General features: G+C 36.3%; 99 protein-coding genes and 2 tRNA genes (2 of these 101 cut by a window edge). 43 read left to right on the top strand and 58 right to left on the bottom strand.

The features are described 5' to 3' along the window. Positions 1–1,016: the 3' portion of a 1-deoxy-D-xylulose-5-phosphate reductoisomerase gene (ispC, locus tag GYM75_RS00275; protein WP_220216242.1), read on the top strand. It extends 166 nt beyond the left edge of the window; the window shows 1,016 of its 1,182 coding nt (coding positions 167–1,182); its start codon lies beyond the left edge, outside the window; the stop codon is at positions 1,014–1,016. Here ispC and GYM75_RS00280 read toward each other — a convergent pair. Continuing rightward, positions 1,013–1,564: a sugar O-acetyltransferase gene (locus GYM75_RS00280; RefSeq protein WP_220216243.1), complete on the bottom strand. Its 552-nt coding sequence runs from the start codon at positions 1,562–1,564 to the stop codon at positions 1,013–1,015. The genes ispC and GYM75_RS00280 overlap by 4 nt on opposite strands. Before the next feature lie 4 nt (positions 1,565–1,568). Further along, positions 1,569–2,528: an aminoimidazole riboside kinase gene (locus GYM75_RS00285; protein WP_220216244.1), complete on the bottom strand. Its 960-nt coding sequence runs from the start codon at positions 2,526–2,528 to the stop codon at positions 1,569–1,571. 284 nt (positions 2,529–2,812) lie between these two features. On the opposite strand from GYM75_RS00285, the gene GYM75_RS00290 reads away from it, so the two are divergent. After that, positions 2,813–4,285 carry a glycoside hydrolase family 32 protein gene (locus GYM75_RS00290; RefSeq protein ID WP_220216245.1) on the top strand — a complete coding sequence of 491 codons (1,473 nt, stop codon included), beginning with the start codon at positions 2,813–2,815 and terminating at the stop codon, positions 4,283–4,285. Positions 4,286–4,327: 42 nt separating this feature from the next. On the opposite strand, the gene GYM75_RS00295 is transcribed toward GYM75_RS00290, so the two are convergent. Further along, a complete protein-coding gene (locus GYM75_RS00295; RefSeq protein ID WP_220216246.1) occupies positions 4,328–5,332 on the bottom strand; it encodes a LacI family DNA-binding transcriptional regulator in 1,005 nt (334 codons plus the stop codon). Positions 5,333–5,533: 201 nt separating this feature from the next. On the opposite strand from GYM75_RS00295, the gene GYM75_RS00300 reads away from it, so the two are divergent. Both GYM75_RS00300 and cysE read left to right on the top strand, forming a co-directional pair. Further along, entirely contained in the window at positions 5,534–6,793 is a 1,260-nt protein-coding gene (locus GYM75_RS00300; protein ID WP_220216247.1) for an oligosaccharide MFS transporter, read from the top strand. Positions 6,794–6,961: 168 nt separating this feature from the next. Next, entirely contained in the window at positions 6,962–7,774 is an 813-nt protein-coding gene (gene cysE / locus GYM75_RS00305; protein WP_363317352.1) for a serine O-acetyltransferase, read from the top strand. A 16-nt stretch (positions 7,775–7,790) separates the two neighbouring features. Here cysE and GYM75_RS00310 read toward each other — a convergent pair whose 3' ends face one another. Genes GYM75_RS00310 through recN form a run of 5 tightly spaced genes read right to left on the bottom strand, consistent with a single transcriptional unit; the run spans position 7,791 to position 12,645 of the window. Beyond that, positions 7,791–8,627 (bottom strand): mechanosensitive ion channel domain-containing protein, encoded by an 837-nt coding sequence (locus GYM75_RS00310; RefSeq protein ID WP_220216249.1) that lies wholly within the window; start codon positions 8,625–8,627, stop codon positions 7,791–7,793. Between the two features lie 46 nt (positions 8,628–8,673). After that, complete coding sequence (gene slmA, locus GYM75_RS00315; RefSeq protein ID WP_065558483.1) at positions 8,674–9,267, bottom strand: nucleoid occlusion factor SlmA; 594 nt, start codon at positions 9,265–9,267, stop codon at positions 8,674–8,676. After that, positions 9,264–9,722, bottom strand: a complete 459-nt coding sequence (dut, locus tag GYM75_RS00320; protein WP_065558484.1) for a dUTP diphosphatase — start codon at positions 9,720–9,722, stop codon at positions 9,264–9,266. The genes slmA and dut overlap by 4 nt, the downstream gene beginning before the upstream one ends. Then, entirely contained in the window at positions 9,706–10,935 is a 1,230-nt protein-coding gene (gene coaBC / locus GYM75_RS00325) for a bifunctional phosphopantothenoylcysteine decarboxylase/phosphopantothenate--cysteine ligase CoaBC (protein ID WP_370632147.1), read from the bottom strand. Before coaBC ends, dut begins: the two co-directional genes overlap by 17 nt. Before the next feature lie 48 nt (positions 10,936–10,983). Continuing rightward, positions 10,984–12,645, bottom strand: a complete 1,662-nt coding sequence (gene recN, locus GYM75_RS00330) for a DNA repair protein RecN (RefSeq protein WP_220216251.1) — start codon at positions 12,643–12,645, stop codon at positions 10,984–10,986. 337 nt (positions 12,646–12,982) lie between these two features. Here recN and GYM75_RS00335 point away from each other — a divergent pair, with 337 nt between their 5' ends. The 3 genes from GYM75_RS00335 (at position 12,983) to metF (ending at position 16,975) form a co-directional block, all read left to right on the top strand. After that, positions 12,983–13,534, top strand: coding sequence for a DUF1440 domain-containing protein (locus GYM75_RS00335; protein ID WP_065558486.1), 552 nt, complete (start codon positions 12,983–12,985; stop codon positions 13,532–13,534). A gap of 180 nt (positions 13,535–13,714) precedes the next feature. Further along, positions 13,715–15,988, top strand: a complete 2,274-nt coding sequence (gene metE, locus GYM75_RS00340; RefSeq protein ID WP_220216252.1) for a 5-methyltetrahydropteroyltriglutamate--homocysteine S-methyltransferase — start codon at positions 13,715–13,717, stop codon at positions 15,986–15,988. Positions 15,989–16,099: 111 nt separating this feature from the next. Continuing rightward, positions 16,100–16,975 carry a methylenetetrahydrofolate reductase [NAD(P)H] gene (metF, locus tag GYM75_RS00345; protein WP_220216253.1) on the top strand — a complete coding sequence of 292 codons (876 nt, stop codon included), beginning with the start codon at positions 16,100–16,102 and terminating at the stop codon, positions 16,973–16,975. A 37-nt stretch (positions 16,976–17,012) separates the two neighbouring features. Here the strand turns inward: metF and GYM75_RS00350 are convergent. The 3 genes from GYM75_RS00350 to carA form a co-directional block, all read right to left on the bottom strand. Beyond that, positions 17,013–17,089 (bottom strand) — tRNA-Met (locus GYM75_RS00350). Positions 17,090–17,480: 391 nt separating this feature from the next. Further along, positions 17,481–20,696, bottom strand: a complete 3,216-nt coding sequence (gene carB / locus GYM75_RS00355) for a carbamoyl-phosphate synthase large subunit (protein WP_220216254.1) — start codon at positions 20,694–20,696, stop codon at positions 17,481–17,483. Between the two features lies 1 nt (position 20,697). After that, positions 20,698–21,858 carry a glutamine-hydrolyzing carbamoyl-phosphate synthase small subunit gene (carA, locus tag GYM75_RS00360; protein WP_220216255.1) on the bottom strand — a complete coding sequence of 387 codons (1,161 nt, stop codon included), beginning with the start codon at positions 21,856–21,858 and terminating at the stop codon, positions 20,698–20,700. A 268-nt stretch (positions 21,859–22,126) separates the two neighbouring features. Here carA and argF point away from each other — a divergent pair, with 268 nt between their 5' ends. Continuing rightward, positions 22,127–23,137, top strand: a complete 1,011-nt coding sequence (argF, locus tag GYM75_RS00365) for an ornithine carbamoyltransferase (RefSeq protein WP_220216256.1) — start codon at positions 22,127–22,129, stop codon at positions 23,135–23,137. A 97-nt stretch (positions 23,138–23,234) separates the two neighbouring features. Beyond that, on the top strand, positions 23,235–23,738 hold the full coding sequence (locus GYM75_RS00370; protein ID WP_220216257.1) for a phosphatidylglycerophosphatase A: 504 nt from the start codon (positions 23,235–23,237) through the stop codon (positions 23,736–23,738). Positions 23,739–23,847: 109 nt separating this feature from the next. Here GYM75_RS00370 and nadK read toward each other — a convergent pair whose 3' ends face one another. Beyond that, complete coding sequence (nadK, locus tag GYM75_RS00375) at positions 23,848–24,726, bottom strand: NAD(+) kinase (protein WP_220216258.1); 879 nt, start codon at positions 24,724–24,726, stop codon at positions 23,848–23,850. Positions 24,727–24,883: 157 nt separating this feature from the next. Here nadK and grpE point away from each other — a divergent pair, with 157 nt between their 5' ends. Further along, on the top strand, positions 24,884–25,468 hold the full coding sequence (gene grpE / locus GYM75_RS00380) for a nucleotide exchange factor GrpE (RefSeq protein ID WP_065558494.1): 585 nt from the start codon (positions 24,884–24,886) through the stop codon (positions 25,466–25,468). A gap of 93 nt (positions 25,469–25,561) precedes the next feature. Here grpE and mobB read toward each other — a convergent pair whose 3' ends face one another. Beyond that, on the bottom strand, positions 25,562–26,068 hold the full coding sequence (gene mobB, locus GYM75_RS00385; protein WP_255556794.1) for a molybdopterin-guanine dinucleotide biosynthesis protein B: 507 nt from the start codon (positions 26,066–26,068) through the stop codon (positions 25,562–25,564). Positions 26,069–26,153: 85 nt separating this feature from the next. On the opposite strand from mobB, the gene GYM75_RS00390 reads away from it, so the two are divergent. Next, entirely contained in the window at positions 26,154–27,182 is a 1,029-nt protein-coding gene (locus GYM75_RS00390) for a low specificity L-threonine aldolase (RefSeq protein WP_220216259.1), read from the top strand. Between the two features lie 24 nt (positions 27,183–27,206). Here the strand turns inward: GYM75_RS00390 and mobA are convergent, their stop codons facing one another. Continuing rightward, complete coding sequence (gene mobA / locus GYM75_RS00395) at positions 27,207–27,791, bottom strand: molybdenum cofactor guanylyltransferase MobA (protein WP_220216260.1); 585 nt, start codon at positions 27,789–27,791, stop codon at positions 27,207–27,209. A gap of 286 nt (positions 27,792–28,077) precedes the next feature. Between mobA and GYM75_RS00400 the strand changes: the two genes are divergently transcribed. Both GYM75_RS00400 and GYM75_RS00405 read left to right on the top strand, forming a co-directional pair. Then, entirely contained in the window at positions 28,078–28,344 is a 267-nt protein-coding gene (locus GYM75_RS00400) for a YihD family protein (RefSeq protein WP_065558498.1), read from the top strand. A 16-nt stretch (positions 28,345–28,360) separates the two neighbouring features. After that, positions 28,361–29,062 (top strand): DsbA family protein, encoded by a 702-nt coding sequence (locus GYM75_RS00405; protein ID WP_220216261.1) that lies wholly within the window; start codon positions 28,361–28,363, stop codon positions 29,060–29,062. A 156-nt stretch (positions 29,063–29,218) separates the two neighbouring features. Here GYM75_RS00405 and GYM75_RS00410 read toward each other — a convergent pair whose 3' ends face one another. Then, positions 29,219–31,189: a MacB family efflux pump subunit gene (locus GYM75_RS00410; protein ID WP_220216262.1), complete on the bottom strand. Its 1,971-nt coding sequence runs from the start codon at positions 31,187–31,189 to the stop codon at positions 29,219–29,221. Between the two features lies 1 nt (position 31,190). Then, positions 31,191–32,387 carry an efflux RND transporter periplasmic adaptor subunit gene (locus GYM75_RS00415; protein WP_220216263.1) on the bottom strand — a complete coding sequence of 399 codons (1,197 nt, stop codon included), beginning with the start codon at positions 32,385–32,387 and terminating at the stop codon, positions 31,191–31,193. Positions 32,388–32,652: 265 nt separating this feature from the next. On the opposite strand from GYM75_RS00415, the gene GYM75_RS00420 reads away from it, so the two are divergent. Further along, complete coding sequence (locus GYM75_RS00420) at positions 32,653–32,907, top strand: YfhL family 4Fe-4S dicluster ferredoxin (RefSeq protein WP_220216264.1); 255 nt, start codon at positions 32,653–32,655, stop codon at positions 32,905–32,907. Between the two features lie 4 nt (positions 32,908–32,911). On the opposite strand, the gene ispH is transcribed toward GYM75_RS00420, so the two are convergent. From ispH to folE, 6 genes are all read right to left on the bottom strand, one after another. After that, entirely contained in the window at positions 32,912–33,859 is a 948-nt protein-coding gene (gene ispH / locus GYM75_RS00425) for a 4-hydroxy-3-methylbut-2-enyl diphosphate reductase (protein ID WP_220216265.1), read from the bottom strand. Position 33,860: 1 nt separating this feature from the next. After that, a complete protein-coding gene (gene lspA / locus GYM75_RS00430; protein ID WP_220216266.1) occupies positions 33,861–34,331 on the bottom strand; it encodes a signal peptidase II in 471 nt (156 codons plus the stop codon). A gap of 105 nt (positions 34,332–34,436) precedes the next feature. Next, the gene (ileS, locus tag GYM75_RS00435; protein WP_220216267.1) at positions 34,437–37,244 is read right to left on the bottom strand and encodes an isoleucine--tRNA ligase; all 2,808 of its coding nucleotides are present in this window, start codon (positions 37,242–37,244) and stop codon (positions 34,437–34,439) included. A gap of 38 nt (positions 37,245–37,282) precedes the next feature. After that, positions 37,283–38,221 (bottom strand): bifunctional riboflavin kinase/FAD synthetase, encoded by a 939-nt coding sequence (gene ribF, locus GYM75_RS00440; RefSeq protein ID WP_220216268.1) that lies wholly within the window; start codon positions 38,219–38,221, stop codon positions 37,283–37,285. 199 nt (positions 38,222–38,420) lie between these two features. Beyond that, complete coding sequence (locus tag GYM75_RS00445) at positions 38,421–38,933, bottom strand: hypothetical protein (protein WP_220216269.1); 513 nt, start codon at positions 38,931–38,933, stop codon at positions 38,421–38,423. Positions 38,934–38,947: 14 nt separating this feature from the next. After that, positions 38,948–39,607, bottom strand: a complete 660-nt coding sequence (folE, locus tag GYM75_RS00450) for a GTP cyclohydrolase I FolE (protein ID WP_220216270.1) — start codon at positions 39,605–39,607, stop codon at positions 38,948–38,950. Positions 39,608–39,810: 203 nt separating this feature from the next. Here folE and polA point away from each other — a divergent pair, with 203 nt between their 5' ends. From polA to asnB, 6 genes are all read left to right on the top strand, one after another. Next, positions 39,811–42,585 (top strand): DNA polymerase I, encoded by a 2,775-nt coding sequence (gene polA / locus GYM75_RS00455; RefSeq protein WP_220216271.1) that lies wholly within the window; start codon positions 39,811–39,813, stop codon positions 42,583–42,585. Positions 42,586–42,854: 269 nt separating this feature from the next. Continuing rightward, positions 42,855–44,285: a glutamate--tRNA ligase gene (gene gltX, locus GYM75_RS00460; RefSeq protein ID WP_220216272.1), complete on the top strand. Its 1,431-nt coding sequence runs from the start codon at positions 42,855–42,857 to the stop codon at positions 44,283–44,285. Positions 44,286–44,344: 59 nt separating this feature from the next. After that, the gene (locus GYM75_RS00465) at positions 44,345–45,955 is read left to right on the top strand and encodes a YdbH domain-containing protein (protein WP_220216273.1); all 1,611 of its coding nucleotides are present in this window, start codon (positions 44,345–44,347) and stop codon (positions 45,953–45,955) included. A 14-nt stretch (positions 45,956–45,969) separates the two neighbouring features. Beyond that, positions 45,970–46,155 (top strand): YnbE family lipoprotein, encoded by a 186-nt coding sequence (locus GYM75_RS00470; RefSeq protein ID WP_065558684.1) that lies wholly within the window; start codon positions 45,970–45,972, stop codon positions 46,153–46,155. A gap of 112 nt (positions 46,156–46,267) precedes the next feature. Further along, complete coding sequence (locus GYM75_RS00475; protein ID WP_220216274.1) at positions 46,268–46,612, top strand: YdbL family protein; 345 nt, start codon at positions 46,268–46,270, stop codon at positions 46,610–46,612. A gap of 232 nt (positions 46,613–46,844) precedes the next feature. After that, positions 46,845–48,518, top strand: coding sequence for an asparagine synthase B (gene asnB / locus GYM75_RS00480; protein ID WP_220216275.1), 1,674 nt, complete (start codon positions 46,845–46,847; stop codon positions 48,516–48,518). Positions 48,519–48,609: 91 nt separating this feature from the next. On the opposite strand, the gene satP is transcribed toward asnB, so the two are convergent. Continuing rightward, positions 48,610–49,188: an acetate uptake transporter gene (satP, locus tag GYM75_RS00485; RefSeq protein ID WP_065558513.1), complete on the bottom strand. Its 579-nt coding sequence runs from the start codon at positions 49,186–49,188 to the stop codon at positions 48,610–48,612. Between the two features lie 233 nt (positions 49,189–49,421). Here satP and dnaK point away from each other — a divergent pair, with 233 nt between their 5' ends. The 3 genes from dnaK to GYM75_RS00500 all read left to right on the top strand — a co-directional run bounded on the left by dnaK (position 49,422) and on the right by GYM75_RS00500 (position 53,942). Next, positions 49,422–51,341 (top strand): molecular chaperone DnaK, encoded by a 1,920-nt coding sequence (dnaK, locus tag GYM75_RS00490; protein WP_065558514.1) that lies wholly within the window; start codon positions 49,422–49,424, stop codon positions 51,339–51,341. 123 nt (positions 51,342–51,464) lie between these two features. Next, entirely contained in the window at positions 51,465–52,601 is a 1,137-nt protein-coding gene (gene dnaJ, locus GYM75_RS00495; protein WP_220216276.1) for a molecular chaperone DnaJ, read from the top strand. Between the two features lie 249 nt (positions 52,602–52,850). Further along, complete coding sequence (locus GYM75_RS00500; RefSeq protein ID WP_220216277.1) at positions 52,851–53,942, top strand: DUF695 domain-containing protein; 1,092 nt, start codon at positions 52,851–52,853, stop codon at positions 53,940–53,942. A gap of 79 nt (positions 53,943–54,021) precedes the next feature. Here the strand turns inward: GYM75_RS00500 and grcA are convergent, their stop codons facing one another. Beyond that, positions 54,022–54,405 carry an autonomous glycyl radical cofactor GrcA gene (gene grcA, locus GYM75_RS00505; protein WP_220216278.1) on the bottom strand — a complete coding sequence of 128 codons (384 nt, stop codon included), beginning with the start codon at positions 54,403–54,405 and terminating at the stop codon, positions 54,022–54,024. Between the two features lie 203 nt (positions 54,406–54,608). On the opposite strand from grcA, the gene ung reads away from it, so the two are divergent. Beyond that, positions 54,609–55,286: a uracil-DNA glycosylase gene (gene ung, locus GYM75_RS00510; RefSeq protein WP_220216279.1), complete on the top strand. Its 678-nt coding sequence runs from the start codon at positions 54,609–54,611 to the stop codon at positions 55,284–55,286. Positions 55,287–55,416: 130 nt separating this feature from the next. On the opposite strand, the gene GYM75_RS00515 is transcribed toward ung, so the two are convergent. Beyond that, positions 55,417–55,764 carry a DUF805 domain-containing protein gene (locus GYM75_RS00515; protein ID WP_220216280.1) on the bottom strand — a complete coding sequence of 116 codons (348 nt, stop codon included), beginning with the start codon at positions 55,762–55,764 and terminating at the stop codon, positions 55,417–55,419. 258 nt (positions 55,765–56,022) lie between these two features. Here GYM75_RS00515 and upp point away from each other — a divergent pair, with 258 nt between their 5' ends. Further along, positions 56,023–56,649: a uracil phosphoribosyltransferase gene (gene upp, locus GYM75_RS00520; protein WP_065558519.1), complete on the top strand. Its 627-nt coding sequence runs from the start codon at positions 56,023–56,025 to the stop codon at positions 56,647–56,649. Positions 56,650–56,736: 87 nt separating this feature from the next. Continuing rightward, positions 56,737–58,005, top strand: a complete 1,269-nt coding sequence (locus GYM75_RS00525) for a uracil-xanthine permease family protein (RefSeq protein ID WP_220216281.1) — start codon at positions 56,737–56,739, stop codon at positions 58,003–58,005. Between the two features lie 623 nt (positions 58,006–58,628). On the opposite strand, the gene lysS is transcribed toward GYM75_RS00525, so the two are convergent. From lysS to GYM75_RS00550, 4 genes are all read right to left on the bottom strand, one after another. Continuing rightward, positions 58,629–60,143, bottom strand: coding sequence for a lysine--tRNA ligase (lysS, locus tag GYM75_RS00530; protein WP_294826263.1), 1,515 nt, complete (start codon positions 60,141–60,143; stop codon positions 58,629–58,631). Between the two features lie 30 nt (positions 60,144–60,173). Next, positions 60,174–61,272 (bottom strand): peptide chain release factor 2 gene (gene prfB, locus GYM75_RS00535; protein WP_370632133.1). Its coding sequence is split into 2 segments (ribosomal slippage): positions 60,174–61,196 and positions 61,198–61,272, totalling 1,098 coding nucleotides; the frame shifts between segments, so codons are not numbered across the junction. A 168-nt stretch (positions 61,273–61,440) separates the two neighbouring features. Then, positions 61,441–62,067, bottom strand: coding sequence for a Fe-Mn family superoxide dismutase (locus GYM75_RS00540; protein WP_220216282.1), 627 nt, complete (start codon positions 62,065–62,067; stop codon positions 61,441–61,443). Between the two features lie 355 nt (positions 62,068–62,422). Further along, the gene (locus GYM75_RS00550) at positions 62,423–63,151 is read right to left on the bottom strand and encodes a type 1 glutamine amidotransferase (protein ID WP_220216283.1); all 729 of its coding nucleotides are present in this window, start codon (positions 63,149–63,151) and stop codon (positions 62,423–62,425) included. 724 nt (positions 63,152–63,875) lie between these two features. On the opposite strand from GYM75_RS00550, the gene GYM75_RS00555 reads away from it, so the two are divergent. The 10 genes from GYM75_RS00555 (at position 63,876) to GYM75_RS00600 (ending at position 73,815) form a co-directional block, all read left to right on the top strand. After that, positions 63,876–64,733: a hypothetical protein gene (locus GYM75_RS00555; protein WP_220216284.1), complete on the top strand. Its 858-nt coding sequence runs from the start codon at positions 63,876–63,878 to the stop codon at positions 64,731–64,733. A gap of 17 nt (positions 64,734–64,750) precedes the next feature. Next, positions 64,751–65,581 (top strand): hypothetical protein, encoded by an 831-nt coding sequence (locus GYM75_RS00560; protein WP_220216285.1) that lies wholly within the window; start codon positions 64,751–64,753, stop codon positions 65,579–65,581. A gap of 95 nt (positions 65,582–65,676) precedes the next feature. Further along, positions 65,677–66,690 (top strand): hypothetical protein, encoded by a 1,014-nt coding sequence (locus GYM75_RS00565; protein ID WP_220216286.1) that lies wholly within the window; start codon positions 65,677–65,679, stop codon positions 66,688–66,690. A gap of 42 nt (positions 66,691–66,732) precedes the next feature. Then, positions 66,733–67,197, top strand: a complete 465-nt coding sequence (locus GYM75_RS00570) for a PAAR-like protein (RefSeq protein WP_220216287.1) — start codon at positions 66,733–66,735, stop codon at positions 67,195–67,197. 1 nt (position 67,198) lies between these two features. Further along, entirely contained in the window at positions 67,199–69,793 is a 2,595-nt protein-coding gene (locus tag GYM75_RS00575; protein ID WP_220216288.1) for a hypothetical protein, read from the top strand. 31 nt (positions 69,794–69,824) lie between these two features. Next, complete coding sequence (locus GYM75_RS00580) at positions 69,825–70,424, top strand: hypothetical protein (RefSeq protein WP_220216289.1); 600 nt, start codon at positions 69,825–69,827, stop codon at positions 70,422–70,424. A 42-nt stretch (positions 70,425–70,466) separates the two neighbouring features. Beyond that, a complete protein-coding gene (locus tag GYM75_RS00585) occupies positions 70,467–71,417 on the top strand; it encodes a hypothetical protein (RefSeq protein ID WP_220215838.1) in 951 nt (316 codons plus the stop codon). Between the two features lie 72 nt (positions 71,418–71,489). After that, positions 71,490–72,425: a hypothetical protein gene (locus GYM75_RS00590; protein WP_220216290.1), complete on the top strand. Its 936-nt coding sequence runs from the start codon at positions 71,490–71,492 to the stop codon at positions 72,423–72,425. Positions 72,426–72,431: 6 nt separating this feature from the next. After that, positions 72,432–73,367 carry a hypothetical protein gene (locus GYM75_RS00595; RefSeq protein WP_220216291.1) on the top strand — a complete coding sequence of 312 codons (936 nt, stop codon included), beginning with the start codon at positions 72,432–72,434 and terminating at the stop codon, positions 73,365–73,367. A gap of 70 nt (positions 73,368–73,437) precedes the next feature. After that, a complete protein-coding gene (locus tag GYM75_RS00600; RefSeq protein WP_220216292.1) occupies positions 73,438–73,815 on the top strand; it encodes a hypothetical protein in 378 nt (125 codons plus the stop codon). Here the strand turns inward: GYM75_RS00600 and GYM75_RS00605 are convergent, their stop codons facing one another. From GYM75_RS00605 to recC, 9 genes are all read right to left on the bottom strand, one after another. Continuing rightward, entirely contained in the window at positions 73,816–74,010 is a 195-nt protein-coding gene (locus GYM75_RS00605; protein WP_255556795.1) for an AlpA family transcriptional regulator, read from the bottom strand. A 60-nt stretch (positions 74,011–74,070) separates the two neighbouring features. Then, positions 74,071–75,399, bottom strand: a complete 1,329-nt coding sequence (locus tag GYM75_RS00610; RefSeq protein WP_220216294.1) for a tyrosine-type recombinase/integrase — start codon at positions 75,397–75,399, stop codon at positions 74,071–74,073. Between the two features lie 180 nt (positions 75,400–75,579). After that, positions 75,580–75,655: transfer RNA gene (locus tag GYM75_RS00615), tRNA-Asn, on the bottom strand. A 95-nt stretch (positions 75,656–75,750) separates the two neighbouring features. Further along, positions 75,751–76,326: a YiiX/YebB-like N1pC/P60 family cysteine hydrolase gene (locus tag GYM75_RS00620; RefSeq protein ID WP_220216295.1), complete on the bottom strand. Its 576-nt coding sequence runs from the start codon at positions 76,324–76,326 to the stop codon at positions 75,751–75,753. Then, on the bottom strand, positions 76,310–76,897 hold the full coding sequence (locus GYM75_RS00625) for a biotin transporter BioY (protein ID WP_220216296.1): 588 nt from the start codon (positions 76,895–76,897) through the stop codon (positions 76,310–76,312). The genes GYM75_RS00620 and GYM75_RS00625 overlap by 17 nt, the downstream gene beginning before the upstream one ends. Before the next feature lie 170 nt (positions 76,898–77,067). Then, positions 77,068–77,700 carry an MBL fold metallo-hydrolase gene (locus tag GYM75_RS00630; RefSeq protein ID WP_220216297.1) on the bottom strand — a complete coding sequence of 211 codons (633 nt, stop codon included), beginning with the start codon at positions 77,698–77,700 and terminating at the stop codon, positions 77,068–77,070. 4 nt (positions 77,701–77,704) lie between these two features. Beyond that, positions 77,705–79,108, bottom strand: a complete 1,404-nt coding sequence (locus GYM75_RS00635; protein ID WP_065558527.1) for an MFS transporter — start codon at positions 79,106–79,108, stop codon at positions 77,705–77,707. Positions 79,109–79,480: 372 nt separating this feature from the next. Next, on the bottom strand, positions 79,481–80,266 hold the full coding sequence (locus tag GYM75_RS00640) for a TatD family hydrolase (protein WP_220216298.1): 786 nt from the start codon (positions 80,264–80,266) through the stop codon (positions 79,481–79,483). A gap of 8 nt (positions 80,267–80,274) precedes the next feature. Next, complete coding sequence (recC, locus tag GYM75_RS00645; protein WP_220216299.1) at positions 80,275–83,469, bottom strand: exodeoxyribonuclease V subunit gamma; 3,195 nt, start codon at positions 83,467–83,469, stop codon at positions 80,275–80,277. Between the two features lie 288 nt (positions 83,470–83,757). Here recC and GYM75_RS00650 point away from each other — a divergent pair, with 288 nt between their 5' ends. Then, positions 83,758–84,219, top strand: a complete 462-nt coding sequence (locus GYM75_RS00650) for a GNAT family N-acetyltransferase (protein WP_220216300.1) — start codon at positions 83,758–83,760, stop codon at positions 84,217–84,219. A gap of 216 nt (positions 84,220–84,435) precedes the next feature. Here the strand turns inward: GYM75_RS00650 and GYM75_RS00655 are convergent, their stop codons facing one another. The 10 genes from GYM75_RS00655 to tyrA all read right to left on the bottom strand — a co-directional run bounded on the left by GYM75_RS00655 (position 84,436) and on the right by tyrA (position 93,673). Then, positions 84,436–84,861: a F0F1 ATP synthase subunit epsilon gene (locus GYM75_RS00655; RefSeq protein WP_220216301.1), complete on the bottom strand. Its 426-nt coding sequence runs from the start codon at positions 84,859–84,861 to the stop codon at positions 84,436–84,438. Between the two features lie 26 nt (positions 84,862–84,887). Further along, positions 84,888–86,270, bottom strand: coding sequence for a F0F1 ATP synthase subunit beta (gene atpD / locus GYM75_RS00660; protein WP_065558531.1), 1,383 nt, complete (start codon positions 86,268–86,270; stop codon positions 84,888–84,890). Between the two features lie 49 nt (positions 86,271–86,319). Further along, positions 86,320–87,189: a F0F1 ATP synthase subunit gamma gene (gene atpG / locus GYM75_RS00665; protein ID WP_220216302.1), complete on the bottom strand. Its 870-nt coding sequence runs from the start codon at positions 87,187–87,189 to the stop codon at positions 86,320–86,322. A gap of 14 nt (positions 87,190–87,203) precedes the next feature. Then, a complete protein-coding gene (gene atpA / locus GYM75_RS00670; RefSeq protein WP_220216303.1) occupies positions 87,204–88,745 on the bottom strand; it encodes a F0F1 ATP synthase subunit alpha in 1,542 nt (513 codons plus the stop codon). Positions 88,746–88,756: 11 nt separating this feature from the next. Continuing rightward, entirely contained in the window at positions 88,757–89,290 is a 534-nt protein-coding gene (gene atpH / locus GYM75_RS00675) for a F0F1 ATP synthase subunit delta (protein ID WP_220216304.1), read from the bottom strand. Positions 89,291–89,303: 13 nt separating this feature from the next. Then, on the bottom strand, positions 89,304–89,774 hold the full coding sequence (gene atpF, locus GYM75_RS00680) for a F0F1 ATP synthase subunit B (protein ID WP_065558535.1): 471 nt from the start codon (positions 89,772–89,774) through the stop codon (positions 89,304–89,306). Positions 89,775–89,798: 24 nt separating this feature from the next. Continuing rightward, entirely contained in the window at positions 89,799–90,026 is a 228-nt protein-coding gene (gene atpE, locus GYM75_RS00685; RefSeq protein ID WP_370632135.1) for a F0F1 ATP synthase subunit C, read from the bottom strand. A gap of 34 nt (positions 90,027–90,060) precedes the next feature. Then, on the bottom strand, positions 90,061–90,843 hold the full coding sequence (gene atpB, locus GYM75_RS00690; RefSeq protein ID WP_220216305.1) for a F0F1 ATP synthase subunit A: 783 nt from the start codon (positions 90,841–90,843) through the stop codon (positions 90,061–90,063). Positions 90,844–91,098: 255 nt separating this feature from the next. After that, the gene (gene glmM / locus GYM75_RS00695; RefSeq protein ID WP_220216306.1) at positions 91,099–92,436 is read right to left on the bottom strand and encodes a phosphoglucosamine mutase; all 1,338 of its coding nucleotides are present in this window, start codon (positions 92,434–92,436) and stop codon (positions 91,099–91,101) included. 115 nt (positions 92,437–92,551) lie between these two features. Beyond that, the gene (gene tyrA, locus GYM75_RS00700) at positions 92,552–93,673 is read right to left on the bottom strand and encodes a bifunctional chorismate mutase/prephenate dehydrogenase (RefSeq protein ID WP_220216307.1); all 1,122 of its coding nucleotides are present in this window, start codon (positions 93,671–93,673) and stop codon (positions 92,552–92,554) included. A 115-nt stretch (positions 93,674–93,788) separates the two neighbouring features. Here tyrA and xthA point away from each other — a divergent pair, with 115 nt between their 5' ends. From xthA to GYM75_RS00715, 3 genes are all read left to right on the top strand, one after another. Further along, the gene (gene xthA, locus GYM75_RS00705) at positions 93,789–94,595 is read left to right on the top strand and encodes an exodeoxyribonuclease III (RefSeq protein ID WP_220216308.1); all 807 of its coding nucleotides are present in this window, start codon (positions 93,789–93,791) and stop codon (positions 94,593–94,595) included. Positions 94,596–94,625: 30 nt separating this feature from the next. Beyond that, complete coding sequence (xseA, locus tag GYM75_RS00710; protein WP_220216309.1) at positions 94,626–95,957, top strand: exodeoxyribonuclease VII large subunit; 1,332 nt, start codon at positions 94,626–94,628, stop codon at positions 95,955–95,957. A gap of 176 nt (positions 95,958–96,133) precedes the next feature. Then, on the top strand, positions 96,134–97,804 hold the full coding sequence (locus tag GYM75_RS00715) for a molecular chaperone HscC (RefSeq protein WP_220216310.1): 1,671 nt from the start codon (positions 96,134–96,136) through the stop codon (positions 97,802–97,804). 75 nt (positions 97,805–97,879) lie between these two features. Here GYM75_RS00715 and GYM75_RS00720 read toward each other — a convergent pair whose 3' ends face one another. Both GYM75_RS00720 and GYM75_RS00725 read right to left on the bottom strand, forming a co-directional pair. After that, positions 97,880–100,555, bottom strand: a complete 2,676-nt coding sequence (locus GYM75_RS00720) for a J domain-containing protein (RefSeq protein ID WP_220216311.1) — start codon at positions 100,553–100,555, stop codon at positions 97,880–97,882. Continuing rightward, positions 100,552–101,250, bottom strand: coding sequence for a DUF1266 domain-containing protein (locus tag GYM75_RS00725; RefSeq protein ID WP_220216312.1), 699 nt, complete (start codon positions 101,248–101,250; stop codon positions 100,552–100,554). Before GYM75_RS00725 ends, GYM75_RS00720 begins: the two co-directional genes overlap by 4 nt. A 225-nt stretch (positions 101,251–101,475) precedes the next feature. Here GYM75_RS00725 and dolP point away from each other — a divergent pair, with 225 nt between their 5' ends. Next, on the top strand, positions 101,476–102,054 hold the full coding sequence (gene dolP, locus GYM75_RS00730; protein WP_220216313.1) for a division/outer membrane stress-associated lipid-binding lipoprotein: 579 nt from the start codon (positions 101,476–101,478) through the stop codon (positions 102,052–102,054). Positions 102,055–102,100: 46 nt separating this feature from the next. On the opposite strand, the gene GYM75_RS00735 is transcribed toward dolP, so the two are convergent. The 5 genes from GYM75_RS00735 to GYM75_RS00755 all read right to left on the bottom strand — a co-directional run bounded on the left by GYM75_RS00735 (position 102,101) and on the right by GYM75_RS00755 (position 106,367). After that, positions 102,101–102,496 (bottom strand): SufE family protein, encoded by a 396-nt coding sequence (locus GYM75_RS00735; RefSeq protein ID WP_220216314.1) that lies wholly within the window; start codon positions 102,494–102,496, stop codon positions 102,101–102,103. Between the two features lie 69 nt (positions 102,497–102,565). Next, positions 102,566–103,777, bottom strand: coding sequence for a cysteine desulfurase CsdA (gene csdA, locus GYM75_RS00740; RefSeq protein ID WP_220216315.1), 1,212 nt, complete (start codon positions 103,775–103,777; stop codon positions 102,566–102,568). Then, a complete protein-coding gene (locus GYM75_RS00745; RefSeq protein WP_220216316.1) occupies positions 103,746–104,624 on the bottom strand; it encodes a U32 family peptidase in 879 nt (292 codons plus the stop codon). Before GYM75_RS00745 ends, csdA begins: the two co-directional genes overlap by 32 nt. A gap of 157 nt (positions 104,625–104,781) precedes the next feature. After that, entirely contained in the window at positions 104,782–105,777 is a 996-nt protein-coding gene (locus GYM75_RS00750; protein WP_255556881.1) for a peptidase U32 family protein, read from the bottom strand. A 278-nt stretch (positions 105,778–106,055) separates the two neighbouring features. Next, positions 106,056–106,367, bottom strand: coding sequence for a hypothetical protein (locus GYM75_RS00755; RefSeq protein ID WP_220216318.1), 312 nt, complete (start codon positions 106,365–106,367; stop codon positions 106,056–106,058). A gap of 378 nt (positions 106,368–106,745) precedes the next feature. Between GYM75_RS00755 and GYM75_RS12290 the strand changes: the two genes are divergently transcribed. Continuing rightward, on the top strand, positions 106,746–106,871 hold the full coding sequence (locus GYM75_RS12290; RefSeq protein ID WP_255556797.1) for a hypothetical protein: 126 nt from the start codon (positions 106,746–106,748) through the stop codon (positions 106,869–106,871). A gap of 227 nt (positions 106,872–107,098) precedes the next feature. On the opposite strand, the gene GYM75_RS00760 is transcribed toward GYM75_RS12290, so the two are convergent. Then, the gene (locus GYM75_RS00760; protein ID WP_220216319.1) at positions 107,099–107,773 is read right to left on the bottom strand and encodes a hypothetical protein; all 675 of its coding nucleotides are present in this window, start codon (positions 107,771–107,773) and stop codon (positions 107,099–107,101) included. A 117-nt stretch (positions 107,774–107,890) separates the two neighbouring features. On the opposite strand from GYM75_RS00760, the gene GYM75_RS12345 reads away from it, so the two are divergent. Next, entirely contained in the window at positions 107,891–108,010 is a 120-nt protein-coding gene (locus GYM75_RS12345) for a SymE family type I addiction module toxin (protein ID WP_220217263.1), read from the top strand. A 59-nt stretch (positions 108,011–108,069) separates the two neighbouring features. Here the strand turns inward: GYM75_RS12345 and GYM75_RS00770 are convergent, their stop codons facing one another. Beyond that, the gene (locus GYM75_RS00770) at positions 108,070–108,453 is read right to left on the bottom strand and encodes a DUF596 domain-containing protein (protein WP_220216320.1); all 384 of its coding nucleotides are present in this window, start codon (positions 108,451–108,453) and stop codon (positions 108,070–108,072) included. A 13-nt stretch (positions 108,454–108,466) separates the two neighbouring features. After that, positions 108,467–115,343, bottom strand: partial view of a hemagglutinin repeat-containing protein gene (locus tag GYM75_RS00775; protein WP_220216321.1) — the 3' portion only. Its footprint extends 1,523 nt past the window's final position; only the last 6,877 of its 8,400 coding nucleotides appear in the window; its start codon lies beyond the right edge, outside the window; its stop codon occupies positions 108,467–108,469.

Genomic DNA, 115,343 nt, shown 5'->3' on the forward strand with positions numbered 1-115,343 from the left:
TGGCAAGTGAACAAGCTGCACAACAGCTTAAAGCAAATCTTGTTGATCTAAAATTGGATATTGAAGTATTAAGTGGTGAACAAGCTATTTGTGATTTAGCACAGTTGCCCGAAGTTCACCAAGTCATGGCTGCCATTGTGGGCGCAGCAGGATTAAAACCGACGCTTGCTGCAATTGAAAAAGGAAAACGTATTTTACTGGCTAACAAAGAGTCTTTGGTTACTTGTGGACATCTGTTTATGCAAGCCGTAAAGCGATATGGTGCTGAACTGTTACCGGTTGATAGTGAACATAATGCGATTTTTCAAAGTCTGCCTACCGCCGTTCAGCATGATCTCGGGTTTGCTAATTTGGTTGATCATGGTGTGACCAAAATCGTGTTAACCGGCTCTGGGGGGCCTTTTCGAGATTGGGCAGTCAATCAATTATCTTCGGTGTCACCTGCACAAGCGATTGCTCATCCTAATTGGTCAATGGGAAAAAAGATTTCCGTTGATTCCGCTACGATGATGAATAAAGGTTTAGAATATATTGAAGCTCGTTGGTTATTTAATGCCAGTGCGGAGCAAATGGAAATCATTGTCCATCCACAATCAATTATTCATTCAATGGTTCGTTATCAAGATGGCAGTGTTATTGCTCAATTAGGTGTGCCTGATATGCGGACACCTATCGCTTATTCTATGTCTTATCCATTACGTATCACATCTGGTGTGCCTGATTTAGATTTTACTCAGATGTCATCACTGACGTTTAATACACCTGATTTTAATCGTTATCCTTGCTTAAAATTAGCCATTGAGGCTTCTTGTCGAGGGCAAGCTGCAACCACGACCCTTAATGCGGCCAACGAAGTGGCGGTTGAAGCATTTTTGCAAAATAAAATTGGTTTTATGGATATTGCCAAACACGTATCGGCAACATTAGATAAACTTGTTTTACCTGAACCAACTACTATTGAGGACGTTGTGGCTATCGATACATGGGCTAGAGCACAGTCAGTTAAGGTGAATTAAAGCGTTTTATACTCTCGACAGGGTGCGCCCATGGCGACCACATTTGAAGGGATATCACGATCAACAATGCTTCCGGCTGCGATAACGGTATTATCACCGATAGTTACATTTGGCAGTATAATTACATTACCGCCAATCCAAACGTTGTGACCAATAGTAATTGGTTTTGCAAACTCAAGACCACGGCATCGTGTTTGGCTATCCAGTGGATGCCCTGAAGTGTAAAAGCCGCAATTAGGTGCAACAAGCACATTATCACCAAATGTAATTTTAGCCACATCAAGCATGATGCAATTAAAATTGGCGAAAAAGTTTTCACCAATTTCAATATTATAACCGTAATCACATTGGAATCCCGGCATTATCGTAAACTGCTCTCCTGTTTTTCCCAGTAGCGTTTGAAACAGCTGATATCGCTGTTTTTCGGCAAGAGGAGATAATTGATTGATTTGAAAGCAGAGATCTTGAGCATAAAGCCGATCGTTAGCCAGTAAATGGATACCAGGATCATACAATAACCCAGCTAACATTTTTTCTTTTTCAGTCATTGCATTACGCCATTTGTTTAGCGGTTAATGCGGGATTATCGCTAATAAATGATTGTAAAAATGCGCTGTCAGGCAGTGCCGTTAAAGCTCCTTTTTGAGTTGTGGCTAAAGCACCACAGGCACTGGCAATGGTCATCATGCTTTCAAGCATGAGTTTATCTTCTGGCATTCCCGATGACGCTATGCTACTTAACAAACCTGCGACAAAAGCATCGCCAGCTCCTGTTGTGTCAACACTATTCACATGGTAGGAATCAAACGAAAAGGTTTTACCTTGCCATACGACAATACTGCCATCTCGACCTTTGGTCACCAATTTTAGTGGAGCATTATAGTGCTGCTGAAGTTTATTTAATGCTTCATGCCAATCTTGACTTTCTGTCAACCAAAACAGCTCTTCATCAGACAGTTTAAGAATATCGGCATCGTGACAAAACTGCGTAATAATGGTGCGCATTTCGTCTTTATCTTTCCACATTTGCTCCCGTAAATTAATGTCAAAACTAATTAACCCCTGTTTAGCGGTCAGATCTTCAATAGCGGTTTTAAGTGTTTGTCGACAAGTTTGTCCAACTAATGCCAAAGAACAAAAATGTAAAATGTCTTGATTAAAATGGGGTATTGCTTGTTTTGAAAGGAATTGATCGGCTGACGGTGAGACTAAAAAAGTAAAGCTGCGTTCACCGTTTTTACCTAAATCGACAACGACAGTACTGGTTCGATGAAGATCGTCTTTTTCAAGGCTTTGGCAGTCCACATGATATTCTTTGAATGTTTTTTCCATAAAGTGACCAAACGGATCATTACCGACACGACCGATAAACGCCGAAGGAAGACCTAACTTAGCCACGCCAATAGCAACATTTGCAGGTGCACCCCCTGCACAAGCTTGATAATTCATTTCGCCAAATGGCAATAAATCAATAACCGCATCGCCAAGAGACCAGACTTTAGTATTATTCATTTCATTACTCGATATAATATTTGGTTAATAGGGTTTAAGGTGTGTGAATAGGTTGACGATATTTTTAATTGATATCGTCTTTTGCACACAGATTAAACCAAGTTTAATAATTAGTCATTCGCCATAGACTAAATCATTTCAAAAAAAATTCATTGTTAACGTTAAAAATGTGTGACTTCCATCACATATTTTATCGCTTAATTTCTCTATAGTTAACGTTAACAATTAAATTAATATACCTTATAATCAGATAAATCTGATATCGGATGAACAAAGGGGATTTTATGTCTACTGCTATTGATAAAGCAAATCAAGCTGTTTTGCAATTAGAAACGACCATGAATAAACAGTATTATCCACATTTTCATTTAGCACCACAATCGGGATGGATGAACGATCCAAATGGTTTGATTTACTTTAAAGGGCAGTATCATGCCTTTTATCAACATCATCCTTATGATGAAAACTGGGGGCCGATGCATTGGGGGCACGCTGTTAGTGATGATTTAGTGACATGGCGAAGATTACCCATAGCCATTGCACCCGATCAAGAGTTTGATAAAAGTGGCTGTTTTTCCGGTTCGGCAGTCGAAAAAGATGGCGAATTATATTTAATTTATACGGGGCATATTTGGTTAAATGGTCAAGGTAACGATGAGCAAATTCGGCAAACCCAATGCCTTGCTATCAGTAAAGACGGTATTTATTTTGAAAAACAGGGAACGATTTTAACGCCAGAAGATGGCATCATGCATTTTCGCGATCCTAAGGTTTGGCAACAAGATGGGATATGGTGGATGGTTGTCGGCCAGCGAGATCACAACGATGTGGGCAAAGTTTTACTGTATCGCTCACAAGATCTTAAAAAATGGCAATTTGATCATGTTGTGATAAGTGATATCGATCCTGATGTTTATATGCTTGAATGCCCTGATTTTTTTCCGTTAGGTGACAAATGGATTTTAATGTTTTCTCCGCAAGGTATGAAAGCTAAAGGTTACCAGTATCGTAATCGGTTTCAATCAGGTTATATTGTTGGTGATTGGCAACCAGGACAAAAATTTTCTGTTATTAAACCTTTTCAAGAAATGGATTTTGGTCATGATTTTTATGCCCCTCAATCGTTTCTTGCAGCAGATGGACGTCGAATTATTTTTGCTTGGATGGATATGTGGGAATCAGTCATGCCGAGCAAAAAAGATAAATGGATGGGGGCATTTACCTTACCCCGTGAATTGATCTTAGATGCAGACAATAATGTTCGTAACAGACCGATTAAAGAACTTGAAGTATTACGTGAAAAACCTCAATCATTAACCAATATATTGTTGAGTAGTGAATTGAAAAATACGTCGATTGAATCAATTAGTTGTGAACTTAATGTCGAAATTGATCTTACTGAAAGTAATGCAGAACGTTTTGGCTTGCAACTGGCAGCAACTGAAGATGGTAAACAAGCAACGTTGTTATTTATTGATTTACAATCTAATCGCATTGTACTTGATAGAAGTCTTTCTGGTTTAGAACTTAAAGGTTACCGTAGTGTACCATTACCAAAAACCGATAAGTTAAGCTTACATATTTATGTTGATGCATCATCCGTAGAAGTTTTTGTGAATAAGGATTTATATAGCTTGTCTAGTCGTATTTACCCTAAATTACCTGCGACAAGAAAGGTGAATTTATTTGCAGAAAATGGGCAGGCTAAAATTATTAAATTAGAAAGCTGGCAATTAAAATCAATCTATCAATCATGAGTCATTAACCCACCATCTCGTCTGGTGGGTTTGTCACTGTCTCTATAAAGATTGGCGTTGTAAAAATGCTGATGCAACTTGCGTTACCGTTTTTTGGGTTTGACCTGTGATGATATGTAAAGCTGCTTGTTCGCCTATTTCATAATGGGGAAGCTGTACCGTCGTTAAAGGGGGATAAAAAAGCTCGCCAGTACCTACCATATTATCATAGCCTAAAATAGCAACATCGTTAGGAATATGGAAACCATTACTTAGTAAATATTGATAAGCAACAAAAGCGATCCGATCATTACCACAAATTAATACATCAAATTCAGGTTTTCTAGCACAGTGTTGTTTTAATATTTCAACTGTCATCATATATTCTTGCGCAAGATTACCTTGAGATGTGGATGTATGATAACTAATTAGGTCATCTAAATTTTTACCTGCATCAAGCCAAGCTTGTTCTGCTGCCTGACGTCTAATGCTACCGGCTAAAGTATGTTCGGATAAATAGATACAAAGCGGTTTTTGATAACCTTTATTAATGACTTGCTGCATTGCTTGGTATTGACCAGAGTAGTCATCAGGAATATAACAAGCTAATTGTTCTGAATCACTAATACAGTTGGCGAGCACCACATTTTTACCAAGTAATCTTTCAGGAAGCTCAACTTTTCTTAGTCCCATGGTGGTGTAAATAATGCCATTAGGGCGATAAGACAATAGCGTGTTAATGGCATGATTCGCGTCTTTATCGTCAAATAAATTGACAATAAACGTATTCCAGCCATGTTGCTGGGCTGTTCGTTCAATGGCTTGTAACAGCTCAACTGAAAACGGTGTCGTGGCGGTTTCTAATGCTAATACACCGATAGCATGTGGACCAGAATGATCACCACGAATTTTTCGTGCAGATAAATCGGGAACATAATTGAGTTGTTCAATTGCTTTTTTTACTCGTTTATACGTTTCTTTATTTAATTTATCAGGATTATTAATTGCACGCGAAACAGTCATCAATGAAACCGATGCTAACTTTGCGACATCCTTAAGTGAAGCCATACTTAAATCCTTTTGCTCAGCATTAAAAAGGTGAATAACTAGTAATTACTAAATGTGATGATACCACAAATAAAAATGATAAAAAGTGTGAGGAATGTAACATTTATGATAACTGATTCTATCTATTTAGTTTCAATTATGACAATAATGTTAACATTAACATGTTAACGTTAAACTTCCATAATATAAGAGTACTAAAATATGAAAACGATAGAAAATAGAAATTATTGGTTCTCATCAGGTTATCTTATAACCTTTTATGCAGCATGGTCTCTTTGGTGGTCTTTTTACGCCATATGGCTAAAAAGTAAAATTGGATTATCGGGCGAGCAGTTAGGAATTGTTTATGCAGCCAACTCTGCCGCTGCAATGTTTTTTATGATCTTTTATGGCATTATTCAAGATAAATTACAGATCGGTAAAGCAGTCATTACCTTTCAAAGTATCATGATGTTGCTGATTGGCCCATTTATGATTTATGTCTATGAACCATTATTAAGACACGATTTTATACTTGGGGCTTGCATTGGTGCACCAGTATTAAGCGCTGGGTTTATCTCTGGATGTGCTTTAGTTGATTCTTTTATTGAGCGAATTAGTCGATTATTTGGTTTTGAATTTGGTCCTGCTCGTTTTTGGGGATCGTTTGGTTATGCCGCAGCAACCTTTGTTGCCGGTATTTTATTTGGGATAAACCCGCATATTAACTTTTGGATGGCATCGGCTATTGCAGCAATCTTTTTTACCATTAATATCCTATTTAAACCTAAACATTATTCCCAATCCTCACCGGAAAGTGATAACAATCTTGTTGTTGAAAAAACATCAACTATTCCAACGATGAGTGAAATAGTGTCCTTATTTGGTATGAAAAAGTTTTGGTTATTTGTTTTCTTTATTATTGGAACCAATAGCTTTTATACTATTTACGATCAGCAATTATTTCCTAATTTCTATACCACCTTTTTTACTGAAGAAGATTGGGGCTACGAAGTATATGGTTATTTGAATTCTTTCCAAGTTTTTTTAGAAGCTGCCTGTATGATATTAGCACCATATATTATTAATCAAATTGGTGCTAAAAGAGCGTTATTACTAGCGGCGTTAGTGATGATTTGCCGAATTGCATTATCAGCAACATTAGATAATGTGTATTTAATTTCATTAGTGAAACTTTTTCATGCTATTGAAACCCCGTTATTTATTTTAGCCGTATTTAAATATGTTGTTGCGAATTTTGATGAAAGATTGTCTTCGACATTATATTTAGTTGGTTTTAATATCTCATCAAATATTGGGGTTATTGTGCTTTCATGGTTAGTCGGAAAACTATTCGATAATACCGGATATTCAACCACATTTTATACCCTTGCCGGCATTGTTCTATTGATTTTGGTCATTGCTATATTCACCTTGTGTGATGAAAAAAAAGCTAAGCTGAAATCTTCATTATCATCGTAAAAATCGTCAAAAAAATGGAAGCAGATTGTTTCCATTTTGCTATTTAAATGATGATAATAAAATACAACACTTGCTTACTTGATAAGTTTGCGAAACAATGTTGACTATTGTGATTAATATTTATAGGTCGTCATTGTGAACATTACGAAAAAAGTGGTTGAAGCAGATATGTTATGGCACACCATTCGGCAGGAAGCTTCTCAATTAGTTGAAAGTGAGCCAATGTTAGCGAGTTATTTCCATGCAACTTTACTCAATCATAAAAACTTGGGTAGTGCATTAAGTTATATTTTAGCGAATAAACTTGTTACCCAAGTAATGCCAGCAATTGAAATTCGTGAAATTGCAAGGCAAGCTTATGAGGCAGATACCACAATTATTCAATCAGCCGTGACAGATATCTTAGCGGTTTATGTACGCGATCCAGCAACAAACTACTATTCGACCCCGTTACTTTATTACAAAGGCTTTTTATCGTTACAGGCTTATCGAATTGCCCATTGGCTTTGGAAACAAGATCGTAAGTCGCTGGCTATTTTTTTACAAAGTCAAATCGCCATTGTTTTTGGTGTTGATATTCATCCAGCAGCTCAAATTGGCTGTGGTGTAATGTTTGACCATGCAACCGGTATTGTAATTGGTGAAACTGTCGTTATTGAAAATGATGTATCGATTTTGCAATCTGTGACCTTAGGTGGTACAGGTAAAGAAAATGGTGATCGGCATCCTAAAATTCGTGAAGGGGTAATGATAGGGGCTCACTCTACGATATTAGGCAATATTGAAATCGGAAAAGGGGCAAAAATTGGTGCTGGTTCGGTCGTGTTAGAGCCTGTTCCTGAGCATACAACGGTTGCCGGTGTGCCAGCGAAAGTGGTTGGATGTCCTGACTGTGAAAAACCAGCCTTAAATATGAATCAAGATATCTTATATGAAAAAGAAGTTGTTTCAATTTCCGTCGACGTTGATCGACGGAAGTAAAAAAACAACTCACTCATTAGTGGTTGGCGGTGACATTGACATCCATTGTTGGATAAGGAATATTAATATTATTCTCAGTTAATGCGTTTTTAATATTTTCGAGTAACTCTGCTTTCAATACGCCATAATTTTCGTTTAGTGTCCAAACTAAAACATTAAAATTCATTGATGATGCATCAAGTACATCTAAACGAATAGTTGGTTTTTTAGTGGTTAATATATTGCTGGTTTGATTAACCGCTTGATTAAGTACCTGATAAACTTTCTGGATATCGGAGTCGTAACCAACATTAATCACTAGATCTAAACGTCTTTCTGGTAGACGACTATAATTAATAATATTGGCACTTACCACTTGCCCATTCGGGATGACAACCACTTCATTAGTCGGTGTGACAATTGAGGTTGAGAAAATTTGAATTGAATCAATTACTCCTCTTTGATTGTTAATCACCACCGTCTCGCCGACTTTAAATGGACGGAAAATAATCAAAATTACCCCGGCTGCGAAATTTGATAACGATCCTTGCAATGCTAAACCGACCGCTAAACCGGCAGCACCAATGACAGCAACAATTGATGCAGTTTGAACACCCAATTGCCCTAATACGGCAACTAATGTCATTATAATAATGGCATAGTAAGATAAAGCACTAACAAACTTTACGACGGTAGGATCTACTTGCCGATTAATTAATATGCGTTTTAGCTGACGGCTAATAAATTTGGCAATAATTCGACCAACGACAAAAATGATAATCGCAAAGCAGAAATGAACAATATAACCAAGTACTACGCCGTCATATTTATCAATAAGTGAGACTATCTGCTTTAAAATATTTTCAAAATGCATAAATTATCCTCAAAAAAGGTTATAGAGCAGTTAGTTAATTAAAAATTTAAATCAATTGTTTCGCCAATAACGCCCAACGAGTATCAAAATTGGTGGTTGGTAAATATTTAAAGCCAGAGCGGGAATAACGAACCATCATCCCTTCACAAAAAGCTAATAATTGGCTGGATAAAATTCGCTCATCGGTGGTAAATGCGACCCCTTCACGAATTTTACGTTCACGTAACACTTGCTTAATTTGAGTTTCAATTCGTTCAAACAGCTGACTAATACGTTCTTGAAGTTGCTCTTGTTCAAACATTAAGGCATGACCAGTCATGATTCTGGTTAATCCAGGATTTTTCTCAGAGAAACCCAATATTAAAGCTAAAATCAGCTGTAAGCGGACAAAGGTATTTAGCTCATCTTGCATAATGACATTAATGCGAGAAAGTAAAATATCTTCAATGTAGACAATTAAACTTTCAAACATTTTAGTTTTACTCGGAAAATGTCGATAAAGTGCAGCTTCTGATACACCAACACTCGCCGCTAATTTTGCTGTGGTAATGCGTTGGGTACCTTCATTAGATTCAAGCATGGTGGCTAAAGCTTGCAGTATATCTTCTTTCCTATTTTTATTTTTGCTGCTCACAATCATTTTTTACCCGAATGCCCAAATCCACCTTCGCCGCGTGCTGACGCTGTAAATTCATCAACAATATTAAATTCTGCTTGTATGACAGGAACAATAATTAACTGAGCAATACGATCACCTGCTTCAATTACAAATGGAGTTTGACTACGGTTCCAAACCGGTACAAATAACTGACCTTGATAATCCGAATCAATAAGACCCACTAAATTACCAAGTACAATCCCATTTTTAGATCCCAATCCTGACCGTGGTAAAACTAACGCTGCTAAAGTCGGATCTGCAATATGCATGGATAAACCTGTTGGTGTTAAAATGGTTTCACCGGGTTTTATCTCAGTTGTTTTATCAAACATTGCTCGTAGATCAATGCCAGCCGATCCTTCGGTTGCATAGGTTGGAAGCGGAAAATCATTACCTAAACGTTTATCTAATATTTTAATATCAATTTTTCTTTTCATCATGACTCGCTTTATATCGTGTTATAACAACTTCAAGTAACTGTGTTGCTAATTGTTGTTTACTGCTTAATGGTAATGTTTGTTCACCATTTTGCCAATAAAGTGTTAATGCATTTTGCTCAGAATTAAAGCCAATTTTTTTATCAGAAACATCATTAGCGCAAATTAAATCTAGGTTTTTAGCTGTTAATTTTTTTAAGGCATAATTTTTAACATTTTCGGTTTCAGCCGCAAAACCAACCACAAAAGGGCGCTGTTCTTTTAACGCTGCAATATGCGCAATAATGTCAGGATTTTTGACTAACTTAATCAATAATTCATTACTATTATCTGTCTTTTTAATTTTATTTTCGGCGATAGTTTCAGCTCGATAGTCGGCAACGGCGGCACAGCCAATAAAAATAGATGATTGTTTAGCAAATTTTAACGCTTCGTTATACATCTCATTTGCACTTTTTACATCAATTCGATTCACATTTTTAGGTGTATCTAAATTTACCGGACCACTTATTAGGGTTACCTTTGCACCCATATCAGCGGCAACTTTAGCAATAGCAAACCCCATCTTTCCTGAACTATAATTACTAATATATCGAACAGGATCTAACTCTTCAATCGTTGGACCTGCCGTGATGGTTAGCGATATGCCTGATAATGCAGATGAAGTTGAAAAATAACCTTCAATTTGTTCGACAATTGCTTGAGGTTCAACCATTCGCCCTGGACCGTAATCACCGCAAGCTTGAAAGCCATCGTCGGGGCCTAAAATGAATGTATTTCGGTTATTCAGTACAGATAGATTATGTTGAGTTGCTGCTGCTTTATACATCTGTTGATTCATGGCTGGTGCTAACGCAATATTTGCTGATGTTGCTAAACAAACCGTTGATAACAGGTCATCGGCAATGCCATTGGCTATTTTAGCAATAATATTCGCTGTTGCAGGGGCGATTAATACTAAATCCGCCCATTTTGCCAGTTCAATATGGCTCATAGAGAGTTCAGCAGAAGGATCAAATAAATCAGTTGAAACAGGATTACCTGAAACGGCTTGTAACGTCATTGTTGTGACAAAATGGCTAGCCGAGTCAGTGACGATTACTCTTACGTCCGCTCCCGCTTTTTTTAAATGGCGAACAAGATCCGGGCATTTATAAGCAGCTATGCCTCCTGTAATTCCTAATAAAATATGTTTACCAGAAAGATTCATGATCAAGTTTCCTTCACCTTCAAATCAAATCACTATATTACCACAATTCATTTAGATAATAAGTAACTCTTTCGCATTGGCTAATGTTGCATCAGTAATTTTATCTCCGCCTAAAAGTCGGGCTAATTCATTTAAACGTCCATTATTGTCTAATTTTTGCATATCAGTTGATGTCTGTTTGCTGTTAGTTTGCTTACTGACAAAGTAGTGTTGATTAGCTTGTCCCGCAACTTGTGGTAAGTGGGTAACGGTAATAACTTGGGTAGATTGTCCAAGCTGTCTTAATAATTGCCCAACTTTAGAAGCAGTAGGGCCGCTAATGCCCACATCGATTTCATCAAATATCAGTGCCGGTGTATCCATTTTTTGAGCTGTCAAAACCTGTATTGCTAGCGCAATACGTGATAATTCACCGCCAGATGCCACTTTGGCAAGGGGCAACGCATGCTGTCCGACATTGGTCGTAACTAAAAAAGTAACTTGATCGGCGCCGTCTTCATTTAAACGCGTTTCATCAAAGGTTATATCAATGCTAAATTGTCCATTAGGCATAGATAATTCATGCATAATAGCCGTGACTTTTTTAGCTAATGCTTTACTGCTCGTTAAGCGTTTTTGATGTAATTTTTGGGCAATTTCAAGTGCAAATTGATGATATTTGGTAATATCTGCCTTTAGTTGTTCACTTTGTTCATCTTTTTGATTAATCTGTTTGAATTCGGTAAGCAAATTCTGATGCAATTCAGGAAGTGCCTCTGGTGCAACATGGTGTTTACGGGCAAGCGCTATTTGCTTTGATAGCCGTTGTTCAAGTTGCATGACACGCGCTGGATCAAGCTCTAAACTTTCGCTGTAATGGCGTAGTTCATAACTGGCTTCTTTGATCTGGATAGCGGCTTCTTCCAGCATGTTAAACACGTTACTTAAATTTGGATCGAGTTCGGATAACTCCTGCACACTGTTTTTAACACTACCAAGTAGATTACTGACATTGTATTCATCAGCTTCATCTAAAAGCATCACCGATTGTTGGCTAAGCTGAATTAACTGTTCACTATTCGATAAACGTTTGTATTCTTCATCAATTTGTTGGTATTCCCCTTCAATAGGCGAAAATTCATTTAATTCTTTAAGTTGATATTGTAATAACTGAACATGTGCTTCTCGTTCTAGTCGTGATGCTTGATATTGTTCATAAGTCTGGCGTGCTACTTTCCATTGCTTATAAGCTTGCTGCATTTGATTGAGCAATGATGGCTCATTCATATAATGATTAAGCAATAACTGCTGATATTCACCTCGTAAAAGACGTTGGGGTTCATGTTGTCCATGAATTTGGATTAACATTTGTCCTAAATCTTTGAGTTGGGATATGGGCACAGCACGACCATTAATAAAGGCTTTTGAACGTCCATCTTGATTGATAACTCGTCGTAATATACATTCATTACCTTCGTCTAGCTGATTTTCGGTTAGCCAAGAAAAGGCGGCTGGTGTGTCATCAAGCACAAAGCAGGCTGAAATATCGACACGTTCAGCACCTAAACGGATAGATGAAGCATCGGAACGATTACCTAAACAGAGCCCTAGAGCATCGATAGCGATCGATTTTCCAGCCCCGGTTTCACCAGTTATAGCGGTCATCCCCATTGTAAAGTCAACTAATAGGTGATCAACGATAGCAAAATTATTTATAGTAAGTTGAGTTATCATAAAAAATTAATCAGTAATGCTAGTGAAAATATGAGCAGTATAGCAACAAAAATACTGTAAATAAATACAGTTTAATCGTGTTTTGTGAGAAAATTGGTGTTTATTTATTATCTAAGTGTCTAACTTTTATCTCGATAAAATAGCAAAATATCAATTGATTTTCGATGAAATATGAATAAATTGAATATTTTTCTTTTGTAAATCGATTTTAAATCAAGTTTTACCAATTAGTATAATAGATTTTCTTGTATATTAATCTTATCGTTCCCTCTTTTAACCCTAATTATTATGCAATATAATTTGCAAAAATTATTCACAATAATTAAGGACATTTAACATGTTTGGAAATAAAACAAATCGTCAAATCATTATTTGGACAACTCTGATTGGTGGATTCATTAGTGCGTTAGTTAAATGGGGCTCAGAAGTCAACATGCCTCCACGTGTACCCGGTGAAGTTTCTCCTCCTGCAGCACATATTGATGCATGGCTTGGTTGGTTAGGTATTAATTCTCACTCGCTTGATTATGCTTATCAAACGGCTATTGTTTCAGGTGCAGTGACACTTTATCACTGGCTATTTAGTTTTGCATTTGCTTTTGTCTATGTGTTTATTGCCTACTTTTGGAATAAAATCCGATTATGGTATGGTGCATTCTACGGCATTATCATTACCGTCACCATGCATGGCTTTTTAATTCCACTGCTTGGTTTCCGTCATCCTGCTTACGATCCAGAGGGTACAGTAGGTTGGTTATGGAATTTAAATGGCTATGAACTTTGGAGTGAATTTTTAGGACATATCTACTGGGGTGTGTCGATTGAAATTTGTATGATTGCCGTACTTGCTTATTTTTCAAGACCTATTCGTGGTGAATGGCGTAAATAGTCAATTTTCCTAAATAATTAACTAAAATCCTTCTGACAATATAACGTTAGAGGGATTTTTTTTGATGTTTCGATATAGAAAAAAACTATATCAATCAATAAAAAACTAGAATTATTCAATAACAGTTTTTTTTGTTATCTTTTTTGCTACTTAAGAAATGTGATGAAAGGAAAACAAAAAATGAATACTGCTGTAATTGGATATCCTCGTGTTGGTAAACTTCGTGAACTTAAATTTGCTACCGAAGCTTATTTTAAAGGCAATAAAAGCCAGACTGAATTATTAAATGACGCTAAAGCATTACGTGCTGAGCATTTGCAACAGCAAGCATCACATAACATTGCTTTTATCTCCTCAAATGATTTTTCGTTTTATGATGCAGTATTAGATACCGCTTGTTTACTCAATGTTATTCCAAAACGTTACCAAGATTTAAGTTTACCGGAATTGGATCGTTATTTTGCAATGGCACGGGGTTATCAAGGTGAAAAAGGTGATGTTCGTGCATTGGCAATGAAAAAGTGGTTTAACACCAACTATCACTACTTAGTACCTGAAATTGAAGATTCAGTACAGATTAAATTAGCTGGCACAAAGCCTTTTGATGAATATCAAGAAGCGAAAGCACTTGGTATACAAACTAAACCGGTTGTTATTGGTGCGTTAACATTTTTCAAACTTGCCCAGTATTTAGGAAATAAAAAACTGGTTGATTTTAAAGCTGATATTATTAAAGCTTATCAAGACATCATTCAAAAATTTACGACACTTGGCGCACAGTGGATTCAAATTGATGAACCAATTTTGGTGACTGATTTAAATAAAGATGATATTGCTTTATTTACTGAACTTTATCAGGCGATCTTATCGGTTAAAGGGACAACTAAAGTCGTGTTACAAACCTATTTTGGTGATGTTCGTGATTGCTACAAAGAATTGGTGGCGCTACCATTTGATGGTATTGGACTGGATTTTGTTGAAGGCAAACAATCATTAGCATTACTTGAAAATCATGGATTCCCGTCTGATAAAGTGTTATTTGCTGGTGTGGTTAATGGTAAAAATATTTGGAAAAATAATTATCAAAAAACATTGGCATTAGTGACTAAAATTAAACAAAAAGCGGGTAAAGTGGTGATTAATACGTCATGTTCTTTACTCCATGTGCCTTACACATTGCAAAATGAAACAAAGTTAACGATTCAACAACGTGCTTATTTTGCTTTTGCTCAAGAAAAACTTCAAGAACTTGCTGAACTGGGGCTTTTAGTTAACGAGTCTCAACCTGAAAATCATGCAGCGTTTAAAGCTAATCAAACGTTATTTACGCGTGAACGAGAAGGCGCCAATCAAGCAGTACGTCAGAAAGTCGCTGCATTAAAAGAATCCGATTTTACTCGTTTGCCAGCGTTTTCAGTCCGTGAAGCAGCACAGAAAAAAGCCTTCAATTTACCACTTCTACCAACAACAACGATTGGTTCATTCCCACAAACTCCTGATGTTCGTTTAAATCGAGCAAAATTCAAAAAAGGTGAAATTTGTTTGAATGAATATACCGAGTTTAATAAGCAAAAAATTGCAGAATGCATTAAGCTCCAAGAAAAGATTGGTATTGATGTGTTAGTTCATGGTGAATTTGAACGTAATGATATGGTCGAGTATTTTGGCGAAAGCTTAAATGGTTTTGTCTTTACTGAAAAAGCATGGGTGCAATCATACGGTACTCGTTGTGTTAAACCACCTATTGTTTGGGGTGATATTTCACGCTCTAAACCCATTACCGTTGAGTATTCACAATACGCACAAAGCCTCACTGATAAACCTGTTAAAGGCATGTTAACAGGTCCAGTTACGATCCTTAACTGGTCGTTTCCTCGTGAAGATATTTCACAAAAAGAATCAGTCTTCCAAATTGGTTTAGCAATCAGTGATGAAGTGTTAGATCTTGAAGCGGCGGGTATTAAAGTTATCCAAATTGATGAGGCGGCGCTAAAAGAGAAATTACCACTACGTAAAGCGGATTGGAATAGTGAATATTTAGATTGGGCTATTCCAGCATTTAGATTAGTTCACAGCAAAGTACAAGCTGATACACAAATTCATACGCATATGTGTTACAGCGAATTTGCTGACATCATCAAAGATATTGATGCAATGGATGCTGATGTGATTTCGTTTGAAGCTTCTCGTTCAAATCTGCAATTGATTGACGTACTTAAAGCTAATCACTTTAAAACAGAAGTTGGGCCAGGTGTTTATGATATCCATTCACCTCGTGTCCCACCGGTTGCCGAAATTAAAGCCACGATTGAGAAGTTACTGGCTAAAATTGAAAAGCAAAAATTATGGATTAATCCAGATTGTGGTTTAAAAACGCGTGGCGAAAAAGAAGTTGTTGAAAGCTTAGAACATTTAGTTCAAGCAACATTAGAAGTTCGAAAAACACTCAATTGATAAGCTTTTTTGACGCTAAATAACGTTGTTAAGCCTTATTATTCCGCCGCCGATTTTGAGCGGCGGAAATGTCAGTAAGGACAATCGTTGGCACACGAATGGATGAAACAAATGAAAACAAATTTACTTTTTAATAAAAAAACGGTGTTCTCTTTTGAAGTGTTTCCACCTAAAAAAACGTCGCCTTTAGAGACTATCTATAGCACATTACGTGAACTTGGCTATTTTAAGCCTGATTTTATCAGTGTAACTTATGGGGCTGGTGGCAGTTTGAACGGTCAAACCACTATTGATATTGCCCACTCGGTCAAACACACTTATGGTATTGAGAGTGTTGCCCATTTACCCGGTATTAGTTTTGATAAAGCAGAAATGCAAAAAATTCTTCATGATCTTAAATGTGCTGGTATTGATAATGTGCTTGCCTTACGAGGCGATATTAATCCTAATATTGCGCCTAAAGATGATTTTCGCTATGCCAGTGAATTGGTCTCATATATTAAAGAAAATGGGGATTTCAATGTAATAGGTGCTTGTTATCCGGAAGGGCATCTTGAAACCTCAACCCTAAAACAAGATTTGATACATTTAAAAGAAAAGGTGAATGCAGGTACCGATCAGTTAATCTCACAGCTCTTTTTTGATAATGACTATTTTTATACTTTTTTAGATAAAGCACATGATATGGGAATTAACGTACCGATAGAAGCAGGTATTATGCCGGTGACGAATAAAAACCAAATTGAGCGCATGGTATCGATGTGTGGGGTTAATCTTCCGAAGAAGTTTAAACAGATGATGGAAAAATATGAACATCATCCTGATGCATTCCGTGATGCAGGGATTGCTTATGCTATTGATCAGATTGTTGATCTTGTTTCACAAGATGTTGATGGTATCCATTTGTATACGATGAATAATAGCTATATTGCCAGAAGAATCAGTGAGGCAGTATCAACGTTACTTGCAGTACCTAAATCGGCATAATGTGTAACTAATAGAAAAAGCTGAAATATTGAAGAGTTGGTTGCGGGGGCTGGATTTGAACCAACGACCTTCGGGTTATGAGCCCGACGAGCTACCAAGCTGCTCCACCCCGCGTCAAAGAGGTGAGCAATATTATAGTAATAAAATAATAAAGCAATACCTTTTTGGCGTAACTGCCCCATTTTTGAACACATTATCTATAAATAGACACTTTCTTTACTAAAATGTACGCCTTTTCTTAAATTTTTTAGATAAAAATCACTTTGTTTTTTGATTAAAAGCTAGGCTGCTATTTATTTCATATTAGAGTAATTGTTATTTATTCAAGAAAGAAAGGAAAAAAATGTCTAATCAATATCATGGTTCATGTTTATGTGGAAAGATTAAATTAACGCTACCATTTAAAAATATCCTTAATACTATATTTTAATAGTATTAAGGTTTCTTGTTCTCAGCACATATGTCAGTCACTATTTATTTTATAGGCTTACTTTTTACCCAATATTTATGCGTAAAGTGTTTGCAATGATACAACATATTGTGCTGGATCGCAGTCTAATGCAACCGTTGTAGCATAAGCGGCATTCATTGTTGTATCATAGTGAACTTTGTACTGTATTGCACTACGACGCAGAATTTTCGATGCTTCAATGGCTGCGCGTCCCGAAGTGGTATTAAGAATATAACTATATTCACCGTTTTTGATATGGTCATGAATATTCGGGCGTCCTTCGTTTTCTTTTTTGACCATTTGGCATGGTATGCCAGCTTGTTGTAATGCCTTAGCGGTGCCAAAAGTGGCGTCAATACTAAACCCATGCGCAATGAGTCGTTTAGCGATCGCTAACAAGCGAGTTTTGTCTTGATCACGAACTGATAAGAGCGCTTTCCCCGATTTTTTCATATTCGATAAACTACCTAATTGTGCTTTAGCAAAAGCTTCGGCAAAGGTTTTACCGATTCCCATTACTTCACCGGTTGAACGCATTTCTGGCCCTAAAATAGGGTCAACACCACTAAATTTATTAAATGGTAAAACCACTTCTTTTACTGAGTAATAAGGTGGAATAAGCTCACTGGTCATATTTTGTTTAGCAAGTGTTTGACCTGTCATGACCCTAGCGGCAATTTTGGCAAGTGGCAGTCCTGTTGCTTTCGACACGAATGGCACGGTGCGAGCAGCTCGAGGGTTGATTTCAATCAAATAAATTTGATTATCTTTGACGGCAAATTGCCCATTCATCAAACCTTTAACATTAAGTTCCAAGGCTAACTGTTTGGCTTGTTTGCGCAATTTATTTAAAATGTCCGGACTTAATGTATAAGTGGGTAATGAACAAGCGGAATCGCCTGAGTGAATACCCGCTTGCTCAATGTGCTCCATAATGCCGCCGATCATAATTTGTTCACCGTCGGCAATCACATCAATATCAACTTCAATTGCGTCATCTAGAAAGTGATCAAGCAATACAGGAGCGTTGTTAGATTCGCTGATAGCGGTTTTAAAATATCGCCTTAAATCGGGTTCATTATAAACAATCTCCATTGCCCGACCGCCAAGCACGTAAGAGGGTCTGACCACTAATGGATAGCCAATCTGTTCGGCTTTAATGACGGCTTCTTCAATATCAGTTACAGTAGCATTAACCGGCTGTTTCAACTTTAATTTTTCAACAATGGCTTGAAAGCGTTGACGATCTTCAGCCTGATCGATTGCATCAGGTGAAGTACCAATAATTGGTAATCCTGCTGCTTCCAGTGCTCGAGCCAATTTAAGTGGTGTTTGTCCACCATATTGGACGATTATACCGTTTGGCTTTTCAACGTAGGCAATTTCTAGCACATCTTCCAATGTGACAGGCTCGAAATAGAGTCGATCTGATATATCATAATCAGTTGATACCGTTTCAGGATTACAGTTAACCATAATGGTTTCATAACCATCTTCACGTAATGCTAGTGCTGCATGCACGCAACAGTAATCAAACTCAATACCTTGCCCAATCCGATTAGGTCCACCGCCTAATATCATAATTTTGGGGCGATGAAATTGTGGTTTGGCTTCGCACTCTTGTTCATAGGTTGAGTAAAGATAAGCCGTATCGGTTGAGAATTCTGCTGCACAAGTATCAACCCGTTTATAAACCGGATGAATATGGTATTGGTTTCGTCGATCACGAACGTCTTGCTCTTTAACATTCAGCAGTTTAGCGATTCGTAAATCTGAAAAACCTTTACGCTTAAGTTGCCATAATGATTCTGAATTAAGGCTAGCTAATGATTGCGATTTTAGTTGGTTTTCAAGGCTGATAAGTTCTTCAATCTGCACAAGAAACCAGCGATCAATATTGGTTAATGTGAAAACGTCATCTAAGCTGAAACCGGCTCGAAAAGCATCCGCAATATACCAAATTCGTTCAGCCCCAGCTTCTTGTAGTTCATAACGTATTTTATTGAGTTTTTTTTCATCATCATAATTGTCAATTTTCGGATCAAAACCACACGCACCGACTTCAAGTCCTCGTAGCGCTTTTTGTAATGATTCTTGAAAAGTGCGCCCAATCGCCATGACTTCACCTACTGATTTCATTTGTGTGGTTAAGCGATCATTACAACCGGCAAATTTTTCAAAGTTAAAACGTGGAATCTTAGTGACGACATAGTCGATCGAAGGCTCAAATGATGCCGGTGTTCTACCGCCTGTAATATCATTGGCGAGTTCATCAAGAGTATAACCGACTGCCAGTTTGGCGGCGATTTTGGCGATAGGAAAACCAGTTGCTTTTGACGCTAATGCGGATGAGCGTGATACCCGTGGATTCATTTCAATGACAATCAAGCGTCCTGTTTTGGGATCGACCGAAAATTGAACATTTGATCCACCTGTTTCTACTCCAATTTCACGAAGTACGGCAATCGAGGCATTACGCATGATTTGATACTCTTTATCAGTCAAGGTTTGAGCTGGGGCAACAGTAATGGAATCGCCGGTATGAATGCCCATAGGGTCAATATTTTCAATTGAACAGACAATTATGCAGTTATCATTTTTATCTCGCACAACTTCCATTTCGTACTCTTTCCAACCGATCAATGACTCATCAATCAGTAGTTCTTTCGTTGGTGATAAATCTAATCCTCGAGTACAAATTTCATCAAATTCTTGAGTATTATAAGCAATTCCACCACCGGTACCGCCCATCGTAAATGAAGGACGAATAATGCAAGGAAAGCCTACTTGTTTGAGTACGGTGTAAGCTTCTGTCAGTGAATGGGCAATACCCGAACGAGCCGTATCAAGACCAATTTTTTTCATGGCTTGATCAAAACGTTTGCGATCTTCGGCTTTATCAATGGCGTCAGCGGTGGCACCGATCATCTCAACATTAAATTGTTTTAAAATACCGCGTTTTTCAAGTTCCAGAGCGCAGTTAAGGGCAGTTTGTCCTCCCATTGTGGGTAAAATCGCATCGGGTTTTTCTTGTTCGATAATTTTGCTCACCGTTGTCCAATGAATAGGTTCAACGTAGGTTGCATCTGCCAGTTCAGGATCGGTCATAATGGTGGCAGGATTGGAATTCACTAAAATAACCCGATAGCCTTCTTCACGTAGTGCTTTGCAGGCTTGTGCGCCTGAATAATCAAATTCACATGCTTGACCAATAACAATCGGGCCTGCGCCAATAATTAAAATAGTGTTGATGTCTGTTCGCTTAGCCATGTTATTGCTCCTGCTGGTAAAATTTAATTAACTCTATAAAGTGATCAAAAAGCGGGGCGGCATCATGTGGCCCAGGACTGGCTTCGGGATGTCCTTGAAAACTAAAAGCAGGTTTTTGATTATGATGAATACCTTGTAATGAGCCGTCGAATAGGGATTGATGCGTAACACGTAAGTGAGCCGGTAAACTGTGTTCATCAACGGCAAAACCATGATTTTGCGCGGTAATCATGACACGATCATGCTCAAGATCTTTAACCGGATGATTTCCACCATGGTGACCAAATTTCATTTTTATGGTTTTCGCACCACATGCCAGCGCTAACAGCTGATGTCCAAGACAGATGCCAAATATCGGAATATTAGTGGTTAAAAATTGCTTAATGGCATCTATGGCATACGTACACGGTGCTGGATCACCAGGCCCATTAGATAAAAAGATACCATCAGGATGTAATGCTAAAACTTGTTCGGCACTCGTTTTAGCCGGCACAATGGTTAATTTGCAACCCCGTTCAACTAACATTCGTAAAATAGTTTGTTTAACACCAAAATCATAGGCAACAACATGATAGGGTAAAACACTTTCAGGTTTTGGTGTTGGATGTTCATTTTGTCTTGTCCAAATGCCTTGCGTCCAACAATAACTTTTAGCACACGTTACTTCTTTAGCTAAATCAAGTCCGGTTAATCCTTTAAAATTGAGAGCTATTTGTTTGGTTGCTTCTGCATTTTCGAGTAAAGTCTGTTTATCTTTGCCCGTTACAATAACGCCATGTTGTGCGCCTTTTTCACGTAAAATACGGGTTAAACGGCGGGTATCAATATCGGCAATAGCAACAACATTGTGTTGTTTTAGATAACTGGAGAGATCTTTTTCACAGCGATAATTACTAGCTAATAGTGGCAAATCACGAATAATAAGTCCTTTTGCGTAAACTTGATTTGATTCAGCATCTGCATCATTAGTGCCCACATTACCAATATGTGGATAAGTTAAAGTAACTAATTGTTCACAGTAAGAGGGATCGGTCAATATTTCTTGATAGCCAGTCATTGAGGTATTAAAAACAACTTCGCCAACAGTTTGACCTTCAGCGCCGATAGATGTACCGATAAATTGTGAACCGTCTTGTAATATGAGGAGGGCATAAGTTTGCATGATTAAAAAGACCTTTAAGAATAAAAAATCATTATATATGAATAAAAATTCATTGCTATTAATCTTGATAAGATAATATTTAGCCATTTTATTACACTTTTTTATACAAAAAAAGCAATATTATTAAAATTAATTGAATAATAATGTCTCATTTTTGAGACTTGTAACGAATCACATAAATTATCAAAGATATTATTATGTTTAGCTTGAAAGTGAATAATTATTCAAATAGAATGGCGTGAATAATAATCTCGATTAGGAGCTCGTCATGCACGGTTTTTATCAGCGCCACTTTTTACGTTTACTCGATTTCACCCCAAGCGAAATTAATCAATTAATCGATCTTTCTATTCAATTAAAGCACGCTAAGCAACAAGGCACTGAAAAAAAACATCTGGTGGGTAAAAATATTGCCTTAATTTTCGAAAAAGACTCAACCCGTACGCGTTGTGCTTTTGAAGTGGGCGCATTTGATCAGGGTGCCCAAGTGACCTATTTAGGTCCAAGTGGGAGCCAAATAGGCCATAAAGAATCTATTGCAGATACTGCCCGTGTATTAGGACGGATGTATGACGGTATTGAGTATCGAGGTTATGGACAAGATATTGTCGAAACTTTAGCGAAGTATGCCGGTGTCCCTGTGTGGAATGGATTAACCACCGAAGCACACCCTACACAGATTTTAGCTGACTTTATGACCATGAAAGAACATATCGGCAATCGGGCATTAAGCAGTGTCAAATTCGCCTATCTAGGTGATGCGCGTAATAATATGGGGAATTCGTTGATGGAAGGCGCAGCTTTAATGGGTATGGAGATTCGTTTAGTGGCGCCTAAAGCGTGCCAACCCGAATCGGAACTGGTCGAACAGTGCCAAGATATAGCAAAAACGACAGGGGCTAAAATCCTTTTAACAGAAGATGTTGCTGATGGTGTTAACGACGTTGATTTTCTCTATACCGATGTGTGGGTTTCCATGGGAGAACCTAAAGACGTTTGGGATGAACGGGTCAAACTGTTAGCGCCTTATCAAATTAATCAAAATGTGATTAATCTTACTCATAATCCCGATGTGAAATTTATGCACTGTTTGCCCGCTTTTCACGATATGAATACCACCGTCGGCAAGCAAATGGCAGCGCAATATGGTTTAACAGATGGTTTAGAAGTGACTAACGATGTATTTGAATCTCGACACAGTATTGTTTTTGATGAAGCAGAAAATCGTTTACATACCATTAAAGCCGTAATGGTTGCAACGTTAACCAAAGACGAATAATATAATACTCATCAATAAAAATGCTAATTAACTATCAGCATTTTGCTATGTTTGCCGACGTTAAGTCGGCATCATTTTATCAAATTTAAAAGCAAACATGACAAAACAAGCACGTAATAAAGATTTTAAAAAACACTTAAAACTTACTAATCCGATCCATTTTTTAGCGGTGGGATTAGGAAGTGGCTTATCCCCAATTATGCCTGGCACAATGGGGTCATTAATGGCGATTCCGCTGTGGTTGTTATTTAACGAGTTACAACCGATTTTATATTGGATCTTTATTTTTGTGACATTTATGTTTGGCTGTTTTCTTTGTCAAAAGACATCAGATGATACACATACGCATGACTCAGGGCATATCGTTTGGGATGAATTTGTTGGTATGTGGATAACGCTATTTTTTATCCCACAATATTCACTACTATGGATTGCGATTGCTTTTGTTGCTTTTCGAGTATTTGATATGGCAAAACCTTGGCCTATTCGTTGGTTTGATAAGCGTGTTCCCGGTGGTTTTGGTATTATGGTGGATGATGTAATTGCAGCAATTTTTTCATCCCTGACTGTTTATGTGTTGGCTTATGTGATTCCCTGCTGATTTAAAATAACAGCATTTTTACCTTCTTGGTATGCTCGCAGGTTAAAATGATTACCTGCGAGCCATAATCGATAATGATTTTTTGTCTAAAAGTGGTTAGCTAAATGATTTAATACATTTTTTGTGACCAACCCAATTTACTGGAAAGGTTATTAAAATAATCATAATCTTTAGAATGAATTAAATTAAATTCATATCCAGAACGTCGAATAATAACATCATAGCTTGGTTTGACCGGTAAAATAATTTGGCTATCGCAAGCAATATTCAAATCTAATGCAGTGGTTGGAAACTTAAGATGGATAGGGTTATCACTTTTGATGACTAATGGTCTTACCGCCAATGAGTGTGGAAACATTGGTGTAATAATGAGTGCATCTAAGTGAGGCGCTAAAATTGGTCCACCAGCAGACAAGGAGTAGGCGGTAGAGCCGGTTGGGGTTGCAATAATTAAACCATCCGCACGCTGTGAGAATGCATTGCGTTCATTGATATACACATCGTAATCAATCATATGCGCAACGGTATTGGGCGTAACGACAATTTCATTAACGGCAAAACCGGAATTGATGAGATTGCCATTATCATAAATTGAAACTTCAAGTAAAAAGCGAGGGTCATCGTCATATTCTCCGGCAATAACTGGACTTAACTGTTCCACGACTTGCTCATGCGAAATGTCGGTTAAAAAGCCCAAATTACCCCGATTCACGCCGATTACTCTAATTTTATAGTGTGATAAATAGCGAGCCGAACGCAACATATTGCCATCGCCACCAACAACAATGGCCAGATCAGCTTGTTCTCCAATCGTATCCAAATTGGCATAGACATTTGCTGGAAATTTAATAAATTCCGCTAATCGGTCTTCAACTAAAACACGAATACCTAATTTGATTAACCAATCATAAAGCACTCTGTGGGTTTCGATAGCGTCTAATTTGCGTGGAATGCCAACTAAACCAATACATTTAAATGGTGCACCCATAAAATATCCTTGTCATTTTTTTATTTAAGTATCATTGATTTTTTTAATTAAAAATAAAAAAATATATATTAACCTATAGAGATAACCTTGCAATAACAAAAATCGTCCCCATAATAACCTTAATTCACTAAGTTTTCGACTATATTTGGAGTACCTTATGACAGAGCAAGACAAGAACATGTCAGAAAATGAACCTAACATTGATGTAGCGGTAGAAGAACCAAAAGAATCAGAAGCACCAGCTGAACCGAATTACGAGGAGCAATTAAAAGCGAAAGATGCACGTATTGCTGAATTAGAACAGGCATTACAAATTGCGAAAAAAAATGAGAGTGAGGCGATGATTCGTGCCCGTGCTGAGATTGATAATGTTCGTAAACGTGTTGAACAAGACGTTGATAAAGCACGAAAATTTGCGTTAGAAAAATTTTCGAATGAACTGTTGCCAGTTATCGATAATTTAGAGCGAGCTCTCGAATCTACCGATAAAAATAATCCTGAACATCAAGCAACTGTTGAAGGATTAGAGCTTACCTTAAAATCATTTTTAGATACCGTCAAAAAGTTTGGGATTGAAGTGATTAACACAGTAGATTCACAATTAAATCCTGATGTTCACCAAGCGATTAGCATGGTTGAATCGCCAGATCATCAATCAGGTCAAATCGTCAATACCATTCAAAAAGGTTATACCTTAAATGGTCGTTTAATTCGTCCGGCAATGGTGATTGTTGCGAAATAAATAAGCGATTATGCTGAAATAAAAGGGAAATGAAGTATTTCCCTTTTTTGTTTCGGTTTGCTTAAAAAGATAGGTTAATACACCCTTTATTTTTTATTTATGCTGTTTTGGCAATGATAAATATCCTTTTATAAACTCAACGATTGGATCGGCTTGATTGATATCAAATACAGGTAGCTGACTCTCTAATGGCTCATCACTGGCGATGGCTAAGGTATATTCGTCAATATACAGCTGAGGTTGGTTTGTATGCCGATGACAAATAATTTTAGGTATTTTCTCTTCTTTAAATCCTTCAATCAAAACGATATCGACATGGCTAAATTGGTTAATCAGTGTCGATAAATCGACAGGATTGTTTGGGGTCTCTTCAATAAATGCATAGCGGTTATCACAAGCAATAATGGTTTGTAAAGAACCGGCTTTTCGCAGTTCATAACTATCTTTTCCGGGAATATCTAGTTCAATATTATGATGCGCATGCTTTAACGAGCCAATGCGAAAACCCTGTTCGACCAATAAAGGAATTATTTTCTTGAGAAGGGTCGTTTTACCACTGCCACTATAGCCACTAATTCCAATCATTTTTGTATTGTTCATAGACTCTCTGCTTTATCGTGTTATATTGAAGATGCGATTAATATAACATCATATTAAAAAATGAAGGCGGAATAAAGGTAATGATATGTATGATTTTTTGAATGATTATAACCAAACAGTGCATCCAAGCTTGTTAAAAAGCTTTGTTGAAACGACCAATAAAAAGTTAAGTGGCTATGGTTTAGATGAGTGCTGTCATCAAGCTAAAGAAAATATCAAAAAGCGTCTAAAATCGCCGAATGCAGATATACATTTTATGCCAGGTGGAACTATCACGAATTTAACAGTTATTTCACATATTTTAAAACCTTATCAAGCGGTTATTGCGACCGAAAGTGGACATATTAATGTGCATGAAACAGGGGCGATTGAAGCAACAGGACATAAAGTATTAACGGTGAAAAGCCAAGATGGAAAATTGACGCCTGAATTGCTAAAACCCGTTTTGGCACATCATCATGATGAACATATGGTACAACCTAAATTAGTGTATATTTCAAACACCACCGAACTTGGTACTATTTATAGTAAGCAAGAGCTTAAAAAGCTATATCAATTTTGTCAAAATAATCAACTTTATCTGTATTTAGATGGTGCACGTCTGGCAATGGCATTAGCCGCAAAAGATAATGATCTAACCTTTCCGGATTTAGCTAAATATACCGATGTTTTTTATATAGGTGGCACGAAAGTGGGGGCATTTGCGGGTGAAGCATTGGTGTTTAATAACCTGACGATTAACCAAGATTTTCGATTTAGTATGAAGCAAAAAGGCGCAATTTTAGCTAAAAGTTGGATTGTTGCCGTACAGATGAATGCGTTGATGCAAAACAACTTGTATATCAAACTGGGTAAGCATAGTAATTATATGGCAGATAAACTGCAAACACTGTTTGAAAATGCTGGATTTTCATTCTTAAGTAAACCACAAAGCAATCAATTATTTGTTAGTGTGCCAAAACGATTAGCCAAGAAAATCCTTGCACATTATTCGGTCGATAATCTTGGGGCAATTGATGAGGCGCATATCGGGTTACGTTTTTGTACTTCTTGGGCAACACAGGATGTTGAAATAGACGATTTTGCTAAACACTTAACAAAATGGAATAAATAGCAGTTTAATCTAAAAATAAGAGATTTATTTTTTTGATTGAGTGAGTTGCTCAAGTATCTCAGGGGTATTAATATTGGTAAAACATGATGGTTTATCACTAAAATCGACAGCATAAGCATTGATTTGTTGTAAAAATAACATCAATTTACGTTCACCTTGTGCCAAATAAGCTTTAAGTGGGGTAATTATGGTTTTATGAATCAATAAAATGATTGGATGATGATACCGACCATCAAAGGGATAAATAGCGTAATGTGTCGTGGTGTGTTGGGTTAAACGAAAGATTAAATCGTCAGGTAAAAAAGGCGTATCACAACTGACAAATAAGTTCCAGTCGGTAGTGCTACGTAATAATCCACTGTAAATGCCGGAAAGGGGGCCATGATAACCCGCTAAATCATCAATGAAGGTAGGATAGCCTGCCTTTTGATATTGATTTAGATTGCGATTACAGTTAATCATGATGAAATCTGTTTGTGATTCAATACGATCAATGACATGTTGATAAAGCGGTTTACCATTTAGCTGTAATAATCCTTTATCGTTACCATTCATTCGGGTACTTTTTCCGCCAGCTAAGATAATTGTTGTAATAGGTAGTTTGCCCATAAAATGTCTCTGTTTCACATTGCGAAAAATCTAAATAGCATTACTATATAGCAAAATTAATTTAAGTTATAAGGGAAAATAGACTTATCACAATTATTTCATAGACATTAAATGGTATTGAAAAATAAGTCGATACCCATGACTTTTAACGTGTCGTTTGTATTTAGTAAAAAGAATCGCTACTATTGTTTATGTTTCTGTGACAGAATTTATAGCGTTAAATATTTAACATTAATTTTATCTCATCATCTTCAATTAATTTGAAGTATACAAAAAGGTATGAATTATGAAATGTCATCGTATTGATGAATTAATGGAGTTATTACAGGCAGCCTGGGAAAAAGACTCAGATCTGAATCTGTTACAATTTCTTGCGCAATTAGGGCAAGAAGCAGGTTTTGAAGGCGACTTAAAAGAGTTAAGTGATGAGGTTCTGATTTATCATTTAAAAATGCGTGACGCTGATAAAAATGAAGCTATCCCCGGTCTGAAAAAAGATTATGAAGATGATTTTAAAAGTGCCTTGTTAAAAGCGCGTGGCATTATTAAATAATAAGGAGAATTGACTAATGAAAAAGACGTTTATTGCTTTGGGAGTATTACTTTTTTCGGTAAATAGTTTTGCAGAGCAAGCCCCCGCAAGTATTGACTCTAAGGAAGATCAAACACCGACTATTACGGCACCATTAGCACCGATTGAAAAAGGTGTTCAGTATGTTGTACTACCGACTAATCCATCACCAGACAAAGAAGTGATTGAGTTTTTTTCATTTAATTGTCCTAGTTGCTACCGATTTGAAACAAAATATCATGGTGCACAACTTATCAGCAAGGATTTACCAGAAGGGGTAAAATTTAAACGTTATCATTTAGAGGATTTTGGGCCACTTGCCAAGGAACTTGCTCAAGCATGGGCGATAGCGAATGTACTTGGTATTCAAGATAAAGCTTCAGACGCTTTTTATCAAGCAATACAAGAAGAGCGTAGCATAAAATCTGCTGACGACATCAAAGCGGTATTTTTAACGTTAGGTGTGGATAGTAAAACGTTTGATGAAACGAAAGACAATTTTTTAGTTAAAGCTTTTATGGCACAACAAACCGATGCCATTAAAGAATTGAAACCAAACTCAATACCTTCTGTTATCGTTAATCGCAAGTTTTATGTCAATTCCAAAGGACTTAATATATCTGATGAACAAGCATTTATGAATGATTATTTAAGAGTGACTTCGTTCTTAGTCGGCTTAGATCCTAAAACCAAAAATTAAGCGAGTGTCATTGATTAAAACATCTGTTTTGAGTGCGATAAATTGTCATAGTATTTGGATGTAACATGATGACAATTTTTAAGGTTGTTATTTTAAATCCCTTTGCAATATCATGATTGCAGAGGGATTTTAATTTTAGGTGAGGTTTTAAAAACGTTATTCTCGTTCTAAAGCATAAATCGGATCAAGTTTGGCGGCTCGTTTAGCTGGAAAATAACCAAAAATTATGCCAATGACACTTGAACAACTAAAGGCAGCGATAATTGAAATGATGGAAAAACGCATCGCAAAGGATGTGACAACATAATTGAAAATCCCACCAACCACAAATGATAATAAGATACCTAATGTGCCACCGATAAGACATACTAATACCGCTTCGATTAAAAATTGTTGCAGTATATCACTTGAACGTGCACCCACTGCCATGCGTACGCCAATTTCTCGGGTTCTTTCAGTGACAGAGACCAACATGATATTCATAACACCAATCCCCCCCACTAACAGTGAGATAAATGCAATGGTTGAAATTAATAATGTTAATACCCAAGCTGAGGAGTTAACGGTGTCACGAATGCTATCTGAATTAAAAATAAAAAAGTCTTTAACACCATGCCGTTGTATCATGATTTTATTAATCGCTTGTTCTGCAATCGATAAATCAACATTATCATTGACCCGAACCGTAATACTTCTTAACGAGGTTTGTCCCACCATGCGATTAATGACTGTGGTGTAAGGAAGCCAGATGTTAAGGCTTTCATTATTACCAAAACCTTGTTGTTGTTTTGTGGCAACGCCAATTATTCGTACCGGTAATTGACCCACCATCAGAATTTTGCCGATTGGATTTTCATTCTTAAATAGCTGTTTAACGGTATTTTCATCGATAACGGCATCTTGTGCTGACGAAGCAACACTGACCTGATCAAACGCAATACCTTGGGTAATGTTATAGCCACGAACGGCAAAAAATTGCTCTCCCACACCATTTACAGTCCCCGTTACAGCCAAATTTTTAACCCGAAAATAGACTGATGTTGCCAGATTTGGGGTCGTGCTATGTACAAAACTTTGTTTTGCTAAAAAGTCGGCGTCGGATGAGCGTAAGGTGGTAATTTTATCTGCGTTGCGATCCCCAAATCCGCTTCCGGGATAAATTTCGAGTGTGCTTGTCCCTAACGAATTTATATTCGATAATATTTTTTGTTTTGTGCCTTCGCCTAAGGCAACCATTGAAACTACCGAGGCAATACCAATGATAATACCAAGCATGGTAAGAAAAGTTCGTAATCGTTGAGAAAGCATCGACAATATTGCCATATTAAAGGCATCTCGAAAACGATTATACTTAGCTTGAAAGTTGTCTTGGGTTTTAGTCGTTTCGATCTGTTTGACTTGGCGATGATCCTCTTCTTCTGCGTGATAGTTAGGATTGATTGAGTCAGAGATAATATTTCCGTCACTGATTTCAATAATCCGTTCTGCACTTTGGGCAATATTGCTATCATGTGTCACAATAATGACGGTATGCCCTTGTTTATGAAGTTCTCGCAAGATAGCCATGACTTCTAAGCCGCTTTTACGGTCAAGTGCGCCGGTCGGTTCATCTGCTAAAATAACTTGTCCGCCGTTTATTAAGGCTCGAGCAATACTGACACGCTGTTGTTGACCGCCAGATAATTGACTGGGTTTATTATTAATCTTATCTTCAAGCCCTAAACGGGTTAATATTTCAATAGCTCGTTTTTTCCGTTGTTCATTGGTGATTCCGGCATAAATAGCTGGGATTTCAACATTACCTTGTGCCGTTAAGGCGTTTAGCAAATGATAACGTTGAAAGATAAAACCAAAGTGTTCACGACGTAATTCAGCTAATTCATCAGGTGATAATTGATTGGTGGTTCGTCCTCCAATGGTATAGACACCAGAGCTTGGTTTGTCTAAACAACCTAAAATATTCATTAATGTTGATTTGCCCGAACCAGACGCACCAATAATGGCAACCATTTCGCCAGCATTAATCGTTAGATTGATGCTTTTAAGCACTTGTATGGTTGAATCGCCAGCTGGAAATTCACGAACAATGTTTTCAAGTTTGATCAGCGGATTATTAGTGTTTGTCATATCAGAATCTTATCCTCGGCGTGCGTCCATTAGGATTGAATAATGCGCCATTGTCACTACCAATAATGACGACTTCCCCTTCTTTAAGTCCGGATTTGATTTCCACATTAATATTATTATTGATACCTAAACTGACTTCTCGTTCTTCAGCATTATTTTGTTGATTAAGTACATAGACAATTGCTTTATTATCTGCTAAATTTTTTTGGATTGCTTGAGATGGGATTGCCAATACATCTTTTGCTTCAGATAAAACAATATAAACTTGGGCTGTCATCGAAATTCGTAAAATATGATCAGGATTATCAACATCGAATAATCCATTATAGTAAATTGCTGTTTTGGTGGTGGATGACGAAGAACTTAAACTTGATGAACTTTCCGTATTAATCGAATCTGGCGCAGGTTCAATGGCGCGTAATGTTAAACCGTCAAAACGTCTATTGGGCTCACCTAATATGGTGAAATAGACGGGCATTCCTTTTTTTACATTAATGACATCCGCTTCTGAAATTTGTGCTTCAACGGTCATCTTATCCAATTGTGCAACTTTCACAATGGTCGGTGCACTTTGCACAGAGTTAACGGTTTGACCTTGATCAACGGGTATGGCGACAATCACGCCATCAATAGGTGATCGTATTTTGGTATAACCAAGATTCACTTTGGCTGTATCAACAGCGACTTGTGCACTGATGATATTTGCATCTAAGGCAGCGATATCGGCTTTGATTGCATCGAGATCGGCTTTGGCTGAATCTAAATCGGATTGAACGCCGACCCCTTTATTGACGAGTTTTAATTGGCGATTATAAGTCAGTTGGTAATTAATTAAGTTGGCTTGTTTTGATTTACGTTGTGCTTCAAGGCTACTAAGCGAAGCTTCGGCTTGTTTCAAATCATTGCTTTGTTTTAAGTCATCAATTTCAGCAATCATGTCTCCTTGTTTAACTTGATCACCTAATTCAACATATAACTTTTTGATCTGACCCGAAACCTGCGCACCCACGCTGACTTGCTTGAATGCGCTAATTGTTCCATCAGCCAGTACCGTTTTTTCAATATTAACTTTAGTCACGGGTGAGGTAATATAATTCACTGGCGATTGTGACGGAAAAACGATCAGCTTGATAATATAGAGAAGCACAAACAGAAAAATAGCAATCACTATATTTTTGAATTTAATTAACTTTAACAATATCTTTTCATCCTTTTATTCTATTCTTTAATCGTTTTAGCATTGTAGCGTAATAATATAAATGTTATTGATAACTATTCTTAATAAATTGTAATTATTATGAAAATAATACAGGCTAAATTATCTAATTTATATTGAAATATTTCAATAAATTCAAACTTATTTGGTCTATCACGAACATGATAGCTGTATTCTTTTTTAGAAATTAGGAAGGATTGCGCTATAATGGCGCAAATTTTTTGGAGATGATAAAGTTAATTGAGCAATGGCATTAAAAATAACCAGTAAATGTATTAATTGTGATATGTGTGAGCCTGAATGTCCTAACGAGGCTATCTCTATGGGGTTTGATACTTATGAAATCGATCCCAACAAATGTACTGAATGTGTCGGTTATTATGATCATTCAACTTGTCAGCGTGTTTGCCCCATTCAAAATGCTATTATTGCTGATCCTGAGCATATCGAGACCCATGATCAGCTATTGGCAAAATTTGAGCAACTAAAACACACAAATTAACCCGTTAGTTTGCTTTTACTTCAATACGCAATTCTTTAGGAATTTCAAAAGTAATATTTTCTAAAATTCCGTCTGTTTCGATCAGTGATGTGCAACCCAAACTTTTCAAATGTTCAATAACCTGTTGCACTAAAATATCGGGCGCAGATGCGCCTGCCGTTACGCCCACCGTGCGAGCATTAATTAACCATTCTTGTTCAATATCGGTGGCATAATCAATCAAATAAGCATTTTTACTGTTGCGTCTGGCAAGTTCAGCTAATCGGTTGGAATTGGATGAATTTTTTGAACCGACGACAAGTATCACATCTGCTTGTGATGAAAGTTGTTTTACGGCTTGTTGTCGATTGGTTGTGGCATAACAAATATCATTTTTACGCGGGCTACGGATTTTAGGAAATCGTACTTTTAAGGCAGCAATGATTTCCGCCGTATCTTCCACTGATAAGGTTGTTTGGGTGGTAAAGCATAGGTGATCTTCGTTTTTGACTTGTAACGTTTGAACATCGTTTATCGATTCAATCAAATAAATACCACCATTAGGATTATTGTATTGACCTAATGTACCATCCACTTCAATATGCCCGGCATGACCGATTAAGACCACTTCTTCACCACGATAACTGGATCTTGCCACTTCCATATGAACTTTAGTCACTAACGGGCAAGTCGCATCAAAGATACGAAGTTTTCGTTTTTTTGCTTCTTCACGCACCGCTTTAGATACACCATGCGCAGAAAAGATAAGAATACTATCGTCAGGGACTTCGTCAATTTGTTCAATAAAAATTGCACCTAGCTCTTTCAAGTTGTTAACCACATAGCGGTTATGCACCACTTCATGGCGAACATAAACGGGTGCGCCGAAGAGTTCAAGTGCGCGTTCAACGATCGTGATAGCTCGATCAACACCAGCACAAAAACCTCGAGGGTTAGCTAAAATAATTTGCATGTTATTCGGTCTTTTGGGGTTTTTTATAACTGCTTAAAATAAATAATCCAATACCGATACAAATCGCACAATCAGCAATATTAAAGGTTGGGTAGTGCCAGCTACCGAAATTTACATCTAGAAAATCAACCACAAAACCATGATAAAGGCGGTCAAATAGGTTGCCTAAAGCACCACCTAATATAAGTGATAGTGAAAAATTTTCTAATTTTTGCTGTCGTTTGTTACGATAAAGTATATACACAATGGCACCACTAATGAGTAAAGCAACGGCTGCAAGCATCCAACGTTGACCTTCAAAAATACTAAATGCAGCGCCAATATTTTGTACATAAGTAATCGAGAAGAAAGGCAACACGTTGATTGATTCATAAAGGTTGAATTTAGTTAGGATCCAAAATTTACTAGCAATATCAACAAAGAACACAATTGTGCTAATAATTAACCAGTAAAGTCCATTCTCTTTTTTCATAAAGTTCATGCTCATGATGATATTTCGCCGACTGTTGTCGGCGCTTAATGTAATAAGTGGCTATAAACTATTGTCTTATAGCCGTGTTTATCTGTCATTCTATTGCTAGGCGAAATGTCTAACTTCACCCTTACCATGAATGTTTTCTTCACAGCGTTTACATAAGTGTGTTGTTGGTTCATTATCAATGGTGTAATGCCAACAGCGAGGACACTTATCACCTTGCGCTTTAGTGAGCTCGATTTTAAGACCGGCTATATCACTTTGTACTGCCTGTTGTGGCGCACTGTCTAGTGGTTTCACGCTGGCTTGTGACGTGAGTAGTACAAAGCGTAATTCGTTCTCTAATTTAGCGAGTGCTGTGGCAATCTGATCGTCTGCATAAAGGGTAACAGCGGCTTCAAGAGAACCACCAATCACTTTATCGTTACGACCTTGTTCTAGCACTTTGTTTACTTCGCTACGAATTGCTAGAATTTGCGCCCAATACTCACTATTTAATGTTTCATTATCGGATAAACTAAATAGTTCGTTATACCATTCATCTTCAAATACAAATTCTGATTTTTCGGCTGAAGGTAAATATTGCCAAATTTCATCAGCGGTAAAAGATAGTACCGGCGCTATCCAACGTACCATTGCTTGAGCAATATGATATAAGGCAGTTTGGCAACTATGACGAGCAACGCTATCACTTTTGGCGGTGTACTGACGATCTTTAATAATATCTAAATAGAATGATCCCATTTCAATTGAACAGAATTGCATAATACGTTGTACGACTTTATGGAAATCATAGCTTTCGTAAGCTTGGATAATTTGATCTTGTGCCTCTTTTGCCATGCTGACCGCCCAGCGATCCAGTACCACCATATCTTCAGGTTTGATCATGTCTTTAGCTGGATCAAAGCCGTTTAAGTTAGCCAGTAAAAAGCGAGCTGTATTACGAATACGACGGTAACTATCCGCTGAACGTTTGATGATTTCGTCAGAATAGCTCATTTCACCCGAATAATCGGTCGAAGCAATCCATAGACGTAGAATATCCGCTCCAAGTTTACCCATAACTTCTTGTGGGGTAACGATATTGCCTAACGATTTAGACATTTTTCGACCTTGACCGTCAACCACAAAACCATGCGTTAACACTTGCTTATAAGGGGCTTTGTTATCAATCGCTGTTGATAGCATTAATGATGACATAAACCAACCACGATGTTGATCTGAACCTTCTAAATACATGTCAGCTTCGTGCCCTTCAAACTCAGGGCGTACACCGACTACCGAAAAGAAAGTTGATCCTGAATCAAACCAGACATCAAGGGTATCTGGCACTTTGCGATAATCGTCTGCATCGGGGCCAAGCAAATCTTTGATATCTGCATCCCACCAAGCTTGGATACCGTGTTGTTCAACTAATTTAGCGACTTTTTCAACCAGTGCTAGGGTATCGGGGTGTAGCTCTTCGGTCTCTTTGTGGACAAATAACGTCATCGGTACGCCCCATGTGCGTTGACGAGAGATACACCAGTCAGGGCGATTAGCAACCATTGTTTCAATTCGTGCTTGTCCCCAATCCGGAATCCAGCGAACTTGTTTAATTTCTTGTAATGATTGGGCACGTAAACCTTGTTTATCCATGCTAATAAACCATTGCGGTGTTGCACGATAAATAACCGGTGTTTTGTGACGCCAACAACATGGATAGCTATGTTCAATATTTTCAAAATGAAGTAGCGCATTGTGGTCTTTTAATATGTCGATCACAACTTTATTCGCTTTAAATACAAATAAGCCATCTAAACCTGCACCTGTGCCCGGTAAATAGCACCCATTGCCACCAACAGGGTTAGCAACTTCAAGCCCATATTTTTGACCAACTAAAAAGTCTTCCGCACCATGACCGGGCGCAGTGTGCACCGCACCGGTACCCGCATCAACCGTAACGTGTTCACCAAGTACAATGGGTTCATCAAAATCAAGGAAAGGGTGCTTAAAGCGTAATAGCTCAAGCGCATCACCTTTACAGCTGCCAAGAATTTTCCATTCTGAAATTTCGGCACGTTTCATGACGGATTCGACCAGATCAGTGGCTAAAATTAAGCATTCTTTATCGTTTATTTGTACCAGTTGATATTCAAACTCAGCATTTAAGGCAATACCTCGGCTAGCGGGTAATGTCCAAGGTGTTGTCGTCCAAATCACGGCATAAATAGTTAAATCGGTATGAACGCCAAATTTACTCGCAACAGCTTGGTTATCTACCGCTTTAAATTTTACATCTATAGCGGGTGAAGATTTATCATAATATTCTACTTCTGCTTCTGCTAACGAAGACATACAATCTGTACACCAGTAAACAGGTTTTGCCCCTTTGACTAAATGCCCGTTTTTGATGACTTTGCCTAACGCTCGAATAATATTCGCTTCCGTATCGTAATTCATTGTGCGGTAGGGATTTTGCCAATCACCCAATACACCCATACGTATAAAATCAGCTTTTTGTAGTTCAACTTGAGAAGCAGCATAGTCACGACAAATTTGACGAAACTCAGCCGGTGTCACTTTTACGCCTGGTTTGCCAACTTGTTCTTCAACTTTTTGTTCGATTGGCAGACCATGACAGTCCCACCCTGGAATATATGGGGAATCATAACCGCTTAAACCTTTTGATTTAATGATAATATCTTTGATAATTTTATTAACTGCATGACCAATATGAAGTTTGCCGTTTGCATAAGGAGGGCCATCATGCAAAATAAAGGCTTTTTTCCCTTTTTTTACTTGGCGGATTTTGCGATAAAGTTCTTTATCGTACCAGTTTTGCAACATCGCCGGTTCACGTTTGGCAAGATCACCTCGCATTGGGAAACCGGTTTCCGGTAAATTCAATGTATTTTTATAATCTGTCATGCTGATTTATTCCAGTTAATTTTGTTGATACTACTTTCTTAATTGGTTAATTGTGCACTGATCTTTTTCGCAGTGCAAACATCTTGTGTAATTTGTTCTTTTAACGCTGTTATAGAGTCAAATTTTTTCTCGTCTCGTAATTTTTCGAGGAAGGTTACGTCTAAATATTGTCCATAAATATCACCCGAAAAGTCAAATAGATTCACTTCTAAAATGGCTTTTTTTCCTTGAATAGTTGGTCTTATACCAATATTAGCAATGCCATAATAAGATTGTTGGCTACAACAATTTTTGACGTTAACTAAATAGACACCGTGTAAGGCTGGTTTTTTGCGGTATAGTAGAATATTTGCCGTAGGAAAACCTAATTGCCTTGCTAATGCATTGCCATGAATAACACGCCCTTGAATGCTATACGGACGCCCTAATAGGCAACGTGCTAATTCAAAATCATTGTTGAGTAAAGCTTTACGCACCGCGGTACTACTAATTCGTAACTGATTCCAAACGTAGGTTGGCATGCTTTCGACAGTAAAATCATTTTTTTGTGCATAATGTTCAAGAAGATGAATATCCCCTTTACGTTCAAACCCAAACCGAAAATCATCACCAATAATAATATATTTGGCCCGTAACTGATTTATCAACCACGCTTGAATAAAGTCATCAGCAGACATTTTGGCAAAGGTTTGAGTAAACGGAACAGCAATAATATAGTCGATACCGAGTTTTTCAATAAAAATCACTTTTTCTTGAAATGAGGTTAATCGGGAAGGGGCATTTTCCGAACAAAAAAACTCTAACGGTTGCGGTTCAAATAGCATAACCACGGTTGGTAGATTTAATTTTTTACCTTGGGTGATTAAATGGTTAATTAATTGCTGATGTCCTAAATGTACGCCATCAAAATTGCCCAATGTCAGTACGCACTGGGAAAATTGATTTTTTAAATTAGCAATACCGCGAATGATCTTCATGAAAATGTGTTATTTAACTGTGTAATTTAACTCAAGTAGCCGAGAATTATACCAATCTTTCTTGAAGATGCACGTAATATAAAGCTGATTTTCGGTTGTTTTGTATTTGAGTTTTAGGTTTTGATTATTGTTAAATATTCAATTCCCATACGATTGTTACAAAAATCCGCTGAATTTAGGTTTACGTCAATTTTGATTGTTACCAAAAAATCCGACAATAAGCCAGCTCATTTGCCCGTTTTTTATATTCAGCTTGTTGCGCTTTAGGAATAAAAAAACGGTTTTTTTCTATCTCTTCGCACTCTTTTACATCACGTTTAATTTGTTCTGCTTCTTCTTTTGAAATTCGAAAGAAAACTGTATTAAATATACCGATTTTTGAATAGTTATCACCATGAAAAGTCACTCTGTTTTCTAAACCAAAATTTCTTTCTGATGGATAAGCGAGTCCATCGAAATTGTCTTGGGGTTTTGTGACTTTTCGCATCGCAATGGTTTGATCATTACCATAAACATAGTTTTCATTGATAAAGTAATTATCCCCTTGTTTACTTATTTCAACAAGATTGGCATAGGTTGCAGTATATTTAAAATCGGGACCACCTTCTACCCAAAAACCAATAAATTTATCGTTATTATTAGAATTATTAGACTCCTGTTCAGAGCATGCTGTTATCAATAATATCATAAAAATGAGTGATAAAAATTTCATTGAATATCCTTATATTAATAGTGATGTAATGCTCTTAAAAATTCTTGTCTGGTACTTGGATTGGTTTTAAATCCGCCACCCAGTGCGGTCGTGGTTGTCATACTGCTTGAATCTTTAATGCCTCTGGCTTTCACACAATAGTGAGTCGCATCGATTGAGACCGCCACATTTACCGTGCCAAGTAAGGTTTGAAGGGCAACAAGTATTTGTTGAGTTAATCTTTCTTGTACTTGTGGTCGCTGTGAAAAAAATTCAACAATTCGATTAATTTTGGATAAGCCAATAACTTTATCTTTAGGGATATAAGAGACGGTGGCTTTGCCGTCAATGGTGACAAAATGGTGTTCGCATACACTGGTTAAGGTAATATCACGAACGGTGATCATCTCGTCGACTTGCATTTTATTTTCAATGAGCGTGATTTTGGGAAAATTTTCATAATAGAGCCCAGAAAAAATCTCATCAACATACATTTTAGAGACACGATGTGGTGTTTCGGCAAGACTGTCATCAGTAAGATCCAACTCCATTAATTTCATGATCTCACGAAAATGTTCTTCGATTTTTGCCTTGCGCTCACTATTATCCATTGCTAAACGACAAGAAGGGGTTTCAAGATTTTTAGCTGCCAGTGCATCTTTAACTTTTTGTGCAGCAAGACTTAACTGTGTCATTAATCGTATACTCAGGTTAAAAAAGATACAGTATTATATAATACTCATTTTGCAATATACAGTTTTTTAAGTTAAAACTTTCTATTAAAACATTGTGTAAATATGAAAGATTTTTACATTTTATTGTTGTAGATAATAAGAATATTGTTGTTAATTGGGGTATACTGTTAACCATTATAGCGAATAACCTTTGGGTAATACTAATGCCAAATAAAACACCAATTATCCTGATTGATGGATCTTCTTATCTCTATCGTGCTTTTTTTGCATGTCCGCCGTTAACCAATGCCAAAGGTGAGCCAACAGGGGCTATTTTTGGTGTCATCAATATGATCCGTAGTCTGATTAATCAGTACAATCCGACACATATTGCTGTTGTTTTCGATGCTAAAGGCGGCTCTTTCCGTAACGAAATCTATAGTGAGTATAAAGCCACACGTGAGGCAATGCCGGAAAATCTTCGTCCGCAAATTGAACCAATTCACACTATTTTAAAAGCTATGGGGCTACCTTTACTCTGTATTGAAGGTGTGGAAGCGGATGATGTGATTGGTACACTGGCAAGGCAGGCTGAAAAAGAGAATCTGGACGTTTTAATCAGTACCGGTGATAAAGATATGGCACAGCTTGTCAGTGATAAAATTACCCTGATTAATACCATGAATAATACGGTGCTTGATCCGAAAGGCGTGATGGAAAAATTTGGTGTGCCACCCGAAAAGATTATTGATTATTTAGCATTAAGAGGCGATTCGTCTGACAATATCCCAGGGGTTCCGGGAGTAGGTGAAAAGACGGCCCAAAGTTTATTAACTGAATTTAACAGTGTTAAAGATATCTATCAGCGTTTAGATGATATTGAAAAATTATCAATCCGTGGCGCAAAATCGTTAAAACAAAAATTGATTGATAATCAGAAAGAAGCCGAATTGTCTTATTTGCTGGCAACGATTAAAACCGATGTGCAATTAGATTTTACTAATGAACAGCTCATGTCGAGCGATATGGATGTTAATGCATTAAACGAATTATTTGCTTATTATGGCTTTCATCGTTGGCAAAAAGAGTTGATATCGGGCAGTTTTTTAAAAAATCAAAAAGCATCGGCGGTCAATGTGAACCAGAATATGCCGTTATTGGCGCAAGAACATTCATCTGCCAAAAATAAGCAGACCGATTATCAATGCATTTTGACTGATAAACAATTAGATCAGTGGGTAACCAAATTATCCCAAAGTCAACAATTTGCCTTCGATACTGAAACGGATAATGTCGATCATGTGCATGCTAAATTAGTCGGGATTTCGCTCAGTATCACGCCGCATGAAGCTGCTTATATTCCACTTGCTCATCAATATCTTGGTGTTCCCGAGCAGTTACCGCTTGATAGCGTGTTGGCGAAATTAAAGCCTGTGCTAGAAAATCCGAAGATTAAAAAAATCGCGCAAAATGCTAAATTTGATTACAGCGTACTGGCTAACTATGGTATTAAAGTACAAGGTATTGCCTTTGATACCATGCTTGAATCGTATGTACTAAATAGTACAGAAAGACACGATATGGATAGCATGGCTAGTCGTTATTTGAATCATAAAACCATCACTTATAATGAGCTAACCAAGCAGGATAAAAAACAAGTGACCATTGATGCTATTGATGTTGAAAAAACGACACAATACGCAGCAGAAGATGCAGATATCACGTTACAATTACATGAAAAACTGTGGCCAGAGTTAGAAAAAGATTCAAAATTAACTAAACTGTTTACTGATATTGAAATGCCTTTAGCCATTGTGTTGGCTGAAATGGAAAGAACAGGGGTATTGGTTGATGCTAAACAGTTAAATGATTATTCCCATGAACTTGCCAAACAGTTAGTGGCGACGGAGGCCGAACTTCAATCATTGGCTGGTGAAAAATTTAATCCTGCTTCGCCAAAGCAGATTCAAGCAATTTTATTTGATAAGCATCAATTGCCGGTGTTGAAAAAGACGCCAAAAGGCGATCCGTCAACCAGTGAAGATGTGTTGAGTGAATTGGCTAATGAGTACGAATTACCGCGTATGATTCTATTTTATCGAGGACTGGCCAAGCTTAAAAATACTTATACAGATAAATTACCTTTAATGATTAGTCCTATCGATCATCGTATTCATACGAATTACAATCAAATTGGGACAGTAACAGGACGTTTATCTTCCAATGATCCTAATTTACAAAATATTCCGGTACGCAATGAAGAAGGGCGTCGAATCCGCCAGGCATTTATAGCACCAGAAGGGTATAAGATTATTTCTGCTGACTATTCACAAATTGAATTACGCATCATGGCACATCTATCGCAAGATAAAAGTTTACTCAACGCCTTTGCCCATGACAAAGATATCCACCGAGTGACGGCGAGTGAAGTATTAAGTAAACCTGAATCAGATGTGACGTCGGAAGAACGTAGACGCGCTAAAGCGGTCAATTTTGGTTTGATTTATGGAATGAGTGCTTTTGGTTTATCAAAACAAATCAATATTCCTCGAAAAGAGGCGCAATTTTATATCGATCGCTATTTTGAACGTTATCCGGGGGTACAAACTTACATGGAAGAGACCCGTCAATTGGCAGCACAGCAAGGTTATGTCGAAACCTTATCTGGTCGACGTTTATATCTGCCTAAAATCACCTCGACTAACGGCATAGAAAAACGAGGAGCCGAACGAGCAGCAATTAATGCGCCAATGCAAGGTACTGCGGCGGATATCATTAAAACTGCGATGATAAAAATGAGTGATTGGATTAACAACCAACCGTCTGGCAATATTAGAATGGTGATGCAAGTACACGATGAATTAGTGTTTGAAGTCAAACAAGAATTGGTTGATAAGTACAGTGCGCAAATCAAATCCATTATGGAAAATTGTTATCAATTATCTGTGCCATTAAAAGTCGATGTTGGCGTCGGTGATAATTGGGATGAAGCACACTAATTTTTTATCAGCATTAGTAAATTATAAGATGTTTACGGTTTTAGATTTAAATGCAAGCTTAAGCTTAAACATCTTGAAAATTTGTGATCGATTTTAAGGCGTGAATAGGCTATTGCTCAAACCTTTTAGCGTGTTAGAATAAGTAACGAAACTGAATTTATATCAAAATGTTATTATTCTGGTTAGTTAGTTAACCGAATTGAATAAAAGAGCGCTGTTAACGCTTTTTTCGTTTACGTGCTCTTTTTTATTATTATTAGGATTATTTCATGAAAATTAAAACCCGTTTTGCACCAAGCCCAACCGGTTATTTACATGTTGGAGGAGCACGTACTGCGCTCTATTCTTGGCTTTATACCCGTCATGCACAAGGTGCATTTGTCTTGCGTATTGAAGATACTGATCTAGAGCGTTCAACGCCAGAAGCCATTGAAGCGATCATGGAGGGAATGAATTGGTTAGAATTATCATGGGATGAAGGTCCTTATTTCCAAACTAAACGTTTTGATCGCTATAATCAAGTGATTGATGAAATGCTCGCTAGAGGAACAGCTTATCGTTGCTATTGCTCAAAAGAACGCTTAGAAAAACTGCGTGAAGAGCAGATGGCGAAAGGCGAAAAAGCCCGTTATGATGGTCATTGTCGTTGTGATGAAGTCCAAAAACAACATAACCACAGTGAACCGCATGTTGTCCGTTTTGCCAATCCGATTGACGGTGTTGTCGTATTTAACGATTTAATCCGTGGCCCTATTGAGATTGCCAATAAAGAGCTTGATGATTTAATTATTCGACGAACAGACGGTTCACCAACTTACAATTTTTGTGTTGTGGTGGATGATTGGGATATGGAAATTACGCATGTGATTCGTGGTGAAGATCATATCAATAATACACCTCGTCAGATTAATATTCTCAAAGCATTAGGTGCACCGCTTCCTGAATATGGTCATGTATCCATGATTTTAGGGGATGACGGGCAAAAATTATCTAAACGTCATGGTGCGGTGAGTGTTATGCAATACCGTGATGATGGCTACTTACCGGAAGCTTTACTCAATTATTTAGTACGCTTAGGCTGGTCACATGGTGATCAAGAGATATTCTCCGTGCCTGAAATGATTAGTTATTTTACATTAGATGCAGTAAGCAAATCAGCTAGTGCGTTTAATACTGAAAAATTATTGTGGTTAAATCATCATTATATTAATCATTTAGATGCTGATTATGTCGCTCAACATTTAGTTTGGCATATGAATCATCAAGGCTATGATTTAACACAAGGACCGGATTTAATCACAATTATTAAATTGTTTGGTGAACGTTGTAAAACACTTAAAGAAATGGCGGAATCATGCCGTTATTGTTATCAAGATTTTGATGATTTTGATGCTGATGCCGCTAAAAAACATTTGCGCCCCGTAGCTAAAGAGCCGTTAGAACTCATCAAAGCTAAAATTGGTGCAATTGCTGATTTTGACTGGCAAATTGATAAAATTCATCATGCTATTGAAGCTACGGCGACTGAGCTTGATGTTGGAATGGGTAAAGTGGGGATGCCATTGCGTGTTGCAGTAACAGGAATTGGGCAATCGCCATCCGTGGATGCAACGGTATTTGCCATTGGCAAAAAACGAACATTATCTAGAATTGATAAAGCATTAGCTTATATCGCACAGCGAGAACAGTCACCAGTGTAATATTATTGCATTGCCGAGCAACACTCGGCAATAAACCTTGCTAAGTAGAGAGTTTATTTATGGCTCGCTTGAAAAAACGCTATTGGTTTTCATTTATTTTTATGCTGATTATTTCATTGCTAGGTCTGTTTGGATGGCATTATTGGTTGTCTTTTAAGCAAAAAAATCAGTTAACCTTAGATTGGCATGGCTTCAATATTGGTTTTGATGGGGTATCATTTGATACTTTTACCGTTTCTCAGCAATCACAATTATCCTTAACGGCAAAAAATTTGCATGTTTCGTGGTCAAATCTATCAGCAGAAAATGTAGATATCTATTGGCAGCCCGTTAACGCTAAAGTAGAGAAGATTAGCGATCATGGAGTTGATGGCGAGGCTGATCATCTTGATCGATCTGAATTTGATGCCTCATCTTTTTCATCAATGTTGTATTGGTTACCTAAAGCTATTCATATTCATTCGTTGCGATTTTATCAAAACAAAGTGCCTTTGTTTGATATCAAGCTAGATATGAATAAACAGCCACAAGCTATACAGCTTGAGTTATCCACCAATACCCAATATGCTGCAAAGTTATCGACTGTTTTACAATTTAATGAAGCCGATTCCCGTATTGAGATTCAACATGGCATGTTAACGACCTCATTAGCTCAATTTGGCATACAAAATGGCGATTTATCCTTACCGTTTAAAGGATCGATAACTCAAAAACAGCTTACACTAACCAATTTGGATAATGCGTCATTTAGCTTAAAAAAAGCGAATGTTTCGGAAGATTTCATTGTTAATGATCTAAGAGGAAATATCCGCTTTCAAGTTCAGTCATCGCTTCCATTTCAATTGAATCAAACCTCAGCGACAGGTCAATTAACGATTAGTGAGTTTAATGGTCTTTATAAAAATAGTGAGATTAAATCGGCAACAGGTAATATTAATCTTTCGGTTAACAACAATAATTTTACGCTTTCCACATCTGATTTACATATCCAAGAAATCAATCTTGGCATCAATTTTGAAAAAGTTAATGTTGCTGGCGCTTATTCGTCAACTTTAACTGCACCGACAAGAGGCGTCATTACATGGAAAAAATTACAAGCGAGGCTATTTTCTGGTCAGCTGTCGGTTGATAAAGGAAAATTGAATTTAACCAGATTGCCTCAACAAATTAATGTCAGATTAAAACAAATACAGTTAAAAGATGTGTTAGCCAAATATCCGGTTGAAGGGCTTGCCGGTAATGGGGCGATAGATGGCATCTTACCAATTACATTAAGCGAAGTTAAAAACAACAATGAGCTATCATATAAGTTGGTAATTAAAAATGGTCAACTAGTTTCAACTAATCAGGGTGAATTACAGTTTGAAAATTCAGCGCTAAAAGATTATGTAAAAAATAATCCAAATATGAAAATACTCACTGATATTCTTAAAAATTTTCATTATACTAAGCTATCAAGTAAAGTTGATTACGCTAATGATATTGCTAAGTTAGGTCTGACTATTCAAGGAAATAATTTAGATGTGCAAAATGGTAAAGCGGTGAATTTAAATATCACGCTTGAAGAAAATATCGCTAAATTAATGACCAGTTTACTCTTATCAGACCAAATTAGTGAACCGATTCGTAAACGAATTGAAGCACGATTGAAAAAAAATCATGATAAATGAAAGAGGCTATTTTTATGATACGGAATGTGATTGCAGTCATGGTAGTGAGTAGCGTATTAATGGGATGCTCACCGACGGTTAGAGTTCAGGCTCCCAATGAACCAATAAACATAAATCTAAATGTTAAAATAGACCATGAAATCAACATAAAGGTTGATAAAGCGTTAGACAATGTAATTAATAAATCTGGTTTATATTAATTATTTATTAAAGATTCACGGTTATATTTTGGTTGGCGTTGTCAAAAGTGAATTAAAAGTGTAAATCACTTTGGCGTTAATGAAATATAAAGTATTTATTAAAGGGGTTATTATGACTATTTATAAAAAGTTAACGATTGCATTATTAACAGCAGCTTTATCTTTACCCGTGTTTGCATTAAATTTAGATCAAGCGATTAACGCATTAAGTCAAGCAAAAGCAAGTGGTTTAGTGGGCGAACAAGAGGATGGCTATTTAGGTGTAGTTAAAAACGAAAGCAATGCAAGTGAAATAGCGCAACTCATTAATCAAGCGCGTAAACAAGAATATCAAAAAGTTTCTGCTGAAAGTAACGTTCCTTTGAACGAAGTTGAAGTGAGAGCAGGAACAAAAGCTCAGGAAAAAACACCTGCTGGACAATTTATAAAACAACAAGGTCAATGGAAAAGAAAGTGATGATGTCATAAAGTCGTTAAGTTCTTTTTGCAACGATAGGAAAAGTATCACGACTTGGGACTTTAATTGTTTATAAATAGTGTGTATGCTGTCTACCTTTATTATTTGCGCTTTAAGCTGGGTAAGAATAAAGGGCAAAGTAATTTAAAATAAAAAAATTTTTTCAAATTTTCATATAGTTATTTTTACGTACAAATAGTATCGCGTTTGCGATTTTAAGTGGAGAAAATCAATGTGTTCGATTTTAGGTATTCTTGATATTAAATCAGATCCGGAACAACTACGAACAAAAGCATTAGAACTATCAAGTCTACAGCGTCATCGTGGACCGGATTGGTCTGGTATTTTTGCTTCTGATAAAGCAATTCTTGCTCATGAACGTTTATCAATTGTAGATGTTAATACAGGATCTCAACCGCTTTATAATAAAGATAAAACTCTCGTTTTAGCGGTGAATGGCGAAATTTATAATCATCAAGAACTCCGAAATCAGTACAAAGATCGCTATGAATTCCAAACAGGTTCTGACTGTGAAGTTATCTTAGCGCTCTATCAAGAAAAAGGAATTGATTGTCTTGATGAACTACAAGGTATGTTTGCCTTTATTCTCTATGATATTAATAAAGGTACTTACTTTATTGGTCGTGATCACATTGGTATTATCCCAATGTATATGGGACACGACGAAAATGGTACATTCTATGTCGCCTCTGAGATGAAAGCGTTAGTCCCCGTTTGTAAAACGATTGAAGCTTTTCCTCCTGGATGCTATTTATCGAGCACTGAAGGTGAAATTAAAACCTACTATAAACGTGATTGGATGGATTACGAAAATGTCAAAGATAATAAAACAGACATTAATGCGCTTCGTATAGCATTGGAAGAGTCTGTTAAAAGCCATCTTATGTCAGATGTGCCTTATGGCGTTTTATTATCTGGTGGGCTTGATTCTTCCGTTATTTCGGCAATCACTAAAAAATTCTCAGCGCGTCGTGTTGAAGATCATGAAAAATCTGAAGCTTGGTGGCCACAACTGCATTCATTTGCAGTGGGTTTAAAAGGTGCGCCAGATCTTAAAGCAGCACAAGCGGTTGCCGATCATCTTGGTACCGTTCACCACGAAATTAACTTTACTATTCAAGAAGGTATTGATGCCATCCGTGATGTCATTTATTTTATTGAAACTTATGATGTCACAACTATCCGTGCTTCTACGCCAATGTATTTAATGGCAAGAAAAATTAAAGCAATGGGTATTAAAATGGTGTTATCTGGTGAAGGTGCTGACGAAGTATTTGGTGGTTACCTCTATTTCCATAAAGCGCCAAATGCTAAAGAGTTCCATGAAGAAACGGTGCGAAAATTAGCCGCGTTACACATGTATGATTGTGCACGTGCTAATAAAGCGATGGCGGCATGGGGCGTTGAAGCTCGTGTTCCATTCCTTGATAAGAAATTCTTAGATGTGGCAATGCGCCTTAATCCGAAAGATAAAATGTGTGGTAGTAACGGAAAAATGGAAAAACACATTGTTCGTGAAGCATTTGAATCTTATTTACCTGCGTCTGTGGTTTGGCGTCAAAAAGAGCAATTCTCTGATGGTGTTGGTTATAGTTGGATCGATACTTTAAAAGAGATCGCAGAAAGCAAAATCACGGATCAACAATTGGAAAATGCAAAATTCCGCTTCCCTTATAATACGCCAACGTCGAAAGAAGCTTACATGTACCGAGAAATTTTTGATGAGCTATTCCCCGTTGAAAGTGCAGCACATTGTGTGCCGGGTGGTCCAACTGTTGCTTGTTCTACAGCAAAAGCGATTGAATGGGATGAGTCATTCAAAAATCTTAATGATCCATCAGGTCGTGCGGCAGTAGGTGTACATAATGATGCTTATAAAAAATAAGCGTTAAATGTTGTTATTCATTGATATAAAAAAACGGGGAAATTACCCCGTTTTTTATTGCTCTCATCACTTGTTTTAATAACAGCGACAATTAGTGAGCAGCGCCTTTAGGTGCACCAATTGGTAAAATAGTGCGTCCGTATTGTTCGTTAAGTACTTCAGCCATTGCTAAATAAATCGCACTTGCACCACAAATAATCCCTTCAAAGCCTGCGATATGAATGATGCTGTGATTACCAGAAATATTACCAATTGCTAATAAAGCAAACAGGACAGTTAAACTAGCAAAAACAAATTGTAATACTCGATTACCTTTTAACGTACCGATAAACATGAATGCGGTGAAAATCCCCCATAATGCGAGGAAGATACCAACAAAGGTTGCATCGGTTGGTGCTGTTGCTGGGGAGGTTGGTAAATACCAAATGCCAACAAGCGCAATCCAAAAGAAACCATATGAAGTAAACGCTGTTGTCCCAAAAGTGTTACCTTTGCGAAATTCTAAAATTCCAGCGATCACTTGTGCTAGTCCACCATAAAAAATACCCATAGATACGATTGCTGTCATCACAGGGAAAAATCCCGCATTATGAATATTCAATAAAATGGTTGTCATACCAAATCCCATTAGTCCTAGTGGACCTGGATTTGCAAGTTTAGTTTGTTCCATAAGGATCCTATAAAATGTGTCTTAATAAAAAAAGAGCGGCAATAATAAGTGTAGAAAACTTTATAATCAAGATTTATGCAAAAATAATTTTTCATTCCCCCCCTTGATATTAATAATAATGTTCCCATCTATGTGGAAACACTAACATTTCTTTGACTAAATTAAAGACTTGAAAATCACAATTTCAGTCTTATATATAAGAAATAAAATACAGGTTTTGAGGAGAAAAGATTATGGGTAAAATTATTGGTATCGATTTAGGTACAACAAATTCATGTGTTGCAGTAATGGATAATGGTCAAGCTAAAGTTTTAGAAAATGCTGAAGGCGACCGTACAACCCCGTCGATTATTGCTTACACACAAGATGGTGAAATTTTAGTTGGTCAACCAGCAAAACGTCAGGCAGTAACAAATCCACAAAATACATTATTTGCCATTAAACGTTTAATTGGTCGTCGTTATGAAGATGCTGAAGTACAACGTGATGTGGGTATTATGCCATATAAAATTGTTAAAGCTGATAACGGCGATGCATGGGTAGATGTAAAAGGTCAAAAAATTGCGCCACCACAAATTTCTGCTGAAGTACTAAAGAAAATGAAGAAAACTGCAGAAGATTATCTTGGTGAGCCAGTAACAGAAGCGGTTATTACCGTTCCAGCTTACTTTAATGATGCTCAACGTCAAGCAACTAAAGATGCGGGTCGTATTGCTGGTTTAGATGTTAAACGTATTATCAACGAACCAACAGCTGCTGCATTAGCGTATGGTTTAGATAAAGATGTCGGTAACCGCACAATTGCAGTCTATGACCTTGGTGGTGGTACATTTGATATTTCAATTATCGAAATTGATGATGTCGATGGCGAAAAAACTTTCGAAGTATTAGCAACTAATGGTGATACTCACTTAGGTGGTGAAGATTTTGACTCTCGTTTAATTAACTATTTAGTTGATGAATTTAAACGTGAACAAGGTTTCGATCTTAAAAATGATCCACTTGCAATGCAACGTTTAAAAGAAGCTGCAGAGAAAGCAAAAATCGAATTGTCATCAGCGCAACAAACGGATATCAACTTACCTTATATCACAGCTGATGCATCAGGCCCTAAACATTTAAATATCAAAGTGACACGCGCTAAACTTGAATCTTTAGTCGAAGATTTAGTTAAACGCTCTATGGAACCAGTGAAAACAGCATTAAAAGATGCAGGTCTTACTGTTTCTGATATTAAAGATGTGATTTTAGTTGGTGGTCAAACCCGTATGCCAATGGTACAAAAAGCCGTTGCAGACTTCTTTGGCAAAGAACCTCGTAAAGACGTTAACCCTGACGAAGCAGTAGCAGTAGGTGCTGCGGTACAAGGTGGTGTATTAGGTGGTGATGTTAAAGATGTATTATTACTTGACGTTACACCATTGTCTTTAGGTATCGAAACGATGGGTGGTGTAATGACTACCTTAATTGAGAAAAATACGACTATTCCAACTAAACATAGTCAAGTGTTCTCAACGGCTGAAGACAATCAATCTGCGGTAACGATTCATGTATTACAAGGTGAGCGTAAACGTGCTGGTGATAATAAATCACTAGGTCAATTTAACCTTGATGGTATTCAAGCTGCACCACGTGGTATGCCACAAATTGAAGTGACCTTTGATATTGATGCCGATGGTATCTTACATGTATCAGCAAAAGATAAAAATACTGGTCGTGAACAAAACATTACCATTAAAGCTTCTTCAGGTTTAAGTGAAGAAGAAATCCAAAAAATGGTCAATGATGCGGAAGCGAATGCTGAAGCTGACCGTAAGTTTGAAGAGTTAGCACAAGTACGTAACCAAGCAGATCACCTTGTTCACTCAACTCGTAAACAAGTGACTGATGCAGGCGATCAATTATCTGCTGATGATAAAAAAGCGATTGAAGATGCGGTAACTGCATTAGAAAATGCTGCTCGTGGTGAAGATAAAGCTGAAATTGAAGCTAAAATCAATGCGTTAATGGAAGCATCAAAAAAATTACTTGAATTAGCTCAACAACAAGCTCAAGCAGATCAATCTGCAGGTCAAGCAAATAATGGTAGCGCTTCGGCACAAGATGATGTTGTTGATGCTGACTTCAAAGAAGTTGATGATGATAAAAAATAATCGTTAACTAAAATGTTTTTTAATGAGTTATTTCAACGAGTTTTAGACATGTAACACATTAAACGGGCGCGAGGTAACTCAAGCCCGTTTAGTTGTTTATGCAATAAAAAATAAAGGTTAATTATGGCGAAGAAAGATTATTATGAAACATTAGGCGTGAGTAAAAGTGCCAGTGAAGCTGAGATAAAAAAAGCCTATAAACGCCTAGCCATGAAATATCATCCTGACAAAAATCAGGATAATAAAGCTGAAGCAGAAGCGAAATTCAAAGAAGTTAAGGAAGCTTATGAAGTATTAACCGATTCGCAGAAGAAAGCGGCTTATGATCAATATGGTCATGCAGCCTTTGAACAAGGGCATGGCGGCGCAGGCGGCGGTGGTTTTGGTGGCTTCGGTGGTTTTGGCGGAGGTTCTGCATTTGATGATATCTTTAGTGATTTCTTTGGTGGTGGTCGTGGACGTAGTCAAACTTCCTCACGCGGTGCGGATCTGCAATATAATATCTCGTTAACACTGGAAGAAGCTGCTGCAGGCGTCAGCAAAGAGATAAAAGTACCGACTTGGGTAACTTGTGATGTTTGTCACGGACAAGGAACTGAAAAAGCTTCAGATGTAATGACGTGTGAAACCTGTCATGGTGCAGGTGTTGTACAAATGCGACAAGGCTTTTTTGCTGTGCAGCAAGAGTGTCCAACCTGTCATGGTCGGGGTAAAGTAGTAAAAAATCCATGTAAAAAATGTCATGGTGAAGGACGAGTTCAGAAAACTAAAACGCTTTCTGTAACGATTCCTGCCGGAGTTGATACAGGTAGTCGTATTCGACTTTCTGGAGAAGGTGAAGCAGGTTTAAATGGCGCACCAGCTGGTGATTTATATGTTCAAATGCAAATTAAACCACATGCTATTTTTGAACGTGATGGTACTAACTTACATTGTGAAATTCCAATTAACATTGCTTTAGCATCGCTAGGTGGAGAAGTAGAAGTACCAACACTTAATGGTAAAGTCAGCTTAACTATCCCTGCTGAAACACAAACAGGTAAAGTGTTCCGCTTACGAGGTAAAGGCGTTAAATCGTTACGTGGAAGTTCAATTGGTGATCTTTATTGCCATGTGGTTGTTGAAACACCAGTTAATTTAACCAGTAAACAGAAGGAATTGCTTAAAGAGTTAGGTGAAAGTTTTAAAGCCGATAAAAGCTCTAAGCACAGTCCAAAAGAGAAAAGCTTTTTTGATAAAGTGAAGAAGTTTTTTGGCTAATAATTTTCAATAATGTACAAATGGCGAGGCAGAAAATTACCTCGCCATTTTTATTTATCTAGTTCATATCAATAAACCCTCATTCTTAAATGTTTTTTTGTTAATTTTTGACAGCTAAATTTTGTGCAATATTTTGTATCAAATGTAGATAATCGATATTGTTCAAGCTTAAATTGATGTAGTATATTGAATTACATATTATTTTTATTTGTATATAATTTTAATAAATTTTATCTATAGGATTTTTTTATGTTTTTTAAAAAACTTTGGCAAAAATTGCGACCACAAAATGTAGTCATTCCTCAACAATCAACACCAGATGATAACCTCAAAATAGCTATTCAATCCTTTTGGAATGAAGTTAAACAGTCAGAACAGTCTCTTAGTGAATTGCAACCTTTAGATTTAATAGAAAAGCTCAATAACTTGTTAAGTGAAAACCAATTAGACGTTATTGCCGAAATTATGGGGGGAGAGGTAAAAAAACATAAAATTATTTTTACTGCCGAAGGTAAAATTGAACATTTTGAACTAGTAGTAGAAATTGTTAAATTAGCACCTAATTTAGATCTATTTGAAATCGAGGCATTTCGTCAACGAGCTAATAAAATTTCTGATCTTGAAATAAATTTTAATGGTACTTCTTTTTCATTGGGGGCATCAGATTTATTGATTCAATATCATGAAGATCATCGTAAAATTTCTTTGGATTTAATGTTTGCTAAACCAATCGCCAAAGATCAAATAAATTATGCACAAACATTAGCTTTAGTTATTTTGAATCATCTTTTAGGGGAATACGACTTAGCTATAAAAGTGCAATCAATTAATTTTGTCGACACAATGCCTGATTCTAATAGTATTACGGCTGAAGAGTTTGCTAAACGTTTTGATAATATCTGGAAAAATGATTTAAAACACACCGGTGTTTTTCCTATTTCTGAAAGTGAAGATCAATTGTTTGTATTCGAATTGGCAAGTAAAGATGATCCTGATGATACGACCTTAGTGCAGCGTAACGAAACGGCTAATGCATTGGCTTGTGATATTAATTATGGTTATGGACTTAATCTGAGTATAAAGCTAGATTGTAAAGAGACCTTATCGTTGGTTTACGATATAGAAGATGCTATTAGCGCCGCTTTCCGTGAAAATAAGAAAGGCATTCATGCCCAAAATTCTTTACACCAAGCAACAAGAACAATGCTTTGGTATGTAGAAGATAAACATTTTGCTACTCAAATAATTCAAAATATATTAAATCAATATCAAGATCTATCAGTAAAAATTGACTGTGAGTTTGATCCTGCTTGGATGGAGTATTTAGCTTGGGTAGACTAGTTTAGAACAAAGTAATTTGTTTTTCGTAAAAATAAACCCAGCATAAGCTGGGTTTTAATCATTCGATAATAAACTAAAATTACATTTTAGTTGTGAATGTACGAGCGATAACGTCGCGTTGTTGTTCTGCTGTTAATGAGTTGAAACGTACCGCATAACCAGAAACACGAATAGTTAATTGTGGATATTTTTCTGGGTGTTGTACGGCATCTTCTAGTGTTTCACGACGAAGTACGTTAACATTTAAATGTTGTCCACCTTCAACTTTGATAGTTGGTGCAATATCTAAAGGAATTTCACGATATTCAAACTGACCAAGTTCAGCTGTTGGAATAACTTGATCTTCTTTATATACTGATTTAGCTGCGACACAACGCGCTTCATTAGTTGAGTCATCTAATAACCAAAAAGAATTAAGAAGTGCTGAGTTGTCAGCTTTAGTAATTTGGATACCTGTAATCATTTTAAAACCTCCTATGAGCGTTATTGCCCCTAAAATATTAGGGTTAATATAACACTTATATAATTTGATTAAAGTCAAAAAAAGCTATTAATACGATAAGCTGTACCTTTTATTTAACTTTTAGAGCACTATAGGTTATGATGAGTAAAAATGAGAATTTCTCAGCAAGATATATTCAGTAATTTTTACGGCGTGGACAAACTATGACAACACAATTAACATGGCATGATGTTATTGGTACTGAAAAAGACAAACCTTATTTTCAAAAAATCATGCAATTTGTTACCGCTGAGCGTAATAGCGGTAAAATCATTTATCCTCCTCAACACGATGTATTTAATGCATTTCGTTTTACTGCTTTTAATGACATCAAAGTTGTCATTTTAGGTCAAGATCCTTATCATGGACCGAATCAAGCACATGGACTTTCCTTTTCCGTGTTACCGGGAGTTAAACCTCCTCCTTCGTTATTAAATATTTATAAAGAGTTATCTACCGATATTCCTGGTTTTCAAATCCCTTCTCATGGTTATTTAGCATCTTGGGGGACTCAAGGGGTACTTTTGCTTAATACGGTATTAACGGTGGAAGCTGGTCAAGCTCATTCACATGCCAAAATAGGTTGGGAGACTTTTACCGATAATGTTATAGCGGCTATAGACAAACATCTTGAGGGAGTGGTGTTTCTGTTATGGGGATCACCTGCGCAAAAAAAAGGACAATTTATTAATCGGCAAAAACATCATGTATTAACTTCTGTGCATCCTTCACCTTTATCTGCCCATCGTGGATTTTTAGGTTGTAAACATTTTTCCAAAGCTAATGATCTTATTATGCAACAAGGTAAAGCAGCTATTGACTGGCAACCTAAATTACCTTGAAATTAGACATAATTATATAAATTATTGGGTTTTTTGAAAGCGATTTAGAAGTGAAGTTAAACTAAAAATAGTCAATACGATAATGTGTTGTTAATATTCTCATCAGATTAGCTGATGAGAATAAAAAAACTTATTGAATTCCTTTAGGATTTTCCCCATATTGGTTGCTACCAGGTGTTGAATCTGTAGCTAAGTAGACTATATTCATGACAGGAACCAAAAGCCACCAACCTGGTTTGTCTGTATCGTGTAAACGGCGAACACCAGCTGATATACATGGCGCTAATAACGGTAACTCAACAATGAATACAATAAAGCTTAATGGAGCAAAGATAAAGCTTAGCAATGTTGAAACTATTGAAGCGACTACTATTATAATACACGATATTAAAATTATCATCCAATATTCTTGACGACGTGCACGTCCATTCAAATTAAAATAATTTTCTTTTGTAAAACAATTAATAAACCAATTCATCCTATTATCCTTAAAAATTTTATATTTAATATTAAAAAAACACCTTATTAAGGTGGGCGACTATTTTAATCAAAAAAATCATATAAAACAAATTTTGCATGAACTTTATTTTTTTTACATATTATTTTCTTTTTTTTATTTTATGAAGTTTAGCGATTTAAATTGAGTTTTCTCTTGCTTTTATCTATGTTAAAATCACCCCTCAGTGGTTATTTAAAGTGACCAAAATCTTTCAGCAAAATAACACTGAGGCCCCCCATGAAAATAGTTGAAGTTAAACACCCTCTTGTACGTCATAAAATCGGTTTAATGCGCGAACATGATATTAGTACTAAAGACTTTCGTGCGCTTGCCAGCGAAGTTGGTAGTTTATTAACTTATGAAGCCACGGCTGACTTACCTACTGAAAAAGTGACCATTGAAGGTTGGTGTGGACCTGTTCAAATTGAGCAAATCAAAGGTAAAAAAATAACTGTAGTACCAATCCTGCGTGCCGGTTTAGGTATGATGGATGGTGTGCTTGAGCATGTGCCTAGTGCTCGTATTAGCGTCGTTGGGTTTTATCGTAATGAAGAGACCCTTGAGCCAGTCCCTTATTTTCAAAAATTAACGTCGGACATTGCGGAACGAATGGCTTTGGTTGTTGACCCTATGCTAGCAACGGGTGGTTCAATGGTGGCGACGATTGATTTATTAAAACAAGCAGGGTGTAAAAATATTAAAGTATTAGTTTTAGTGGCTGCACCTGAAGGTATCAAAACATTAGAAAAAGCCCATCCAGATGTTGAACTCTATACAGCATCCATTGATGAACGGTTAAATGAACAAGGTTACATTTTACCAGGACTTGGCGATGCTGGAGATAAGATATTCGGCACTAAATAAAATTTCATTTTTTTAAACCGGCTTAGCCGGTTTTTTTATGCATAAAAAATGAGGTTAAAAGATTAAGTTGAAGTGGAGATGATCAACATGTCAAATAAAATAAATGATAAACAAAAATATAAAGCGTCACAGGAGAAAGTTGCTTGGCAAGATATTTTTACTGGTGCACAAATGCTCTTTGTTGCTTTTGGTGCGTTAGTGTTAGTGCCACTATTAACGGGTTTAAATCCTAATGTCGCATTGTTTACAGCGGGCATAGGAACGTTATTGTTTCAACTCACCACGAAAGGCAAAGTACCGGTATTTTTAGCTTCCTCATTTGCCTTTATTGCACCGATCTCATTTGGTGTAGCTCAATGGGGGATTCCTGCAACTCTGGGCGGATTGGTTGCAGCAGGATTTGTGTTTATGTTTTTTGCTTTATTAGTCAAACTAAATGGCAAACATGTTATCGATCGTATTTTACCGCCAGTGGTAACTGGCCCTATTATTATGGTCATTGGTTTATCTCTTGCACCTGTCGCAGTGGGTATGGCAATGGGTAAAGATAGTGGTCTTCAGGTTAAGGATTATCAATTAATTATGATTTCAATGGCCTCATTATTGACTACGCTGATTGTGGCAATTTGGGCAAAAGGATTTTTTAAACTTGTTCCAATTATTGCAGGTATTGTCGTTGGTTATGTGATGTCTTGGATAATGGGTATTGTCAACTTTCAACCGGTTATTGATGCACCATGGTTTAAGATACCGGATTTCACTTTTCCTGAATTTCATTGGCAAGCTATTTTATATATGATACCTATTGTTATTGCACCAACGATTGAGCACGTTGGTGATATTATGGCGATTAGTTCTGTTACTGGCAAAGATTATACTCGTGAACCGGGATTACAACGCACACTTTTGGGGGATGGATTAGCAACTTCGACCGCAGGCTTTTTTGGTGGCCCGCCTTGTATCACCTATGCCGAAGTGATTGGTGCCGTCACCTTAACACGAAACTTCAAAACTCGTGTAATGACATGGGCAGCAATTTGGGCGATTTTAATGTCATTTATTGGTAAAATTGGCGCATTTTTGAGTACTATCCCAACTGTTGTCATGGGCGGAATTATGGTGCTTTTATTTGGTTCGATTGCATCCGTTGGCATTAATATATTAATCAAACATAAAGTTGATCTTTCCGTTTCGCGCAATATGTGTATTGTTTCATTAGTGTTGGTGTTTGGTATCGGTGGGATGATTTTTGATTTTGGTTCTTACGCATTGCAAGGGATAAGTTTATGTGGCATTTTAGCTATTTTATTAAATTTAATCTTACCTTATCCGAGCAAAACAGTAAAAACTGATTAAGATTAATAGATATCACGGTTAACGAATTAATCGTTAACGGTGATAAATTAAACTAAAGAAAGGGCGCGATATTTTCATAAAATATGTCATTTATTTATCGATAAAAAGTGAGTAGACACTCACTTTTTTTAGTCTCTGGTTAATGACTAATGACATGTTATTCGTCGTTTTTCTTAGTGGATAAGAAACTTATCCTATATTTACATTGAATAAAGTTTAATTTTTAGTCCTGATTTTATCATGATGAATGACTATGTTGAGTCCCATTTCTGTGGTTGGTAAGCGATGACTTCTTTAATCTTTGTAGATTTTAAGAAAATATCATTATTTTCTGTATTTTATTTACACTGATTCAATTTAAAAAACGGTGAATTGTTGAAATACGCTTGAATAAGATGAACTTACATTTTTAGCTGCATGAAAAACATTATTCAGTTTGTATAGAAAAGTCAGTAATGGCTTACTTAATTATTAACCAATTGATAAACATGTAATATTTTACGAATTTTTGGTATGGTGGAAAGCTAAACTAGAATTATTTTTAGTTGTATAAAAGATATTTGCATTACAATAAAAAACTCACTTATTTGTTGAGATAAGTGAGTTTTCAATAGTAGAGTATCTTATTTTATTGGACGCATGGTTGGGAATAAAATGACATCACGAATAGTATGACTATTCGTAAATAACATCACCGTTCGGTCAATACCAATGCCTAATCCAGCTGTCGGCGGTAAGCCATGTTCTAAAGCCGTAATATAATCTTCATCATAGAACATTGCTTCATCATCACCGGCATCTTTTTGTGACACTTGATCAGCAAAACGTTGAGCTTGGTCTTCCGCATCATTAAGTTCTGAGAAGCCATTGCCAATTTCACGCCCACCAATAAAGAACTCAAATCGGTCTGTGACAAATGGATTTTCATCATTTCGACGAGCCAGTGGTGATACTTCAGCAGGATATTCGGTAATAAATGTCGGTTGAATCAGATTGGCTTCAGCAACCTCTTCAAAAATTTCAGTCACAACTCGACCAAGTCCCCAACCTTTTTCCACTTTGATACCTACTGCATTAGCAATAGCACATGCTTTATCAAAATCATCCAAATCAGCATTATTGGTTTCTGGACGATAATGACAAATAGCTTCACGCATTGTCATTTTAATAAATGGTTTACCAAAATCGAAGGTATGTTCACCATATTGAACAACGGTATTACCCGTTACAGCGATTGCCAGACGACGGAATAATGCTTCAGTTAGCACAATCAAATCTTTATAATCGGCATACGCCATATACATTTCCATCATGGTAAATTCTGGATTATGTCTTGGCGATACCCCCTCATTACGGAAGTTACGATTAATTTCAAAGACACGTTCAAAACCACCGACAACCAGACGTTTTAAGTAAAGTTCTGGTGCGATACGTAAGTACATATCTAAATCAAGGGCATTATGATGCGTAATAAATGGTTTTGCTGACGCCCCACCAGGAATAACTTGCATCATCGGAGTTTCAACTTCCATAAAGTGATTTTCAAGCATAAAATTGCGAATTTCAGTTACCACTTTTGAACGAGCGATAAATGTATTTCTCGACTCTTCATTTGTGATGAGATCCAAGTAGCGTTGACGATAACGCATTTCTTGATCTGCAAGCCCATGGAATTTATCCGGTAATGGACGAAGTGCTTTAGTTAATAAGCGAATTTCTTCACAGTGAATAGAAAGTTCGCCAGTTTTAGTTTTAAATAAATAACCTTTAGCACCGACAATATCCCCTAAATCCCATTTTTTAAATTGCTCGTTGTAGTAATTTTCGGGAAGATCATCACGCGTTACATAAAGTTGAATTTGCCCAGCAACGTCTTGTAAAGAGACAAAAGAAGCTTTACCCATTATACGGCGCATCATCATTCGACCGGCAACAGTGACAGTAATTTTATTCTCAATTAATTCTTCGTTGGTTTTATCGTCATACAATTTATGAAGATCACTTGAAATAGCATCACGACGAAAGTCATTTGGGAAAGCAATGCCTTGCTCGCGAATATTTGCTAGTTTTTCACGACGTATAGTTAGCTCGTTATTTAACTCTTCAATATGGTTTTGTTGCTCTTGCTGTGTTGACATAATTTTACCTTTTATTTATCACCAAGCAGTTTATAAACCTGCTTTTAAGCTTTCTTCAATAAATTGATCTAAATCACCGTCTAAAACGGCCTGAGTGTTGCGTGTTTCAACGCCGGTACGCAAATCTTTGATTCTTGAATCATCAAGCACATAAGAACGGATTTGACTACCCCAACCGATATCCGATTTGTTCTCTTCCATCTGTTGCTTTTCAGCATTTTTTTTCTGCATTTCAAGCTCATACAGTTTCGCTTTTAACTGTTTCATTGCTTGATCTTTATTACTATGCTGAGAACGATTATTTTGACACTGGGTAACAATTCCCGTTGGTATATGCGTAATTCGAACAGCAGATTCGGTTTTATTGACATGCTGTCCACCAGCACCTGATGCCCGATAGACATCAATACGAAGATCGGCAGGATTGATATCGATATCAATATTATCATCAATTTCTGGATAGACAAAAACAGAAGCAAATGATGTATGACGGCGATTACCCGAATCAAAAGGACTTTTTCGTACTAAACGGTGGACGCCTGTTTCGGTACGTAACCAACCGTAAGCATAGTCGCCCGATACTTTAATGGTCGCCGATTTAATTCCTGCAACATCGCCATCAGATACTTCCATGACTTCTGTTGTAAAGCCTTTAGATTCTGCCCAGCGTAAATACATTCGCAGTAACATTTCAGCCCAATCTTGTGCTTCAGTCCCCCCAGAACCTGACTGAATATCTAAATAACAATCTGCGCTATCGTAATCGCCTGAAAACATTCGACGAAACTCTAGCCCAGCCAGTTTTTTTTCTAACTGTTCAAGCTCTAGATTTGCTTCATCAAACGTATCTTGGTCGTCGGCTTCAATGGCAAGTTCAAGCAATCCTTCAACATCGTCAAGGCCTTGAGTTAAAGAATCTATTGTATTGATGATTTCATCAAGCGTTACCCGCTCTTTGCCTAACGCTTGTGCTTTTTCGGGATCTGCCCAGACTTTAGATTGTTCTAATTCAGCATTAACTTCTTCAAGTCGCTCTTTTTTTAAATCATAGTCAAAGATACCCCCGAATCACATCAGTGCGCTCGGTAAGTTCGGCTATTTTGGATTTTATCGGATTAATTTCAAACATGTATTATTTAGTTCGGTTTTGCGATTTTCAATTAATCGCCCATTGTAGCGGATTTAAGTATAATTTAGCAATTGCCAATTTGCAGATACGATGATTGGTAATTAATACCAATAAATAAAAATGACGCATTAAGCGTCATTGATAATTCAGTAACTATACTAAAAACAGTTATTTTTTTGCTTGAGCGTATAACTCAGCAACTTTATCCCAGTTAATTACATTCCAAAATGCACCAATATAATCAACACGACGATTTTGGTATTTTAAGTAATATGCGTGTTCCCAGACATCTAATGTTAAAATAGGCGTACCTGAAACACCTGAGAATTTTTCGCCCATGACAGGAGAATCTTGGTTTGCGGTTGAAACTACTTCAAGTTTACCATTTTGTAACACTAACCAAGCCCAACCAGAACCAAAACGAGTGGCTGCTGCGTTTGAAAATTTTTCTTTGAATGCGTCTACAGAACCGAAATCTTTTTCAATAGCTGCTTTAAGTTCACCTTTAAGCTCGGTACCAACTTTAAGTAATTCCCAAAATAGGGTGTGATTAACGTGACCACCCACATTGTTTTTGATACCTGTTAGTTTATCAGCTGGCACTTTATCTAAATTTTTAAGTAAAGTTTCAGGACATAATTCTTTAAGTTCTGCCGGTAAAGTCTCTAAAAGCGCATTTGCATTATTGACGTAAGTTTGGTGATGTTTGTCATGATGAAGATGCATCGTTTCCGAGTCAATATACGGTTCTAATGCGTCATAAGCATAAGGTAGAGGTGCAAGAGTGTAAGCCATGAAGATACTCCTTTCAAAAATTAGATATTCGTTATTGCTATATTTTACAGAGTATACGGTCAAATTGCTTATCTCACAATCTATTGTTTGAATAGTTCAGAACTATTTAACGATTGGATAATCAATAAATCAAATTGCCTAATTGACAAAGCCCTCCACCAATATCTTTCCCAATCTTACCATTATGCAAAGAAAGACCTTCTAAAAAACTTACGATTTTCCATCAGTTAATTTTACGTTTTAAGATTAAATACTCTTTATCTAATTTTAACCTCAATTTACTTCATTTTTCGGGGTTGTCTACTTTTAATATTTTGCATAATTTCGAACAACCAACCATGAACGATAATAGAATTTAATTTGTAGAAGCAGACAGATAGTGTTGACTCAGCTTATCCAAAAAAACAAAGAGTTTATAATTCATTTTACTATAATCATGTAGACGTAATTTTTCCTCTGTATCAACAAAACGATATTTAGCCGCTTGACTAAGGTCATTTTGCGAATGGGCAATCAACTTTTCAACTACCTCATGGGTTAACTCCATATGACATTGGAAACCATAAACCAATTTGCCATAAGCAATAATTTGCCGAGGACAGCCTTCACTATAAGCAATAATTTGCGCATTTTGCGTTAAACCTGGCATATCATTGTGCCAGTGACCTACTGCTAGCGTATCGCCGAAATGAGAAAAAAGCGGATTTTTTTTGCCTGCTTCCGTTAAGGTAATGGGGAATTTACCGATCTCTTTTTCAGGACTATGCTCGAAATGTGCACCAAGTGCTTCGCCAATTAATTGGGATCCAAGACAAACGCCAATCACGATTTTATTCGCTTTAATTGCTGATAAAATGAAGGTTTGCTCTGCTAATGAATCAAAATGGGCACACTCTTGTTTCGTTGTAGCAGGGGATTGTGGACCGCCCATAATAATAAGAAAATCAATATTATCTATCCTTTCAGGAAGTGGCTCGCCCAGATAAACTCTTGAATAGGTAACCGTATGAAGATGTAACTTAGCCCATTGTTCATAAGCACCTGGTGCTTCAAACTCTTCATGAAGAATAAAATGGATATGCATGGATAAAAATTTCCTTTCTTATTAATTTAACAATAACATTATAGATAAATTTTAAACATTTAAAGTGTTATCAAAAGTATTATGGGTAATAATTTTTTTAAAATATTATTAACCATTTTACTTTAAACACAATATTAAAATTTGAAAAGGAGTGTAATTGTCGGAAATAAAAAACCTGCTATAAGCAGGTTTTAATAATTCGGTAAGTTTGCTCCTCCAACTGGAGATAAATTTTTCATATAACAACTTGATTTTTTGTAAATTTATATATATTTTTTAGAAGATAACCCAAATGTGTACCCATTTAAATTATCAACGGGATAATAATATACTCCCACCGTCTTTTCAAGTCTCTATTTAACTAATTTCTATTTTTCAAGATTTCCGTATCAATCTAAGATTTTTGATTTAATCAACTCATGGGATAATAGTTTGGTATTACGAGTTATAAAAACAACATGATTTCTTTGCGTATCAAAGGCTATTTTATAATCAGGCAGATTATTATTTTTAATGATATATCATTTACAGATGGATTAACAAAACGCTCATCTTATGGTGATACACCCGTGCATGAAGTATTTCATTCTCTTGGATTATTTCATACTTTTTATGAAGCTAATTTTAATATACATTTTAGTCTTGAAAACCAAAGATTTATGTTTAAAATATATTCAACCTGTAATACAATGGACTATGTTTCAGAAAGGAATTTTCTTTATAGATGGCAGTGGGATATAATTCGCCAAAAAATTTAAAAAAAATCATGAAAAAGTTACTTATAACCTTAATTTTAATCATATCTATGACAGCTCCCGTCTACTCTCAATCCATGAAAGATTTTGACCTCTATACAAAAACGTTTGACTTAAAAACTTTCAAAGAAAAAATCAAAACCTCCAATAGAGATAGTTATATCTATTATTTAGATAATAATATTTGCGTTTATCAATATGACGAAGGAGATAATTTTATTAGAGAAATTATTGATCAAGAAGGAAGTCCTTATAGCGTTGTAAGAAGATATTATCCTAATGGAAAATTATTTACAACGGTTAGAAAATTTTACGACTTTAATATCGGAAATTTAGATGTTTATGATAAAAACGGTAATCGTGAAGAAGGTATTAATTATGACTATCTGTATTCTTTTACGGTAGACGATTTAATCCAAAAAATGAAATCCTTATACGGGATTGATTTAAACGTTATTACTGAAGGAATATCAGTAAGTAAAGCTCATACTACGGCAAAGAAAAATATTGAACCTTTGTATACCGTGTATTATCCCATAATTGAAAAAGATTCCATTATACGGGACGGAGCTATAGTTAAAGATCGAACCTTTTATATAGACGGCAGTAATGGAAAAGTAACGATAGAAGATTACGTTGAATTGAATAGTTATTTAGAAACAGAAGGAGAAAAAAAAGGTTTGTACATAACCGCTAGGTACTATGAATTCAACGAAAAATGGGGACCCAAAAAAATCACGGAAAAGAAATTATACATTAACAATAGGATGGGCTATATAACGGACATTGTGGAAGAAAAAAAGATTTTCGAATCATACAGCCAATAAGGAAGGTGACCAAATTTATGCAGTTTTTAAAATTATATATTAAAAAGTTACTTATAACCCTAATTTTAATCATATCTATGATACCCTCCAGTTACTCTCAATCTATCAAAGATTTTGACCTCTTAACAAAAACATTTGATATAAAAACATTTAAAGAAAAAGCGACTAATGGCGAAGATTATTTCTATTATTTAAATGATAATATTAGCGTTTATCAACACGTACAACCAGATCATTATATTAGAGAAGTAATTAGTCAAGAAAATAGTTCATATAATATTGAAAGAAGATATGATCCTAATGGAAAATTATTTACAACGGTTAAACAATTTTACGGCTTTAATATCGGAAATTTAGATGTTTATGATAAAAACGGTAATCGTGAAGAAGGTATTAATTATGACTATCTGTATTCTTTTACGGTAGAGGATTTGATACAAAAAATGAAATCCTTATACGGGATTGATTTAAGCGTTAGAACAGAAGGAATTTTTGTTGCCAAACATCTAACTTCTCCTAAGAAAGATATTAAACCTTTGTATACTGTGTATTATCCCATAATAGAAAAAGATTCCATTTATCGAGACGGCGCTATAGTTAAAGATCGAACCTTTTATATAGACGGCAGTAATGGAAAGGTAACGATAGAAGATTACGTTGAATTGAATAGTTATTTAGAAACAGAAGGAGAAAAAAAAGGTTTGTACGTAACCGCTCGGTATTATACATTTAATGAAAAATGGGGAACTATAAAAATCATAGAAAAAAAATTATACTGGTATGGCAGTAAAGTGATGGGACCGGAAATTTTGGAAGAAAAGAAGATTTTCGAATCATACAGCCAATAAGGAAGGTAACCAAATTTATGTAATAAAGCTATATAATAGAACAGTAATGTAAATGTAAAGAAGATTAAGAATTAATAATTTAAAATTATTTGCTTATGAAATCTAATGGATTCTTCTTAGACGAAAAGAACTTTTCCACAAATAAACCAACTAGTGAAATTCATGTAAAAGTTAATAAACCCGAAGGAAAAGTGCGTTTACATTCGGAAAATTCACTTCCTTTACACCCATTAAATGTAAGAGCATATCGAGTAGACCTACGGTTTTCAAATGAAAAGCAATCGTTGGGATATGAAGTAAAGGTAAAAACTAAGCCCCTTTCTAACCGAAGTGTTGCTATAAAATATAAAAAAAACTACTTCTTTACAGACGGCAAAACGCCTAACCGATTGATTGATCAGTTAGCTATTGAATGCACCCATATTTTATATCCTATAGGAATAACTGTTAATTATGATACGAACATAAAGCGAATTAACAATTTAGCAGAAATAAAACAGAAGTTCGAACAACAATTACCGACAATTCAAAGAAATTATAAAGGCAATAATTTTGCAAATTATATTCAAGAAATACAAAGATGTCTTGCAGATCCTAACTTATTTAATCAACGGCTACTGCATAAAGACCTCTTTTTAGCCCTTTATACTCATCCCCTTTATCAGTCATACCCTCAATCAAGAGAGCTGGAAAGTAACATAATGGTACATGTTCCTGATGTAAGTTATCCTTTAATGTTTACAGGTAAGTTGAAAATCGATGAAAATTATAACTGCATGAGAGGGTTTTATATCCATTTTCAAGGAAGTGCTACTTCACTATCGGGGCAAGTATACGAGCTTTATGTAGAATACAATATGGATTATATCGATTACACTATTAAAGATATTTTAGCGGAAGTGAAAACCGTTATCGAAGATAACAAAATAGTACTTTATAAAATGACTTGTTACCAGTTAAGAGAAGAAGAGTCTTCTTCAAAAGAAAAGCAATTACAACACGTTCACAACATTCAAAAACAGAAAGAAAAAGAACAAAAAGAGGAAGAAAACTATCAAAAATATATGAAAAGCCAACGGAGTTGGATTAGCAAGTTATTTAATCTATAAATCCAAATGCAAAATAAAAACTAAAACACAAAAATTTCAACTATGGGAATAAAATATTTAGTTCAAGGTGCTATATGTGCCTGTAAATATGGCAATAGTACCGATGAACTGTTGGTTAAAACACAAAATATACTTTATCTGAATGATAGTAACAGCTCGAAAAAATTAGCAGCTACTACAACCGATGTAGGCGCAACATTTAAAAAGAATTGTTTCGGAGGATGTGCAAAAAAACCGCACCGTGCGCCGTGTTCTGTGCAAGTAACTCAATGGAGTAGCGAAGAATCCACGCAAAAAATAGAAGGAGCCGGAAAACTGTTAACAGAACAATCCAAAGCAGGTTGTCCTTTGGGTGGACAAGATTGTATCAGTGTAGTACACCACGGTCAACAAGCCGAATTATCACAACAAAACCTTGAAAATACCCCGAAGGAAGTTCACGAGCAAATCAATCCCCTGACCTCATTAAAACTAACCCATAGAATACTAACGCTAAAAGCCAAATAAAATGTCTAAAGGTATTAATCGAATCATTATCTCTGATGAACATATAAGCAACGGACAAATTATAAAGTTTCCACAACTTTTGAATGGTTGTGAAGTATATGGTTTGATAGCTAATGGAAACTGGGTTACCTTATCCGTTGAAATGGATGAAAAAGTATTTTTAGATGTTGAAGATAAAGTAAAAAATAAGCAAATACACAGCGGTATTAAATGGGTATACGGAAAGGTATATAATTTACAGAAAGGAGGAATTAGTTGGCACGGATGGTATACAGATACCAACAGAAATAATAAAAAAGATGAAAACGAAGAATGGGTAAATAACAAACCCGTTGAACAGATATCGAAAATCGATTTACACAATGTTCAAGGCAACTATACGATACAAAAAACCATTCAGATAAAATTTGACAACAAACCGTACGATACGCCTGCCTTGTCATGGGTAGAACCTTTTTTAATTCATCCTGAATTACATTTCAGTAAAAAACCTAAAGGTATTTTTATTGTTCCGATTGCAGAACCAAAAATTTATCGAACGGATCTTCTAATAAATAATTCTCCTTTCGATAGAAAACTTCAAATACCTTTACCCAAAACAGAAAAAGAATCACAAGAAAACGAAAATGTAGTTTACTACGGAGAAAACCTCATCATTTCTGCCCATGTTTGTACTTTACTGATTCCTGAATCTGCTGAATTTACAGTTATAATTGATCAAAAAGTACAACATGGATCTAATAGCGGATTTTTAGGGGTTAAAATTGATAGTTACAAAACAATCTATGAGAAAAAAGTAAACGGATTAAAGCCCGAAAATGATAATTTTTGGAGTGAAGATCTTGATTATGAGCTAGTCTCATACCTCTCCCAATATTTTAAAAGAGCAGAACTTTTGATACCGTTAGCCATAGATAAAAAACCTGAAGATCAAAAAGAGAAAACTAAACGTACCTTCTTTGTTACTCTTAAACACATTTATCAAGCATATAGCGCAACTAATACAGATTTTAAAAAATTATATCCGATACAACAGGGGTATTTAACCATTGGTTATACCGATATGGAAAATTTGCTGGAGATACAAAATAAAGAAGTCGATGAATATGTGGAAAAGGCAGGGGATGTACTTTTGCAACCTAACGGAGAGCCTTGCCATTATACATGGATAAAAGCACATAAAGAAGACGAAGAGATAACCTTATTTGAAGAAAAAAAGGAAGGAATAAAATTAGATCCGATTGAAATTGGTCTGATAACAGGAGATGTAAATCCTTATCTGTTAACTTTAAGTACTAATCTAAAAACCGAAGAATGCAAAACACAACAACACACCAAAGGGGCAGACAGCGTATTTTATTTTCCTGCTAAACTATCTTCAGAAAAACAAGGCATTAAAATTCAAAAAATCGATTACAGTTCCGTTGATTTGCTTATCCCCTATAAATACATACGTGATCATAAAGCCTTAGGTATGGTTAATATTTTTCCTTTTAACTATTTTTGGTTAAACGAAAAAGATGTCCAAAAACATGTGGTAATGGTAGATACCTGCCGATACACCATACCCGTAAAAATTAATGTATACCCCGATATTGAATGGGAAATTGCATTTGTTTTAACAGCAGGATTACAGATCGAAGGCTCTATTACACGAGAAAGAAAAGTTTTGAACTGGTATCATCAAAAATTCGGTTTTAGATATATAAAAAGAGAGTTAAATATTGAGGTTACCGATTCAGCTAAACTTCAATATGATTTAGCAGTTTGTTACAGTATAAATGGAAAACCTCATAAATACGGGCTAAAAAGCATTGAAAAAATAATTGAAAATGCTAAATATGCCTACGATTCAGTTTCACTCAGTCTTAAAGATCTTAATCCTTCGACTGTTGAAAAAGGTTACAAGAACTACGGTTTAGAATCAGGAACATTAAGTAAAATAGATTTCAGCATAGACCCACCTAATATAGGTTTTGCCTTGCGTTGGCAATTTGATGAAAGCCAAAGCGGGCAAATGGCAACAGTTTATAAAGGAGGAATAGCTTTACAACCGTTAATCGGTATTGCGATAGGGATTGATTTAATCCCATTTATAGGCAAGATTCCTTATGTTGGAACGGTGTTCTTATGGATAAAATCCATAGTCGAAAAACTATCAGAATCAGAAATATATATTACTTTCGAAGCTTCAATGGAGGTAAATTGGGAAGGCAGTTGGTCATACAATACTATAGATGGTTTTGACAAAGCAGGTGAGCAAGAAGCTAAAATCGAAGTAGGTATAAAAATTAAGGTGGGTATAAAACCAAGAGGTACAGTAATTGCTACCTCAACTCAACCAGTAAAATTAAAATGGATGGTAGATGGAGAGGCTGGAACTTCCTTTGTTTTTACTCAAAAAATCGGCTATGATAGGCAAAAAAGCGCTCAATATAAAGAATCTTCTGTTATTTGGGGAGGGGCTAAAATAACGATTAAAATATACGAACTAGTATTAAGCAAATCATATAACTTATATAAAGAAAACACATTAACATTATTTGATGAAAGAGAAATTTATAATTCAGGAAAAGAATACATTGAAGCTACTTAAAAAACTTATTATTTGTATGTCAGTATTTTTAATGATCGGATGCAATCAAGCCCAACAGCCACAAAGTTCTAAAATCATCAGTGGAAAACCTTTTGATATTAGACACCTCGATTTTTCCGTCCCTATCGATACTCTTTTGTCTGAGTTTAAGGGTAAATACTACAAAGAACCTTTAGGAAAAATGACATCTCCTGATGATGATGAGATGATTGGTTATACTTATATTTTAGTTCGATTAGCTGATGAAGATTATTATTTCTACAAAAAAAATGTCAAATTAGATAGGATAATAATCATCACTGATTTGAACGGTACTATCTATTCTTATACAGGAGAAATAAAGGCACCTACGAAATGGGTTAAAAGTGCAATAGAAGATTTTCACGAAAAAAACAGCCAATATTTAGAAGATAATTTAATGAGTGAGAAAATGGAAAGAGAGTATCGAGAAAAATTTGATTTACACTATTACTGCTATCACTTACCCGATCGATACTTAAGTACGAGCATTCAAATTAACGATTTCGATGACCGAGATACTATGGTTGGCTGGATTAGGGGAGAAAATCCAATTGAACCAAAAAATGAATCACTTAAAGCTCAAACAGGAGCATATATGCGTAAAAATTAGTTTATAGTAAAACAGAGAAAAAAAATTAGAAAGGTGAATACATTGAAATTAATACCTAGAATCATCATTATACTACCGCTTATATTTATGGCAAATTGTAATCAAGCTCAAAATAATAATCACGAAATAAAAAACCAAAAGGTAATGAAAGAAAAAACACAGCAAAACATCCAAAATGTTTTAAACAATAATAAAATAAATATGCATTCTCCTTTTTATGAAATAGAAGTATCTACCCGTGGATGTGCTATTGATTTATTTGTTAACGATATTCTCGTCTTTACAAATTATGAAACTGGAAGCATGGCGGTAGATTGGCCGATTAATCAATGGATATTATCTAAAGAAGGAAAGCAGGCGGTAAAAGCTATAGTATATCCCTTTGATGGTCAAGAGTTTATTTCTACAAAAGCGGAAGTTGATCTAAAAGTATTTGTCAAAGATGTTTCTTTAGAAACCATGAAACGGCATGTTGTCTTAAGTTTCCCCCATATTACCTTTACTAATGATATTCAATTGCCAGTCTTTAAAACAGAAACTTTATATTTTCAAGCAGAAGTACCATACCATTTTGAGGGTTGGACAAATTCGGTTAGTTTAGAAAAAGAAGATAAAAACAAACTTCTTAAGGAATTAGATGAATGGTATAACGAATTTTATGACATATTTACCAAGCAAGATCGTTCAAAATATATTCAGCTAACAGAACAACGCTTAAAAGAAATCAATACTTCATTTTACTTATCTGATGAGGAAATAGAGGAATTAGACTATTTTAAAAATTTACCAAGAAATTTAAAAAAAGTACCTTTAGATGATTACGAACTCGTATTTTATGCAGATGGAAAATTGGTAGGTTTAAGAATACCTCATGAACTGTCGGGTTTTAAATTTCAATTAGATTTTAAAGAGCCGGAACAGAAGGGTAATTTTATTGAAATGGCTTTATTTCATCGAAAAAAAACAGATGCAAAATTATCAATCATAAGATGAAATCGAAGTTATTTATTCCGTTTCCATACACCCGAAGGATCTGACGAATTAGAGGTAATAAGATAGGTATTCATGAAAAAATTAATAAACGTGTTGTTATTAAGTTGTTTTCTGTTTTCTTGCGGACAAGCACAAAAAACAGATAAACAAATAATTCAAGAAACTATGCAAGCAATTGAAGTGCCAAAGCAGTACAAGCAAGAACCGTTCTATTATGTCGGAATTTACAGTGCTAATATTAAATGGGAACTATTTATTAATGATACACAAGCGTTTGATCATTATCAGGGTAAAATTACCAGTCCCATTGTCCCATTAAATTATAATATACTGGGCAGTGGTAAACAAAAAATAACCTTTCGCATTTATCCCCCGAATGGACAGGATGTTTTAGGCAAATATGCCTCTTTTAGAATGAGATTATTTTACAATAAAAATTTTAGAGATAAGGAAGATCCAGAAATCCCTATACTAAACTTCGAACTGCCTTATGAACAGACTAAAGATTTACCTTATTTTGAAAAATCGTTTGAATTTGAAGCGGAAGTGCCTTATCAAATAACAGGTTGGACAAAATCTAAAGATTTAACCAAAGTCCCCGATTTGGAACAAAAAGTAGTTAAAAAAATAGAGGAGTTGCGTACTATTTTAGAGAAAAATAATACAGAAGCTTACTTTCAAGCAATCATGCCCAGAGAGAAAGAAAAATTTATCTGTTTATATGCCACTCAACAAGAAATTGAAAATTATTTTCAAGAAAGCTCTTTAACCAATGGGGAGTTTTCAAAGATATTTGATGATATACAAATTTTACCGATTGAAGACTATCAGATAATAATTGAACCCAATAATAGGATTGTAAAATTAAGACAAAAAGACAAAGATGATTTTTCTGACGGAATTAAATTTAAAGCAATTTTTAAAGAAAATAATAAGGAGTCTAATGGAAGTTATTTATTTCGTTTCCATATACCCGAAGGATCTGACGAATTAGAGGTAATAAGATAGGTATTCATGAAAAAATTAATAAACGTGTTTTTACTTAGTAGTTTTCTGTTTTCTTGCGGACAAGCACAAAAAACAGATAAACAAATAATTCAAGAAACTATGCAAGCAATTGAAGTGCCAAAGCAGTACAAGCAAGAACCGTTCTATTATGTCGGAATTTACAGCGCTAATATTAAATGGGAACTATTTGTTAATGATGTACAAATGTTTGCCCATTATCAAGGTAAAATTACCAGTCCCATTGTCCCATTAAACTATCGAATATTGGGCAGTGGTAAACAAAAAATAACCTTTCGCATTTATCCCTCGAATGGACAGGCTGTTTTAGGCAAATATGCCTCTTTTAGAATGAGATTATTTTTCAATAAAAATTTTAGGGATAAGGAAGATCCTGAAATCCATATACTAAACTTCGAACTGCCTTATGAACAGACTAAAGATTTACCTTATTTTGAAAAATCGTTTGAATTTGAAGCGGAAGTGCCTTACCAAATGACAGGTTGGACAAAATCTAAAGATTTAACCAAAGTCCCCGATTTGGAACAAAAAGTAGTTAAAAAAATAGAAGAGTTGCGTACTATTTTAGAAAATAAGGATACAGAAGCTTACTTTCAAGCAGTCATGCCTAAATTGAAAGAAAAATTCATCTGTTTATATGCCACTCAAGAAGAAATTGAAAATTATTTTCAAGAATACTCTTTAACCAATGGGGAATATTCAAAGATATTTGATGATATACAAATTTTACCGATTACTGACTATCAGATAATACTTGAACCCAATAATCGGCTTGTAAAATTAAGACAAAAAAACGGTGATAGTTTTACAGACGGAATCAAATTTAAAGCAATTGTTAAAGAAGATAAAAAGGAGACTACTGGAAGTTATTTATTTCGTTTCCATATACCGGAAGGCTCTGACGAATTAGAGGTAATAAGATAGGGTAATAATGTAAAAATTATTTAACTAATTAATGATACTATTAAAACTAAAAACATAAAAATAAATTGCCATGAAAGATATATTTAGCCATACCTATTCTAAAGAAGTACAGATTATTATATTAAAATACATGAAAATTATTTCAACTTTAGATATAACTTACCTTGAGATTTATAGAGAAAATCCAGACAATATAGAATCATATTACAGTGAACTTAAACTTAAATTAGAAGAAAAGAAATTTTTTTACTGCATGGAAGAGATTAAATTTAATGAAGTTATTGTACTTCCTAAAGGGGGCTATCTGCATGAACTAGATAAAAATACATTTTCTCCAATAGAAGAACTAACCCCTGAGAAAATTACGGAACTTGCTTATGAATATTTTCGCCCCTACCAAATTTCAAATACATATTTTAATCTTAATTATTTTTTTGTTTATTTATAACTAATTATTGCTGTTACGTGTTAAAATGCGTGATTCAATCCATTCATCTATTTCGCTTTCAATCCATCCGACCGCTACAGATGTAAGCTTAACATTTTTTGGAAATCTGTTTTCTGCCATTTCTTTATAAATTGAAGCACGGCACATGCCTGTTTTATGTATAACGTCTGCCAATCTAATTATCCTTTTGTTCATTTTTTCCTTCATTTAATAATTGTTTAACTATGCAATGTAATACGTGAAAGAATGTATTAATTAAGCAGTAAGATTCATTGAGTAAGAAATTTTGCTCATATTGCTTGTGTTGCTATAGTTTGAAGTAAAGTTAACTGTAGGTTTAGAGTTGGTAGATTTTTGTTTATTAAACTGTAAGACTTTACCTATTTTAGCAAATCGCACAAACTCAGCCCAACAATTTAACATTTCGGTTCTTTGCTCAAGATATAGCGACCTGTTATACGCCCTACGAACTGTATTTTTATCAATATGTGAAAGTGCTATTTCGATGATTTCCTTATCAAAATTTTGTTCATTTAAATACGTTGATGCAACGGATCGTAAGCCATGAGCAACCAATTTTCCACCATATCCCATACGTTTAATAGCACCATTGGCTGTTTGAGAATTCATATGATTATTAAGGTGCTTTTTAACCTGTGAAGTAAAAACATATTTTCTGCTACCATTAATTTTTTTCATCTCCAACAATATATCTATTGCTCGTTGACTAAGAGGTACAAGGTGTTCTCGGTTTTTTTTAATTTTTTCTTTTGGAACTGTCCAAATACGTTTATCAAAGTCAATTTCGTCCCATTCCACTTGTACGGCTTCAATAGGACGAGCTAGGGTGAGTAGTTGAAACTCAATCAGCAATTTAGTATAGGGTTTGATGTGTGCTTTTGAAAGTGCTTTCATAAACTCAGGTAATTCTTCAGGACGAATAGATAACATATGATTTGCTTGATGTGATTCGAAAATCATATGTACTTTATTTAATTTATTTGTATCTATATATCCAACATTTATGGAATAGTCCATTATTTCATTAATCCGTTGGATTATTCTGTATAACGTTTCTAATTTATTTTCCTGCTCCAACGGTTTTAACAGCTCAATAACCATGCTAGGCGTGATCTCTTGAATCGGTACATTTCCAATAAACGGGACAATATGCTTTTCTAAGGATTGCCGTTTTTTCAATAATGTTCTTGGTTTAAGTTTTTTACAGTAACTGCTGTTATACCACTCGTTCATCACATATTTAAAAGTGGTGCGTTGTTTATCCAGTTGTTTTTGTTGCTCCGAATTTCTATAAGTTTGCGGATCTATTTTTTGCTTAAGAAGTTTGATATATTCATCTCTCTCGGAACGTGCTTCATCTAAACTTACCAATGGATAGTTACCTAGTGTCATTGAAGTTTCACGATTTGTGATTGGGGATGTATATTTAAAAGCCCATTTTTTAATGTTGTTTTTGCAAACAATAAGAACTAAACCATTTCCGTCTCTTAAATACAAGTTTTTATCATTTGCTCGACTATTTTTAATTTGATTATCAGTTAATCTTTTAATTATTTTTGGCATAGAATTCTTTTCCTTGAGGAAAAAATGAGCATTTTTGCTAACCCTCATTTGAACCCGAAAAAATATTAAATTGATAGAGAAATTGATAGATGTATATGGATAAGAGGTATACTAAAAAAAATATAAGATATTGATTTATAATCAAATAGAGACGTATAGATACGAGATGAAATGTAAAGTTGGCTCCTCCAACTGGACTTGAACCAGTGACATACGGATTAACAGTCCGCCGTTCTACCGACTGAACTATGGAGGAACCGAAATGTAGCGCGCATATTATAGATTAAATGGCGCTATGTCAATAGTTAAATTGTATTAAATGCTTTTTCGATTTAATAACCTCCCTTTATTTTATTCAAGAGTTAGGATTGTCTTGAATAATTCCGTTTGCCTTAAGAGTTGTTGAGGATGAGATCCAAGCTGTTGTTCTGGGATCTTTTCTTTTAACGAATGATAATAATCGATCCAATAAGGTAAAACTTGATGGGTCGTTAAATCTCTAAAATTCATCGGATATAAAGCAAAATAACTCTCATTGTGTTCGTTTCGAAAAGCGTAGGTAATGAGTTCACTGCAATAAAGTCCAGCTGTATTTGGACGAAAGCTAGAGTTGTAAGGTAGACCAATACATGTTTTTGCTCGCTTAATGGCATTTTCAATCAACCCTAAATTATCAATTCGACCAATGATATTAAATTGTGCTGCATCGATAAAATGCGTCAGCGTTTGGTCAATGACCCCGTGTTTGGGTGTTGCCTCAATAACGATATTATTTCCAATATATAAACCTACATGATTGATATTATTGGTTAAGTCATCCACGTTACTTGTTGCACCTGAACAGGTGACCGCATCATTAAAGTCATTAACCTCGTTCAGACACTGGAAAATAATATCGCCTTTTTTTAAATCAGTGATTTTTAGCACGGTAACGCCATAAAAGGAACATGACTGAAGTTGCTATGATAAACTTAAGTGCATCAACTCCTGCAAAAGGGAGATATCCGAGTTTTATTGCCTCAATGAGGCTAATATGTAAATAACCAGCTAAATAAAGAACGCCAAATACAAAGATTAATTGATGTGCACAACCAAAAGTAATTAAACCGATAATAAAGTGGCGATCATAACCTTTTTCAGCTGCAAAACCTGCTAAATAAGCACTAAATAGATATCCATATAAGTATCCAGCAGAAGGCGATGTTAGTGCTATAAAACCAGCGCTACCATTAGCAAATAAAGGTAAACCTATAGCGCCTAAAAATAGGTATTGAATTATTGTTATAGTACCTAATTTACGTCCTAAACAAGCTCCGATAAGTAGTACTACTAAGGATTGCAAAGTAAAGGGCACGGGATAAGTTGGAATACTGATATTAGCTGCAAGTCCTAAAAGTAATGCCGCGCAGGTTGTTACTGACAGTTTACGTTGCCAAGATGATAAGTTAAATAGTGTTGAAATATATGTTGGATAATACGATATAACTTGTTGTTTCATAATTATGCTCTCTTTTTTGAATCTCATGACCGATAGCTTGATAAGCAATAATAACGAAACAATTTAAGTTGTAAACTATTTTTTAGTTAAATGGTTTACTTATTATGTTTTTTGGTGAGCAAAGGATATCATCACACTATATTGCAAAAAGTGTGATGAAAGATATTCGATTAAGCTAAAAAGGGATTATTGATACGCTCATGACCAAAGCTAGACATAGGGCCATGTCCAGGAACAAAAATGAAATCATCACCAAGTGGTAATAATTTATGTTTAATTGAAGAAATCAAATCGGCATGATTGCCTCTCGGAAAATCTGTTCTTCCTATACTACCGTTAAATAACACATCACCAACAAAAGCGATTTTATCAGAATGATTAATAAAAACGATATGACCGGGTGTATGACCTGGGCAATACAGTACATCGAGTGAAATATTGCCGACTTTGATTTTATCTCCTTCTTTTAACCAATGATCCGGTAAAAAGGGTTCAATATAAGGAAAACCAAATTGAATACATTGCTGAGGTAATCCACTAAATAAAAATTCATCTTCTTGATTTGAGCCGATGATTTTTACATCATAATGTTTTGCTAATTCTACAGCCGCGCCAACGTGATCCAAATGTCCATGCGTTAATAGGATTTGTTTAATATTCACGCCCAGTTTTTCCACGGCTTTTTTGAGTAATTCGGGTTCACCACCTGGATCGATAAAGGCTGCTTCTTTTGTTTCATCACACCAAATAATGCTACAATTTTCCTGAAAAGCAGTAACCGGAATGATTTGGTATTGAAACATATTGTTATCTCCTTGTTTCTTGATGATGAGCGGTTAAGTTTTGCCCATCTTGTTTTTTTAAAGCTGCAAACACAATGCTAGAAAGTATTGTGATAATTCCTAATATCATAAAAGTAATTTGGAAAGACTTAATGGTAGCGGTTTCCTCACCGACTAACCTAACAAGCACAGCACCTAAGGCGATACCGAAGCTAATAGCAAGTTGTTGGTTTACCGCCATTAAACTATTCCCACTACTGGTTGTTTCACCTTGTAAATCAGCTAAAGTGATACTGTTCATTGCCGTAAATTGTAATGAATTGGTACAACCAATGCAAAAAAGTAATAGACACATCAGGATGATCGGGGTGGATAAACTTAATTGTGACATTAATAAAATGAACGTTCCAGCCAATATAGTATTGCCAATCAAGACGTTTCGATACCCTAATTTAGCTAAAATTGTAGGAATAAACGATTTAATTGCCATTGAAGCTAACGCCATAGGAATTAATATCATTCCTGCTTCAATTGCTGAATAACCAAAGCCAACTTGTAATAGTAATGGAATTAAAAAAGGAACCCCTGAAATACCTAATCGACTTATCAAATTACCGATAATACCGATTTTAAAAGTGCGAATACTAAATAAAGATAATGGGAATAGAGGGGTAGTTGCTTTTTGAGCGTAGAATCGGTAACCAAACAGAAAGATTAAACTTATTATTGCCAAAAATAGTGAAATATAACTACTTTGTCCCTCACTTAGCAGCTCCAAACTTAACGTGGCACTAATAAATGTTATGGCAATAATAACAAAGCCCCAAAAATCAAAATAGATGCGTTCACCTTTAAGGTTTGGCATATATTTCCAAGCAATAATGATCCCGGCAATACCAACAGGGATATTGATTAAAAATACCCAATGCCAACTGATCATCTCAGCTAAATATCCGCCAAGAACAGGGCCAATTACAGGGCCTACCAGTCCTAAAATGGATGAGGTATTTAGCGCTGATAAAAATTCATTACGCCGATAAGATTTAATTAAAACTAATCTGGAAACGGGTACCATCATTGAACCGCCAATACCTTGTATAACCCTCGAAATATCCATAAAAATAAGAGTATTTGATAGGGCACAAGACAGCGAGCCCGCTGTAAAAAGAAACACGGCGGTCACAAAAACATTTTTTGTTCCAAAGCGATCGGACAATAAACCACTAATCGGAATAAACAATGCTAAAGTTAATGCATAACAGATTACCGCAGATTGCATATTTAAGGGGGATTCATGAAGATCTTTAGCAATCGAGGGGAGTGCCGTATTTAAAATTGATGTATCGAGTGATTGCATTAAAAATGCGACTGCCGCAATCCACGGCAACATTCGATATACCATAGGGGATAATTGAATATCATTGCTCATTATAGTAATTACCTATTATTGTTGCGATGATAGTTTTAAGGCTATCAATAAGATGATAGAAGACAATTTATCTCATATTACCTCGAAACGACTTTGTCGTCGATGAAATAAACCAGAAAGCATAATTTATTTAAGTTTTCTTTACAGTGAATTGGTGATACTCGTCTGTTTGGATTTGATTGGTCTATCTCATCAATAATTGGCAAGTAATAGATAACGATTACGCATTGTATAATATTCATAATGAAATTACGCCGGTAAGAGACACAATCGCAAAGTCTAAAAAACGATTTTAAGCAGTCAAAAAAACCGGCCTTGTATCGCTAATGTTTGACGGTGATAATCCACATATAATTATAAAGCTATTTATAATCAATGCTTCAATGCTTTTTGATTGATTCGACTAAATAGCGTTAAGGTATTCGATAAGATTGTACGAAGTATTTCTGGTTGAGGTTCTTTGCGTAACTGACTTAAAACATGAAATATTTCAATGAGATATTCTGGACGGTTAATTTGACCTTGTCGACCACTTAATGGCATATCGGGGGCGTCGGTTTCAAGTACAAGACTTTCTAAAGGCAGTTGGGCAACGGTTTGGCGAGTTTTATTAGCGCGTGCGTAACTTATCACTCCCCCGACACCAATATAATAACCGAGTTTCACAAATTGCATCGCTTGTTGATAACTGCCTGAAAATCCATGTATGACACCCCGACAAGGTAAATTTGCTTGATGAAGTTCGTGATACATAATGTCATGCGTTTTACGTGAATGAATCAAAACGGGTAAATCATATTTTTTAGCCAAGGTAAGCTGTGAACGAAAATAAAATAGTTGTTGTTGCCAATCAACGGTAAGATTGTATTTATCCAGACCAATTTCGCCCATTGCTACTAATTTTTTGGGGTTTTTATTAATAATATCGGATAATTTTTCTAAATCTGATTCTGTGTGTTGATAAATGGGATGTAAACCAAGCGCTGCATAAACTTCATTATATTGTTCGGCAAGGTGTAATATTGTATGAAAATGATTCGCAGAGACAGCTGGCACAATGAGCGCATCAATTTTTGCTTGCTGTATTTTGTCGATAGAATTAGTGATATCTGCGGTAAAAATGGGAAAATCAAAATGACAATGTGTATCAATAAACATAATGCCTCCTATTTTACCTTTTCTTGATGTAATAAAATGGGTAATAAAAATTGTCGAGCCGAATAAATAATCTGCTCAATAAGTGGATTGGTTAATTCAGGATATAATCGGGCATAATAATTATCACATTCTGCTGAATTGAATCCCCCTCCTTGCCAAGTGTTTTTAAGTTGATTGATAGCTTTTTGACTGATTTCAATCTCATTTGTTTTAGAATTATACGCGGATACTAACCAATTCCATGCACTTTGAATTGGGAAGAGTAACGGTTGATTAATACCTTGCAAATAGCCTTCGATTAAAGTTGTTAAAATAATTTGTGCTTGCTCAGGGTTTAAATATTCGAAACGCCATTCACTCTCTTCCCGACCATAGATGCGACTATAGCTATTCGTGTTTTCAGGATTGGAGATGCAATAAATAAGATGATCGATCCATAATGTCATGCCATCACGGATCGAAAGTTTCGATGGTCGCCATGTTAAAATTCCATCCTCTTGAACATGGGTTAACCAGCCTTGCAGTATGTAATGTTGTCCATTAGCAAAAAGGGTTAAATTGACCTCTTCGGCAGTTTGTATCAGGCGTTCTTGGCAGATTTTATTCGCTAACGATTGCATGGATTCATTTTGTTCATCATAAATAATCTGACCAAAGGCGCCGTCTGGTAACTCGCCGGTTAATGCTAATCGATGATACAAATCTGATTCTTGGATAGTGTGATCAATCAATTGATTTAAAATTTTTACATTAAGCTGGTATCGTTCAAAATTATCCAGATTAAAATTTTCAGCATCCGGTAAAGTATCATCAAGATAATTAATATAGAAATTGAATCGTTTTTGTAAAAAAAATCGTATGGAGTGTTGATAGAATCGTTTTAATTCATCAAGACTAATGTTATCAATCGTCATCGCCGAAATATCACTAATGAAGGATTGACTTTCACCTTGCTGTTGTGCTGCCGGTAGCCATTCATTGGCATAGCTTTTAGGCGGATTTAAATAATTTTGAGGATTAAATGGTGTGCGCGTATGGATGACACGTAAATTATCGAAACCGTTTGTATTATCTTTGGTATTATCATAGTATTGAACGATATAATCCCATAACTCATCAATTAATACTGACGGATAACGTTCAGTATTATCTTTAATTTCTCGCCCAATATAACTCATGTAGAGTTGTTTTTGAGCCGATAAAATTGCTTCTAAAAAGAGATATCGATCATCTGTGCGACGACTTCGATCCCCTCGTCTTGGGTACTGAGCAATCAAATCAAAATCAAGCGGTAGCGATGTTCTAGGATAATCACCATCGTTCATACCTAATAAACATACCACTTTAAAGGGAATCGAACGCATTGGCATCATAGTACAAAAATTGATTTTGCCCACTAAAAAGCGATGAGCTAAATGATTTTGTTCTAAACGTGATTGCATCGCATCATGTAAAATAGTCATCGATATGTTATCCGCAAAATTTGCTAACAATCTACTGTCAATCAGCTTTTGCCACTCATCTTGAATCATCAATAAAATAGATTCACGTTGTTCATTACTAATAAAAAAATCATTGAGTAATTCAAGGCAACAACTTTGCCATTCAACTAATGGTTTGGCTTGACTTAACAATGTTGACCATTTACGGACTATACTAATAAATTCAGCTAATTGACCAATAAGTTCAGCATCCAAACCAGTCGCACCATCATACGGGAGTATTTGCTGCCAGCTTCCTTGCTCACTGCTCATCGTATAACCAAGCAACAAACGTTCAAGTCCAAATAACCAACTATGGGCATTTTCAAGACCAAAACGAATACCCGATTCAATGATCCATGTCCTTAAAAGCGTTAATTGTGATTCATTGATCGAAAATTTTTCCGAAATTGCTGGTATCTCCAGTAAATTAAACAACTCTTCTGCCGTAAATCGACTTTGAGGAAAATTTAAAATCGCAAAAAATGCTTGCACAATGGGATCAATATTTCGAGCTTTCTGATCGGAAATAGTGAAAGGTAGATAACGTTGACCTTCAGCATTACCAAAAACGGCACGAATATAAGGGATGTATTTATCAATATCTGAAACCATCACAATGCAATCACGTAACTCTATGGTTGGATCAGCATCAAAGACAGATAGTAAATAGTCATAGAGTACTTCGACCTCACGCTGTTCGCTATGGCATGCATGAAACGAAATTGATTTATCGGTTGAGTCAATGTGAAGTGCAGTTTTATCTGACGGATATAGCTCCAGTATATCTTGCTGAATAGCATGTAATAAACAAGTGCGATCGTGATCAGCAAACACATCAATATCTTGTTTGTTTTGGAATTCCTGTAATAAAAACAGACAATCCCGACCTAGTTTTCCCCATGACGTTAAGAGTGGATTTGGAGTTTTATCGGGTGTATTTTGTATGTCAGTTAGCTGTTTTTCGACAATATCTCCCCAATACCATTTGCAAGGATTGTTAAACATTAAATGTACATCGATATGTTTTCCAAGTGCTGAGAGTAGCGAAAGATAAATGGGTGGAAGGGAAGTAATACCAAAAATAAAAATACGGTCGGGTAACGTATTTAACCGTTTTTTATCAAAATGGTCATCCAGTAGGATATCAAGCATTTGCTGGTAGATATTTGCACGGTGATACGGCTGACTAATGGCTATTAATTGTCTCCACAGCTCCGCTTGCCAAATTTCATCGGGATGATGATTTAATTCAACCACGGTTTTATTCGATTCCCATTTTGCTAGCCAGTCAGGGCGATAAACTAAGTACTGATCGTATAAACGAGCAATACGTGTTGCCAGTTGATATAACTTTCTTTCTGTTTTATCTATATTGAGATAATGTTTGAGTGCGCTAAATTCCTGCTTATCAATGAGTTGAGGCAGCAAATAAAATAGACGCCAAGTCATGGCTTCAGGATTAAAACTGTTTTCAATTGGCGAATCGGGTAATAAAGCTTGATAAACTTGCCAGATAAACTGAGTTGGATAAGGAAAAGCAATGTTTGCCACAATACCGAGTGCATCTGCAAGCTCGATCTGCAACCATTGCGCCATGCCTTGGCTTTGCACGATCACCATATCGGGCATGAACACATTTTCTAATGGTTGTCTTTGCATCAATTCACTCACCAATGATTTGAGCAGATCGACTTGATTTGAATGATAAACGGTAAACATAGTCGCTTTTATGTCGAAAAAGTTACTAAAATTATCGCTGATAGCGAATAATAAATCCAGTATCCTATTATTATAAATATTCGATTATGTATCTGTAGTGCGTTTGAATGCGTTTTTTACTATTCAAATATTTATGTCGTTAACTTCGATTATTTATCGGAATCAAAAATTAACTTTGGCAAGAGATGTCAATTGTACTCTTAAAATTAAATATTTATTATTTTTATTATATATAAAGAGTTAATAGTATAATATCAATTCACTAACAAATTAAATTTGGGGGAAATAATGTTTCGTATCGTTCCATATCAAGCCTGTTATCAATCGGCATTTAAATTGATTAATGAACAATGGATTCAAACGTATTTTGTGATGGAAGATTCCGATTATAAAGCATTAGACAATCCCCAAGAATATATTTTAGATCGAGGTGGATATATTTTTATTGCTTTAATAGATGATCAACCTGTAGGCAGTTGTGCATTAATTAAAATGCATGATAGCGAATATGATTTTGAATTGGCAAAAATGGCTGTTTCACCTCAAGCACAAGGTAATAAAATAGGTTATCATTTAGGACAAACAGCATTAAATCAGGCTAAAAAATTAGGTGCAAAAAAAATTTATTTAGAAAGTAATACTATATTAGCGCCAGCAATAAAGCTTTATCGTAAATTGGGATTTACTGAAATTAAAGGTATCGCATCACCTTATCAACGTTGCGATATTCAAATGGGATGTCAACTATAAATAGAGTAAGCATCCAATAAGAGATGAAATACCTATGAATCACAAATTCAAAATGAGTAAGGCAACATTATTAAAATAGCGCGGATTATCATTTTTCGCTATGTGAATTTTTAGGTATAGTGATTTATGATTTACAGATTAATGAAAGTAATGCTATAACAAAATAAAAAGGTTACTAAATTTGCTTTGGTAACCTTTTTGATTTTAATAACAAAATTATTGTCCAATACGACGTGTTAATTCGATAACACGCATTTTAGCTAAAGCTTTTGACAATTCAGCAGAGGCTTGTGCAAATGACATATCATCACTTGGGTGATTAATATGTTCTTGGGCACGTCTGACTGCTTCTTGTGCTCTGGCTTCATCTAAATCTTCGCCTCGAATAGCCGTATCAGCTAAGATTGTTACTATATTAGGTTGAACTTCTAATATACCACCCGATAGGTAGATAAATTCTTCTTCACCATTGGGTTTCACAATACCCACCATACCTGGTTTAATGGTAGTAAGCAGTGGCGTATGACCCGGGTAAATACCGAGTTCACCTTCAATACCTGTGACTCTGATTCGCTGAACATCACCCGAAAATAGGTGAGATTCAGCACTAACAACTTCTAATTGATAGGAAGTTAGTGCCATAATACTATCTCCGTTCAATGAATCTCTTACAGAGATTTCGCTTTTTCAATCGCTTCATCGATTGAACCAACCATATAGAATGCTTGTTCAGGAATGTGATCATAATCACCATTCATGATACCTTTAAAAGCACTGATTGTATCTTTTAATGGCACATATTTACCCGGTGAGCCAGTGAACACTTCGGCAACGAAGAATGGTTGAGATAAGAAGCGTTGAATTTTACGTGCACGAGCCACGGTCAATTTATCGTCTTCTGATAACTCATCCATACCAAGAATAGCGATAATATCTTTTAATTCTTGATAACGTTGTAAAATTGATTGCACGCCTCGTGCACAATCATAGTGTTCTTGACCAACAACCAATGGATCTAATTGACGACTGGTTGAATCAAGTGGATCAACCGCAGGATAGATACCTAATGAAGCGATTTGACGACTTAATACGATTGTTGCATCTAAGTGAGCAAAGGTTGTCGCTGGTGATGGGTCTGTCAAGTCATCGGCTGGTACGTATACGGCTTGAATTGATGTAATTGACCCCGTTTTAGTCGATGTAATACGTTCTTGAAGGATACCCATTTCTTCGGCTAATGTTGGTTGATAACCTACTGCTGATGGCATACGACCCAATAGTGCCGATACTTCTGTTCCGGCTAAGGTATAACGATAAATATTATCGATAAATAAGAGTACGTCTTTACCTTCATCACGGAATTTTTCAGCCATCGTTAATCCTGTCAACGCTACGCGTAAACGGTTTCCAGGTGGCTCATTCATCTGACCATAAACAAGCGATACTTTATCAAGTACGTTTGATTCTTTCATTTCATGATAAAAGTCATTACCCTCACGAGTACGCTCACCAACACCTGTAAATACAGAGTATCCAGAATGTTCGATAGCGATGTTACGGATTAACTCCATCATGTTAACGGTTTTACCTACACCTGCACCACCGAAAAGACCGACTTTCCCCCCTTTTGCAAACGGACAAATTAAGTCGATAACTTTAATACCGGTTTCAAGTAACTCAGTTGAGTTAGCCAGTTCTTCATAGGTTGGCGCTGCACGGTGAATAGCCCAGCGCTCTTCTTCGCCAATTGGACCTGCTTTATCAACAGGATCACCAAGTACGTTCATAATACGACCTAGTGTTTTAGTACCTACCGGTACTTCAATGCCGTGCCCTGTGTTGACGACTTTAAGTCCACGTCTTAAACCATCAGATGATCCCATTGCGATACAACAAACAACGCCACCACCTAATTGTTGCTGAACTTCCAGAACTAATTTTTCGGCGCCAGTTTCCACTTCTAATGCATCATATACCTTTGGTACTGCATCTTCTGGGAATTCGACATCAACCACCGCACCGATGATCTGGACAATCTTTCCAGTAGCCATTTTTATTCCTCTACGTCTTTTTCTTAACTATAAGCCAATATATTTAGCATTAACCTGAAACAGCAGCTGCGCCCGATACAATATCAATCAATTCATTGGTAATCGCACCTTGACGTGCTTTGTTATACACAATCTGTAATTCATTGATTAAATTTGCACCATTATCGGTTGCTGCTTTCATGGCCACCATTCTTGCTGCTTGTTCACTCGCTAGATTTTCTACCACAGCTTGATAAACCTGTGATTCAATATAACGACGTAAAATCACATCTAAAAGCGATTTAGCATCAGGCTCATAAATATAATCCCATGTTGAAGCAGTGAGTTTTTTATCTTCTGAATGTGGTAATGGTAATAATTGCTGAATAGTCGGTTTTTGCGACATGGTATTAATAAATCTATTCGTTGCGATATATAATCTATCAATTTTCCCATTGTCATACGACTCAAGCATCGTTTTTACTGGACCTATCAAATCAGATAATTCTGGTTCATCACCTAAATTAGTCACTTGGGTTAAAATGTTTGTTTTTACTGATGAGAAAAACGAAACCCCTCGTGAACCAATTAATGCGACATCTGCTTCTACACCTTTTTCCTGCCATGTTGACATATCAGCAACGACAGTTTTAAAAAGATTGATATTTAAACCACCACATAAACCACGATCGGTTGAAATAATAAGATAACCAACTCGTTTTACATCCCTTTCTTCTAAATAAGGATGTTTGGCACCTATCTGAGCTAACGCTAAATGTCCAATTACTTCACGAATCATTTCGGCATATGGACGAGAAGATGCCATTCTATCTTGCGTTTTACGCATTTTGGAATTGGCAACCATTTCCATTGCTTTTGTGATCTTTTGCGTACTTTGGATACTGGCAATTTTCGTTCTGATCTCTTTTGCATTAGCCATTTGTTACCTCACCCTTACCAAGTTTGAGTTGATTTAAAGCTATCAAGCATTGCTTTTAACTTACTTTCAATCTCATCATTGTAATTGCCTGTCTCGTCAATCTGTTTAACAAAATCGGCATATTGACTATGCGCATAAGCTAGTAGTGCTGCTTCAAATGGTAAAACCTTAGCGAGTTCAACATCTTCAAGATAACCACGCTCTGCTGCATAAAGAACAATTGATTGTTCAGCAACTGTCATTGGTGAGTATTGCTTTTGTTTCAATAATTCAGTTACTTTTTCACCATGACTTAATTGGTTTCTTGTTGCTTCATCTAAATCAGATGCAAACTGAGAAAACGCCGCTAATTCACGATATTGTGCAAGGGCTGTACGAATACCACCAGATAATTTTTTCATTATCTTAGTTTGTGCAGCACCACCTACACGAGAAACCGAAATACCCGGGTTAACCGCAGGACGGATACCAGAGTTAAACAAGCTGGTTTCTAAGAATATCTGACCATCAGTAATTGAAATTACGTTAGTTGGTACGAACGCTGAAACGTCACCAGCTTGGGTTTCAATAATCGGTAGAGCCGTTAATGAACCTGTTTTACCTTTCACTTCACCTTTGGTGAACTCTTCAACATACGCTTCGTTAACACGTGCTGCACGTTCAAGTAGGCGAGAATGTAAATAGAATACATCACCCGGATAAGCTTCACGTCCAGGTGGACGACGAAGTAACAATGAAATTTGACGGTAAGCAACCGCTTGTTTAGATAAATCATCATAAACAATTAATGCATCTTGACCACGATCACGGAAGTACTCGCCCATTGCACAACCTGCGTACGGCGCTAAGTATTGTAATGCCGCTGATTCAGAAGCGGATGCAACAACAACAATGGTATTTTTTAGTGCACCATGTTCTTCAAGTTTACGTACAACATTGGCAATGGTTGATTGTTTTTGACCAATGGCAACGTAGATACATTTAACACCTGAGTTACGTTGGTTAATAATTGCGTCGATTGCTAATGCGGTTTTACCGGTTTGTCGGTCTCCGATGATAAGTTCACGTTGACCACGTCCGATAGGAATCATTGAGTCAACGGCTTTATAACCGGTTTGTAATGCTTGGTCAACCGATTGACGGTCGATAACACCAGGTGCGACGACTTCAACAGGAGAAAAACCATCATTTTGAATTGAACCTTTACCGTCGATTGGTTCACCAAGGGTATTAATAACCCGACCTAATAGACCATCGCCGACAGGTACTTCTAAAATACGACCAGTACATTGTACTTTCATCCCTTCGGATAGATCTTCGTATGGTCCCATAACGACTGCACCGACAGAATCTCTTTCAAGGTTTAACGCCATTGCGTAACGATTTCCGGGTAGTGAAATCATTTCACCTTGCATGACATCGGTTAATCCGTGGATTCGAAGGATACCATCACTTACCGATATGATCGTTCCTTCATTGTGAGCGTTACTCACAATATTGAACTGAGCAATACGCTCTTTAATTAGTTCACTTATTTCAGTTGAATTTAGCTGCATTATCAGTCCCCTTAAGACTGTAGAGCGTCATTTAATCTTGTTAAACGCCCTCTGATACTACTATCAATAACCATATCGCCCGTACGAATAATAAAACCAGAAATGAGCGATGGATCAATATGACATTTTAGTTTTACTTTTCGTGATAAACGTTTTTCGACAGCGATAGAAATCTTATCAAGTTGTTCGTTAGACAGTGCTTGTGCCGAAATGACATCGACATCTGCTTGCGCTTCTTTTTCTGAACAATATTGTTCAAACAGTGTAAGCACTTCGGGAAGAAGTGATAACCGTTTGTTTTCAGACATAATCTTAATAAAATTAGTACTAAACTCATCTAATACATCTTGACAGATATTGATGAGTAAGTTAGCAACCGAATCGGCTTTCATGTCAGATGTCAAAATACTGCGAATTTGCTCGTTTTGACTAACTTCAGATGTTAACACTAACATTTTATGCCAAGTTTCGATGTTATTTTTTTCTACCGCAAACTCAAAAGCAGCTTTAGCATAAGGGCGAGCAATTGTAATTAAGTCTGCCATTGCTCTAGTCTCCTTATAATTCAGCTACGAGTTTATCAATGATGTCGCTATTTGCGGCTTCATTAACAGAGCGTTCAATAATTTTTTCTGCACCAGCAATAGCAAGTGTAGCGACTTGTTGTTTAAGCTCTTCTTTAGCTCGTTTACGTTCAGCCTCTACTTCAGCAAATCCTTGCGCAACAATTCGTTCTTTTTCTCGAATTGCTTCTTGTTGTGCTTCTTCAAGAATAATTGCTTTGCGTTTATTGGCTTGCTCTATAATTGCATTAGCCTCAACCTTAGCCTGTTGCATTAAGTCAGATGTATTTGCTTTGGCTAATTCCAAATCTTTTTTTGCTGTTTCTGCTGAAGCAAGTCCATCAGCTATCTCTTTTTGACGTTTTTCAATCGCAGCGATAACAGGAGGCCAAACAAACTTCATACAGAACCAAACAAACAATACAAATGTTATTGCTTGGCCGAGGAGAGTTGCGTTCATATTCATGAGACGATTCCTCTTAAATTTTTATTAGCCGGCTACAGCAAAGATGATATAAAGCGCAATACCCACACAAATCATTGGGATCGCATCCACTAGCCCCATAACAATGAAAAATTGAGTTCGTAACATAGGGATTAATTCCGGTTGGCGAGCTGCCCCTTCTAAGAATTTTCCACCTAATATACCGATACCGATTGCGCCACCTACAGCAGCTAATCCCATCATTATGCCTGCGGCTACATATAAAATTTCCATTATATACTCCAGTTTAATATAAAAAATATTGAAATTAATGTTCTTCTGTTGCCGATGCCATTGCTAAATAAACGATCGTCAACACCATAAAAATAAAAGCTTGTAATGTAATAATTAAAATATGGAAGATGGCCCACGGTAAGGATAATACCCATTGTGACCACCAAGGTATTAACGCCGCAATTAAGATAAAAATAAGCTCACCAGCATACATATTACCAAAAAGTCGTAGGCCTAAAGATAGTGGTTTAGCTAATAGGCCAACAAGTTCAAGAACTAAATTAATTGGTGCTAAAGCCCAATGATTAAATGGATGAAGGGTGTAATCTTTAATAAATCCTGAAATTCCTTTGTACTTGATAGAATAGAAGATAATTAAGATAAATACGCCTAAAGCCATTGACATAGTAATGCTGACATCTGCAGTTGGCACTACTCTTAAATGGGATAGACCAAGATATTGGCCTGCGTAAGGAAGAAAATCAACAGGGATTAAATCCAATAAGTTCATTAAGAAAATCCAAATAAACACAGTTAACGCTAATGGCGCAATGAGTTTATTTTGACCAGTGAACATGTCTTTGACAGTATTATTAACAAATTCAAAAATCATCTCGACAGCACACTGTAATTTACCTGGTACTCCACTTGTTGCTTTTCTGGCAACACGATGAAAAATCCATAAGAAAACAAAACCCATTAAAATTGAAAAAAATAATGAATCGAGATTAAGGGTCCAAAATCCTGAACCTACTTGTAAGTTTTCAAGATGGTGCTTGATATAAGCTTGTGGCGAAGCCGGAGAGGAAACTGCCATATAACCTTCTTACTTATTCCTAAAAATAAAAACATATTACAATGTTTTGTCTATATTAAAAGGTATAGACAATCGCTGTAATAACCCTAAGCTACTAATTTAAACTCAATTACCTATATAAAGTCAAGAAATTATTAAAAAAACAAATAATTTGCATGAATTTAAATAATTTTATGTAAAGAATGCCGCTTGTTATTAATATGTTTATTAATAAATTATTTTTAATAATATCTTTACTATATCACATTAAAAATTTTATTTTTTAGCTTTAATAGCTTGTGCAATCTGTTCGGCTAATTTTACCACCACTGATTCATCAATCCCTTCTACCATTACTCGTATTAGTGGTTCAGTCCCTGATTTTCGTATTAACACTCGGCCATTTTCCGCCAGTTTTTTTTCTGCGCTCTCAATAACTGATTTTACCGTTGAATCGTTTAGTGGATCGTTTTCACCTGATGTACGAACATTAATTAATATTTGAGGTAGCATCGTCATTCCACTACATAAGTCAGCTAATGACATATCGTTGCGAACCATAGCACTTAAAACTTGTAGACCAGCAATAATTCCATCGCCAGTTGTTGTTTTGTCTAATAGCAAAACATGACCTGAGTTTTCAGCCCCTAAACGCCATTTCTTCTCAATAAGTTTTTCAAGGACATAACGGTCACCAACTTTAGCACGAACAAAAGGTATGCCAAGGTTTTTTAGTGCTATTTCAAGTCCCATATTGCTCATCAATGTACCAACAACACCACCTTGTAGTTGACCTTGTCTGAGTGCTTCGCGAGCAATGATATAAATAATCTGATCGCCATCAATTTTTCGACCTTCATGGTCAACCATTATAATGCGATCACCATCCCCGTCTAATGCAAAACCTAAATCTGCTTGTTCATCAATAACTCGTTTTGACAATGCTCTGACATCAGTAGCACCACAATTTTCATTAATATTTACACCGTCAGGTTCACAGCCAATTTTGATGACTTTTGCGCCTAGCTCACGCAATACTTTTGGCGCAATATGGTAGGTTGCGCCATTCGCACAATCGACTACAATTTTCAGACCCGATAGACTTAGCTCATGATCAAAGGTGCTTTTACAAAATTCGATATAACGGCCTGCAGCATCCGTAATACGGCTGGCACGTCCTAATTGTTTGGATTCGACACAATCTATATTTTTTTCTAATTCTGCTTCAATTTCTAATTCAATTGAATCTGCAAGTTTTTTCCCTTCGGTAGAAAAAAATTTAATACCATTATCATAGAAAGGGTTGTGTGAAGCAGAAATGACAACACCCGCATCAGCTCGAAAAGTTCGAGTTAAGTATGCGATAGCAGGCGTTGGCATTGGGCCTGTAAAGGCAGCAGCAACACCGGCAGACGCAAATCCTGCTTCAAGTGCTGATTCAAGCATGTAGCCTGATATCCGTGTATCTTTACCAATTAAGACTTTTTTCACGCCGTCTTTAGCTAATATCCGCCCAGCAGCCCAGCCTAATTTAAGAGCAAAATCCGGAGTAATAGGGTATTGCCCAACTTTACCTCGAATACCATCCGTACCAAAATATTTTCGTTCAGACATCTTATTTCCTCATATTAAGGTCTAACTCTTGATAAATCTGTTAGTATTTTATTGCATAAATTTCGTTTTTATCTTGTATAAATAGTGAAGATAATATGTATGTTTAAATTTAAAACTATTCTCTGTTGTCATTGGCAAATTTTAATAAAACTTGGCTTTCTTTGATAAAGCGTTGTGCATAAGGACCAAACCATTTTGTAACTTGATTAAAATTCTCAACAAATTTACCTTTATCGCGTTGCTCAATCAAGTTGACCATTTGCCCAAAACAATGATAATAACGTTTAATCAATTCAATATTATCGTCTGATGCCATAATAATATCGGCATAAAGTTCAGGGTCTTGAGCAAATAGCCTTCCGACCATCATTAATTCAAGGCGATATATAGGTGAAGATAACGCAATTAATTGTTCTAAATCTGCTTGCTCGCGTTGTAAATTAACCCCATAGGAAAAAGAGGTGAAATGGCGTAATGCTTGGATAAATGACATGCATTTGTCATGCTCTTTGGCACTTATAGCACATAAGTTTGCCCCCCAAATTCGCATTTGATCGATAAGCCATTGGTATTTTTCTGGCTCTCTTCCTTCACAATACACTATAATTTGTTTCGCTAAATTAGGCACATCAGGACCAAACATAGGGTGTAAGCCAACGACAGGGCCTGGATGTTTTTCTAACATGGCTTGAAGCGGTTTTACTTTGATAGATGTAAAATCGGTTAATATACAATTTTTAGGTAGAGTAGGTAATTGTTGAATGATTTGACAGGTTTTATTTATTGGTACGGTCACAATAACTGCAGCAGCATCGGCAACTACCTGCGAGGCTTGATGCATAGTTTTTGAGCCTAATGTTTTTACCTCATAACCTGAAAGCGTAAATAATCGAGCAAATAATCGCCCCATTTGTCCATTGCCACCGATAATAACAATTGATCCTCGGCCTTTATAAACTTTTTTAAAACCTTTGTCGTTTTCACTAATATAAGATTCTCGCATTAGTCGCCGTAATATATCTTCGATTAGCGCTGGAGAAATACCTAAATTTTCTGCCTCTTGCCGTCTTTTCGCTAACATCTCAGCTTCACGCTTAGGATCATAAATTGGAATACCATATTTGCTTTTTACTTCGCCAACTTCTTCGACTAAGGCTAATCGCTGAGTAATAAGTGATAAGATTGATTTATCGACCTCATCAATTTTATCGCGTAGTTTAAGTAATTCCGTTGTCATATTCGGTGATTCCTTTATCACAAATGGTAGCTTTTACTGTAATAGCTTAACAGTATATCGTATTTTTGATAGCATGGTTAAATCTAAACATCAAATCGAATATAATAAATTTATCATGAAAGTTATCTCATTTAATATTAATAGCCTGCGTGCACGCATTCATCAGTTAGCCGCAATTATTGATAAACATCAGCCCGACATTATTGGTTTACAAGAAACCAAAGTTCACAATGATCAATTTCCTGTCGAAGAGTTAGCACAATTTGGTTATCACTTACATTATCATGGTCAAAAAGGGCATTATGGTGTTGCGTTATTAACCAAACAAAAACCAATATCAGTGCAGTGTGGCTTTCCAACCGATAGTGATGATGCGCAGTGCCGTTTAATTATGGCAGAGTTACCGACCAACCAAGGAAATTTAACCGTGATAAATGGTTATTTTCCACAAGGTGAAAGTTTGCATCATGAAGTTAAATATCCTGCCAAGCGTAAGTTTTATCATGATTTGATTGATTATTTACGCCAACATCAATTGAGTAATCAGTTATCCTTGATAATGGGAGATATGAATATTTGCCCAACTGATTTAGATATCGGTATTTCTGATGATAGTCGTAAACGTTGGTTACGAACTGGTAAATGTTCATTTTTACCCGAAGAGCGGGAGTGGATGAGTAATTTAATGTCATTAGGCTTTATCGATACTTATCGTCATGCACATCCAACTGAGCAAGACTATTCATGGTTTGATTATCGATCTAAAGGTTTTGATACCTTTACTGGACTGCGCATCGATTTAATTTTAGCCAGTCAAAAATTATTATCCTATTGTCAGCAAACTGGCATTGATTATGATATTCGAGCCATGGACAAACCGTCTGATCATGCACCAATTTGGGCTGAATTCGATTTAACATAAATTTTTAGTATCATTAAGAAGGATGAGTACATGTTGAATAATTCGATTTTATCGGTAAAAGATCTTAATCAAATGGTCAAAGATCTACTTTCTGATGCGATTGGTCAAATTTGGTTAGTTGGCGAAATTTCGAATTTTTCTCGTCCATCTTCAGGGCATTGGTATTTTACGCTTAAAGATGATGCTGCCCAAGTGCGTTGTGCGATGTTTCGAAATAGTAATTTTCGAACGGGGTTTACACCACAAAATGGGCAACAAGTTTTAGTTCGAGCGATGGTGACATTGTACGAAGCTCGTGGAGAATATCAATTAGTCATTGATAAAATGCAACCGGCTGGTGCAGGATTACTGCAACAAAAATTTGAGCAATTAAAACAAAAACTATCTGATGAAGGACTCTTTGATCCTATCTATAAAAAAAGTTTACCAGAAAATATTCGTACTGTTGGTATTATTACCTCAGCAACTGGGGCGGCATTGCATGATATTTGTCAGATTTTAAAACGCCGGGATCCCAGTTTACAGCTAATCATTTATCCGACCCAAGTTCAAGGTACAGAAGCTGCTGGTCAAATAGCCAAGATGATCCAAATAGCAAATGCACGTCAAGAGTGTGATGTGTTGATTGTCGGGCGAGGAGGTGGATCGCTTGAAGATCTTTGGTCATTCAATGAAGAAGTGGTTGCAAGAGCGATATTTGCTAGTCAACTACCTATTGTAAGTGCAGTTGGACATGAAATTGACTTCACAATAGCTGATTTTGTTGCTGATGTGAGAGCAGCGACGCCTTCCGCTGCCGCAGAGCTTGTTAGTCATGACAATAAAGAACAGATTCGGCGAATTCAGATACAAGAACAACATTTATCGATGGCGATGGATTATTACTTAACAAGACAACGCGAAATATTGAATAAATGGTTTCATCGACTTCAGGCGGAACATCCCCAAGCAAAGCTATCTCAACAATTAAATCGACTCATTACTTATCGACACGCGTTATATGAAAATATTCAGCAACATTTGCTTAAACTTACCAATCAATATAATCGATTAGATAGAAAATTATTGAGTGTTTCGCCAGAATATCACATCACGTTTTATGGTCAGACATTATATCAAAAGCAACAGCAACTGATTAATATGATTAAACAAAAATTAGCAATGTCGCAACATCAATTTGTTTTACAAACCTCACAACTTAATAATTTAAGTCCGCTGGCAACGTTGGAGCGAGGTTATTCAATTACTACTAACCAACATGATGTAGTAATTTGTAATAGTCAACAAGTGAAAGTGGGTGAATGTATCACGACAAGGTTAAAAGAAGGGATGTTAGTCAGTCAAATTACTGAGGTGAAATAAAATAATTAATTATTATGATAAAAATCATAATACTAATCTTCAATTTTAAACAATAAAGTATACTGATTATTTTAATCAGACAAAATTGTCATTAAAATAGTAACGCAGTATATGATACTGCGTTAAAAATTTTTAATAACTAATAATATTTAAGCACATAAGAGAATAGACGATTTATGCATCCCCCAATAGGTATTGATTTAGGTACAACAAACAGCTTAATTTGTGTTTGGCAAGATAGTAAACCGACGCTGATTCCCAACGCAATTGGAGAAGTGGTAACACCATCAGCAATAAGTATTGATGAAGATGGCTCCATTTTAGTTGGTCGAGCAGCGTTATCACGATTAACAACTCATCCCAATCAGAGTGCGTCAGCATTTAAACGTTTTTTAGGATCGAATAAAGTTTTTGAATTAGGCGATAAGAAGTTTACGCCAACAGAACTTTCTGCAATTGTCCTAAAATCTTTAAAAGCTGATGCTGAAGCTTTTCTAAAACAAAACATTCATGATGTGGTGATTTCTGTCCCTGCTTATTTTAATGATGAGCAGCGCAAACAAACCCGTTTTGCAGCTGAACTTGCTGGATTAAACGCGGTACGTTTAATTAATGAACCAACTGCAGCGTCCATGGCATATGGCTTGCATGATGAACAATCCGGTAATACATTAGTTTTTGATTTGGGTGGGGGGACATTTGATGTCACCGTACTTGAATACTCTATGCCAATTATCGAAGTCCATGCTTCGGCGGGCGATAATTATTTAGGGGGAGAAGATTTTACTCATGATATTGTTAAAGCTTGCTTAAGTGAATGGAATATTAAACAGCAAGATGTTTCAGCCGATGATTATGCCAGATTACTTGATTTAGCAGAACAGTTAAAATGCAAGTTAAACGGCGAACAGATGCAACATTTAACTTGGTTTTGGCAAGATAAAGAGTGGCAATTTGAGCTTAACGAAAATCGAGCTAAAATGATTTGGTTGCCATTATTAAATCGCCTTCGAGCACCGGTCGAGCAAGCGTTAAGTGACGCTCGGTTGAAGCCGAATCAACTAGAACATATTGTGTTAGTGGGTGGTTCGTCTCAATTGGGCGTTGTGCGTGAACTGGTTACCAAATTATTTGGCAAATTACCTTATCGCCATATTAATCCGACCACTATTGTGGCACAAGGTGCTGCAGTACAAGCAGCTTGTCGATTGCGTAATAAAGATGTGGAAGAAGTTATTTTGACCGATGTTTGTCCCTACACATTAGGTATTGAAAGTGCGTCGGATAATGTTCATGGCTTATTTTCCCCCATTATTGAACGCAATACAATTGTACCAACTTCCAAAGTGAAGACTTTTTATACTAGTCGTCCACAACAAAAATTGATTTCTATAGCTGTTTATCAAGGCGAAAATCCACGTGTTGAAAACAATGTGTTAATTGATGAGTTTGAAGTTCCTTTGACGCCTATGGAAAAAAAACAAGGGATTGATATTCGTTTCAGTTATGATTTAAATGGATTATTAGAGGTCGATGTTGTGGTACTTGAAACAGGTAAGCAACACGGCAAGGTAATCGATCATAGCCCGATAGGGTTAACAGAACAACAAAAACAGGAAAGTCATGAACGTTTAAAATCACTGAAAATTCATCCCCGAGATCAAATGCAAAATCGTACATTATTAGCTAGATTGGAACGTGCATGGGCGCAATCACTTGGTGATGAACGTCATTTAATTGGATCTTATCTTGAAGCATTTCTTGATGTATTAAATCGTCAAAATCCAGATGAAATTAATGAGTTTCGTTGTGATATTGAGTCTGAACTTAAAGATCTTGATAGATAATTATTCAAAGTAGTATTTATAAACTTCTCCCCTTTTATTATTGATATAAAAGGGAAAGTTTATACACTAGTTTATCTATTCCTTCACAGGCGGTCCATATCGGTTATTTTTTTTATAACTAGGTTTCCAGAAAGGTATTAATATCAGTAAAAATAGGGTATAAATAATGAAGTAACTTGGTTCACCTAAATAACTATCATTTGCACGTCGTTTTAATGCGAAAACAATATTTATTCCCGAAATCATATAAGCAAATTTTGAAACTTCGTTATATATTGATGAGTCGGACAAATATCTATCAAGAAATAAGGCAGAAAAACCAATAATGAACAGACTATAAAAAATTTGTTTACAAAATCCTTTACGATTTGTTCGTCCATCTAAACGCCAAAATTGCCACCATTTATTTTCAGGTAGAGATAATGCATCAACTTGTTTTTGATTTTCACGATTTCTAGCTAAAAGTAAGGCGGCACATAAGCGTAATATCATATTATTGTCTGAATGATTTTTTAGCCCTTCTAACATCTCGATATCATCTTCTTCAATTAGACCACAGTAGTTGGCTAAACATTCTTCAAGATATATTATTCTAGCTGTTAGATCATTATGTTGATATTTATCTTTATTTACTGAAGATGGAAATAACGACAGTTTTTCGAGCGAATTTGCGATTTTTTGTAAATCATCATTATCACCTGCAATTTTATTTAACGTTTGTTGTAATTTCAGATTTTGTTCAGGTTTATATAACAAAATGGTATTTAATATCATTAAATAATAAGGGTTTTGATTGGCAAATTTGGTTTGCCACAATTGTTCGATTTTATTTTCGATATCTTTTAAATCAATTTTTTCAGGATAGTCTATATCAGATTCGATTGAATCTGGGTAATTGATTAAAATACTATTGATTAACCCACTATTATTATCCATTAAATTATAGAGCTCAGTTTTACTTTGCCAGTTTCCATATTTGAAAATATTAATCACTGGAAGTATTTGATCATCATCGGTTAATTTAAACGTATTATTTTCTTTTCGAAGATATTTTGCTGTTTCGTAGGGGTGATTAATTATAGCCATCGTTAAAATAAATTGACGATACCACTCCCAATAAACGTTTTTATCACACGATGAATCAGGCGGAGTTGGAAACTGGTAATAGTGTTCAGATTCTAAGAAAATAAACCAGTCAAACATCTCTATATTTGCATAACGCGAAAAATTATCAAGATGTTTTTTGGCATGCTCCGGAATGGCATCGAATCTATCCAACCATAAACGACCATAGTATTGTTCGTACCCATTCAAGTTAGGATCAAATTTATCTGGAATGGGCGTATTTTCATCACTATCATACAGCCAAGCTTTAAACTCCTGGACGGGTGGAATTTGTTCTAGCCATGTTAATTGTTGCTGAGCTTGGCGTTGTAAATTTTGTAGAATAAAATGCTCAAAGTCATCTTTACTCTGTTCATCAATAATTTGTTGTAATAAAGTTGGATTACCATGTCGTAACATAATGGCATGACGATATAAGCGATATAAACGATTAGAACCGTCATCAAGTAACAACAGTGCAAGAATTTGACGATAATTCCAACTTACATTTAACGACCATTTGATAAAACTCGCAATTTCAGGGGAATACTCATCAGGATCAATTTGTGCTAGTCGTGCAACCGTTGTTGCTGTTAACTGAGGAACTGCGTAAAGGTAAGTTTCTGATGTTTCTGCAGCGATACAATAAGAGTTATTCAATGCGATAATTAACAATGGAAAATAATCACTAGCATAATGCGAGCACCAGCCCGCTATCCAACTGGCTGCTTTTTCTTGATAATGACCTGAGTTATAAAGATCAAGCCAAGCCTGTAAAGATTCATGTTTTTTATCAAGCATAGTATATTGAATTGCTGCAATATATTTCCATTCGATATTGATATGTTCATCTTGATCATCTTGAGTGATGCAGTTCAACGCATAATCTAATAAGGTTTGATTAGGTATTCTTGCAACGCAGTGCCAATTAGCAAATTGAAGCATTAAGCTTTTATCATTGGGTAAATAGATGACGGTATCTTGTGATAAAAAGTCATAAAGATCACTACTTCTACGTTCGTAAAATAACCATTTGGTATAATCGATATAATTTATCGTTGCATCTTGCAGAGCTCTGTTTGTGGTAGGTAACAGGGTATAGTCAAATAAATCTTCACTCTCAATATGATTTAAAAAGATATCATACTTTTCAGATTGATTGGGAGATTGTATTTTCAGTTGTTGGCGCCAACGCAAATTATCCGCTAACAGTTTGATACAAGCGTTTGATACATTGCTTGCTTCATAACTTATTTCTAATAGACGCCATTTTACCGAATCAATGATTGCCATTGGGTAATCGTAAAATGAACTAATAAATTTTTGCCATTCATCGGCGTTAAAACACCTTTTTGGATCATTCAAAAGTACTTGATAAGCAGTACAAATTTCATTTTCTTTGATTTGTTTTTCTGTAAGGGGGTGAGTGACTGCTTGCTCTTGTGATTCTTGTTGTGATTGCCCATCCATTTGTTCGGTTGACTGTGCATACTGTATTGCAAACTCATAAGCTTCACGTAAAGCTTTAAATCCAATCGGGTCTGTTTCGGGATGATAGGAGGGTAACTTGGCTCGATAGGCTTGACGTATTGCGACGGTATCATTCGTTTTTTCTATTTCGAGTAGTTGCCAAATATGTTCATTCATAACCAATCATACTCCGTCAATGATTCTGGTTTTTCAAATTTTTCAATATCAATAAACCATGGTAACCGGTTAAAGGGTGCTTGTTTGTCTTCATATAAATTTGCCATGGATGTTACTTTAGATGGACGGGATAATTCACAGCGTAATTTTTCTAAATCGTCTTTAATCTGTAAATTATTCCAATATTGTAAACCAATAAACCAACTAACAAGGTAGTGTTGCCAAGAATGATAAAAGTATGTTGAACGTAACCCAATTCTATGCAAAATCCACAAACATTCCTCTTCAGTGACATATTTATTCGTCGTGCCAAGTCGTAAAAGATAAGCCATTCGGGCATAATCCCAACTACGAATTCCCGCAGTATTACAGATAGGAAATGTTTGCTCAACAAATGTAAGTATCACTTTATGATAGTCAGTTTGACGTTCATAAAAGCTGAGCCAATCAAATTCAGACAATTGAGAATATTTAGAATAGAATTCAGATAATAATGGTGCATGTCCATCATCAATCATGGTGAAAACGCAATCAAGTAAAGTTTCCCGAGAATCTATTTCCCAACTCTCTTTCAAATCTATAAAATCATCGTTAGGATAAAAAAAAGGTGAGGTATAGCTTGCTCCATATCTTTTATTTATTATTACCATTGGCGCTGACAAACCATATAGCCAATCAATATAATCCTGTTCCATATTAGCCTATAAAATATTAATACATAGTTTAACGTATAAAGATAACAGATTTTTTAAATAGACGTCAGTATGTTTTTCTTTATTTCGTTTGTTTTTTTTAAAAAACAATAATTATTATGAACAACAATAAAATTGTTTTGAAAATTACTGTGTGCAAGGCATAATAAAATCAATTTATTTTGTTATTATTTACATATTACTTAGTTATAAATGAAAGGAGTTATAATGAGAAAAATTGCCTTAACGGTAATATTAATGTCCAGCATATTAATGTTACAAGGCTGTGTTGCAGCTGTAATTGGTGCAGGCGCTACAGCTACAGCAAAAGTTGCTTCAGATCCTCGCACAACAGGGACACAAGTTGATGATACAACGTTGAATTCACGAATGGGTATGAAATTAAAAAATAATGCATCTGATTTTATAGGTGCCCACATTTCAACAAGTGCTTATGATGGTAATATTCTTTTAACTGGACAAGCGAATAGCGAACAAATCATGAAAGCTGAGAATCTTGCTCATGAAGTTGAAGGAGTGAAGAAAGTATTTAATCAGATTCGTATTGGTGAGTCTGTTGGTGGTACTACCATTACCAATGATGCATGGATCACAACGAAAGTTAAATCACAATTAGTATTAAATTCTAATACAAAAGCTAGAAACATTAAAGTCGTTACCGAAAATGGTGAAGTATTTTTGATTGGTATTGTTTCGCCAGAAGAGGGGAGAACAGCGGCGGAAGTTTCGAGTAAAGTTAATGGTGTGAGAAAAGTTATTACTTTGTTTACATATCCAAATAAGTAGCAGTTTTACAGAAAAAGGGAGGGACAGTATCCCCCCTTTGTTTTTATTAATTAACCGATTGAATTCGTTCTATTAATTTATCTAATCCTTTTAGTCGAGATTGACTAAGCTCGTCGGTAATTTTAAGTTTACTTAATTCAAACTGAAAATCGATAGCATGAATTTGCTTCGCTGTTTTATGATTTGCAATGATAAGTAAAATTGCGAGTAACCCTTTAACAATTCGACCCTCACTATCACCTTGAAAAACAAAAGTATCATCAGCTTGTTTTTGAAAAGTAAGCCAAACTCGATTTTCACAACCATTGACTTGGTTATTATCCGTTTTTAAATCGGCTGGAAAATCAGGCAATTGTTTTGATAACGCAATGATTTGCCGATAACGATCTTGCCAGTTTTGTTGCTTCAATAATAATTCCGTTAATGTTTGCTGCGATAGCATAATATAGACCTATTTGTCGTTTACATAATGATAAATATTTAAAGTTAACAAAAGTTGGTGATAATACAATTAATCCAAGATTTGTATTGCATGTTGTAATGCATTTATAAAACGATCGATATCGTGTTTGTTATTATAAGGCATCAAAGAAAGACGAATGACACCTTGGCAACCTAGCTTTTGCATTAATGGTTGAGCACAAAGTTCACCAGTGCGTATTGCAATGTTTTGTTCACTTAATAAGATAGCAATATCATTATGATGAATATTGTGGATATTAAATGTGATGATTGAACTATTATTTACACTGTAAAATTGAATATTGGTTAGTTTACTAAGTTGTGATTTTGCATAATCGGCTAATTGTTCGGTATATACTTGTGCTTGATTAAAATCCCAACGTTTTAGCCATTCAAACGTTGCATTAAAGCCTAGCATTCCGGCGATATTGGGTGTGCCTGCTTCAAATTTATACGGATGTTGCTCAGGTATAAAGTGATCGAAAGAGACACTTTTTAGCATTTTACCTCCACCATGCCAAACGGGCATAGTCTCAAGCAAAATTTGTTTACCATATAATACACCGAGTCCTGTTGGACCATATAATTTATGCGCTGAAAATGCATAAAAATCAATATTAAGTTTATCAACATCAATGGGATGATGAACAATACCTTGAGCACCATCCACCACTAAAATGGCATTATATTGGTGAACGATTTGGCTAATCGCTGCTAAATCCGGACAAGATCCTGTCACATTGGACATTTGTGTAATGGCGACAATTTTTGTACGTTCGGATAGAAGTGAAGTCAGATCATCAATAACTGATGACCATTTAATTACTTTGGCACCCGTTTGCTCTGCAACAATTAGCCATGGCAATAAATTGCTATGGTGCTCTAATTCACTAACAATAATCTCATCACCAGCTTTTAGAAAAGGTCGAGCGTAGCTTTGTGCAATAAGATTAATGGATTCGGTCGTACCACTTGTCCAAATAATTTCACTACTCGTTGGAGCGTTAATCCAATCAGCGACATTTTGCCGAGCTTGATTTATTATTTCAGTCACTTGTAAGGCATTAGGGTGCAAACTGCGTTTAACAGTTGCAGTATTGTGTGCATAATATTCCAGTGTCGCATCGATCATCGCTTGGGGCTTGAGTGATGTTGCGGCTGAATCAAGATACACGTTTTCATTGTTCAGAGCAGGAAATTCAGCTCTAAACTTTTGATGAGAAAACTTTTTACTGGTTAAGTTCAAGTCCTGCAATTCCATTCCAATACCCATTACAGTCTCGTTTATGCTCTATATGTAGCGGATTTAATCCTTCTTCGTTCGCTTTAAACTGTTTCACAATATCCAATGTTTCCAACCCAAGTGGTGAAATACGAACAATATCAACTAATCCTTTCATCTCTTTGAGTTGATTACCTAAATTATAGCAATAACCGCTTTGTGTTTGGATCCCATTTAGAACAAACACTTTTTGTTGTTCTTGTGAAAACACTTCACGCCCAACAGGGTATTTGATACAACATGTTTCGCATTTATCTTTGGGTTTATCTTCTGAACGTGCCGTAAAACAACGAGCTGAATAGGCTAACGGCAGGTAACCGTAACTGAAAACTTCAACGTCAAAATTTCGCTCGATATTGAGACTATCAAATTGATTTAGTACATTTGCTAACCAATCCCGAGAAAGTTCAACGGGCATACACCAACGTACCATACCTTGTTTTTGTAATAATTTTAACGTGTATGCGTTATAGCAATTAATTGCAGGGCCGGCAACAAAAGGTAATTTATTTTCTTGAGCGATATTAATTGCAGCTAAATCATTGGCTTCAATTAAAAAATCGCCATTATTAACGAGTAATCTTAATTCATTTAATTCAGATGGAGCTTCAAGCAAAGCCAACGTTGAAAGCACCACTTGTTTACCTGATTTAGCGACTTCTTTAGCTAATTCAAGCCAGTTAGGGACTTTCATTTCACGGCGTTTAGTACAAACTGTTTCGCCCATATAAATAATATCGGCTTCACTTTCTTTTGCCGCATGATAAAAAGCTTCTGTTTCGGTTTTAGGCCAATAGTAAAGCACTGGGCCTAATGCATATTTCATAGTTTTGCTCACTATATTGATTTATGTTAGATCATTTATCAAATCATTTAAAATGATATTTTATTAAATAAATTCAATAATATAAATTAAAGTAATGCCACTTTATTTTTAATAAGTGTCTTTTCCAATAATATGAATTTAAAGTCTAAAATACTCATTATTGCCATTTACGGTGATAAGCACCCAATGTCGTTTGTGTTCCTTCCGACACAGAGCCTAATGTATCCATCCAATGTTGTTCAGCTTGAAATGATTGTGGGTTTGCTTTATAACGGTCAATTGCTTGTCGCCATACTTTGGTTACTTGCTCAACATAAGCTGGACTGCGTTGACGTCCTTCAATTTTGACTGATGCAATATTGGCAGCAAATAACTCGGGTAATAGCTCAATGGTATTTAAACTGGTTGGTTCTTCAATTGGATGATAAAGCTGTTCTCCAACAAAATAACGTCCTTTGCATAGGGTTGGATAACCGGCATTTTCACCTTTTTTATGACAATCAATCAATACGTTATTCAAACGAGATTCAAGACCTTTGTCGGTCTCTTCCCATCGCACAAATTTAGCTGGAGAACATGCCCCAACCGTATTAGGTGATTCACCTGTTAAATAAGACGATAAATAGCAACGTCCTTCAGCCATTATACATAAACTACCAAAGGCAAAAACTTCTAAAGGGACGGGAGAAACTTTTGATAACTGTTTAACTTGATGCATCGACAGAACACGAGGCAATACAATACGATGAACCTGAAAATTATTATAATAAAACTTAATTGACTCTTCATTGGTTGAAGAGGCTTGAACGGAAACATGGCGTTCAAGATTAGGGTACTTTTCGGCAGCATAATCAAGCATAGCAAGATCAGCAATAATTAACGCATCAGCACCAATGTTAGCAGCGGTATCAACTGCATGTTGCCAACGCTGAAAATTTTCAGGATGTGCAAAAGTATTTATCGCAATATGCAATTTTTTACCACGTTTATGTACATAATCAGCGGCTTCAATTAATCGCTTTTCATTGAAATTTAAACCAGCAAAATGACGCGCATTAGTATCATCTTTTAAACCAATATAAACGGCATCAGCACCATTATCGATGGCTATTTTTAGTGATGGCAATGAACCTGCTGGACAAAGAAGTTCCATAATAATTCCTAACTCCTGTTTTGTATTTGATACGCGTGTATTATGCAATAAATTATGTTCTAATGCGAATAGAAAGCGATTTTCTAAATGAAAAATTGAATTCAATCAGGCTACCTGTCACCATTACCGCAAAAAAGGCAAATTAATTGTTGAATTTGTAAAGTCGATCGCATCGATAAGAATATAATTAGTTTAATTCTTCCGATCTATGTCACAGAACTGAGCTAAATTGTTATTTGAACGTCACGCTTCTTTACTAGATAATATAAAGCTCTACACTATCTACTAATTTTTTTATTGTTTTTTTCAAGTGATACTAATTGATTGTTATCTTTTAAAAAGAAAAACTGATGTGTAAAATCATAACCAGCAACAGAAAACATCAGTAATGAAGGATACAAAAATTGACATAATGGTTTTTCTTTCATTGCATTTCTTACAGCCAAATTATATTTATCAAAATTTAATTGAAGTAAATTACCATCGATATATATAAGCTCTTGTTTGTCTGATAAATAATATAATGATTCATATAAATTTCTCCTCAATGTTTTTGAATAACCTCTCTTTTTCAATATTACCTTTAACATCAGAATAACTCATTAATTATGCCTTAGAATAGTTATCTTCATTTAAATAAATGATCAAAATAAGAAATAGTCATCACATTATAAGGATCCATAAAACCGTCATCATCAAAATCTATTGATAAAAAAACTATCAATTATTTTGTAGAACAGCTTGTTGATGATATCCAATGCGATTTCACTGGTTACAGGCTATAATCCCTGTCACTATCGAGGATAGAATGATTATCATGTACAAGACGAAGCACAGGGACTTAGCAAGACTGGCTAAAAAGAAGGATGAATAGATAATAAAACAAACAGTAACATTAATCAGCACAGATTAAAGGAATTGATGCACCGCAAACTTGCTAACCACAACTGACTTACACGGAGTTAACTATGGCTAAGAGATATACTACGCTAAAATCAACCACAGACAAAGCACTGGCACCACAACACAATGAGCGATTTTATACCGTGGGTTACATGCATCGAGGCACAAACCTAACTCTAGAACACAAGTGATTATTAAAGGTAGTTAGAGCAATTCAACTTTTATGTTTGTTGCCTATTATCATTAAAATCAAGCAGGGCAAGTTAGTAGTATAACTTTTATTGTAAACTTGAACAAAAAATAGTGTTTTATATAAAATATCAAAGTTGTTAAAAAATAACTTATCCCTTTTAATAGATTAATACAACCAATCTAAAATTAAATTATTTATTGAGGTCTATTTTAAGCTAACTTGTTTTTAAAAATTTTCAATATTATGAATTATTCGATTGATTATTATTTCATTTGAAATAACCACTATTTCCGAAGATTTATTATCTTCATCTCCTAATAATATAAATACACATCCATGTTTGTTTAGAACAAAGTCAATGTAATCAGAGTAATCATATTTTTTAATAATTTCTTCAAATTCGTCTAAAAAATTTTTTTGTATTATAAAAAAGAAACCTCTGTCAACATTATATGAAACACTTTTTATTAGTTCTTCTATTTCATTAGTATTTTCTAGATTTAAAAAAACAATGCCACTCATTTTCAATTTGTCCTGTTTTTCTAATAAGAACTCTTTTTTATGAGTCAAAAATGAATAACATTTCCCCCATAAATTTGCGTATTTTTCATTTTGTGAATCTTTGAGAAACCAATAACCTTTATATTTTAATATTTTGCTATTGTCCTGTAATGGTACAAATTCACTATAATATCCAAGATAATAATTTTTCATATCTAAATGACATGCATCAATTAATTTTAACAAAATATCAGTATAACCATGTTCGCGATCTTGATATTTTTTTTCTAAACTCATAGCAGGAAAATCTTTAGATAATTTTTTTACATAATCAAAATTTAAAACATCATTATCACTTCTAATATTTTTAGTTTTTCTAAGTTTAAAATCAATAATCATAATGATTTCCTTAAGAGATAGTTATCATGATTAACCAACATTCTATGGTAAAACTCTGCGAGAAGCTTTGCAACGTCATTACACCTTTGGCTACATCAACGTCCGCCACAAACTCGAATCCACACAGGCTCGCACCAACTACAACAAACACCCAGACACTTAAAAGATAATTGGCTGGAGGCGATGGGATTTAAAACCGGACAAGTGATAATTATTACCGTTAAAAGGGCAAATTAATTGTCCAACTTGACAAGTAGATTACCTAATAAAAAGGTAGTTTATTGTGAACTCACTACCTAAGTCCATTCTAAAGAACCATCATCCAAAACCCAGACGGCTTCTGCCGGACAAGAATCATCAAAAAACCAATAATCATCCATTAATTTTTGTTTATCAAACATTCCATCCGCCGTTTTTGGAAAAGCGTCATAAAATAATTTTATTTGATCGTCTATTGAACCCGATAGAAGATGTCCATTTTTTGCTAACTTAAGACGCCCTTCTTTTAGTAATCTATGAACAAAATAAAAAAATAACGCTTTTCTTTTTTGGAATGGAATCTCGTTTCCAGTAACTTTTAAGGACGGCAACATATTTGGTGCAATATACGCCCATAACCCATTTAATGATTGTTGTTCTGCACAATCAACCACATAGTTATACTCAGCTTCTTTAATCATATTTATAATTTTCTCACTTAAATTTTATTTCAGCTTTATTAAGTCCATTATATAATCTTAATAACGTTGGGTTATTTTTAATATCAATAGTCCAACGAGCGCCCGTATTTGAATTGGATACATTTCTTAATGTAATATTAGTTCCATCTTGAAGACGTGCGGTATAAATACCATCTTTAACCTTTGTCAAAGGTTGTCCAGCTAATTCCTCTGCATAATTATATATTTGTCTATCTGACAAATTTTGGCTATCATATATTCTTGTCGAGTAACGATTTCCGCCATTTTGTCTAATTAATTGTCCATCAATCTTTAAATCAGTTTTAGGATTATCTTTATTATAAATGTCTTTTAACTCATCAAATCGTTTTTGTTGCTTTTCATTTTGATATTTTTCATTATTTTTATTGCTATTATTATCTTCATCATCTGGTGGTAATCCTGGTGCGCCACCTATTGCAATACTTCCTGAACCAGTAACTGGATTATTAATTGCGGGTTCATCATTTGATAAATCATCATCAGATTTTATAAGAACACCATCTCTTCCCGTCGTCAACCATTCATTAAATGAATTTTTAGCTCCATCTAATGCACCAGTTTCTTCTGCTAAAATTACACTTCCTACCAGTACCCCACCAACAATTGCACCGCCGCCACCAGTCATTGTCATCTCACCTGGGCGTAATTTGCAGGAGGCTTCAACACACAAATAATTATTCTCAACCGCATTCTTGCCTGCTGCTATACCCGTGCTGACATCGCCTACATCACCGCCTACACTGGCTACAGCCAGTCCGGTGGCAAGTTGGGCTAAGGCACTGATATTTTCTTTTTCAGCTTCGGTTAAGTCTTTAGCCTTTTTACCATAGAGCTGCTCGCGAATGATATCCGCAGCAAGTTCTCCGGTTACAGCACCGGCACCGCCGGCTAGTCCTGAGTTACCTTGTAGTTCAGCTACCACGGCACCCAAAATCGCATGGGCAATAAGATTACCGGCGACATCATCGGTCTTCCAGTTTCCGTTTTCTTCCTTATGACCGGTATGCTTTTTGATTTGCTCCGCGACCCAAGGTGCACTTGCGCCAGCCAGTCCGCCCGTGATATCACCGGTGATAATGCCGGTAATTATTGAGACCGCTGAGTCGACACCTTTACTAAAATCATTGCCCATTTTGCCGTCAGAAGACGTTTTACCCGCATCTTTATGAATGCTTTGCTCTAACTCTTTAACCTGACTACCTAACTCTTTTAAACTGTTTACAATTTGTTGTCGGTCCAACTCTTTTTGTTTATCAAAAATAGGTTTAAGCGTGTTATTCGCATGTTCAGTATCGTGACTTAAATCATTGATATTTTGAACCTGATTTTCTTTATCACGAATGATTAATTCACCGTCACTTATCGCCGAGTGGGTAATACTTGAGGATTTATCGCCGTGGTGATAAATTTGTGGCATTCCCCCATTTGGTGACCATCCACCGCCACCCTGGCTCATTCCCACCGAGCCGGAAACGCTACTGACCTCATATTCTGCTTTGTTTTTGATATCGGTAAAACCAATGGTGCCCGTGTCTAAGCGATTTTTTGATTTATCCGCATCGGATGCTATCACCGCACCATCGAGCTGAGTGTGGTTACCAACCGTAATATCATACCCGCCACTGCCGGCAATAATTCCTGACTGCGCATTAACGGACTGGTAGTCACTTTTCATCTTGTTCTGACTTGCACTGACACTTGCCTGACTGGAGCCAAAGCAGAAAGGTGGCACACAAATACTGGCGCTGGCGCTGACCGTTGTATGTTTGGCATCGAATTTTTCTTTATCCTGCTGACTGCTTATCGTTAAGTCCCGACCCACATTGGCAGTGACTTTGTTACCCGCTAGCTCTGCACCCTGTAAAATGACATCCCGACCACTTTGGATATTAAGTTTGTTGCTCGCAGTGATAGTACTGTTATGATTGATATCATTTGAACCATTCTCTTTGCCTTTTGACTGACTCGCGCCCAGCTCTAACGAAAAGCCGTTTTGACCGCCGATGAGTCCAAAACCAACACCCACACCATAATGACTACTTGAATCCGTATTTTTCACTTTTTCAGTGCTGTGTGCAGATGACAGTTTGATATCATTGCCCGCAGTAAGGTTGATATTTTTACCAGTGATATCGACACCTTTGCCCTCAATGTTCTCCTTGGCATTGATATTGACATTTTCACCGGCATGAATCACTGTGCCTGCCTGAATCTTATTTTTGTACTCACTTTTTTGTTTCGAATTATCCGCTGTCGCACTGACCGTCACTTTAATTAATGACGGGCTGGTTCCAGTGCCACCTTGACCGCCATCGACATTCGGTTGCAGGTCATTTTGAGACATATTGACTTGTGCCTGCGCCATGTTCACGCCGGCTTGTGCTGCATAAATTGCCGATAAACGTTTATCGTCTTTGTTCTCGTAAGATTTAGCCGCTTTTTCTATTGCCTGTGCCGCAGCAACTGCATAACCGGAGCTCGATACCGTCACACCATATTGTCGGTTACTGCTTTCTGCTTTTCGGTGGGTATTATCTTCACTGGTGTCTAACACGACGTTTTTACCGGTTAAGTCAACCGATTTACCCGCCGTAATATCTGTCCCGGATAGTTTGATATCTTCACCGGCATGTATATTAATATTGCCTTTTGCACTGCTAATTTCACTGCGGACATTATTTTGTTGACTTCTGTCCTCGGTATTTTTATAACGCGATTCCTGCCAGCCGACCGTTCCACTGTAGCCATCGCCTCCCAGCTCACCGACTACTTTATGATTCCCTTTATTTTCCTTATGGATTTCGTTTGTTCCTGCACTGACTATCACATGACCTTTAGCCGCCTGAAGATTAATATCATCCTGCGCAATTAAGCCACTACCCGTGACATTGATACTGCCTTCCTGACTGTTGATATGAATATCTTTTGCCGTTAATGTCGATGAATTTTGTGCAACAATATCGGAATAACTTCGGCTGCTTGAACTTTCACTGCCATACGGTATAACCTTGGTACCATGATTTGGACTGCCATGAATAAATCGCACGGTTGACCCAGCCGTGGTTGCACCGGTGGTGATACTCGAGCTCTTCTCTTTACTTTTACTCTTCTCAATTTGCCGGTCTGCCGAAGTCTCAATTACCACATCCCGATTAGCATCAATAATGATGGATTCGTTGGCGGTTAACTGACTACCCTGAACAATAACATCACCTTGTGTGTATCGACCTTGTGCATCTCGCTCCTGACTTTTGTTGGCGTGTAACTGAATGTTACCTGCCGCAGTCAGGGAGCTGCCATGTTGGTATTCCCCGTGTAAACTTGATTCACTTTTGCTTGAAGAACGGTTAAAGGATATAGGTAGCTGCGTTGGTGTGGCAATATCCATACCTAATGCGGCTTGTTCACTTAAAAAGAATTGCTTACCTTTATCGACTTTACTGCCATGCGATTTAAAGATATCGTGAGTATTACGCACACTATCGAGTATCGGATTACTCATTGATATCCCAATACCGGATGATTTGGTCTGGGATGTCTTTTTCTTATCAACGGTATCCTGACCCGGAATAATGGCAATATTTTCACCACTGATATCAATATGACCGGTAGCACGTTTATCATCGCCCTCAGCCCGGCCGGCAATAATATCACTACTACTTATTGTCACTTGTTTTCCGGCTGAAATCACCACGTTCCCGCCAGATGTGCCGACCAGACTGGTCGCTGAAGAGTGATTGACTTCGTTGGACATCGAGGTCGACTTACTTGATTGTGAGCCTATATTGACGCCTTTGGCGCTGGTCGTTACCCCTGATTTTTTATTTTTCACTTTTTCGTATCGGTAATAGGTCTCTTCTGCTGCATCAATGGTCACATTGTTGCCGGCATTGATGCGAACATCTTTACTTGCCATAACCTGACTACCGCTCACCGTTAAATCATGACCGGCATTGAGTGTCACACTCTCACCGCTCAGACTGCTACCAATGGCCGTTTTATTATGCTCTTCACCATAGTGTGAATATTTGCTTTTCGAAAAGGTTGATTTCGAGCTCGATTTGGCGCGTGCTTCCTGATCATACGTCGCCTGTCCAGTGGTGATATCAATATCATTTCCAGCCTGCACGCGGATATTGCCTTCACTGTAGATATCGCCGGCTTTTACCTTCACATCATGCCCGGCTTTCAGGGTTAAATTACCGGCCGTACTGATAGATGAGCCCACCTCCTGCGTCCACTCGCGGCGGTCATAGTTTTTGCTGTTTAGCGTGTAATCGGTGGCATGACTGATGGTTTGGGTACCCAGAGATATATCGTTCCCCGCAATTAGCGTAGTCTCCTTACCGTTACTGATAATATCCGCCGCATTAATGTTAATATTGCGCTGACCGGTTAACCGTAATGTCCCTTCTTTGTCAGATACATACACGGTTGCCGTGTTATCTAACCAGCGCTCTTTGCCGGACTGATGTTGTTCCGTTGTTAAAATAATGTCCCGACCGGCATAGGCATCAAGCTCAGTTTTTGCCTGCAGTAAACCACTTTGGTTAATAATATCCTGTTTGGCCTCTAACCAGACACTGTCGCCGGCAATCGTTCCCCGGTTAATGATATTATGACCACTCGCCGCTATCTTATCCCCGCTAATCACACCCTGATTATTGATATCCTCTTGTGTCTGAATATTCACCTGACCAGCATGCACAACATTCCCTTGCAGGTTAACGCCGGTATGCTTGCCCACCAGATATAATTTAGGCACGCTGACCACTTCCACCCGACCATCCGGTAACGTGATAGCCTGATTGACCATCCACACCATATCCGTGGTTAATGCCGCCATCTGCTCTTCGCTTAAGGTAACCCCCGGTTGCAGCTGATATTGTTTGCTATATAACTGACCGGCTAAGAGTAAATCCCGGTACTGGTCATCACTGTTATTATAACCGGACAGGTAACTTTTACCGGTCAGTGCAATCAGCTGGTCCTGAATCAATTTCTGTTCATAGTAACCATCACCTAACCGTTTTTGTAAACTGTCAGAATCAATAAAATCTAAGCTACTTATCCATTTTTTACGGTTAGTAAAGCGAGGGTCAGTTTCAATTAAATATAAACTCTCTTTTTCCGGTCTGATTTGAAAAATGGTATTATCCGGCAATTTAATCGGCACCACCGTTGGGTACTGAACAAATTCCGGTGGTAATACCGTTACCCCCTGTTTATCAGCAACGGTTGATACCGGGGAAAGCTGGGTGTTTTCCGCCACCGTTAACGTGCCCAGTGACATCGCTTCAGTGGTATTAACCCCTTGATAAGCGCTGTATTTCTGTTTAATTTTCCAGTCACTACTATCTTTATTTTTATAGTGAGAAATCCTTCCGCGATTTTCATGACCTTTTGAATCGACCTCTTTAATCCAGCGTTCACCTTTGGTTTCCAGATTATCAAACTGCCTTGCATTAATTTGCATGGTCTGACCTGAAAGCAGTTGGCTGTCCTGATTGGTCACCACATCGCCCTGAATGATCAGATTTTTACCGGCCTGTATTTTGGCTGGGTCCTGATTGAGCAGCTGGCTTTCGTAAATAACCCGGTCATAGAAATACTCTATAAAATGTTTACTGTGCCCCAGCCCCTTGACATAAAATCTAACCCGATTATTTTTTTCATATTTAAGATAGCCTTCATCGGTCTTTTTGCCATTTTCATCAATAATATAGCGAAATTTACCTTCACGATTGTCACTGATGCGGTAACGTTTTTGATTTCCACCAATACAACTGACTCTATTTTTATCACCTGAGCACCATTCATATTCATGATAACTTTTGCGGTCAACCTCAACCGGGCTGCTGATTTTGACATATAAGTCCCGGTTATCTAACTTATCCGCCGCTAAATAGAGGGAGCCACCGGCCTCTATTGTGGCACTGTGGTTACTGACCTGCTGACTGCGACCGGTCACCCCTTGTGTGCTGGCTTGTCCGCCAATAAACATCTCACCCTGACTTAATAATAATGCATGGTCTTTATTCAGCAGCTCCCGGGCACCGATAAGTAACCGGTCACGGGCACCAATCACCGGCGCCACCGAGCTGGCAGCGGACTTCAGGTTAGTCAGCTTGCCGGTATTAATCACCACCGCATCCCCATAAATACGACCGCTGTCGAGATTATTGAGCGTATCGGTCTGAATATCAGTCAGCCCGCCATCAATCACACCATAATTAGTTAATTGGGTAGTTGAAATCCGGGTACTGCCCCCGGCAATATCGCCATCCTGCTGATTATTAAGTTCACGGGCGGTCAGGGTTAATTGCCCCCCGGATTTAATTTGTGACTGATTGTCAATGCGGCCACTGGCAGTAAGGGTTAGCTGACCATTGGCCAGAATGGTTTGTTGATTAATCCAGTCAGATACCACCGTCAGGAACATATCCTGACCGCTTTCTATACGACCGTTGCGATTACCGGCTAATGTGTGGCTGCCTATTTTTAACGTCGAAAGCGACGATATTGTTCCGTCCTGATTATTCAGCGTATTCAGATACGCCTGAGCAAACCCGGCTATTGTTAACTGCCCCTGACTTAATACCTTCCCTTGCTGATTATCAAGATGTTGCGTGGTGAGATTAAGTGCGGTTTTACCAAATAAGGTTCCTTCCCGGTTATCTATCGTTGACCCGTGGAGAGTCAGCGCATCGGCACTGAGTGTGGCGTGTTTTGCCGACACGCCGTCAATGCCATGTATCGTTGCCTGACCGTCAACATACACACCGGCATTATCAAGATTGACAGCACCCGCACGGGCATTTAATGTTAAGGTATCACTGCTTAGCTTA

The organism is Gilliamella sp. ESL0441 (assembly GCF_019469185.1).
GTDB lineage: Bacteria > Pseudomonadota > Gammaproteobacteria > Enterobacterales > Orbaceae > Gilliamella.

Excerpts from the sequence above, each read along its gene's own strand:
- GYM75_RS00605 (WP_255556795.1), bottom strand. The coding sequence starts at position 74,010 with ATGAACAAAAGGATAATTAGATTGGCAGACGTTATACATAAAACAGGC.
- glmM (WP_220216306.1), bottom strand. The coding sequence starts at position 92,436 with ATGTCTGAACGAAAATATTTTGGTACGGATGGTATTCGAGGTAAAGTT.
- GYM75_RS00300 (WP_220216247.1), top strand. The coding sequence starts at position 5,534 with ATGAAAACGATAGAAAATAGAAATTATTGGTTCTCATCAGGTTATCTT.
- GYM75_RS00550 (WP_220216283.1), bottom strand. The coding sequence starts at position 63,151 with ATGCATATCCATTTTATTCTTCATGAAGAGTTTGAAGCACCAGGTGCT.
- atpH (WP_220216304.1), bottom strand. The coding sequence starts at position 89,290 with ATGGCAGACTTAATTACAATTGCTCGCCCTTATGCTAAAGCTGCTTTT.
- GYM75_RS00650 (WP_220216300.1), top strand. The coding sequence starts at position 83,758 with ATGTTTCGTATCGTTCCATATCAAGCCTGTTATCAATCGGCATTTAAA.
- ung (WP_220216279.1), top strand. The coding sequence starts at position 54,609 with ATGACAACACAATTAACATGGCATGATGTTATTGGTACTGAAAAAGAC.
- slmA (WP_065558483.1), bottom strand. The coding sequence starts at position 9,267 with ATGATTGTGAGCAGCAAAAATAAAAATAGGAAAGAAGATATACTGCAA.
- GYM75_RS00655 (WP_220216301.1), bottom strand. The coding sequence starts at position 84,861 with ATGGCACTAACTTCCTATCAATTAGAAGTTGTTAGTGCTGAATCTCAC.
- GYM75_RS00445 (WP_220216269.1), bottom strand. The coding sequence starts at position 38,933 with ATGAAATTTTTATCACTCATTTTTATGATATTATTGATAACAGCATGC.
- dnaJ (WP_220216276.1), top strand. The coding sequence starts at position 51,465 with ATGGCGAAGAAAGATTATTATGAAACATTAGGCGTGAGTAAAAGTGCC.
- polA (WP_220216271.1), top strand. The coding sequence starts at position 39,811 with ATGCCAAATAAAACACCAATTATCCTGATTGATGGATCTTCTTATCTC.
- GYM75_RS00720 (WP_220216311.1), bottom strand. The coding sequence starts at position 100,555 with ATGAATGAACATATTTGGCAACTACTCGAAATAGAAAAAACGAATGAT.
- argF (WP_220216256.1), top strand. The coding sequence starts at position 22,127 with ATGCACGGTTTTTATCAGCGCCACTTTTTACGTTTACTCGATTTCACC.
- atpE (WP_370632135.1), bottom strand. The coding sequence starts at position 90,026 with ATGGAAATTTTATATGTAGCCGCAGGCATAATGATGGGATTAGCTGCT.
- GYM75_RS00285 (WP_220216244.1), bottom strand. The coding sequence starts at position 2,528 with ATGAATAATACTAAAGTCTGGTCTCTTGGCGATGCGGTTATTGATTTA.
- GYM75_RS00745 (WP_220216316.1), bottom strand. The coding sequence starts at position 104,624 with ATGAAATATGCATTAGGCCCAGTGCTTTACTATTGGCCTAAAACCGAA.
- GYM75_RS00580 (WP_220216289.1), top strand. The coding sequence starts at position 69,825 with ATGATCGGATGCAATCAAGCCCAACAGCCACAAAGTTCTAAAATCATC.
- GYM75_RS00335 (WP_065558486.1), top strand. The coding sequence starts at position 12,983 with ATGTTTGGAAATAAAACAAATCGTCAAATCATTATTTGGACAACTCTG.
- mobA (WP_220216260.1), bottom strand. The coding sequence starts at position 27,791 with ATGGGCAAACTACCTATTACAACAATTATCTTAGCTGGCGGAAAAAGT.
- ribF (WP_220216268.1), bottom strand. The coding sequence starts at position 38,221 with ATGAAGATCATTCGCGGTATTGCTAATTTAAAAAATCAATTTTCCCAG.
- GYM75_RS00370 (WP_220216257.1), top strand. The coding sequence starts at position 23,235 with ATGACAAAACAAGCACGTAATAAAGATTTTAAAAAACACTTAAAACTT.
- GYM75_RS00715 (WP_220216310.1), top strand. The coding sequence starts at position 96,134 with ATGCATCCCCCAATAGGTATTGATTTAGGTACAACAAACAGCTTAATT.
- GYM75_RS00515 (WP_220216280.1), bottom strand. The coding sequence starts at position 55,764 with ATGAATTGGTTTATTAATTGTTTTACAAAAGAAAATTATTTTAATTTG.
- mobB (WP_255556794.1), bottom strand. The coding sequence starts at position 26,068 with ATGAACAATACAAAAATGATTGGAATTAGTGGCTATAGTGGCAGTGGT.
- asnB (WP_220216275.1), top strand. The coding sequence starts at position 46,845 with ATGTGTTCGATTTTAGGTATTCTTGATATTAAATCAGATCCGGAACAA.
- csdA (WP_220216315.1), bottom strand. The coding sequence starts at position 103,777 with ATGGAATTGCAGGACTTGAACTTAACCAGTAAAAAGTTTTCTCATCAA.
- dut (WP_065558484.1), bottom strand. The coding sequence starts at position 9,722 with ATGAAAAGAAAAATTGATATTAAAATATTAGATAAACGTTTAGGTAAT.
- GYM75_RS00295 (WP_220216246.1), bottom strand. The coding sequence starts at position 5,332 with ATGGCTTCACTTAAGGATGTCGCAAAGTTAGCATCGGTTTCATTGATG.
- GYM75_RS12290 (WP_255556797.1), top strand. The coding sequence starts at position 106,746 with ATGGCTAAGAGATATACTACGCTAAAATCAACCACAGACAAAGCACTG.
- GYM75_RS00595 (WP_220216291.1), top strand. The coding sequence starts at position 72,432 with ATGAAAAAATTAATAAACGTGTTTTTACTTAGTAGTTTTCTGTTTTCT.
- tyrA (WP_220216307.1), bottom strand. The coding sequence starts at position 93,673 with ATGACAACGGAATTACTTAAACTACGCGATAAAATTGATGAGGTCGAT.
- xthA (WP_220216308.1), top strand. The coding sequence starts at position 93,789 with ATGAAAGTTATCTCATTTAATATTAATAGCCTGCGTGCACGCATTCAT.
- atpA (WP_220216303.1), bottom strand. The coding sequence starts at position 88,745 with ATGCAGCTAAATTCAACTGAAATAAGTGAACTAATTAAAGAGCGTATT.
- carA (WP_220216255.1), bottom strand. The coding sequence starts at position 21,858 with ATGCAAACTTATGCCCTCCTCATATTACAAGACGGTTCACAATTTATC.
- atpB (WP_220216305.1), bottom strand. The coding sequence starts at position 90,843 with ATGGCAGTTTCCTCTCCGGCTTCGCCACAAGCTTATATCAAGCACCAT.
- GYM75_RS00640 (WP_220216298.1), bottom strand. The coding sequence starts at position 80,266 with ATGTTTATTGATACACATTGTCATTTTGATTTTCCCATTTTTACCGCA.
- GYM75_RS00405 (WP_220216261.1), top strand. The coding sequence starts at position 28,361 with ATGAAAAAGACGTTTATTGCTTTGGGAGTATTACTTTTTTCGGTAAAT.
- lysS (WP_294826263.1), bottom strand. The coding sequence starts at position 60,143 with ATGTCAACACAGCAAGAGCAACAAAACCATATTGAAGAGTTAAATAAC.
- GYM75_RS00565 (WP_220216286.1), top strand. The coding sequence starts at position 65,677 with ATGAAATCTAATGGATTCTTCTTAGACGAAAAGAACTTTTCCACAAAT.
- GYM75_RS00770 (WP_220216320.1), bottom strand. The coding sequence starts at position 108,453 with ATGATTAAAGAAGCTGAGTATAACTATGTGGTTGATTGTGCAGAACAA.
- GYM75_RS00750 (WP_255556881.1), bottom strand. The coding sequence starts at position 105,777 with ATGGAACTTCTTTGTCCAGCAGGTTCATTGCCATCACTAAAAATAGCC.
- recC (WP_220216299.1), bottom strand. The coding sequence starts at position 83,469 with ATGTTTACCGTTTATCATTCAAATCAAGTCGATCTGCTCAAATCATTG.
- ileS (WP_220216267.1), bottom strand. The coding sequence starts at position 37,244 with ATGACAGATTATAAAAATACATTGAATTTACCGGAAACCGGTTTCCCA.
- nadK (WP_220216258.1), bottom strand. The coding sequence starts at position 24,726 with ATGGGTGCACCATTTAAATGTATTGGTTTAGTTGGCATTCCACGCAAA.
- GYM75_RS00610 (WP_220216294.1), bottom strand. The coding sequence starts at position 75,399 with ATGCCAAAAATAATTAAAAGATTAACTGATAATCAAATTAAAAATAGT.
- GYM75_RS00470 (WP_065558684.1), top strand. The coding sequence starts at position 45,970 with ATGATACGGAATGTGATTGCAGTCATGGTAGTGAGTAGCGTATTAATG.
- GYM75_RS00280 (WP_220216243.1), bottom strand. The coding sequence starts at position 1,564 with ATGACTGAAAAAGAAAAAATGTTAGCTGGGTTATTGTATGATCCTGGT.
- GYM75_RS00600 (WP_220216292.1), top strand. The coding sequence starts at position 73,438 with ATGAAAGATATATTTAGCCATACCTATTCTAAAGAAGTACAGATTATT.
- metF (WP_220216253.1), top strand. The coding sequence starts at position 16,100 with ATGAAAACAAATTTACTTTTTAATAAAAAAACGGTGTTCTCTTTTGAA.
- GYM75_RS00390 (WP_220216259.1), top strand. The coding sequence starts at position 26,154 with ATGTATGATTTTTTGAATGATTATAACCAAACAGTGCATCCAAGCTTG.
- grcA (WP_220216278.1), bottom strand. The coding sequence starts at position 54,405 with ATGATTACAGGTATCCAAATTACTAAAGCTGACAACTCAGCACTTCTT.
- cysE (WP_363317352.1), top strand. The coding sequence starts at position 6,962 with ATGTTATGGCACACCATTCGGCAGGAAGCTTCTCAATTAGTTGAAAGT.
- dolP (WP_220216313.1), top strand. The coding sequence starts at position 101,476 with ATGAGAAAAATTGCCTTAACGGTAATATTAATGTCCAGCATATTAATG.
- ispH (WP_220216265.1), bottom strand. The coding sequence starts at position 33,859 with ATGCAAATTATTTTAGCTAACCCTCGAGGTTTTTGTGCTGGTGTTGAT.
- GYM75_RS00540 (WP_220216282.1), bottom strand. The coding sequence starts at position 62,067 with ATGGCTTACACTCTTGCACCTCTACCTTATGCTTATGACGCATTAGAA.
- atpG (WP_220216302.1), bottom strand. The coding sequence starts at position 87,189 with ATGGCTAATGCAAAAGAGATCAGAACGAAAATTGCCAGTATCCAAAGT.
- GYM75_RS00410 (WP_220216262.1), bottom strand. The coding sequence starts at position 31,189 with ATGACAAACACTAATAATCCGCTGATCAAACTTGAAAACATTGTTCGT.
- lspA (WP_220216266.1), bottom strand. The coding sequence starts at position 34,331 with ATGAAAAAAGAGAATGGACTTTACTGGTTAATTATTAGCACAATTGTG.
- atpD (WP_065558531.1), bottom strand. The coding sequence starts at position 86,270 with ATGGCTACTGGAAAGATTGTCCAGATCATCGGTGCGGTGGTTGATGTC.
- grpE (WP_065558494.1), top strand. The coding sequence starts at position 24,884 with ATGACAGAGCAAGACAAGAACATGTCAGAAAATGAACCTAACATTGAT.
- GYM75_RS00420 (WP_220216264.1), top strand. The coding sequence starts at position 32,653 with ATGGCATTAAAAATAACCAGTAAATGTATTAATTGTGATATGTGTGAG.
- folE (WP_220216270.1), bottom strand. The coding sequence starts at position 39,607 with ATGACACAGTTAAGTCTTGCTGCACAAAAAGTTAAAGATGCACTGGCA.
- GYM75_RS00465 (WP_220216273.1), top strand. The coding sequence starts at position 44,345 with ATGGCTCGCTTGAAAAAACGCTATTGGTTTTCATTTATTTTTATGCTG.
- GYM75_RS00735 (WP_220216314.1), bottom strand. The coding sequence starts at position 102,496 with ATGCTATCGCAGCAAACATTAACGGAATTATTATTGAAGCAACAAAAC.
- carB (WP_220216254.1), bottom strand. The coding sequence starts at position 20,696 with ATGGCTAAGCGAACAGACATCAACACTATTTTAATTATTGGCGCAGGC.
- GYM75_RS00400 (WP_065558498.1), top strand. The coding sequence starts at position 28,078 with ATGAAATGTCATCGTATTGATGAATTAATGGAGTTATTACAGGCAGCC.
- recN (WP_220216251.1), bottom strand. The coding sequence starts at position 12,645 with ATGATAACTCAACTTACTATAAATAATTTTGCTATCGTTGATCACCTA.
- GYM75_RS00760 (WP_220216319.1), bottom strand. The coding sequence starts at position 107,773 with ATGATTATTGATTTTAAACTTAGAAAAACTAAAAATATTAGAAGTGAT.
- GYM75_RS00725 (WP_220216312.1), bottom strand. The coding sequence starts at position 101,250 with ATGGAACAGGATTATATTGATTGGCTATATGGTTTGTCAGCGCCAATG.
- GYM75_RS00290 (WP_220216245.1), top strand. The coding sequence starts at position 2,813 with ATGTCTACTGCTATTGATAAAGCAAATCAAGCTGTTTTGCAATTAGAA.
- GYM75_RS00560 (WP_220216285.1), top strand. The coding sequence starts at position 64,751 with ATGCAGTTTTTAAAATTATATATTAAAAAGTTACTTATAACCCTAATT.
- GYM75_RS00500 (WP_220216277.1), top strand. The coding sequence starts at position 52,851 with ATGTTTTTTAAAAAACTTTGGCAAAAATTGCGACCACAAAATGTAGTC.
- GYM75_RS00755 (WP_220216318.1), bottom strand. The coding sequence starts at position 106,367 with ATGTTAAAGGTAATATTGAAAAAGAGAGGTTATTCAAAAACATTGAGG.
- dnaK (WP_065558514.1), top strand. The coding sequence starts at position 49,422 with ATGGGTAAAATTATTGGTATCGATTTAGGTACAACAAATTCATGTGTT.
- GYM75_RS00310 (WP_220216249.1), bottom strand. The coding sequence starts at position 8,627 with ATGCATTTTGAAAATATTTTAAAGCAGATAGTCTCACTTATTGATAAA.
- GYM75_RS00525 (WP_220216281.1), top strand. The coding sequence starts at position 56,737 with ATGTCAAATAAAATAAATGATAAACAAAAATATAAAGCGTCACAGGAG.
- xseA (WP_220216309.1), top strand. The coding sequence starts at position 94,626 with ATGTTGAATAATTCGATTTTATCGGTAAAAGATCTTAATCAAATGGTC.
- GYM75_RS00555 (WP_220216284.1), top strand. The coding sequence starts at position 63,876 with ATGGCAGTGGGATATAATTCGCCAAAAAATTTAAAAAAAATCATGAAA.
- satP (WP_065558513.1), bottom strand. The coding sequence starts at position 49,188 with ATGGAACAAACTAAACTTGCAAATCCAGGTCCACTAGGACTAATGGGA.
- GYM75_RS00570 (WP_220216287.1), top strand. The coding sequence starts at position 66,733 with ATGGGAATAAAATATTTAGTTCAAGGTGCTATATGTGCCTGTAAATAT.
- GYM75_RS00625 (WP_220216296.1), bottom strand. The coding sequence starts at position 76,897 with ATGAAACAACAAGTTATATCGTATTATCCAACATATATTTCAACACTA.
- gltX (WP_220216272.1), top strand. The coding sequence starts at position 42,855 with ATGAAAATTAAAACCCGTTTTGCACCAAGCCCAACCGGTTATTTACAT.
- GYM75_RS00475 (WP_220216274.1), top strand. The coding sequence starts at position 46,268 with ATGACTATTTATAAAAAGTTAACGATTGCATTATTAACAGCAGCTTTA.
- GYM75_RS00590 (WP_220216290.1), top strand. The coding sequence starts at position 71,490 with ATGAAAAAATTAATAAACGTGTTGTTATTAAGTTGTTTTCTGTTTTCT.
- GYM75_RS00630 (WP_220216297.1), bottom strand. The coding sequence starts at position 77,700 with ATGTTTCAATACCAAATCATTCCGGTTACTGCTTTTCAGGAAAATTGT.
- GYM75_RS00575 (WP_220216288.1), top strand. The coding sequence starts at position 67,199 with ATGTCTAAAGGTATTAATCGAATCATTATCTCTGATGAACATATAAGC.
- metE (WP_220216252.1), top strand. The coding sequence starts at position 13,715 with ATGAATACTGCTGTAATTGGATATCCTCGTGTTGGTAAACTTCGTGAA.
- GYM75_RS00635 (WP_065558527.1), bottom strand. The coding sequence starts at position 79,108 with ATGAGCAATGATATTCAATTATCCCCTATGGTATATCGAATGTTGCCG.
- upp (WP_065558519.1), top strand. The coding sequence starts at position 56,023 with ATGAAAATAGTTGAAGTTAAACACCCTCTTGTACGTCATAAAATCGGT.
- atpF (WP_065558535.1), bottom strand. The coding sequence starts at position 89,774 with ATGAATATGAACGCAACTCTCCTCGGCCAAGCAATAACATTTGTATTG.